108 protein-coding genes and 4 pseudogenes (2 of these 112 only partly in view) are annotated in these 114,510 nt (G+C 56.4%); 43 read left to right on the forward strand and 69 right to left on the reverse strand.

Annotated elements, in window-relative coordinates; translation table 11 throughout:
• A protein-coding gene (locus AS136_RS13135; RefSeq protein WP_016161239.1) for a DUF535 family protein crosses the window boundary here: on the reverse strand, window positions 1-748 show its 5' portion. Its footprint begins 161 nt before the window's first position; the window shows 748 of its 909 coding nt (coding positions 1-748); the start codon lies at window positions 746-748; the stop codon falls past the left edge of the window.
• Window positions 749-1,038: 290 nt separating this feature from the next.
• Between AS136_RS13135 and AS136_RS26810 the strand changes: the two genes are divergently transcribed.
• On the forward strand, window positions 1,039-1,179 hold the full coding sequence (locus tag AS136_RS26810) for a hypothetical protein (protein ID WP_002908189.1): 141 nt from the start codon (window positions 1,039-1,041) through the stop codon (window positions 1,177-1,179).
• A 48-nt stretch (window positions 1,180-1,227) separates the two neighbouring features.
• On the opposite strand, the gene AS136_RS13140 is transcribed toward AS136_RS26810, so the two are convergent.
• Window positions 1,228-2,118 carry a LysR family transcriptional regulator gene (locus AS136_RS13140; RefSeq protein ID WP_012967981.1) on the reverse strand — a complete coding sequence of 297 codons (891 nt, stop codon included), beginning with the start codon at window positions 2,116-2,118 and terminating at the stop codon, window positions 1,228-1,230.
• A 140-nt stretch (window positions 2,119-2,258) separates the two neighbouring features.
• Here AS136_RS13140 and AS136_RS13145 point away from each other — a divergent pair, with 140 nt between their 5' ends.
• Genes AS136_RS13145 through AS136_RS13170 form a run of 6 tightly spaced genes read left to right on the forward strand, consistent with a single transcriptional unit; the run spans window position 2,259 to window position 7,983 of the window.
• The gene (locus AS136_RS13145) at window positions 2,259-2,966 is read left to right on the forward strand and encodes a CoA transferase subunit A (RefSeq protein WP_023297776.1); all 708 of its coding nucleotides are present in this window, start codon (window positions 2,259-2,261) and stop codon (window positions 2,964-2,966) included.
• 1 nt (window position 2,967) lies between these two features.
• Complete coding sequence (locus tag AS136_RS13150) at window positions 2,968-3,624, forward strand: CoA transferase subunit B (RefSeq protein WP_008804553.1); 657 nt, start codon at window positions 2,968-2,970, stop codon at window positions 3,622-3,624.
• Window positions 3,625-3,633: 9 nt separating this feature from the next.
• Window positions 3,634-4,815, forward strand: coding sequence for an acetyl-CoA C-acetyltransferase (locus AS136_RS13155; RefSeq protein WP_023322772.1), 1,182 nt, complete (start codon window positions 3,634-3,636; stop codon window positions 4,813-4,815).
• A gap of 11 nt (window positions 4,816-4,826) precedes the next feature.
• On the forward strand, window positions 4,827-5,750 hold the full coding sequence (locus AS136_RS13160; protein ID WP_023322773.1) for a 3-hydroxyacyl-CoA dehydrogenase family protein: 924 nt from the start codon (window positions 4,827-4,829) through the stop codon (window positions 5,748-5,750).
• Between the two features lie 44 nt (window positions 5,751-5,794).
• The gene (locus AS136_RS13165; RefSeq protein WP_008804551.1) at window positions 5,795-7,189 is read left to right on the forward strand and encodes a GntP family permease; all 1,395 of its coding nucleotides are present in this window, start codon (window positions 5,795-5,797) and stop codon (window positions 7,187-7,189) included.
• A gap of 23 nt (window positions 7,190-7,212) precedes the next feature.
• Window positions 7,213-7,983, forward strand: a complete 771-nt coding sequence (locus tag AS136_RS13170; protein WP_012967976.1) for a 3-hydroxybutyrate dehydrogenase — start codon at window positions 7,213-7,215, stop codon at window positions 7,981-7,983.
• 53 nt (window positions 7,984-8,036) lie between these two features.
• On the opposite strand, the gene AS136_RS13175 is transcribed toward AS136_RS13170, so the two are convergent.
• The 3 genes from AS136_RS13175 to AS136_RS13185 all read right to left on the reverse strand — a co-directional run bounded on the left by AS136_RS13175 (window position 8,037) and on the right by AS136_RS13185 (window position 9,945).
• Window positions 8,037-8,378, reverse strand: coding sequence for a hypothetical protein (locus AS136_RS13175; RefSeq protein ID WP_023322774.1), 342 nt, complete (start codon window positions 8,376-8,378; stop codon window positions 8,037-8,039).
• Window positions 8,379-8,588: 210 nt separating this feature from the next.
• On the reverse strand, window positions 8,589-8,981 hold the full coding sequence (locus tag AS136_RS13180; protein ID WP_023322775.1) for a cell envelope integrity TolA C-terminal domain-containing protein: 393 nt from the start codon (window positions 8,979-8,981) through the stop codon (window positions 8,589-8,591).
• Window positions 8,982-9,072: 91 nt separating this feature from the next.
• Window positions 9,073-9,945 carry a LysR family transcriptional regulator gene (locus tag AS136_RS13185; protein WP_008804549.1) on the reverse strand — a complete coding sequence of 291 codons (873 nt, stop codon included), beginning with the start codon at window positions 9,943-9,945 and terminating at the stop codon, window positions 9,073-9,075.
• Between the two features lie 106 nt (window positions 9,946-10,051).
• On the opposite strand from AS136_RS13185, the gene budA reads away from it, so the two are divergent.
• From budA to AS136_RS28995, 4 genes are all read left to right on the forward strand, one after another.
• Complete coding sequence (budA, locus tag AS136_RS13190) at window positions 10,052-10,831, forward strand: acetolactate decarboxylase (RefSeq protein WP_008804548.1); 780 nt, start codon at window positions 10,052-10,054, stop codon at window positions 10,829-10,831.
• A 9-nt stretch (window positions 10,832-10,840) separates the two neighbouring features.
• Window positions 10,841-12,520, forward strand: a complete 1,680-nt coding sequence (gene alsS, locus AS136_RS13195) for an acetolactate synthase AlsS (RefSeq protein ID WP_008804547.1) — start codon at window positions 10,841-10,843, stop codon at window positions 12,518-12,520.
• A gap of 23 nt (window positions 12,521-12,543) precedes the next feature.
• Entirely contained in the window at window positions 12,544-13,314 is a 771-nt protein-coding gene (locus AS136_RS13200) for a (S)-acetoin forming diacetyl reductase (protein ID WP_008804546.1), read from the forward strand.
• Window positions 13,315-13,713: 399 nt separating this feature from the next.
• Complete coding sequence (locus AS136_RS28995; RefSeq protein ID WP_023322776.1) at window positions 13,714-14,355, forward strand: hypothetical protein; 642 nt, start codon at window positions 13,714-13,716, stop codon at window positions 14,353-14,355.
• Window positions 14,356-14,483: 128 nt separating this feature from the next.
• On the opposite strand, the gene AS136_RS13210 is transcribed toward AS136_RS28995, so the two are convergent.
• The 4 genes from AS136_RS13210 to crrC form a co-directional block, all read right to left on the reverse strand.
• A complete protein-coding gene (locus AS136_RS13210; protein ID WP_023322777.1) occupies window positions 14,484-15,020 on the reverse strand; it encodes a GNAT family N-acetyltransferase in 537 nt (178 codons plus the stop codon).
• A 75-nt stretch (window positions 15,021-15,095) separates the two neighbouring features.
• Window positions 15,096-18,212, reverse strand: coding sequence for a multidrug efflux RND transporter permease subunit KexD (kexD, locus tag AS136_RS13215; RefSeq protein ID WP_023322778.1), 3,117 nt, complete (start codon window positions 18,210-18,212; stop codon window positions 15,096-15,098).
• Window positions 18,213-18,249: 37 nt separating this feature from the next.
• A complete protein-coding gene (locus tag AS136_RS13220) occupies window positions 18,250-19,134 on the reverse strand; it encodes an ABC transporter six-transmembrane domain-containing protein (protein ID WP_004151176.1) in 885 nt (294 codons plus the stop codon).
• A gap of 183 nt (window positions 19,135-19,317) precedes the next feature.
• Window positions 19,318-19,707 carry a colistin resistant protein CrrC gene (gene crrC / locus AS136_RS28665; protein WP_004184323.1) on the reverse strand — a complete coding sequence of 130 codons (390 nt, stop codon included), beginning with the start codon at window positions 19,705-19,707 and terminating at the stop codon, window positions 19,318-19,320.
• Between the two features lie 282 nt (window positions 19,708-19,989).
• On the opposite strand from crrC, the gene AS136_RS13225 reads away from it, so the two are divergent.
• Window positions 19,990-20,694 (forward strand): response regulator, encoded by a 705-nt coding sequence (locus tag AS136_RS13225; RefSeq protein WP_032738865.1) that lies wholly within the window; start codon window positions 19,990-19,992, stop codon window positions 20,692-20,694.
• Window positions 20,691-21,752: a HAMP domain-containing histidine kinase CrrB gene (gene ccrB / locus AS136_RS13230; RefSeq protein WP_023322780.1), complete on the forward strand. Its 1,062-nt coding sequence runs from the start codon at window positions 20,691-20,693 to the stop codon at window positions 21,750-21,752. Before AS136_RS13225 ends, ccrB begins: the two co-directional genes overlap by 4 nt.
• Here ccrB and AS136_RS13235 read toward each other — a convergent pair.
• The 5 genes and pseudogenes from AS136_RS13235 to AS136_RS13250 all read right to left on the reverse strand — a co-directional run bounded on the left by AS136_RS13235 (window position 21,749) and on the right by AS136_RS13250 (window position 25,792).
• The gene (locus AS136_RS13235) at window positions 21,749-22,684 is read right to left on the reverse strand and encodes an ATP-grasp fold amidoligase family protein (protein ID WP_004148636.1); all 936 of its coding nucleotides are present in this window, start codon (window positions 22,682-22,684) and stop codon (window positions 21,749-21,751) included. The genes ccrB and AS136_RS13235 overlap by 4 nt on opposite strands.
• Window positions 22,685-22,920: 236 nt before the next feature.
• Window positions 22,921-23,958 carry a S66 family peptidase gene (locus AS136_RS13240; protein ID WP_023322781.1) on the reverse strand — a complete coding sequence of 346 codons (1,038 nt, stop codon included), beginning with the start codon at window positions 23,956-23,958 and terminating at the stop codon, window positions 22,921-22,923.
• Between the two features lie 178 nt (window positions 23,959-24,136).
• A pseudogene (locus AS136_RS26820) lies at window positions 24,137-24,373 on the reverse strand (TonB family protein); the annotation flags it as partial.
• Window positions 24,374-24,593: 220 nt separating this feature from the next.
• Window positions 24,594-25,064: pseudogene (locus tag AS136_RS13245) on the reverse strand (dihydrodipicolinate synthase family protein); the annotation flags it as partial.
• A 32-nt stretch (window positions 25,065-25,096) separates the two neighbouring features.
• Window positions 25,097-25,792, reverse strand: coding sequence for a B3/B4 domain-containing protein (locus AS136_RS13250; RefSeq protein ID WP_023322783.1), 696 nt, complete (start codon window positions 25,790-25,792; stop codon window positions 25,097-25,099).
• Window positions 25,793-25,835: 43 nt separating this feature from the next.
• Here AS136_RS13250 and AS136_RS13255 point away from each other — a divergent pair, with 43 nt between their 5' ends.
• The 3 genes from AS136_RS13255 to AS136_RS13265 all read left to right on the forward strand — a co-directional run bounded on the left by AS136_RS13255 (window position 25,836) and on the right by AS136_RS13265 (window position 27,506).
• Entirely contained in the window at window positions 25,836-26,438 is a 603-nt protein-coding gene (locus tag AS136_RS13255) for a helix-turn-helix domain-containing protein (protein ID WP_022066437.1), read from the forward strand.
• 62 nt (window positions 26,439-26,500) lie between these two features.
• A complete protein-coding gene (locus tag AS136_RS13260) occupies window positions 26,501-26,962 on the forward strand; it encodes a GNAT family N-acetyltransferase (RefSeq protein WP_023322784.1) in 462 nt (153 codons plus the stop codon).
• Between the two features lie 25 nt (window positions 26,963-26,987).
• On the forward strand, window positions 26,988-27,506 hold the full coding sequence (locus AS136_RS13265) for a GNAT family N-acetyltransferase (RefSeq protein WP_023322785.1): 519 nt from the start codon (window positions 26,988-26,990) through the stop codon (window positions 27,504-27,506).
• A gap of 265 nt (window positions 27,507-27,771) precedes the next feature.
• Here AS136_RS13265 and ccmI read toward each other — a convergent pair whose 3' ends face one another.
• The 12 genes from ccmI to AS136_RS13325 all read right to left on the reverse strand — a co-directional run bounded on the left by ccmI (window position 27,772) and on the right by AS136_RS13325 (window position 38,281).
• Entirely contained in the window at window positions 27,772-28,614 is an 843-nt protein-coding gene (gene ccmI / locus AS136_RS13270) for a c-type cytochrome biogenesis protein CcmI (protein WP_063266798.1), read from the reverse strand.
• A complete protein-coding gene (locus tag AS136_RS13275) occupies window positions 28,611-29,057 on the reverse strand; it encodes a cytochrome c-type biogenesis protein (RefSeq protein WP_014599186.1) in 447 nt (148 codons plus the stop codon). The genes ccmI and AS136_RS13275 overlap by 4 nt, the downstream gene beginning before the upstream one ends.
• A gap of 11 nt (window positions 29,058-29,068) precedes the next feature.
• Window positions 29,069-29,623, reverse strand: a complete 555-nt coding sequence (locus tag AS136_RS13280; RefSeq protein WP_008804532.1) for a DsbE family thiol:disulfide interchange protein — start codon at window positions 29,621-29,623, stop codon at window positions 29,069-29,071.
• Window positions 29,620-31,572, reverse strand: a complete 1,953-nt coding sequence (locus tag AS136_RS13285; RefSeq protein ID WP_023322788.1) for a heme lyase CcmF/NrfE family subunit — start codon at window positions 31,570-31,572, stop codon at window positions 29,620-29,622. The genes AS136_RS13280 and AS136_RS13285 overlap by 4 nt, the downstream gene beginning before the upstream one ends.
• A complete protein-coding gene (gene ccmE, locus AS136_RS13290) occupies window positions 31,569-32,027 on the reverse strand; it encodes a cytochrome c maturation protein CcmE (RefSeq protein ID WP_004143391.1) in 459 nt (152 codons plus the stop codon). The genes AS136_RS13285 and ccmE overlap by 4 nt, the downstream gene beginning before the upstream one ends.
• Window positions 32,011-32,241, reverse strand: a complete 231-nt coding sequence (ccmD, locus tag AS136_RS13295; RefSeq protein ID WP_023322789.1) for a heme exporter protein CcmD — start codon at window positions 32,239-32,241, stop codon at window positions 32,011-32,013. Before ccmD ends, ccmE begins: the two co-directional genes overlap by 17 nt.
• Window positions 32,238-32,975: a heme ABC transporter permease gene (locus AS136_RS13300; RefSeq protein WP_012541450.1), complete on the reverse strand. Its 738-nt coding sequence runs from the start codon at window positions 32,973-32,975 to the stop codon at window positions 32,238-32,240. Before AS136_RS13300 ends, ccmD begins: the two co-directional genes overlap by 4 nt.
• 49 nt (window positions 32,976-33,024) lie before the next feature.
• Window positions 33,025-33,684 (reverse strand): heme exporter protein CcmB, encoded by a 660-nt coding sequence (gene ccmB, locus AS136_RS13305; protein ID WP_012967964.1) that lies wholly within the window; start codon window positions 33,682-33,684, stop codon window positions 33,025-33,027.
• A complete protein-coding gene (gene ccmA / locus AS136_RS13310) occupies window positions 33,681-34,304 on the reverse strand; it encodes a cytochrome c biogenesis heme-transporting ATPase CcmA (protein WP_023322790.1) in 624 nt (207 codons plus the stop codon). Before ccmA ends, ccmB begins: the two co-directional genes overlap by 4 nt.
• Window positions 34,305-34,387: 83 nt before the next feature.
• Window positions 34,388-35,728 carry a c-type cytochrome gene (locus AS136_RS13315; protein WP_162823386.1) on the reverse strand — a complete coding sequence of 447 codons (1,341 nt, stop codon included), beginning with the start codon at window positions 35,726-35,728 and terminating at the stop codon, window positions 34,388-34,390.
• A gap of 10 nt (window positions 35,729-35,738) precedes the next feature.
• Window positions 35,739-37,523: a GMC family oxidoreductase gene (locus AS136_RS13320; protein WP_002908285.1), complete on the reverse strand. Its 1,785-nt coding sequence runs from the start codon at window positions 37,521-37,523 to the stop codon at window positions 35,739-35,741.
• A gap of 2 nt (window positions 37,524-37,525) precedes the next feature.
• On the reverse strand, window positions 37,526-38,281 hold the full coding sequence (locus AS136_RS13325) for a gluconate 2-dehydrogenase subunit 3 family protein (protein ID WP_004175724.1): 756 nt from the start codon (window positions 38,279-38,281) through the stop codon (window positions 37,526-37,528).
• A gap of 500 nt (window positions 38,282-38,781) precedes the next feature.
• Between AS136_RS13325 and AS136_RS13330 the strand changes: the two genes are divergently transcribed.
• On the forward strand, window positions 38,782-39,153 hold the full coding sequence (locus AS136_RS13330; protein WP_032730615.1) for a VOC family protein: 372 nt from the start codon (window positions 38,782-38,784) through the stop codon (window positions 39,151-39,153).
• Between the two features lie 7 nt (window positions 39,154-39,160).
• Here the strand turns inward: AS136_RS13330 and AS136_RS13335 are convergent, their stop codons facing one another.
• The 3 genes from AS136_RS13335 to AS136_RS13345 form a co-directional block, all read right to left on the reverse strand.
• Window positions 39,161-40,231 (reverse strand): ABC transporter ATP-binding protein, encoded by a 1,071-nt coding sequence (locus AS136_RS13335; RefSeq protein WP_008804521.1) that lies wholly within the window; start codon window positions 40,229-40,231, stop codon window positions 39,161-39,163.
• The gene (locus AS136_RS13340) at window positions 40,224-41,993 is read right to left on the reverse strand and encodes an ABC transporter permease (RefSeq protein ID WP_004189548.1); all 1,770 of its coding nucleotides are present in this window, start codon (window positions 41,991-41,993) and stop codon (window positions 40,224-40,226) included. Before AS136_RS13340 ends, AS136_RS13335 begins: the two co-directional genes overlap by 8 nt.
• 74 nt (window positions 41,994-42,067) lie before the next feature.
• Window positions 42,068-43,156 carry an ABC transporter substrate-binding protein gene (locus tag AS136_RS13345; RefSeq protein ID WP_004203017.1) on the reverse strand — a complete coding sequence of 363 codons (1,089 nt, stop codon included), beginning with the start codon at window positions 43,154-43,156 and terminating at the stop codon, window positions 42,068-42,070.
• Window positions 43,157-43,459: 303 nt separating this feature from the next.
• Between AS136_RS13345 and AS136_RS13350 the strand changes: the two genes are divergently transcribed.
• Window positions 43,460-44,539 carry a malate/lactate/ureidoglycolate dehydrogenase gene (locus AS136_RS13350; protein WP_012541440.1) on the forward strand — a complete coding sequence of 360 codons (1,080 nt, stop codon included), beginning with the start codon at window positions 43,460-43,462 and terminating at the stop codon, window positions 44,537-44,539.
• 246 nt (window positions 44,540-44,785) lie between these two features.
• On the forward strand, window positions 44,786-46,936 hold the full coding sequence (gene fdhF, locus AS136_RS13355) for a formate dehydrogenase subunit alpha (protein WP_023322793.1): 2,151 nt from the start codon (window positions 44,786-44,788) through the stop codon (window positions 46,934-46,936).
• 42 nt (window positions 46,937-46,978) lie between these two features.
• On the opposite strand, the gene AS136_RS13360 is transcribed toward fdhF, so the two are convergent.
• Complete coding sequence (locus tag AS136_RS13360) at window positions 46,979-48,136, reverse strand: M20 aminoacylase family protein (protein ID WP_063266799.1); 1,158 nt, start codon at window positions 48,134-48,136, stop codon at window positions 46,979-46,981.
• 296 nt (window positions 48,137-48,432) lie between these two features.
• Between AS136_RS13360 and AS136_RS13365 the strand changes: the two genes are divergently transcribed.
• Both AS136_RS13365 and AS136_RS13370 read left to right on the forward strand, forming a co-directional pair.
• Complete coding sequence (locus AS136_RS13365) at window positions 48,433-49,632, forward strand: MFS transporter (protein WP_023322794.1); 1,200 nt, start codon at window positions 48,433-48,435, stop codon at window positions 49,630-49,632.
• Window positions 49,633-49,657: 25 nt separating this feature from the next.
• Complete coding sequence (locus tag AS136_RS13370) at window positions 49,658-49,882, forward strand: hypothetical protein (RefSeq protein WP_023322795.1); 225 nt, start codon at window positions 49,658-49,660, stop codon at window positions 49,880-49,882.
• Between the two features lie 167 nt (window positions 49,883-50,049).
• Here the strand turns inward: AS136_RS13370 and AS136_RS13375 are convergent, their stop codons facing one another.
• The 4 genes from AS136_RS13375 to amiA all read right to left on the reverse strand — a co-directional run bounded on the left by AS136_RS13375 (window position 50,050) and on the right by amiA (window position 55,822).
• Window positions 50,050-53,178, reverse strand: a complete 3,129-nt coding sequence (locus tag AS136_RS13375; protein WP_228140423.1) for a molybdopterin-dependent oxidoreductase — start codon at window positions 53,176-53,178, stop codon at window positions 50,050-50,052.
• A gap of 9 nt (window positions 53,179-53,187) precedes the next feature.
• Window positions 53,188-53,484, reverse strand: coding sequence for a hypothetical protein (locus tag AS136_RS29000; protein WP_346435444.1), 297 nt, complete (start codon window positions 53,482-53,484; stop codon window positions 53,188-53,190).
• Window positions 53,485-53,840: 356 nt separating this feature from the next.
• Window positions 53,841-54,881 (reverse strand): porin, encoded by a 1,041-nt coding sequence (locus tag AS136_RS13385; protein ID WP_032735841.1) that lies wholly within the window; start codon window positions 54,879-54,881, stop codon window positions 53,841-53,843.
• A 104-nt stretch (window positions 54,882-54,985) separates the two neighbouring features.
• A complete protein-coding gene (gene amiA / locus AS136_RS13390; RefSeq protein ID WP_023322799.1) occupies window positions 54,986-55,822 on the reverse strand; it encodes an N-acetylmuramoyl-L-alanine amidase AmiA in 837 nt (278 codons plus the stop codon).
• A gap of 316 nt (window positions 55,823-56,138) precedes the next feature.
• Between amiA and AS136_RS13395 the strand changes: the two genes are divergently transcribed.
• The 7 genes from AS136_RS13395 to AS136_RS13425 all read left to right on the forward strand — a co-directional run bounded on the left by AS136_RS13395 (window position 56,139) and on the right by AS136_RS13425 (window position 62,778).
• The gene (locus AS136_RS13395) at window positions 56,139-57,521 is read left to right on the forward strand and encodes an MFS transporter (RefSeq protein ID WP_023322800.1); all 1,383 of its coding nucleotides are present in this window, start codon (window positions 56,139-56,141) and stop codon (window positions 57,519-57,521) included.
• 8 nt (window positions 57,522-57,529) lie between these two features.
• Entirely contained in the window at window positions 57,530-57,934 is a 405-nt protein-coding gene (locus AS136_RS13400; RefSeq protein WP_032736176.1) for a hypothetical protein, read from the forward strand.
• Between the two features lie 31 nt (window positions 57,935-57,965).
• On the forward strand, window positions 57,966-59,042 hold the full coding sequence (locus AS136_RS13405; RefSeq protein ID WP_023322801.1) for an ABC transporter substrate-binding protein: 1,077 nt from the start codon (window positions 57,966-57,968) through the stop codon (window positions 59,040-59,042).
• 41 nt (window positions 59,043-59,083) lie between these two features.
• A complete protein-coding gene (locus AS136_RS13410) occupies window positions 59,084-60,094 on the forward strand; it encodes a FecCD family ABC transporter permease (RefSeq protein WP_023322802.1) in 1,011 nt (336 codons plus the stop codon).
• Complete coding sequence (locus tag AS136_RS13415; protein WP_032735846.1) at window positions 60,078-60,833, forward strand: ABC transporter ATP-binding protein; 756 nt, start codon at window positions 60,078-60,080, stop codon at window positions 60,831-60,833. Before AS136_RS13410 ends, AS136_RS13415 begins: the two co-directional genes overlap by 17 nt.
• A gap of 362 nt (window positions 60,834-61,195) precedes the next feature.
• A complete protein-coding gene (ompC, locus tag AS136_RS13420) occupies window positions 61,196-62,320 on the forward strand; it encodes a porin OmpC (protein ID WP_023322804.1) in 1,125 nt (374 codons plus the stop codon).
• A gap of 62 nt (window positions 62,321-62,382) precedes the next feature.
• Entirely contained in the window at window positions 62,383-62,778 is a 396-nt protein-coding gene (locus AS136_RS13425; RefSeq protein ID WP_023322805.1) for a VOC family protein, read from the forward strand.
• 48 nt (window positions 62,779-62,826) lie between these two features.
• Here AS136_RS13425 and AS136_RS13430 read toward each other — a convergent pair whose 3' ends face one another.
• The 5 genes from AS136_RS13430 to AS136_RS13445 form a co-directional block, all read right to left on the reverse strand.
• The gene (locus AS136_RS13430; RefSeq protein WP_023322806.1) at window positions 62,827-63,180 is read right to left on the reverse strand and encodes a hypothetical protein; all 354 of its coding nucleotides are present in this window, start codon (window positions 63,178-63,180) and stop codon (window positions 62,827-62,829) included.
• Between the two features lie 596 nt (window positions 63,181-63,776).
• Window positions 63,777-64,004 carry a LuxR C-terminal-related transcriptional regulator gene (locus AS136_RS29005; RefSeq protein WP_306058802.1) on the reverse strand — a complete coding sequence of 76 codons (228 nt, stop codon included), beginning with the start codon at window positions 64,002-64,004 and terminating at the stop codon, window positions 63,777-63,779.
• A 468-nt stretch (window positions 64,005-64,472) separates the two neighbouring features.
• Window positions 64,473-65,354, reverse strand: coding sequence for a glyoxalase III HchA (gene hchA, locus AS136_RS13435; RefSeq protein WP_023322807.1), 882 nt, complete (start codon window positions 65,352-65,354; stop codon window positions 64,473-64,475).
• A 217-nt stretch (window positions 65,355-65,571) separates the two neighbouring features.
• Window positions 65,572-66,477 carry an ABC transporter ATP-binding protein gene (locus tag AS136_RS13440; protein WP_228140421.1) on the reverse strand — a complete coding sequence of 302 codons (906 nt, stop codon included), beginning with the start codon at window positions 66,475-66,477 and terminating at the stop codon, window positions 65,572-65,574.
• Window positions 66,384-68,102, reverse strand: coding sequence for an ABC transporter permease (locus tag AS136_RS13445; RefSeq protein WP_023322809.1), 1,719 nt, complete (start codon window positions 68,100-68,102; stop codon window positions 66,384-66,386). The genes AS136_RS13440 and AS136_RS13445 overlap by 94 nt, the downstream gene beginning before the upstream one ends.
• A 1,067-nt stretch (window positions 68,103-69,169) precedes the next feature.
• Between AS136_RS13445 and AS136_RS13450 the strand changes: the two genes are divergently transcribed.
• Together AS136_RS13450 and AS136_RS26835 are read left to right on the forward strand one after the other, a co-directional pair.
• The gene (locus tag AS136_RS13450) at window positions 69,170-71,083 is read left to right on the forward strand and encodes a sulfatase-like hydrolase/transferase (protein WP_086070306.1); all 1,914 of its coding nucleotides are present in this window, start codon (window positions 69,170-69,172) and stop codon (window positions 71,081-71,083) included.
• A gap of 22 nt (window positions 71,084-71,105) precedes the next feature.
• Window positions 71,106-72,338 carry an anaerobic sulfatase maturase gene (locus AS136_RS26835; RefSeq protein ID WP_023322811.1) on the forward strand — a complete coding sequence of 411 codons (1,233 nt, stop codon included), beginning with the start codon at window positions 71,106-71,108 and terminating at the stop codon, window positions 72,336-72,338.
• On the opposite strand, the gene AS136_RS13460 is transcribed toward AS136_RS26835, so the two are convergent.
• A complete protein-coding gene (locus AS136_RS13460; RefSeq protein ID WP_023322812.1) occupies window positions 72,235-73,191 on the reverse strand; it encodes a LysR family transcriptional regulator in 957 nt (318 codons plus the stop codon). The two genes, AS136_RS26835 and AS136_RS13460, sit on opposite strands and share 104 nt — an antisense overlap.
• A 148-nt stretch (window positions 73,192-73,339) precedes the next feature.
• On the opposite strand from AS136_RS13460, the gene AS136_RS13465 reads away from it, so the two are divergent.
• The 3 genes from AS136_RS13465 to AS136_RS28190 all read left to right on the forward strand — a co-directional run bounded on the left by AS136_RS13465 (window position 73,340) and on the right by AS136_RS28190 (window position 75,054).
• Window positions 73,340-74,314 (forward strand): amidohydrolase family protein, encoded by a 975-nt coding sequence (locus AS136_RS13465; RefSeq protein WP_023322813.1) that lies wholly within the window; start codon window positions 73,340-73,342, stop codon window positions 74,312-74,314.
• Window positions 74,315-74,428: 114 nt separating this feature from the next.
• Window positions 74,429-74,791 carry a hypothetical protein gene (locus tag AS136_RS13470; protein WP_023322814.1) on the forward strand — a complete coding sequence of 121 codons (363 nt, stop codon included), beginning with the start codon at window positions 74,429-74,431 and terminating at the stop codon, window positions 74,789-74,791.
• 17 nt (window positions 74,792-74,808) lie between these two features.
• Complete coding sequence (locus AS136_RS28190) at window positions 74,809-75,054, forward strand: hypothetical protein (protein ID WP_123836844.1); 246 nt, start codon at window positions 74,809-74,811, stop codon at window positions 75,052-75,054.
• Between the two features lie 249 nt (window positions 75,055-75,303).
• Here AS136_RS28190 and AS136_RS13475 read toward each other — a convergent pair whose 3' ends face one another.
• The 8 genes and pseudogenes from AS136_RS13475 to AS136_RS13510 form a co-directional block, all read right to left on the reverse strand.
• Window positions 75,304-76,026: an amino acid ABC transporter ATP-binding protein gene (locus AS136_RS13475; RefSeq protein ID WP_012967953.1), complete on the reverse strand. Its 723-nt coding sequence runs from the start codon at window positions 76,024-76,026 to the stop codon at window positions 75,304-75,306.
• Window positions 76,013-76,777 (reverse strand): amino acid ABC transporter permease, encoded by a 765-nt coding sequence (locus AS136_RS13480; RefSeq protein WP_004151161.1) that lies wholly within the window; start codon window positions 76,775-76,777, stop codon window positions 76,013-76,015. The genes AS136_RS13475 and AS136_RS13480 overlap by 14 nt, the downstream gene beginning before the upstream one ends.
• 63 nt (window positions 76,778-76,840) lie before the next feature.
• Window positions 76,841-77,608 (reverse strand): basic amino acid ABC transporter substrate-binding protein, encoded by a 768-nt coding sequence (locus tag AS136_RS13485; RefSeq protein WP_008804504.1) that lies wholly within the window; start codon window positions 77,606-77,608, stop codon window positions 76,841-76,843.
• A gap of 92 nt (window positions 77,609-77,700) precedes the next feature.
• Window positions 77,701-78,634, reverse strand: a pseudogene (locus tag AS136_RS13490) (MurR/RpiR family transcriptional regulator).
• Window positions 78,600-79,577 (reverse strand): iron-siderophore ABC transporter substrate-binding protein, encoded by a 978-nt coding sequence (locus tag AS136_RS13495; protein WP_074456603.1) that lies wholly within the window; start codon window positions 79,575-79,577, stop codon window positions 78,600-78,602. Before AS136_RS13495 ends, AS136_RS13490 begins: the two are co-directional and overlap by 35 nt.
• Window positions 79,567-80,619, reverse strand: a complete 1,053-nt coding sequence (locus tag AS136_RS13500; protein ID WP_023297798.1) for a FecCD family ABC transporter permease — start codon at window positions 80,617-80,619, stop codon at window positions 79,567-79,569. Before AS136_RS13500 ends, AS136_RS13495 begins: the two co-directional genes overlap by 11 nt.
• Window positions 80,616-81,641, reverse strand: a complete 1,026-nt coding sequence (locus AS136_RS13505; RefSeq protein WP_023322816.1) for a FecCD family ABC transporter permease — start codon at window positions 81,639-81,641, stop codon at window positions 80,616-80,618. Before AS136_RS13505 ends, AS136_RS13500 begins: the two co-directional genes overlap by 4 nt.
• Window positions 81,638-82,459 (reverse strand): ABC transporter ATP-binding protein, encoded by an 822-nt coding sequence (locus tag AS136_RS13510; protein ID WP_023297800.1) that lies wholly within the window; start codon window positions 82,457-82,459, stop codon window positions 81,638-81,640. Before AS136_RS13510 ends, AS136_RS13505 begins: the two co-directional genes overlap by 4 nt.
• Window positions 82,460-82,964: 505 nt before the next feature.
• Here AS136_RS13510 and AS136_RS13515 point away from each other — a divergent pair.
• A complete protein-coding gene (locus tag AS136_RS13515) occupies window positions 82,965-85,037 on the forward strand; it encodes a TonB-dependent siderophore receptor (protein ID WP_072122350.1) in 2,073 nt (690 codons plus the stop codon).
• 417 nt (window positions 85,038-85,454) lie between these two features.
• Here the strand turns inward: AS136_RS13515 and AS136_RS13520 are convergent, their stop codons facing one another.
• From AS136_RS13520 to AS136_RS13550, 7 genes and pseudogenes are all read right to left on the reverse strand, one after another.
• Complete coding sequence (locus tag AS136_RS13520; protein ID WP_023322817.1) at window positions 85,455-86,243, reverse strand: ABC transporter ATP-binding protein; 789 nt, start codon at window positions 86,241-86,243, stop codon at window positions 85,455-85,457.
• Window positions 86,237-87,232: an ABC transporter permease gene (locus AS136_RS13525; protein WP_023322818.1), complete on the reverse strand. Its 996-nt coding sequence runs from the start codon at window positions 87,230-87,232 to the stop codon at window positions 86,237-86,239. Before AS136_RS13525 ends, AS136_RS13520 begins: the two co-directional genes overlap by 7 nt.
• Window positions 87,213-88,250: an ABC transporter substrate-binding protein gene (locus tag AS136_RS13530; RefSeq protein ID WP_023322819.1), complete on the reverse strand. Its 1,038-nt coding sequence runs from the start codon at window positions 88,248-88,250 to the stop codon at window positions 87,213-87,215. Before AS136_RS13530 ends, AS136_RS13525 begins: the two co-directional genes overlap by 20 nt.
• Window positions 88,247-89,209 (reverse strand): ABC transporter substrate-binding protein, encoded by a 963-nt coding sequence (locus AS136_RS13535; RefSeq protein WP_023322820.1) that lies wholly within the window; start codon window positions 89,207-89,209, stop codon window positions 88,247-88,249. Before AS136_RS13535 ends, AS136_RS13530 begins: the two co-directional genes overlap by 4 nt.
• Before the next feature lie 5 nt (window positions 89,210-89,214).
• Window positions 89,215-90,366 carry an acyl-CoA dehydrogenase family protein gene (locus AS136_RS13540; protein WP_023322821.1) on the reverse strand — a complete coding sequence of 384 codons (1,152 nt, stop codon included), beginning with the start codon at window positions 90,364-90,366 and terminating at the stop codon, window positions 89,215-89,217.
• Window positions 90,353-91,448, reverse strand: a pseudogene (locus AS136_RS13545) (LLM class flavin-dependent oxidoreductase). The gene AS136_RS13540 and the pseudogene AS136_RS13545 overlap by 14 nt, the downstream one beginning before the upstream one ends.
• 144 nt (window positions 91,449-91,592) lie before the next feature.
• Window positions 91,593-92,486 carry a LysR family transcriptional regulator gene (locus AS136_RS13550; protein ID WP_023322822.1) on the reverse strand — a complete coding sequence of 298 codons (894 nt, stop codon included), beginning with the start codon at window positions 92,484-92,486 and terminating at the stop codon, window positions 91,593-91,595.
• Between the two features lie 106 nt (window positions 92,487-92,592).
• Here AS136_RS13550 and AS136_RS13555 point away from each other — a divergent pair, with 106 nt between their 5' ends.
• Window positions 92,593-93,195, forward strand: a complete 603-nt coding sequence (locus AS136_RS13555; RefSeq protein WP_023322823.1) for a cysteine dioxygenase family protein — start codon at window positions 92,593-92,595, stop codon at window positions 93,193-93,195.
• 5 nt (window positions 93,196-93,200) lie between these two features.
• Window positions 93,201-94,781: a rhodanese homology domain-containing protein gene (locus tag AS136_RS13560; protein ID WP_023322824.1), complete on the forward strand. Its 1,581-nt coding sequence runs from the start codon at window positions 93,201-93,203 to the stop codon at window positions 94,779-94,781.
• 12 nt (window positions 94,782-94,793) lie between these two features.
• Here AS136_RS13560 and AS136_RS13565 read toward each other — a convergent pair whose 3' ends face one another.
• From AS136_RS13565 to AS136_RS13600, 8 genes are all read right to left on the reverse strand, one after another.
• A complete protein-coding gene (locus tag AS136_RS13565; RefSeq protein WP_023322825.1) occupies window positions 94,794-95,519 on the reverse strand; it encodes a purine nucleoside phosphorylase YfiH/LACC1 family protein in 726 nt (241 codons plus the stop codon).
• Between the two features lie 102 nt (window positions 95,520-95,621).
• A complete protein-coding gene (gene mhpT, locus AS136_RS13570) occupies window positions 95,622-96,818 on the reverse strand; it encodes a 3-(3-hydroxy-phenyl)propionate transporter MhpT (RefSeq protein WP_023322826.1) in 1,197 nt (398 codons plus the stop codon).
• A 75-nt stretch (window positions 96,819-96,893) separates the two neighbouring features.
• Window positions 96,894-97,910: a 4-hydroxy-2-oxovalerate aldolase gene (mhpE, locus tag AS136_RS13575; protein WP_008804486.1), complete on the reverse strand. Its 1,017-nt coding sequence runs from the start codon at window positions 97,908-97,910 to the stop codon at window positions 96,894-96,896.
• Window positions 97,907-98,857 (reverse strand): acetaldehyde dehydrogenase, encoded by a 951-nt coding sequence (mhpF, locus tag AS136_RS13580; protein WP_023297812.1) that lies wholly within the window; start codon window positions 98,855-98,857, stop codon window positions 97,907-97,909. Before mhpF ends, mhpE begins: the two co-directional genes overlap by 4 nt.
• Entirely contained in the window at window positions 98,850-99,656 is an 807-nt protein-coding gene (gene mhpD / locus AS136_RS13585) for a 2-keto-4-pentenoate hydratase (RefSeq protein WP_012967940.1), read from the reverse strand. Before mhpD ends, mhpF begins: the two co-directional genes overlap by 8 nt.
• Window positions 99,657-99,666: 10 nt before the next feature.
• Window positions 99,667-100,533, reverse strand: coding sequence for a 2-hydroxy-6-oxonona-2,4-dienedioate hydrolase (mhpC, locus tag AS136_RS13590; protein ID WP_023322827.1), 867 nt, complete (start codon window positions 100,531-100,533; stop codon window positions 99,667-99,669).
• 17 nt (window positions 100,534-100,550) lie between these two features.
• Window positions 100,551-101,495, reverse strand: a complete 945-nt coding sequence (gene mhpB / locus AS136_RS13595) for a 2,3-dihydroxyphenylpropionate/2,3-dihydroxicinnamic acid 1,2-dioxygenase (RefSeq protein WP_023322828.1) — start codon at window positions 101,493-101,495, stop codon at window positions 100,551-100,553.
• Between the two features lies 1 nt (window position 101,496).
• Complete coding sequence (locus AS136_RS13600; RefSeq protein ID WP_023322829.1) at window positions 101,497-103,161, reverse strand: bifunctional 3-(3-hydroxy-phenyl)propionate/3-hydroxycinnamic acid hydroxylase; 1,665 nt, start codon at window positions 103,159-103,161, stop codon at window positions 101,497-101,499.
• A 177-nt stretch (window positions 103,162-103,338) separates the two neighbouring features.
• Between AS136_RS13600 and AS136_RS13605 the strand changes: the two genes are divergently transcribed.
• The 4 genes from AS136_RS13605 (at window position 103,339) to AS136_RS13620 (ending at window position 107,045) form a co-directional block, all read left to right on the forward strand.
• Window positions 103,339-104,151, forward strand: a complete 813-nt coding sequence (locus AS136_RS13605) for a DNA-binding transcriptional regulator (protein WP_012541407.1) — start codon at window positions 103,339-103,341, stop codon at window positions 104,149-104,151.
• A gap of 92 nt (window positions 104,152-104,243) precedes the next feature.
• Window positions 104,244-105,302: an ABC transporter substrate-binding protein gene (locus tag AS136_RS13610; RefSeq protein ID WP_023322830.1), complete on the forward strand. Its 1,059-nt coding sequence runs from the start codon at window positions 104,244-104,246 to the stop codon at window positions 105,300-105,302.
• Window positions 105,292-106,299: a FecCD family ABC transporter permease gene (locus AS136_RS13615; protein ID WP_023322831.1), complete on the forward strand. Its 1,008-nt coding sequence runs from the start codon at window positions 105,292-105,294 to the stop codon at window positions 106,297-106,299. Before AS136_RS13610 ends, AS136_RS13615 begins: the two co-directional genes overlap by 11 nt.
• Window positions 106,296-107,045 carry an ABC transporter ATP-binding protein gene (locus AS136_RS13620; protein ID WP_012967936.1) on the forward strand — a complete coding sequence of 250 codons (750 nt, stop codon included), beginning with the start codon at window positions 106,296-106,298 and terminating at the stop codon, window positions 107,043-107,045. The genes AS136_RS13615 and AS136_RS13620 overlap by 4 nt, the downstream gene beginning before the upstream one ends.
• On the opposite strand, the gene AS136_RS13625 is transcribed toward AS136_RS13620, so the two are convergent.
• From AS136_RS13625 to AS136_RS13640, 4 genes are all read right to left on the reverse strand, one after another.
• A complete protein-coding gene (locus tag AS136_RS13625; protein ID WP_023322832.1) occupies window positions 107,029-107,772 on the reverse strand; it encodes a substrate-binding domain-containing protein in 744 nt (247 codons plus the stop codon). The two genes, AS136_RS13620 and AS136_RS13625, sit on opposite strands and share 17 nt — an antisense overlap.
• Before the next feature lie 56 nt (window positions 107,773-107,828).
• Window positions 107,829-108,665 carry a shikimate dehydrogenase family protein gene (locus tag AS136_RS13630; protein ID WP_008804475.1) on the reverse strand — a complete coding sequence of 279 codons (837 nt, stop codon included), beginning with the start codon at window positions 108,663-108,665 and terminating at the stop codon, window positions 107,829-107,831.
• A gap of 15 nt (window positions 108,666-108,680) precedes the next feature.
• Complete coding sequence (locus AS136_RS13635; RefSeq protein WP_063266801.1) at window positions 108,681-110,003, reverse strand: MFS transporter; 1,323 nt, start codon at window positions 110,001-110,003, stop codon at window positions 108,681-108,683.
• Between the two features lie 71 nt (window positions 110,004-110,074).
• Complete coding sequence (locus AS136_RS13640) at window positions 110,075-111,928, reverse strand: bifunctional sugar phosphate isomerase/epimerase/4-hydroxyphenylpyruvate dioxygenase family protein (RefSeq protein ID WP_023322834.1); 1,854 nt, start codon at window positions 111,926-111,928, stop codon at window positions 110,075-110,077.
• A 126-nt stretch (window positions 111,929-112,054) separates the two neighbouring features.
• On the opposite strand from AS136_RS13640, the gene AS136_RS13645 reads away from it, so the two are divergent.
• Entirely contained in the window at window positions 112,055-112,693 is a 639-nt protein-coding gene (locus AS136_RS13645) for a TetR/AcrR family transcriptional regulator (protein ID WP_008804472.1), read from the forward strand.
• A 17-nt stretch (window positions 112,694-112,710) separates the two neighbouring features.
• Here AS136_RS13645 and fumD read toward each other — a convergent pair whose 3' ends face one another.
• Window positions 112,711-112,923, reverse strand: a complete 213-nt coding sequence (gene fumD / locus AS136_RS13650) for a fumarate hydratase FumD (RefSeq protein WP_012541399.1) — start codon at window positions 112,921-112,923, stop codon at window positions 112,711-112,713.
• 236 nt (window positions 112,924-113,159) lie between these two features.
• Window positions 113,160-113,291 (reverse strand): hypothetical protein, encoded by a 132-nt coding sequence (locus AS136_RS28675; protein WP_004217210.1) that lies wholly within the window; start codon window positions 113,289-113,291, stop codon window positions 113,160-113,162.
• Here AS136_RS28675 and ynhH point away from each other — a divergent pair.
• Together ynhH and pykF are read left to right on the forward strand one after the other, a co-directional pair.
• Window positions 113,236-113,421: a protein YnhH gene (gene ynhH, locus AS136_RS29355; protein ID WP_418268519.1), complete on the forward strand. Its 186-nt coding sequence runs from the start codon at window positions 113,236-113,238 to the stop codon at window positions 113,419-113,421. The two genes, AS136_RS28675 and ynhH, sit on opposite strands and share 56 nt — an antisense overlap.
• A 7-nt stretch (window positions 113,422-113,428) precedes the next feature.
• Window positions 113,429-114,510, forward strand: the 5' portion of a protein-coding gene (gene pykF, locus AS136_RS13655) for a pyruvate kinase PykF (RefSeq protein WP_012541397.1). It continues 331 nt past the right edge of the window; only the first 1,082 of its 1,413 coding nucleotides appear in the window; it begins with the start codon at window positions 113,429-113,431; the stop codon falls past the right edge of the window.

The raw sequence follows: 114,510 nt of genomic DNA on the forward strand, positions 1-114,510 counted from the left end.
CGCGAGCCTGTTTCTCACCACCCATTTCCAGCCACAGCGATGAATAACTGGCTTTCACCAGATCGCTTTTCACGTGGTAATCGGAATCGATCGCGTAGACCGTGGTGATGCTGAAATAACGCAGGAAACCATACAGCACGCTCATGATGATATTTTTCGGCCGCGCGCCATGCAGCTCTTTAGTCAGCACCTTCACTTCGTCATTGGTGATATCTTTTCCGCCCTGGATGCCGCCAATATAGGCGCGGCCATCGTCGGTACAGGAAAAACAGACGCTATAGACGCGCCGGTCACCGAGAAACAGCTGCAGCATCAGCTCGCCCTCCTCCTGAAACGGCGACGCCAACAGTTTAACGTCAAGATTATCGCCATTTTTCAAAGGAATAGAGAACATCGCGCGACCAAAATCTGCCACATTGTACAGCTGCGGCAGGACATCAGGGTGAAACGTTTTCTCAATAAAATTCAGTGAACCGTGGGCAATATCCAGCTTGCGTCGTTTTGACAGCCGTTTATTGAGATACGCTTTAAACGGTTTATCCTCAAAAGGCACCAGCCCTTTGGTCACGGCGGTCAACCGCGCACACTGATATTTTGCACAAAGTTCTTGATATTCTCTGTATTTACCTCCTGCGAGCGAGAGCTCTCTGCATTTTCGTAAAACTTTTTTATAGTTTATTTTGACCTGACCGATCACTTTATTATGTTTACGCCATTCTTTGATGGCGCCTGCAACAGTATGTTCCATTGATTAAGATCCATAGATTCATCCATAATCGCGGCCATATTAACATAAAAGCTTTTCGTCAACGCTTAATTACTCCTTCGTTGTCCTTTCATTTAATATATACACAGGAAATCATTCTGTATGGTGATTAATAAAGCCAACTCCCGCCTGTCAACGGTTATTTATAGTAGGGAAAGCCTGCCGCCCCGCGACTTAACGCTCTGTGCGTTCGGCGCGGAGAGCGGCTACATCCGCTGGCGGTTTTGCCCTATACTTGACGCTGATTAAAAACCAGCAACGATAGGTAACTTATGGAAATTGATCTCGACAACCTGGTCTTCAGCGGCCTGGATGAAGCAGAAGAACGCAACGCGGAGCGTCTGGAAGAAGCGGACAAAAAAGCGCAGGCGATCGTTGCCGATGACGATTGCGGCGACGCCTGCAAAATCTGATTGTCAAACCGGCCAGCAGGCCGGTTTTTTTTTGCCCCTCCCGCCTGCTCAGGCCGGCAAGAAACCTTTCAGCGTATCCAGCAGCGCCTGCGCCGCCTTCGACAGCGGCATATGCCCGGCATGGATCGCGCCGACGCACTTCTCAATCGGCGGATCGCTGAGCGGGATGCAGACGGCCCCCAGGGACGTCATCTGCGTTTTACACAGCGCCGGTACCGCGCTGCCCCCCAGGCCGCTGGCCACCATTCTCCCCACCGTCACCAGCTGGTGACTCTCCAGCGCTACGTCCAACTGGCGACCGCTGCGCGCCAGCGCCTCCTCCAGCATCAGGCGTACCGCCGAGGGACGCTGCAGGGTAATAAAATCGAGGGTCAACAGCTCCTGCCAGGTGAGCTGCTTTTTCTTCGCCAGCGGGGATTGCCGGGGAACGATCGCCACGAAGCGGTCCACCGCCAGCGGGGTAAACAGCAGGTTGTGGGTGGGCGATGGCTCGAAGGCAATACCCATCTCCACTCGCCCCTCGCGCACCATCTCGATCACCTGCTCATTAATCACATCATGCACCGTGACGTTCACGCCGGCATAGCGGTCGCGAAAGGCCTTCAGCGCCTCCGGCAGGACGTTGGCCGCAAACGACGGCATCGCGGCCACCGAAATTTTACCCCGTTGCAGGGTAAAGCTCTGACGCATGGCCTCCTCGACGTTATCCCAGTCGGCCAACAGCTGACGGGCCATCGGCAGAAAGAGTTCCCCCTCCTGGGTAAGGGTCACTTTGCGGGTGCTGCGCTGCAGCAGCGCGCCGCCCAGCGCCTCCTCTAACCCTTTGATGGTCAAACTGAGGGCTGGCTGCGACAAATTGAGCCTTTCGCTGGCGTGGGCGAAATTCAGAGTGTGAGCTACCGCTAAAAACGCGCGTAACTGTTTGACACTCATTCTCATTTTTCTTCCTGTTAACTAATTGAAAAAAATTAGTTAACAGGAAATTAATTAAAATTCCAAATGAGTGGGTCACAAATTCAAAATTATCAAATCAGTCTCCAGCGCCAATGATAAGGCTATCGCAAGGCAGGAGAGACAAGATGGCAGGACTGGATAAACGCGTCGCCAGCTATGAAGCGGCGCTGGAAGGGTTAACGGACGGCATGACGCTGCTCGCCGGCGGTTTCGGCCTGTGCGGCATTCCCGAGAACTTGATCGCCGAGGTGCAGCGTCGCCAGGTGCAGGGGCTGACGGTGGTCTCCAATAACTGCGGCGTCGACGGCTTCGGTCTCGGTATGCTGCTGGAGTCACGCCAGATCAGCAAGGTGGTGGCCTCTTACGTCGGGGAGAACGCGCTGTTTGAACAGCTGGTGCTGAGCGGCGAGCTGGCGGTTGAGCTCACTCCTCAGGGAACGCTGGCCGAAAAAATTCGCGCCGGCGGCGCCGGGATCCCCGGTTTTTACACCGCCACCGGGTATGGCACCCCGGTCGCCGAAGGCAAAGAGGTTCGCCAGTTCGCCGGCAGGCACTACATCCTTGAAGAGGCGATCCGCGGCGATTTCGCGCTGGTCAAAGGCTGGAAAGCCGACTGGTACGGCAATGTGGTATATCGCCATACCGCGCAGAATTTCAACCCGCTGATGGCCACCGCCGGGCGTATTACGGTGGTGGAGGTGGAAGAGATTGTACCGCCGGGCGAACTGCCGCCCTCCGCCATCCACACCCCGGGGATCTATGTCGACCGGCTGATCGTCGGGCAATTCGAAAAACGTATTGAACAGCGCACCCTGCGCGCCGGAGGGAAGTGAGATGCTGACCCGTGAACAAATGGCGATGCGCGTCGCCCAAGAGCTGCGCGACGGCGACTACGTCAACCTCGGGATCGGTATCCCGACGCTGGTGGCCAATTACATTCCCGCCGGTATTGAGGTGATGCTCCAGTCGGAGAACGGCCTGCTGGGGATGGGCGAATTTCCAGACGAAGCCACGATCGACGCCGACATGATTAACGCCGGCAAGCAGACCGTCACCGCGCAAACCGGGGCGGCCATCTTCGACTCCGCTCAGTCGTTCGCCATGATCCGCGGCGGCCACGTTGACCTGACCGTTCTTGGCGCCTTTGAGGTCGACGTCGCGGGCAACATCGCCTCATGGATGATCCCTGGAAAAATGGTCAAGGGGATGGGCGGCGCCATGGACCTGGTAGCCGGCGCGCAGAACATCATCGTGGTGATGACCCACGCCTCAAAAAACGGCGAATCCAAACTGCTGCCGCAGTGCACCCTGCCGCTCACCGGCGTGGGCTGTATTCGCCGGGTGCTCACCGATCTGGCCCTGCTGGACATTGTCGACGGCACGTTTGTCCTGCGCGAAGTGGCCCCGGGAGTGAGCCCCGACGAGGTGATGCGTAAAACGGCGGGACGACTGATCGTGGCCGACGATGTGCGCGAAATGCGCTTCAGCTAAGGAGAGACCATGACCGATATTGCCATTGTTGCTGCAGTACGCACTCCGGTCGGCAGCTTTCGCGGCGCCTTCGCCCCTCTTTCCGCCGTCGACCTCGGCGCGGCGGTGGTGCGCAGCCTGCTTGAACGCGGCCAGCTGCCCGCCGCGGCGGTCGACGAACTGATTTTCGGCCAGGTGCTCACCGCAGGCTGCGGGCAGAACCCGGCGCGCCAGACCGCGCTGCGGGCTGGCTTGCCGATCGACACCCCGGCGGTCACCGTCAATCTGGTGTGCGGCTCCGGGCTGAAAGCGGTTCAGCAGGCGGTGCAGGCGATCCGCTGCGGCGACGCCGAGATCGTCATCGCCGGCGGCCAGGAGAGCATGAGCAATGCCCCCTATCTGATGCACGGCGCCCGCGACGGCCTGCGTTTCGGCCACGCCAGCCTGCAGGACAGCATGATTCTGGACGGCCTGTGGGACGCCTTTAACGACTACCACATGGGCATTACCGCCGAGAATCTGGCTGATGCCTTCGACATCAGCCGTGAGCGCCAGGATGCCTTTGCCGCCGGGTCCCAGCGCAAAGCGGCGGCCGCCATCGCCGCCGGACGCTTTCGCGAGGAGATCGTCCCGGTCAGCGTCCCGCAGGGCAAAAAGCCGCCGCGTGTCGTGACTGACGACGAGCAACCGCGCCCGGAGACCAGCGAGCAGCAGCTGGCCCAGCTGCGCCCGGCGTTTCGTCCCGCTGACGGCAGCGTCACTGCCGGAAACGCCTCGTCGCTGAACGATGGCGCCGCGGCGGTCCTGCTGATGCGCGTCGATAAAGCGCACGAGCTCGGGCTACCGGTGCTGGCGCGCATTGTCAGCTCAGCGGTCGCCGGGGTCGACCCATCGGTGATGGGCATCGGCCCGGTGAGCGCCTGCCGTAAAGCGCTGCAGCGCGCCGGCTGGACGCTGGACGAGGTGGATCTTATCGAAGCTAACGAGGCTTTTGCCGTCCAGGCGCTGGCCGTCGGTCAGCTGCTTGAGTGGGATAGCGAGAAGGTCAACGTCAACGGCGGCGCCATCGCCCTTGGCCATCCCATCGGCGCCTCCGGCTGCCGGATCCTCGTCAGCCTGGTGCATGAGATGCAGCGCCGGGGCGCCAGCAAAGGGTTGGCAACCCTGTGCGTCGGCGGCGGCCAGGGCATCGCCATGACTCTACAACGTTAACAGGAGCCACTATGTTTACACCACGCCTGGCGGTACTCGGCGCGGGACTGATGGGCGTCGGCATCGCCTGCCATTTCGCCCGTCACGGTCACGTCGTCCGCCTGTATGACACCGACCCGCAGCGTCTCGCCGAGGTTCCGGCGGTGGCCAGCGCCATCCTGCGCGAGCTGGAGGCGAGCGGCCAGCAGGATCCCGCCGACCGCGACGCCGTGCTGGCCCGTCTGACCCCCACCCCGGCGCTGAATACCCTGGCCGACACCACGCTGCTGATAGAAGCGATCCCCGAGCGGCTACCACTGAAGCACGCCCTGTATGCCGAACTGGAAACGCTGATCGCCGACGAGGCGATTATCGCCAGCAACACCAGCGGCCTGCCGCCGGACTCGCTGGCGCAGGGCATGCGCCACCCTGAACGGCTGCTGATCGCCCATTTCTGGCATCCGCCGCACCTGATCCCGCTGGTGGAAGTGGTGCCCGGGAGCGCCACACTGCCCCATCTGGCGCGCCAGGTGAGCGACTTTTGCGCCGCCTGCGCGCTGGAAGCGGTGGTGCTCAATCGCGCCGCGCCGGGCTTTGTCGGCAACCGGCTGCAGTTCGCCCTGCTGCGCGAAGCGCTGCATATCGTCCACAGCGGCATTGCCTCTGCCGAGGTAGTGGACCAGGTGATGCGCGCCTCGCTGGGCCGCCGCTATGCGATGGTCGGCCCGCTGGAGGCAGCGGACATGACCGGGCTGGCGACGGTCCAGGATATCTGCCAGCACCTGCTGCCGGAGCTGGCCAGCGGGAGCGAGATGATGTCGCTGGTGGCGGAGAAGGTGGCGCGAGGCGACACCGGCGCCCGCAGTGGACAAGGCTTTTACCGCTGGGATGAGGCGCGGCAACAGCGCATCCAGTCGCGCCGGGAACATCAGCTTCGCTACGCCCTGAAGCCCTAGTATCGCGTTCTGTACCCCTACAATAACAATGAGAGTGAGACGTCGTGATGAGTGTGATAATTGCCCTGGCCGCACTGGCGTTACTGATGCTGGCGGCCTACCGTGGATACAGCGTGATCCTCTTTGCGCCGATCGCCGCCCTCGGCGCGGTGCTGGTCACCGACCCGGGCGCGGTCGGCCCGGCCTTTACCGGCCTGTTTATGGAAAAAATGGTCGGCTTTGTGAAGCTCTATTTCCCGGTGTTTCTGCTGGGCGCCGTGTTCGGCAAGCTGATTGAGCTGTCGGGATTCTCGCGGTCGATTGTCGCCGCCGCCATCCGCATCCTCGGACGCCGCCACGCGATCCCGGTGATCGTGCTGGTGTGCGCCCTGCTGACCTACGGCGGGGTGTCGCTGTTTGTGGTGGCTTTTGCCGTCTACCCCTTCGCCGCCGAACTGTTTCGCCAGAGCGGGATCCCCAAACGGCTGATTCCGGCCACCGTCGCCCTCGGGGCATTCTCGTTTACCATGGACGCCCTGCCCGGCACGCCGCAGATCCAGAATATTATCCCCACCAGTTTCTTCGGCACCAACGCCTGGGCGGCCCCCTGGCTGGGGCTTATCGGCTCGCTGTTCATTATCATTTTTGGCTTGCTGTGGCTGGAGCGTCAGCGCCGCAAAGCGCAGGCTCGCGGCGAAGGCTATGGGACCGACCTGCAAAATGAGCCGGAGACCCCGGATGACATCGATCTGCCGCATCCGCTGATCGCTATCGCCCCGTTGCTGTTAGTGGGGGTGCTGAATCTGCTGTTCACCCACTGGATCCCGCAGTGGTACGGCGCCAGCCATGAGCTCACCCTGCCGGGTCTGGCAAAGCCTGTCGTCACCGAAGTAGGGAAAATCACCGCTATCTGGGCGGTGCAGGCGGCGCTGCTCTCCGGCATTGTGCTGGTGCTGGTCTGCGGCTATCGCAATATCCGCGGCCGGCTGGCGGAGGGGAGCCGAACGGCGGTGGGCGGGGCTATTCTCGCGGCGATGAACACCGCCTCTGAGTACGGATTCGGCGCAGTTATCGCCGCCCTGCCGGGTTTCCTGGTGCTGTCGAAAGCCCTCGCGGCCATTCCCAATCCGCTGTTAAACGAGGCGATCAGCGTCACGGTGCTGGCCGGGATCACCGGCTCGGCCTCCGGGGGGATGAGCATCGCGCTGGCGGCGATGTCCGAGACCTTTGTCGCCGCCGCCCACGCCGCCAATATTCCGCTCGAGGTCCTGCACCGTGTCGCCGCCATGGCCAGCGGCGGCATGGACACCCTACCGCATAACGGGGCGGTGATCACTCTGCTGGCGATCACCGGCCTGAGCCATCGCCAGGCCTACGGCGGTATTTTCGCCATCACGGTGATCAAAAGCCTCGCGGTACTGTTTGTCATTGCCACGTTCTATGTGACCGGCATTGTCTGATACCCGATTGAAGGAGTAATAAAATGAATTTGCACGGTAAAACGGCGCTGGTCACCGGCTCCACCAGCGGCATCGGTTTAGGGATCGCCAAAGTGCTGGCTCAGGCGGGCGCGCAGGTGATCCTCAATGGCTTCGGCGACAGCAGCCACGCCCGGGCTGAAGTCGCCGCGCTGGGTAAGATCCCCGGCTATCACGACGCCGACCTGCGCGACGTCGGGCAGATCGAGGCGATGATGCACTATGCCGAAAGCACCTTCGGCGGCGTCGATATCGTGATCAATAACGCCGGCATCCAGCACGTCGCCCCGGTGGAGCAGTTCCCGGTGGACAAATGGAACGACATCATCGCGATCAATCTCTCCAGCGTCTTCCACACCACCCGCCTGGCGCTGCCGGGCATGCGCCAGCGCAACTGGGGGCGCATCATCAACATAGCCTCAGTGCATGGCCTGGTGGCGTCGAAAGAGAAATCGGCCTACGTCGCCGCCAAGCACGCGGTGGTCGGGCTGACCAAAACCGTGGCCCTGGAAACCGCGCGCAGCGGCATCACCTGCAATGCCATCTGCCCGGGCTGGGTGCTGACCCCGCTGGTGCAGCAGCAGATCGATAAGCGCATCGCCGAGGGGGTCGACCCGGAGCAGGCCAGCGCCCAGCTGCTGGCGGAAAAACAGCCCTCCGGGGAGTTTGTCACCCCGCAGCAACTGGGCGAAATGGCGCTGTTTCTGTGCAGCGATGCCGCTGTCCAGGTGCGCGGCGCCGCGTGGAATATGGATGGCGGCTGGGTGGCGCAGTAGACGAACTCGGGGAGTCAGGTAATGGCTCCCCTGTTACTGCAGCGCCAGGCTGACTAACCGCTAATTGACTTCAAGGTGGCAGCTGCAGTGATCAACACGCCAATCACCACAGGATAAAAAACAGCATAAATGATATAACACTCAATTTTCCGGTCTCTGGTATAGAAATAGATGGTGTTACCAATACTAATGAGAGACCCCAGGAAACCAACGGTGGCTAAAACAGCTATAAACGTTAATAGCCAGTAATATGCCCCACCCACACCACGGTTGCTGAGACAACCCAACATTGCCAGCGCTTGCAACAAACACAGTGCCATTGCGCCGGAGCAATTTTCGCAAATTTTGCCGTAAAGTCTGAATGTTGACCACACCTGTAAATTAATTTTATTCACTGACCACTCCTTGTTTAAGGCAGCAAATGATTTAACCCTGTGAAATTCAATTTCTATTTCCTGAAATGCTTAAAAGCATTAATTTAATCAACGAATACAATAACCTACTATTGAAAACAATAAAAAGCACAATACAGTTATATATTAATATTATCCCTCCTTTCTCTCGAAAAATTATGAGTTAGTTAACCAAAAAAGACTTTTCTCAATCTAGTCTCCCTGCATATTAAAACGTGACCGGGCAAAGGCATCATAGACTTGCTGACTGGTAAATGCCGGGAAGGTCGCCCGCGCTGCCGCTTCGCGTAGCGCGGCGCAGTATGCTTTATTTCCCTCGACGGCGTCGATTTTTTTCAGTTTACCATCGCGGGCAAACTCAAGATGCAGACGGCACTTTTTCCCGTGCCACGCATATCGATCGGCAAGCTGGGCCTCCAGCGCGTTTTTAATCGCCCTTGCCTGCTGCCCATATTCATCCTCGTCGCTAAAACGTCCGGAGCTACAGCTGCCGAGGGCCGAGGTTTTATGGCAATCGGACGGGTGCAGCGGTGCGCAGCCGCTAAGCACCGCAAGCAACATCACCGGCATCACTCTTTTTTTCATAACTCTTCCCTGTTTGTACAAGCACTGAAAGACCGCCTAACTGTAACGTGAAAGCGAAAGCATGCGGCCTGCCAATTATCAGGGGTGACAATTAAAACATCGCCAGAAAGCGTTTCACCGTGCGTGAGCGCTCGAAGCGCCGCCAGGCGATGGCGATATCGGTCTTCAGCGGCGCCCCGCTAAGCGGGTGATAGCTGACGTTCGGCTGCTGAATGCAGGTCATCGACTGCGGAACCAGCGCGAAGCCGAACCCGGCATTGACCATGCTTAGCGACGACGAAATCTGCGACGACTGCCAGGCACGCTCCATGTCGATCCCGGCGCGCAGGCAGCTGTTGTACACCAGCTCATACAGCCCGGGGGCCACCTCCCGCGGGAAGAGGATCGGCGCCACGTCGCACAGCTGCTCCAGGGCCAGGGTCGGCTGCGTCGCCAGCGGGTTATCGCGCGGCAGCGCGATGACCATCGGCTCCTCATCAATAATCCGCAGATTAAAGGCTTTACTGCTCTCGCACGGCAGACGGACGAAGGCGATATCCAGCTCGGCCTCGCTCAGGGCGGTCATCAGATTGGCCATATTGTCTTCCATCTGGTGCAGGGTCACCCCGGGGTGGTCGAGCTGAAAGCGGTGCAGCAACGTGAAGATTTGCGGATGGAAAGCATCAGAACTGGTAATGCCTAGCGACAGGCTGCCGTTCATCCCGCGCGCAATGCCCTTGGCCTTCTCCAGCGCCGCATCGCTCATGGCGAGGATCTGGCGGGCATCCTCATAGAACGACTCTCCCGCTTCCGTCAGCTCCACCCCGCGGGTTAAACGCCGAAACAGCGGGGTCCCCACCTCGCGCTCAAGTCGCTGAATTTGCTGACTTAACGGAGGTTGTGAAATACCCAGTTCCTTGGCGGCCTGGGTGAAGTGCCGCGTCCTGGCGACGGCGACAAAATAACGAAGATAACGAAGTTCCATATCGAAAACGTCTCAAACCAGCATGGTTTCTATATTGGAACTGTGAGCTGAATCGGGTCAACATTTATTTAACCTTTCTTATATTTGTTGAACGAGGAAGTGGTATATGAATCACTCTGCTGAATGCACCTGCGAAGAGAGTCTGTGCGAAACCCTACGGGCGTTTTCCGCGCAGCATCCCGAGAGCGTGCTCTATCAGACATCGCTAATGAGCGCCCTGCTGAGCGGGGTTTACGAAGGCAGCACCACCATCGCGGACCTGCTGAAACACGGCGATTTCGGCCTCGGCACCTTTAATGAGCTGGACGGGGAGCTGATCGCCTTCAGCAGTCAGGTCTATCAGCTGCGCGCCGACGGCAGCGCGCGCAAAGCCCAGCCGGAGCAGAAAACGCCGTTCGCGGTGATGACCTGGTTCCAGCCGCAGTACCGGAAAACTTTCGACCATCCGGTGAGCCGCCAGCAACTGCACGACGTTATTGACCAGCAAATTCCCTCTGACAACCTGTTCTGCGCCCTGCGCATCGACGGCCATTTCCGCCATGCCCATACCCGCACCGTGCCGCGCCAGACGCCGCCGTACCGGGCGATGACCGACGTCCTCGACGATCAGCCGGTGTTCCGCTTTAACCAGCGCGAAGGGGTGCTGGTCGGCTTCCGTACCCCGCAGCATATGCAGGGGATCAATGTCGCCGGGTATCACGAGCACTTTATTACCGATGACCGCAAAGGCGGCGGTCACCTGCTGGATTACCAGCTCGATCACGGGGTGCTGACCTTCGGCGAAATTCACAAGCTGATGATCGACCTGCCCGCCGACAGCGCGTTCCTGCAGGCCAATCTGCATCCCGATAATCTCGATGCCGCCATCCGTTCCGTAGAAAGTTAAGGGGTTCACATGGACAAACAGTATCCGGTACGCCAGTGGGCGCACGGCGCCGATCTCGTCGTCAGCCAGCTGGAAGCGCAAGGCGTACGTCAGATCTTCGGTATCCCCGGCGCCAAAATCGACAAGGTGTTCGACTCACTGCTGGATTCCTCGATTCGCATTATTCCGGTACGCCACGAAGCCAACGCCGCGTTTATGGCCGCCGCGGTCGGACGCATTACCGGCAAAGCGGGCGTGGCGCTGGTCACCTCCGGTCCGGGTTGTTCCAACCTGATCACCGGCATGGCCACCGCGAACAGCGAAGGCGACCCGGTGGTGGCCCTGGGCGGCGCGGTGAAACGCGCCGATAAGGCGAAGCAGGTCCATCAGAGTATGGATACGGTGGCGATGTTCAGCCCGGTCACCAAATACGCCGTCGAGGTGACGGCGCCGGATGCGCTGGCGGAAGTGGTCTCCAACGCCTTCCGTGCCGCCGAGCAGGGCCGCCCGGGCAGCGCGTTCGTCAGCCTGCCGCAGGATGTGGTCGATGGCCCGGTCAGCGGTAAAGTACTGCCGGCCAGCCGGGCTCCGCAGATGGGCGCCGCGCCGGATGACGCCATCGACCAGGTGGCGAAGCTTATCGCTCAGGCGAAGAACCCGATCTTCCTGCTCGGCCTGATGGCCAGCCAGCCGGAAAACAGCGCGGCGCTGCGCCATTTACTGGAGGCCAGCCATATTCCGGTCACCAGCACCTATCAGGCCGCCGGGGCGGTGAATCAGGATAACTTCTCTCGCTTCGCCGGTCGGGTCGGGCTGTTTAACAACCAGGCCGGGGACCGTCTGCTACAGCTCGCCGACCTGGTGATCTGCATCGGCTACAGCCCGGTGGAATATGAACCGGCGATGTGGAACAGCGGCAACGCGACGCTGGTGCATATCGACGTGCTGCCCGCTTATGAAGAGCGCAACTACACCCCGGATGTCGAGCTGGTGGGCGATATCGCCGGCACCCTCAACAAGCTGGCGCAAAATATCGATCACCGGCTGGTGCTCTCCCCGCAGGCGGCGGAGATCCTCCGCGACCGCCAGCACCAGCGCGAGCTGCTGGACCGCCGCGGCGCGCAGCTGAATCAGTTTGCCCTGCATCCGCTGCGCATCGTTCGCGCCATGCAGGATATCGTCAACAGCGACGTCACGCTGACCGTGGACATGGGCAGCTTCCATATCTGGATCGCCCGCTACCTGTACAGCTTCCGCGCCCGCCAGGTGATGATCTCCAACGGCCAGCAGACCATGGGCGTCGCCCTGCCCTGGGCCATCGGCGCCTGGCTGGTCAATCCTGAGCGCAAAGTGGTCTCCGTCTCCGGCGACGGCGGCTTCCTGCAGTCGAGCATGGAGCTGGAGACCGCCGTCCGCCTGAAAGCCAACGTGCTGCACCTGATCTGGGTCGATAACGGCTACAACATGGTGGCCATCCAGGAAGAGAAAAAATACCAGCGCCTGTCCGGCGTCGAGTTCGGGCCGATGGATTTTAAAGCCTATGCCGAGTCCTTCGGCGCCAAAGGGTTTGCCGTGGAAAGCGCCGAGGCGCTGGAGCCGACCCTGCGCGCCGCGATGGACGTCGACGGCCCGGCGGTGGTGGCCATCCCGGTGGATTATCGCGATAACCCGCTGCTGATGGGTCAGCTGCATCTGAGTCAGATTCTGTAAGTCATCACAATAAGGAAAGGAAAATGAAAAAAGTCGCACTTGTTACCGGCGCCGGCCAGGGGATTGGTAAAGCTATCGCCCTTCGTCTGGTGAAGGATGGATTTGCCGTGGCCATTGCCGATTATAACGATGCCACCGCCAAAGCGGTCGCCTCCGAAATCAACCAGGCCGGCGGACACGCCGTGGCGGTGAAAGTGGATGTTTCTGACCGCGACCAGGTATTTGCCGCCGTTGAACAGGCACGCAAAACGCTGGGCGGCTTCGACGTCATCGTCAATAACGCCGGTGTGGCACCGTCTACGCCGATCGAGTCCATTACCCCGGAGATTGTCGACAAAGTCTACAACATCAACGTCAAAGGGGTGATCTGGGGTATTCAGGCGGCGGTCGAGGCCTTTAAGAAAGAGGGGCACGGCGGGAAAATCATCAACGCCTGTTCCCAGGCCGGCCACGTCGGCAACCCGGAGCTGGCGGTGTATAGCTCCAGTAAATTCGCGGTACGCGGCTTAACCCAGACCGCCGCTCGCGATCTCGCGCCGCTGGGCATCACGGTCAACGGCTACTGCCCGGGGATTGTCAAAACGCCAATGTGGGCCGAAATTGACCGCCAGGTGTCCGAAGCCGCCGGTAAACCGCTGGGCTACGGTACCGCCGAGTTCGCCAAACGCATCACTCTCGGTCGTCTGTCCGAGCCGGAAGATGTCGCCGCCTGCGTCTCCTATCTTGCCAGCCCGGATTCTGATTACATGACCGGTCAGTCATTGCTGATCGACGGCGGGATGGTATTTAACTAATAAAAAAATAAGCTCTGACATGGCTTGCCCCTGCTTTCGCGCAGGGGCTTTTTTTTGGTTTGAGTGTAAGTGTAAGCATCCCGGGGAAACGAAGCATCAATACTTGAGGGCTTCTGGCGTTCTTACTTACGCTTCTGGCACGACGTGGGCAATCTGACTGGGATGAAGGGCTGATTTGAGCGAGGAGCGGAAGTTCGGGAACGGGATAGCTCCATTGATGACTTTATGCTACGTGTTAAACCACAGGTAATGGAGTTGCTGCCGGAGAAAGTAGTATTCTTTAGACTGAGATCTTTTGAAAGGAACTGTAGTTGCTATAAAATTGAGGAACCAAATTTTTTAGCTTTTAAAAAATAAAATATTATCTCTTTTAGAAATTAGATAAGCAGGAGAAAAGCTATGATATCGGTAATAAAGGACCTATTTAGTAACCAAGTGGTTTCCGCAGTCATTCTTACTATCATTGGAGCGATTACAAAAAAGTATATTCAGTTTCATCGCAGAGACTTTTTTTCACGCTCACCCTCCGAGCAGATAAAAGCAGTCGAATGGCTTAGAACCTCTTCTGTACCCATCTCCGATCCGTTAGCAAAGGCGGAACAGCAGTTCCGCCTACAGTCGTTCGGACTGCATAGAGATTGGCATTTATCTTATAAAATCATATGCTTGAGTTCCGATTATGCACAGTCATTAATTCCGTCCTTGAAGGCAGTCTTGCGTTATCAGGGCATGTACACAATTACTAACGGGAATATATACCCTCATAAATTCCATAAGTGGATAATACCTTTTGTGTTAATATCGTTGCTATTATATATCGGTGCTGAGATATACAGAGGTTCTTCACAGAGTGATGGTATAGAGATTTTGAAATCTCTATACGTCGTTATTGTGGCTTTTATAGTATGGTGTTGGGTCGCTGCTTGTGCTCTGAGAGTATCAAGCATCAGTAAAAAGCTCAATGCCTATATCCCACCCGCAAACGATTTTAAATCCAAGACATACGATTTCAGTTCAATACTCAATAATAGATATCCCTAGCCTGGCTGATCTGCTTCCCGTAAATACTGATACCTGGCAGTAAGCGAGATCCGCTTCTGGCACGGCGCGAACTGTTAACTGAGCCTAAGGTCCGCCATGAGCGAGGAGCGGACATTTTTCTTCATCCTCTACTTCGTCCATTCTTTATGCAGTAACGCATAGATGTATGTGTCGTCATACCTTTCTTTACCCTCCTCGTTTTCAAAGGAGACAAATTCTTTAAAACATCCTTCACGTCGCATAAGTAGTCGTTCGCATAGTTTTTGAGAGGAGTAATTATAATCTTCCACCCAGGCATACAAACGTCTGGCGCCTTTTACTTTAAATAAATAATCAAACAGTGCAGCAACTGACTCGCTTGCATATCCCTGATGTTCGTAACGTTGATTAAAATGCCAGCCTACTGACCAGGTATTGCTGTCTGGCTCGTTGCTATTGTCCGCAAAAAGATGTCCGATTAACGTATCGGTTTCATTTAGACAAACGGCAAACTGTGTTGGGTCAGAGGCTCGTTTAGCCACGTCGACCTCTGCCTCAGCGAGTGAATGTAACTTTTCATCCTTAAAGCAAGGAGTACGTGGTGAAGAGAGGTAATCGAAAAGAGCTGCCGCATCCTCTTCCTTAAAATGGCGAATGATTAATCTTTGAGTGGTAATGATGGTCATAATGTCCTTGATAATGTAATGCCAGCCAGTTCAGCAAGAAGTCTGCTTTAAACTGGCCGGAACACAGGGCAGAGATTAGCCGTTTCGGCTATTCCCCAGTCTGTATTTTCGCATGCCTGTAAATCGTGTGATCGTCACGAAAAATACCGGAACAAATAAAATGGCCAGTAGCGTTCCGCTAATCATCCCGCCGAATACACCGGTACCAATCGCATGCTGCGTGCTGGCGCTGGCTCCACTGGCAAGCATCAGCGGAACAACACCTAATGTGAAAGCCAGAGAAGTCATCAGAATTGGCCGTAAGCGTAGCTTTGCAGCCGTCAATGTCGCGTCAATAAGGCTCTTTCCTTCTTTCATCAATTGTCTCGCGAACTCGATAATCAGAATCGCATTCTTGGCGGAAAGTCCAATCAGGGTTATCAGACCCACTTTGAAAAAGACGTCATTCGTCATATTTGTAACGGATACGGCCAGCACAGCGCCGAGCAGCCCCAGAGGAACAACGAGCATGACCGCGAAGGGAATGGACCAGCTTTCGTAAAGAGCAGCCAGCACCATGAATACCACCAGTACCGAGAGCACAATAAGACCCGGAAGCTGTGATGCAGACTCTTTTTCCTGTAACGAACTTCCCGCCCACTCACCGGCGAACCCCGGTGGTAAGTGCTTAGCCAGATTGTCCATTGCCGCCATTGCGGTACCTGACGATTTTCCCTGTGCGGAACTCCCGGTTATGCGTATGGCAGGATATCCCTGATAGCGTATCAGTTGCTGCGGTGCTACATTCCACGAAAGCGTCACAAAAGTGGATAATGGAAGCATCTGCCCCAGACGGTTTTTGACAGACAAAGCCAAAAGTTGTTCAGGCTGCATCCGGTATGGCGCATCCGCCTGGACGATAACCTGCTGAACTCGACCATTATTGGTATAGTCATTAACATAATTGGAACCTGCTGCAACCGAGATGGTTTGATTTATTTCATCAAACGAAACCCCCATGGCTTCCGCTTTTTCCCTGTCGACATGCAGGGAAAGGCTTGTTCCCTCACCAAGTCCATCAATATAGACATCGGTAAGGTGAGGATTATGATTTGCCTGTACAATAAGCTCATCGGCCGCCTTTTTGAGTGCCTGATAGCCTTTCCCCCCTCTGTCCTGTAAATAATAAGTGAACCCGGATGAGGTTCCCATATCAGAAATAGCCGGAGGCAGCAGACTCATTGTTACGGCGTCCGGCACGTTTGCCATTTGGGACTGAATATGGTCAGCTTCTTCCTGTGCCGTGGTTCCTTTGCGTTGTTTCCAGTCCTTGAGGGTGGTGAATGCCATGGCCGAATTTTGGCCTGACCCTGAAAAACCAAATCCCAGAATCATAATGTTACTTTCTACCGCCTGCCGATGGGCGATCTCCTCTTCAAATGTATCGACGACCTTAAGCGTCCGCTGCATCGTGGCATCAGAAGGAAGCTGGATTGAGGACATAAAATAACCCTGATCTTCATCGGGTATAAATGATGATGGTAAGGTGGACAGCCCGGCAAACAATGCCAAACATAATGCAGCGTAGATCATCATCATACGGCCAGTACGCTTCAGTACAAATCCCAGACCAGTGGCGTAAAACGAAGTCAGGCGATGAAAGTGAGCGTTAAACCACGCTGAAAATACGCTGCTTTTACCCTGATGAATACCATGTGGTTTGAGCAGGGTTGCACAAAGCGCAGGCGTTAACGTCAGCGCCAGGAATGCCGACAGTAAAATGGATATCGCCATCGAAATGCTGAACTGTCGATAAATAATACCCACAGAACCGCTGGCAAAGGCCATTGGTATAAACACCGCAGTGAGCACCAGCGTAATACCAATGATTGCCGGCGTAATTTCACGCATCGCTTCTCGCGTTGCATCCTGTGGAGACATTTTTTTGTCTTCCATCAGTCGTTCGACGTTCTCCACCACAACAATAGCATCGTCAACAATAATCCCGATGGCCAGTATCATTCCAAACATGGTTAAAATATTGATGGAATAACCACTTAATAGCATTACGGTAAATGTGCCGAGCAGCGCCACGGGTGCCACAATCGCAGGAATAAGCGTACAGCGTATCTTGTGAAGGAAAAGCAGCATCACGAAAAAGACCAGAACCATGGCTTCAACAAATGTCTCAACTACCTTCAATATCGATAGCTTTACAAATGGAGCCGTATCGAAAGGCACGGTGAATGTCATTCCCTCGGGAAGCACACCGGACAGTTCTGCTAACCGCGCGCGGATACCCGACGCAGTACTAATCGCATTTGCACCAGGAGACAACTGAATGGCGGCTGCCGTTGCAGGCACGCCATTTTCACGGATGCCAAATGCGTAACTTTGCAACCCGGATTCCACGCGGGCAACATCTGCCAGTGTCACCCGGGCGGCTGAGACCTGTGATTTAATCGTGATATTGCGAAATTCTTCAACCGAAGAGAGCTGCCCTTTTACCGTTATTGGATAGGTCACCTCTTGACTGCTCGTCGCGGGTTCATCTCCTGTTCTGCCCGGTGAAACAATCACGTTTTGTTGACTGATGGCGCTTAATACATCCGTAACAGAGAGCCCATAGCTGTGTAATTTCATCGGGTCCAGCCATATGCGGAGTGCCTTTTCTCCGCCAAAAAGCTGGACTTTACCTACACCAGGTACGCGACGGAGTTCATCAGTAACATTCCTTGCAAAATAATCGCTTAAGTCAGCTTCCTGATAGGCTCCGCTTGGCGATTTTAACCCCACCATCATTAAAAAACCGGAATTAGCTGCCTCAACATTTATCCCATTCTGTCTTACCGACTGCGGCAGGCGGGATTCTACAATTTTAATTTGGTTTTGCAGATCCATCTGGGCGAGTTTGATGTCGGTGCCGGGTTTGAAAGTTACCGTAATTGACGCCATCCCTGTCGTGTCACTGGAAGATTCAAAATAGAGTAAATTGTCAACACTCGCAATTTCACGCTCGATCAGAGACACGACGGATGTGTTCATCACTTCCGGGCTGGCTCCAGGGTAACTCACTGAAATGATAATACCGGGTGGCGCAACTTCAGGGTATTGCGCAACCGGTAAACGAGGTATGGACAACAGTCCCGTCAGAACAATAAACAGGGCAATAACCCATGCGAAGATGGGGCGCTCAATGAAAAAGTGCGGCATCAGGTGTACTTCCAGTCAACATACAAAGGGTAAAAGTTCAGCATGGTTTTCCTGATAAAGAGGTCTCATCGTCAGTCGAAACCCGTTTACCGATATCCCTGAGCTGGGAAAATTTCTCAAGAAGTTGTGGTGCGTCATCCAGGCTTGTTGCAAACATCCACATATAGGTCATGACGGAATAAATATGTCCGGCATTAATTCCGGATTCCATGCTCATCCTGATAATGGTCATGGAAAAGAGAGCAGAAACCAGAAGGCCTATTGATAAATATCCCCATGCCTCTCTGTCGGATAACACCACGCGCAGACGGGCAAGTGTGTCATAATGTCGCTTAAGAGCACCAAAAGACGCCTTATTAACATAATCGACCTCTTTCTCAAGGCGATTATTCAGCCGTCTGTAGAATGTCTCATTTTTGCTGGCATAGCTTGAGACAAAACACATCAGTATTGCCACGATGATCAAACAGGCTATACCTGTCCAGAATTCAATCCATAACAGCATAATTGCTGCGCCGAAAAGGGAAATGATCGAGGTGATCAATACGGGCAGGTGCAACTCGAAGAAATCTACAAATTCACGTGATAGAGTGACTCTCGCAGCAATAGTCGAGTGATTAAGTGAATATTTTCGCTGGGATAATACTACAGTCACAGCAAGACTTGCGTAGATACGTGCAAACGTTCGCGTATCGACACTACGTCTGGCGGCTCCCATGCACCACATGAACAGAACCATCAGGCCATAAAGGGCCGCATGTGACGTCTGTCCGCCCAGGATGGCATTTATCGCCATGCCTGCCAGAACGGGGTAGAGCAGGAATGCAACGTTTTCAGCAATAACCAGCATGAAAGTAATACACAATTTCTTTCTGTGCCGCCAGGCAAGTCTCTTAAGTGAGATAGCAACCCCGGGGGCCATAGGTTTGTCGTTGCCTTTATAAATCATGATAAATTATATTAAACATCTGTGTGTAAAGGGTTCTGCAGTTGTTTTATTATTTCAACTAAGTATAACGTGATGATGTCAACCGTGAATGGATGTTTTATGGAGGATATGTGTACTCACTCCTGAGGTTATGTATCATATTGACATTGCATAATATCAAACCATTCTTATACATAAACATAAAGGTAGTCCGCAAAAGAAAACCATTAAAAAAAATTCATAATAAAAAACAAAATCATAGATATCTGGAAAAGTATTCAAAAGCAGATGTAATACAATGATGGTGTGTATAAACAGTAAAACCAGACCGAATGTTATTGCAATGAAGTTTTTAAAAACTCCAGGTTTTTTCTGAATAATAAATGATAATGCTGTAATGATTATCAAAACACGAATCAGTAAAGATGAGGGTAATGTGGATTCTACTTTTTCATTAATTGAATGCACAAGGTAAAGCCAGGTAGATAGCAACCCATATGAAACGATGCAAAATAAAAGTGAGGCCATCAAATTCTCGCGCCGGAAAAAACATTTAGTCAGCACCATAAAACTCCTTAGACAAAGTACATATTGCATGCACCACTTAACCTGGTTGTAGATTATCACTTAGCGATGTTGATTAATTATTTATAAAATGTGTAGTGAATATGGAGAGTGAGTCTGGTAAAATTTTAAGAAAATTTCTTGATGAACTTTTCCAAAAAGTACCTGTCAAAAGACATCAAATTGAAAATTAATGTTTTTAATTGAGTTAAAGAGCTTTAAGCATGACGATAAAAGTGCTTTCAGGGTAAAATGCATGTTGTCATCAGCACTGTGGAAGAAAATATGAACAACAACAATCTGATTATCGTCGCAGAAGACGATGATGACATCGCTGCCATACTGACAGGCTATTTATGTAAGGCAGGTATGAAAACCTTAAGAGCCGAAGACGGTGAGCAGGCAATCAATCTTACCCGTCTGAACAAGCCTGATCTCCTGCTATTGGACATCCACCTGCCCGTGTACGATGGCTGGAATGTTCTCACCACGTTAAGAAAGGAAACGAATGTACCGGTCATCATGGTGACAGCACTGGATCAAGACGTTGATAAACTGATGGGGCTACGGCTCGGGGCTGACGACTATGTGATAAAACCCTTCAATCCATCTGAGGTTATTGCCAGGGTTGAAGCAGTGCTTCGCAGAACCAGACCGGTTGCAGAGTCTACACATTCACGGCCTTTAAGAACGCCTTTTTTAACGATTTATCCTGATGAATTTTACGTTGAAATCACTGCACAAGGTGAGGTTTCCACGCCAGTATTAACCACCACTGAGTTTAAACTTTTAACCTATCTGGCGAGAAACCCGAGAAAAGTCTGTTCACGTGAAGAGTTACTCGATGCGTGTTTACCTGAGGGAGACTCGCTGGATCGTACTGTAGACAGTCATATGAGTAAACTTCGGAAAAAGCTTGAACATGCCGGATTGAGGGGCATTCCGGAAAGCATCCGAGGATTAGGCTACCGGTTGGGTGACAAAAAATGAACAAAGAAACGATTCTGAGCCGTCAGATTTTGACATATATGTTGTTGTTAACGTTTGTTATTATTGCCATTGCAATACTCGGTTCCTACTTATTTTATAGTTTCCTGATTTATTACCTGCCGGGTGGAATGAACGAAGGCAGTGAAGATGCTATGACATTCCTTGACTGGATGTGGATTCTGATGGCGTCCGTTACCAGTCTGGTCGTTGCACTTTTCTTTACCGTAAAGCTGTCTGCAAGAATATTCAACCCACTCAATGACGTCGCATACAGCCTGAAACAAATCTCTCAGGGAAACCTTAGTGCCAGAGCATTTAACAGCAGTTCTAAGTTGGGAGAGATGAATAGGCTCGTCAATGACTTTAATGAGATGGCTGAAAAGTTACAGACGCTGGATGCGCAGCGAAATTTATGGAATGCTGCAATTGCTCATGAACTCCGGACGCCGGTGACTATCTTACGTGGGAGGCTTCAGGGACTGGTTGACGGCGTGTTCGAACCAGAACCGTCGTTATTCAGGAACCTTCTTAAACAAACTGAAGGTCTGACCAACTTAATTGAGGATCTCCGCGTCGTGAGTTCGTCAGGAGGCGCTGGGTACTCCTTGATGCTGAGTGAAGTCGATCTCAAGTCCACGATTTCAAATGCGCTTGATACCTTTTGGCCGGACTTTGATAAAAAGCATTTCAAAATTGTCACTGAGATTAACCATCAGTATTGCGTTTGCGATCCCTTACGCATTATTCAGTGCCTCACCGTTCTTTTTGACAATGCCTTAAAATATTCCACACCACAAACGCTGTTAATAAAGAATGGTATTGCAGGAAACGATAATTTTATTATCGTTCAGGACAAAGGACCTGGAATTCCTGAAGAACTCCAGAAGTCCTTATTCCAGCCTTTTCAGCGAGGAGAATACGCCAAAAATATTAATCCAGAGGGTTGTGGTTTAGGGTTGTCGGTAGTTAAAGCCATTATGTGCGCCCACGGCGGAGACGTTAGCTATAGTTTAACACCAGAAAATGGCTCACTTTTCAAACTCTCATGGCCTGTTTAAGGGCATGAATACACAGGCTCGATCGAACCTGTTTTAGCAAGAGACAGATCCCACATACTGCCGAGTTTTGCGTCCCAAATTGATGGGGTGATTTTAAGTTTTCCTCTTTTGGGGCTTAATGTTATTTCGCTGAAATAGATGTCATCTCCTTTTAGCATAAGATCGACGCGGCAGTAGTCTATTTCTTTTGCTAAGTCCTGGGCGGCAATAACGGATTTATGAAATGATTCGGGCTCATCAACCGGCAATGGCGTGTTTGGGTACTCCATCTGAAAGGGTTGTAAATTCCACGCTCTGTCATAAACGTTAATGAATTCGTTTCCATCGCTGTCAGTAAAGTCGGCCTCGATAAAACATGCCACACCGTGAAAGCAATGTATTCTTATCATTTCCGGAGTTATATTTCGGTGTTTACTGGAAAATAGATCCAGATACATTTCGCATAGGATCACGGGTGGTATGTTTTTATACTGCCATTCTCGGGTCGTATAATACATATTCTTTTTAAGAGATAGTTTTAATTTGCTTTTAACCTTAGCGGGATCAATATTCGTTTTATCCGTGCATATGACCGCGCTACCACTATCATGATTGCATTTCAAAACAAATTTTGAGGGAAGTTTGTCGAAATCAATATCATCAACTCTGTTATAAACACCTACTAAAGGAATAAGCTTAATTAAATTAGTCCGTTTCTCAACATACTGCCTGACCAGAAGTTTATCAGCAAGCAATGTATAAAATGGGTTGTGGATAAATAAAATGCGATGGCAAATTTTCTCATTAAGCGTTACAGGGTTGAGTAAATCCGGATATGTGCCAGATATTTCTCTTAACCTGTCTGCATGAAATGAAATGTCATTAGTCAAAATTGTTCTGCATTTTCTCAACAAATATTCAATGTATTTGATTTGATAGTTTATTTTGTTCATAACGCCTCCGATTCAGAAAGGAAATTCTGACAGAGGTTTGTTGATTTATTTTTTGCAAATTATGGAGAGTATATGGACCGACTTGCTTCTTTATTAACAGAAATTAATCCGGACCATTGTCCGCGCCTTGCACGAATCGGAAAAGTTAACTGCACTGAAGATCCGCTCTGAACGAAGAGCGGATCTTCAGTGCAAAAGAACAGCAAGGCCCGCCTTTATTATTAATAATGCCTTATCTACAACTGCTGAGTTACCCAGCTACCATTTTCAGCGAAAAATACCGTCGCATCGGCTCCATTGACCAGGGATATTTGAGGAGGTATGTGGCCAATATCAACATCATACAGTACAGGCACGGCAATATTCTCAAAAGCGGCTTTCAGGGCATCCAGATAATTATGTTTAGTCGGGTCGCTTACGTCGGGTGCAGCACTTCTGCCGATAAGAACACCATTTAAGTTATCAAACCAACCCTGTAATCGTAAGCTAAATAATGCGCGTGTTAATTCACAGGGAGCCATTTCCACATTTTCAAAATAGAGGATTATTCCTTGAGGGCTATTGCTCGCCTTGAACAAGGGCACATTCCCGAATGGTGTACCTGCTAACCTGGATATTATTTCGAGGCAGCCGCCGATCAGTTTCCCGCTAAATGTCAGAGAAGATGTAACACCATCAAGGCGTTTCCACTGTGTTTTTTGGGTCAGATTGAAACCTCCGTCTGACGCTGTTCCCCATTGATTTTCATCCGCTTGAAATGTTGTTGAAGAGTACTGTTTGATTACAGTTCCCCGATTCGATTCCAGAATTTCCCATACGGCCTGAGTGGTGGCATCTAACTTTTGAGCGCCAAGATCCATGAGGTTCGGCCCATGCAAAGTAGCCCAGCCCGATATCGTCGTCAGTGGGAAATGAAGTGTACTAAGATCTGAAAAGCCCACAAACCATTTTGGTTTAGACCGGGACAACAGATCAAAATCAATCAAATCAAGTAATTCCATCGCCAGATCACCGCCCCAAGGTGGCATAACAGCTTTTATATCTGGGTCAGTAAGATAAGACATTAATTCTTCAACGCGAGAAAATTTAGTGGCGCTTTTATTTTTGTGCTGCGAGCGTAAGCAGCGTCCTTCGCGGACCTGGTAACCTCTTTTCTTTAGGTTTTTTATGGCGAGTTCCAGTCTGGGATGCAGATGTTCAGGTACGCCAGAAGAGGGAGCGGTTACACCAATAACATCTCCTGGAGCCAGCCTGGGTGGAAAGAGGACACTCATGGATAAATCCTTTTCAGAACATATAGAATTCCATAATCCATAATTAAAGCCAGGATGTAAAATCAACAGGCGAACACTCCGCTTGTTTTTTCTATGAGCCTTTAAAAGGTCTGCTTATGGCACCCAAGGGACTTTACCGGCGTAGATGATGCGTCAGGCGACTAATCCTCAAAAGTGCTTACTGCTTATTCGCGGGACCGCCGTCTGATTTGGGTTGGAGCATGACGACTACTCTTTTAGCTATTCCCGGTTTCCCCTTTTCAAAGCGCCATTTACTCATCATTTTCTCGATGATTTTATGTTCAAACTCCGGAGTCGTTGTCGATTCCAGTATCTTAACATTCTGAACTCTGCCATCTGAATCAACATCATACTGAATCCGCAGAGCATTCGGCAGGAGGTTTCCGTAATCGTCCGAATTCCAAAATTAACCATGAATCTTCACGTTACCAACGGCGCGAGTGACAGGCTACCAGATGAAATGATCAGTGAATACCGCGTCTTCAGCGGCAATCCCTTTGACCTCCTTACCAGGCGCTTCGTACCACATCCATTCCCGGGGTCGTTTCGCTATCAGGACTAGTGGGAGCTGAGCGAGTGTATCAATGATTCCTTTTGCCAGCTGTCAGCTCGTCAGGGAACATGACCGAGCTAACACCCTTAAGTGATGAGAGACGACCATGGAGTTCGTCCGTAAAGGTAAAATGCGTCGTGCCCGGATTATCAGAGATACACACTGGTACAGACAGGTGCCGGGTAACGGCCTCGAAGCGTGAGAAGACTTCGTCGTCACGGAGTGACTGGTAGCTGACCGCCGGGAGTAACAGGACATTCGCGCCAGCTGCCTGGGCATCATCAGCCAGATGTAGAATGGCGTCGATACGGACCGATCCCACACAGACCATAACCGGGATGTCCCCGGCATGCTGTTTTGCCAGAGTGGCTACGCGCTTGCGCTGCTCCCGGGTCAGATAGGCGTAGCGTGCGGTTGACCCCAGGATGCCCATAGAATCAACCCGAGCATCTGTACGGCGGGAAAGCATATGGCTGAACCCCTTTTCATCCACGCCGCTGGCGGCTATTGGGGTTAATAGAAACGCCGATAACCGCTAAACATACCTGTTTCTCCTGAAGGATATTACTGCTGTTGTTCTTCGATGAGAGCAACGTCAAACCACAGGCCGGGCATCATTTTTTCCAGGCCGTCGGTCAGCATCTTCCCGGCTTCGTGCAGTTTCTCCAGCGGCATCTGCGGCAGGCTTTCCAGAATGAACCACATTTGCTGAGCGTCCACGCCCAGACGGGTTCTGATCCCCTGTCGCCAGTTCCAGCGGCGGCAGGTCGCGCCGGTATCATCACACCAGATAACCTCTCCTTGTGAAGGATATTCAACGGCCGTTTCACCCTCTTTGACGGTATCAAAAGGCTCTGTTCCGTTTGCCACAGCCAGACGTGGTGAACCCTGATAGGCAGAGATATTCTCCCCACCAACCGGTACGGCGTAGCGGAGACTCACGGCGTTATAAATATCAACGATGGGATCGAGCGCGGGCATCGTTCCGTCACGTAATACGCGCTTACGTAACGCATCAGCTGAGCAAGGGGTGCGTTTAGGTTTAGCACCAAACTTTTGAAAAACGTCGGCCCAGGCTGCCAGATGAGATCCCGCCCATTCCGGTTCGCCGGCCAGAACGGCTTCACAGGCTTCCCGCAGCGCGATTTCTCCAGCGTCGGGATGAAGCACTGGCGCAGCTTTTACGCAGATACTGAGTGCCCGAAAACCTGGGGCAATACGATAAATTTCAGGGGCAATTGACGGAGAGACGGTTAACACGTGATAATCCTTTAATGACTAATTTATTCCATGATAATGACCGATGACCAAAAAAGTCAATTTAATGACCGATGCAAATGCTATCGTCAACACGGTGAATGAAGCCGTATCTCAGCGAATTAAACAGTATCGTAAGCAAAAGAAAATCTCCCTCGATGAACTCTCCCGTCGAGCCGGCGTCAGCAAGGGAGCGCTGGTTGAGATAGAAGGATGCCGGGCCAATCCCAGCATTGCTCTGTTATGCCGCCTGGCTACCGCGATGGGGGTTTCGGTGGCTGATTTTGTGGATGTCAGTTCCAAACCGACTGTGCATCTCATTGCTGAAGATGAGATCCCAGAATTGTGGGAAGGTGAAAAAGGCGGGAGAGCAAGACTGCTCGCAGGGTCGGGTGGGCCTGATATGACCGAGCTCTGGATGTGGGAAATGCAGCCGGGGGAAAAGTTTGCTTCACCGGGCCACACGGAAGGAACGCTTGAACTGTTTTATGTTCAGTCGGGCATGCTCACATTGGGGGTAAAGGACCATTTGTATCGGGTAAAAACCGGCTGTTCGGCAACGGCCAGAACGGACGTTCCTCATTTCTACGAAAACCAGGGGGAGAGCCCGCTGGTATTTATCATGACAGTACATGAGAAAACATCCTGAGTGGTTGCCCGGTATGCCTGTAGGGCTTGTCTCATCAAAGCAAGTTTGCAAGGAGTCGTTTAGTGGATAATCAGCATCTGCGTTTTACCCAAGGCCAGTTTACTGTCACAACCGATCCCGCCTTTTTTCAGCAGGAAGCCATTCACGATTACCTCTCGCAATCGTCCTGGGCGCCTGGCATTGATGCTGAAACGGTCAGAATATCAATCCAGAACAGCCTTTGTTTTGCGCTTCTGGATGGAACAAGACAAATCGGCTTCGCCCGTCTGGTCACCGACTATGCCACTTTTGGTTATTTGTGCGACGTCTACGTGCTGAACGAGTATCAGAAAAGTGGTCTTGGTCGTTGGCTGATTGAATGTTGTCACGCCCATCCCGTGATGTCACGCCTGCGACGGATAATGCTGGTAACCTCTAGCGCGCCCTGGCTCTACCAGAAGCTGGGGTATAACCCATTGAACCAACCAGATTTTGTCTGGCAAATCAATCGACCCGATATTTATCGTAAACCCGGGCAAAAGTAAGACTATTTTTTGAGAGTAATGATAAATGTTAATCCGTAGGGCCCGTCCCTCTGATGCAGAAGAGCTTGCCATTTTAGCCGAACGCACCTTTAGAAAAACGTTTGAGGCGGGTAATACTCAGAAGGATATGGAGCTTCACTGCCAGGCAAGTTATTCAACAGATACTCAGTTGCAAGAAATCCTCAGAGAAGACTGGATTACATTAGTCTGCGAATACGAAAGCAAACTGATAGGGTATGCCCAACTGAGGTGGGAAGCATTTCCTCCCTGTGTAAATAGCATTCACGCCGGGGAAATCCTGTGTCTGTATATCGATGAACCTTATCATGGCAAAGGTTTTGCACAAGCGCTGATACACAAGTGCTTTGCTGAATTTGCGGCACAGGGATCGGATATTGTCTGGTTAGGTGTCTGGGAACATAACCCAATGGCAATCTCTTTTTACCGTAAGCTTGGGTTTACCGAGGTGGGTGAACATATCTTCCAGGTTGGGACAGATCCCCAGAGAGATATCATTATGAAACGCTCAACGGGTGTTAGCTGAACAAACATTACGACGTCCGCTCTGGCACACAGCAGGCGTGATCGACACCAGGAGACGTCACGCGCTAGCGGCTAAGCGTAGCGCCGGCTCGGAAAATCCCGGATGGCGGCGCGTGGCGCCTTATCCGGGCTACGCGGTTGTGCCACTCTTGTGCCGTTATTTTGCCGGGTGGCGGCTGCGCCTGACCCGGCCTACAAAAACAGGGACGCCCGTACTCTTCTGGTGGCATGCCCCTGGCCCGCGCCTGCGCAGCGCCGCCGGGCTGTTACTGCGCCTGCTGCTGCGCTTGCGCCAGCTGGCGGACGATCGCCTCGCGCCGCGCATCCCCTTCCGGCAGCCGGGCCAGTAACGCCTGCAAGGCTGCCACGGCTTCGGGGTAATCTTCATTACGCACCGCGCTCAGGGCCAGCATCTTCAGCACCGGCAGGCTGGTCGGCTGCCGCTGATGCAGGTCACGCAGCAGCAGCTCGCCCATCCGAACCTGACCGCTATCCCCCGCCCGCACCAGCGCGCTGGCGTAATCGAAAGCCGCCGCCGGGTCATCCGCCGCCAGATAATGCGCCCGGCCAAAGGCGCCGATCGCCGTCTCGCCATCGTTCAACAACAGGCCCAGCCGCCCAAGCAGCTGCCAGCCGGCGAGGTCGTTCGGCGTAGTCTGCAGATGGCTGCGCAGGCCAAGCCGCAGCTCCGCCAGCTCATCCATACGCAGCGGCGGCGCCGTCGGGTCCTTAACCTGCTGCAACAGCGCAGGATAATGCCGCTCAGCCTGCTGCCAGAGCAGCACCTGGCCAATATCGCTGGTTTTCAGATACAGGCCCAGACTCAGAACCACCAGCAGCAGCGCGCCCGGAAGCAGCGCCCAGCGGCTTAGCGGGCGTTCGCCAGGCTGTGCCTGGGGCGGAATATCCGTCAGCAGCGTGCGCTGCAGCTCGACGACCAGCGCCGGGTTGTCCTCGCCGCGCTCCTGCGCCAGCTCCTGCAGACGCGACTGGTACAGGGCGCGGTTGAGGGTATCGCGGTCTACCGCCCCTTTGCCCGGCCACGGGAAGTACAGCAGCCCCAGCGCGCCAGCCAGCAGCAGCGCGACGATAACCACCAACAGGCTCATCGTTCTTTTCCTTCTTTCAATAATGCCGCCAGCCGCTGGCGCTCTTCGGCGCTGAGCGCCGCGTCAGGAATGTCGCGACGACGCGCGCGGGCGATAATCACCCCCGCGCCCGCCAGCACGAACAGCCCCGGCCCCAGCCACAGCAGCACCGTGCCCGCGGTCAGGGGCGGCTCGTAGCTGACAAAATGACCGTAGCGGGCCACCATATAGTCAACGATCTGCCCTTTCGTTTTCCCCTGCTGCATCAGCTCGTACACCTTCTGCCGCATATCAGCGGCAATCATCGCGTTTGAGTCGGCGATGCTGTTGTTCTGGCATTTCGGGCAGCGCAGCTGGGAGGTGATCTCGCGGAAGGCCTGCTCCTGGGCCTCATCCTTAAACTGCCAGGTGTCGATGGCGGCCCACGCCTGGCCGGTCAGCATCAGCGCCAGCAGGATGACCATTGCACATCTCATCAGCCCGCCCTCCGGTTGTATTGATCCCACAGCGGCTGGAGCTCCTCGCGCCACACCCGTTCGTTCAGGTCGCCGGCGTGCCGCCAGCGGATGATGCCCTGACCGTCGATGAGAAACGTCTCCGGCGCGCCATAGACCCCGAGATCCAGGCCAAGCATGCCGTTGCCATCGTACAGGCTCAGCATGTACGGGTTCCCCAGGCGCTGCAGCCAGCTCATCGCCTTCTGCCGATCGTCTTTGTAGTTCATCCCCACCACCCGCACGCCCTGCTGCGCCAGGCCGTTGAGAAACTGATGCTCGGCGCGACAGGTTGGACACCAGGTGGCCCAGACGTTAAGCAGCAGCGGCTTGCCGTCAATCAGCGTGCGCCGGTCCAGCGTCTGGCCGGGGGTATTCAGCGCTTCAAGGCGAAATTCCGGCAGCGGTTTGCCAATCAGCGCCGACTCGAGGGTCGTCGGGTCATCGCCATCGGCGTTGCGCATCAGTTGCCAGAACAGCGCAGCGGCCAGTGCCAGAAACAGCACCAGCGGGATAAACAGTAGCTTCCGGTTCATGAGGCCTCCTGAAGCTTCTTACGCATCCGGTAGCGCGGGTCGAGCATGCAGCACAGACCGCCGAGGGCCATCAGTACCCCGCCGTACCAGATCCAGCGAACGAACGGTTTATAGTACAGACGCACCGCCCAGCTGCCGTCGCTCAACTCTTCCCCCAGCGCGGCGTACAGATCGCGGGTCAGCCCGCCGCTGATCGCCGCCTCGGTCATCATCATCCGGCTGGCGGTGTAAAAGCGCTTCTCGGCATACAGCGTCGCTTCCGGGCGGCCGTTGCGGGTCACGGCAATAATGCCTTCGCCGCCGGTCCAGTTGGGGCCGACGATATTGCGCACGCCATTAAACACAAAGTGATAGCGGTGGATATCGATACTGTCGCCGGGGCGCATCCGTACATCGCGTTCCACGCTGTAGTTCTGGCTGAAGGTGATGCCGATAACGGTCACCGCCACGCCGACGTGACCGAGCACCATCCCCCACTGGCTGCGGGTCAGGGTGCGCAGGCCGCGCCAGAAGCCGTGGCGATGGGTGGCCCGTTCGTGAACCTCCATCAGGGCGAAGATCAGCACCCACAGCGCCATCATCAGGCCGATGACCGCCATGGCGGTGATACGGTCCTGCAGCAGCCACGGCAGCGCCAGAGAAAGTGACAACGTCACCACCAGAGCAATAATCAGGCGTTTAATCTGCCTGGCGACGTCATCGCGCCGCCAGCGGATCAGCGGTCCCAGCCCCAGCAGCAGCGCAAAAGGCGCCATCAGGGCGGTGAACATGGTATTGAAGAACGGCTCGCCAATGGAGATGCTGCCGAGGCCCAGCTCTTTATGCACCAGCGGCAGCAGCGTTCCGAGGAGCACCACCAGCATCGCGGCCATCAGCAAGATATTGTTGCCAAGCAGGAACGACTCGCGCGACCACAGCGTATGTTCCACCCGCGCGCGCACCCGGCCGCCCTTCAGGGCGTACAGCAGCAGCGACCCGCCGATAGCGACGATCAGCAGTACCAGAATAAACAGCCCGCGCGACGGATCCGAGGCGAAGGCATGCACCGAAACCAGCACCCCGGAGCGCACCAGGAAGGTGCCCAGCAGGCACAGAGAGAAGGCGGCGATGGCCAGCAGTACCGTCCAGGCGCGGAAGCTGCCGCGCTTCTCGGTCACCGCCAGGGAGTGCAGCAGCGCGGTCCCCACCAGCCACGGCATAAACGAGGCGTTTTCCACCGGATCCCAGAACCACCAGCCGCCCCAGCCCAGTTCGTAGTAGGCCCACGCCGAGCCCAGCACGATGCCGAGGGTGAGGAACATCCATGCCGCCTGGGTCCAGGGACGCGACCAGCGCGCCCAGGCAGTATCCAGCCGCCCCGCCAGCAGCGAGGCTATGGCGAAGGCGAAAGCCACCGAGAAGCCGACGTAACCCATATAGAGGATCGGCGGATGGAAAATCATGCCGATATCCTGCAGCAGCGGATTGAGGTCGCGGCCATCAATAGGATACTGCGGCAGGCCGCGGCTGAACGGATTGGAGGTGAAGAGGATAAACAGCAGGAACCCAAAGGCGATCATCCCCATCACCGCCAGCACCCGGGCGACGGCGCCGAGCGGCATCCGGCGGCTGAAGAGGGCGACGGCGAAGGTCCAGACGCTGAGCAGCAGAACCCACAGCAGCAGCGAGCCCTCGTGCGCCCCCCAGGTCGCCGCCACCCGATACCACACCGGCAGCGCGCTGTTAGAGTTTTCCGCCACGTAGCGGACGGTAAAGTCATTGACCACGAAGGCGTGCACCAGCAGCAGGAAGGCGCCGCCGATACAGGCGAACAGCCCGCAGGCCAGCGGCCGCGCCAGGGCCATCAGCCGCCGGTCCTGCCGCGCCGCGCCCCACAGGGGATAGACGCTCAGGAGCAGCGCCAGCCCCGCCGCCAGACACAATAAAAAGTTGCCCAGCTCCGGCATCATGGCTGCGCCCCCGTTTTCTCCGGCGTCATGGCGTTTTTCACCTCCGGCGGCGTATAATTTTCATCATGCTTAGCCAGCACCTGCTGGGCGGTGATATGCCGCTCGCCGTCCAGCACGCCCTGGGCCACCACGCCCTGACCTTCACGAAACAGGTCGGGCAGAATGCCCTTATAGCTGACGTCCACGACCCCGCGGGCGTCATACAGCTTAAAGCGCACGTCGAGGGTTTGCGGGTCGCGCTGCAGGGAGCCCGGCTGAACGTAGCCCCCCACCCGCAGCCGCTGCCCGGTATGGGGCAGCGCCCGGGTTTCCGTTTTGCCGTAGATAATTTCCCCCGGGGTGTAGAACAGATCGATATTGCTGCTAAGGGCGTACAGCGTCAGGCTGACGGTCAGCCCGAGGCCGGCGAGCACCGCCAGCACGATATACAGCCGGGTTTTACGACGCGCTTGCATCCGCGGCCTCCTTGTCGTGTTCGCGGGCGGCAGCGATCCGCCGCTCGCGCGCCTGCTGGCGTCGTACCTCATGGAACAGCGCCCGCCGCGCCCACAGGGTATGCACCGTCAGCAAGCCAAAGGCGGCGACCCCCACGGCCACCGCCAGCCAGACGTACACGGCATAGCCGCCCATATCCAGGAAGGCGGCGAAAGACGAAAAAGCGGGGCTCATCGGGCAACTCCTTTATTCACCAGCGCCACCACCCACGGTCGACGACGCTCCAGCTGCAGGATCAGGTTACGCAGGCGCATCAGGGTCAGCGTGACCGACAGCATGAGGAAGGCAAAGATGCAGATCCGCAGCGGCAGACGCATGCTTGGGTCGATGGTTTGCTGCAGGTTGGTCGAGCCCTGGTGCAGGGTGTTCCACCAGTAGACTGAGTAATGAATGATGGGCAGATTGACCACCCCGACCAGGACGAGGATCCCCGCCGCGCGCCCGGCCAGCCGCCGGTCGTCAAAGGCGTGCCACAGGGCGATGACTCCGGCGTAAAGAAACAGCAGCACCAGCTCTGAGGTCAGGCGGGCGTCCCAGATCCACCAGGTTCCCCACATCGGCTTACCCCATGCCGCGCCGCTGACCAGTGCCACCAGGGTGCAGACCGCCCCCACCGGCGCCAGGGCGGCGATCGCCAGGTCGGCCATTTTGATCTGCCAGACCACCCCGACGAAGGCCGCGACGGCCATCGCCAGGTACAGCCCCATCGACCACATCGCCGCCGGGACGTGAAGGTACATGATCCGATAGCTTTCCCCCTGCTGATAGTCCGCGGGGGCGAAGCCAAAGCCCCACCCCAGGCCGATGACCAGCAACAGCGCGCTCAACGCCGCCAGCCAGGGGATCCAGCATCCGCACAGACGGTACAGCCGCTCGGGGATCGCCAGTTGATGTAACGCTTTCCACATAGACGCTTACTCACACGGTTATGATGGCCGCACCCGCAGGCGCAGCGAATTATTGCACGGTCAGCCGCAGCGCGGCGGCGGTGGCGAACGGGCACAGGGTGGCGCTGGCGGTTAAGAACGCCGCCAGCATCGCCAGATAGCCGCTGACCGGGAGCCCAGCGGCCGCCGCCTGGCAGGCCGCGGTGGCGAAAATCAGCAGCGGCACCGCCAGCGGCAGCACCAGCAGGCTCAGCAGGACGCCGCCGCGCTTCAGACCGACCGTCAGGCCAACCCCCACCGCGCCGAGAAAACTGAGCGTCGGGGTGCCGAGCAGCAAGGTCAGCGCCAGCACGCCGGCATCGTGCAGACTCATCCCCAGCAGCAGCGCCGCCAGCGGCGAGACGATCAGCAGCGGCAGGCCGCTCATCATCCAGTGGGCAACCACCTTCACCAGCACAACCGCCACCAGCGGCGTCGGCAGGAGCATCAGTTGCTCCAGGGAACCGTCCTGCCAGTCGTCGCGAAACAACCGATCCATCACCAGCAGCGCCGCCAGCAGCGCGGCGACCCACACCACGCCCGGCGCAATCTGAGCCAGCAGCTGTGGCGCGGCGCCGACGCCGAACGGAAACAGGGTGATGACGATCAGAAAGAACCAGAGCGGATTGAGGATCTCCGCCCCGCTGCGCCACGCCAGGCGCAGTTCCCGGGCCAACAGCGCTCGCATCATTGCCCGCCTCCCGCGTCGCCGCCGAGGCGCAGGGTGCGCAACGGGCAGCGCAGCGGCCGCAGAGGCTGATGAGTCGTGAGGATCGCGCTTCCCCCCTGCCGGGCGTGCTGCTCCAGGCGGCAGGTCAGGGTTTCCATCGCTGTGGCGTCGAGGGCGGTGAACGGCTCATCGAGGATCCACAGCGGCGCGTCGGTTAACCACAGGCGGGTCAGCGCCACCCGCCGCTGCTGCCCGGCGGAGAGCTGGCTCAAGGGGAGGTCTTCATAGCCCGCCAGGCCGACGGCGGCGAGGGCGCTTTCCCGCTGCTGAAGGCGGCTGGAGGGAAAGAAGAAACGCAGGTTTTCATCGGCGGTCAGCGCCGCGTTGACGCCGGGTTTATGGCCCAGCCACAGCAACTGACGATGAAATGACTCCCGGACCTTCGCCAGCGGCTGCCCCTGCCAGCTCACCACCCCGCTTTCCGGGCGCGCCAGGCCGCAAAGGATCCGCAGCAGCGAGGTTTTCCCCGCGCCGTTATCACCGGCGACCTGCAGCAGCTCGCCGGCAGCGAGGGACAGCGTCAGCGCCGCAAATAGCGGTCGATCGTCAACGATGCAGGTCAGTCGCTCTGCATGCAGCATGAAGGCAAACTCCTTGATTCAGACAGTATTTTACGTCGTGGCTAAGTATGGGTTGCGCCGCGCGGGCGACGCAACCCTGACGATTACTGTCCGGCCCCCGGCAGCTTCGAGATATCGGCGTTGCCTAACGCCTTCTCATCGTGCGCCGCGGTCTCCTTACGCACCTTCGCCACATCGCTGGCGCTGACCGCCGGCGCATTGTTGCCCCAGCTGGTGCGGATGAAGTTGACCACATCCGCCACCTGCTGGTCGTCCAGACGCCAGCCGAACGACGGCATGGTCAGGTTGGAGACCGCATCTTTCACCGCCGGCGTGGTGCTCCCGGTCAGAACGATATGGATAAGCGAAGTGGCATCTTCGGTCTGTACCACCGGGTTGCCCTTCAGCGACGGGAAGGCGCGTTTATAGCCCGCGCCGTCGGTGCGGTGGCAGGCGGCGCAGTTATCAACGTACAGCGCGGCGCCGGTTTTACTGTCGTTACCCTTCCACAGATCTTTCGCCACGCTGTCTTCCACCGGGGCTGGGGTCTGTTTGCCGCCGCGCGGCGGGAGCGACTTCAGATAGCGGGCGATGGCGGTGATGTCGTCATCAGAAAGATACTGCAGACTGTGCTCCACCACATCGCTCATGCCGCCGAAGACCACCGATTTATCGTTGCGTCCGGTTTTCAGGAACTCGGCCAGCTCAGCCTCGCTCCAGGTCCCCAGACCGTCGCGGTTTTCGCCGCGCAGGCTGGAGGCGACCCAGCCGTCAATCGGCGCATTGCTGCCCGCCAGGTAATCATCGCCTTCGCTTTCGCTGAGCGCTTTTTCCTGCATCGTCAGACTGCGCGGGGTATGGCAGGCGCCGCAGTGGCCCAGGCCTTCCACCAGATAGCGGCCGCGCTCCAGCACCGGGTCAACCTGCGGGTTGGCGACAAAGTCGCTCGGCGTCGGGGCGAAGATGCCGCGCCAGAACGCCAGCGGCCAGCGCATCGACAGCGGCCACGGGATGTCGGTGTCCTTGTTGACGGCATTCACCGGTTCCACGCCATGCATAAAGTAGGCGTACATGGCGCGCATGTCCGCTTCACTGATCCGCGCGAACGAGGGATACGGCATCGCCGGATAGAGCGTGGAACCGTCTTTCCGCACGCCCTTACGCACCGCGTCGTCAAACTCTTCGAAGGTGTACCCGCCGATGCCGTGTTCTTTATCCGGCGTGATATTGGTGGAGTAGATGGTGCCGATCGGCGTCTCCATCGGCAGACCGCCGGCGAAAGGTTTCCCCGTTTTGCCGTTGGTGTGGCAGGCGACACAGTCCCCCGCCCGCGCCAGATACTCCCCCTGCTTAATCAGATTGCTGTCCGCAGGCGCCTCTTCGGCAAAAGCCGCGCAGCTCAATGCCCCAAGCACCAGGGCCGATAACCATTGCATTTTCATCATCTGCCTTCCTTTATGCCTGCACCAGGGGTCCCGGATTTTTCAGATACTGCTCGCGGATCGCCTTCGCTGACCAGTAGGCCAGCGCGGCCACCGTGCCGGTTGGGTTGTAGCCCAGCCCCTGCGGGAACGCGGAGGCGCCGATGACGAAGACGTTATGCACGTCCCAGCTTTGCAGATAACGGTTCACGGCGCTGGTTTTCGGATCTTCCCCCATTACCGCCCCGCCGTTCATATGGGTGGTCTGGTAGGTGGTGGTATCAAAGTGGCTGTTGGCGTTTTTCGGGCTGCCGAGGATATATTTCGGCTTCATCGCTTTGGCGATCGGCGCCATCTTATCGAACATAAACTGCGCCATCTTGATGTCGTTTTCCTGCCAGTCGAAGGTCATGCGCAGCAGCGGCTGGCCGAAGACGTTTTTGTAGTTCGGATCAAGATCGAGGTAGTTCTGCCGATAGGACTGGTGCGCGCCGTGGGCATCCATCGACAGGTGATGGGTGTAGGTATCGGCAACCGCCGCTTTCCACTTGCTGCCCCACGCCGGGGTGCCCGGCGGTACCGGGAAACCGGAGATGGGCTTGGTCCCGGCCTGGTTGACCCAGAATGGCGAACCACCCACAAAGCCCGCCGCGCCGTGGTCGAAGTTGTCGGCGTTGAAGTCGTCGACCCCGACGCCGTTGCCGCCCGCGCCGATAAACGGGTTGGTATAGGTGTCTTTGTCGAAAATGGCCTTGATGGTGGTCATGTTCTGGTAGGCGAAGTTACGCCCCACCACCCCTTCGCCGGTCTCCGGATTGTACGGTTTGCCGATCCCGGAGAGCAGCATCAGGTGCACGTTGTGGAACTGGAAGGCGCCGATAATCACCAGGTCCGCCGGCTGTTCCATTTCGCGCCCCTGGCCGTCGACGTAGGTCACGCCGGTGGCGCGGGATTTGTCGTCGGTCAGGTTGACCTTCAGCACGTTGGCGTTGGTCCGCAGCTCAAAGCGTTTTTCCTGGCGCAGCGCCGGCAGGATGTTCACGTTCGGCGAGGCTTTGGAGTACATGTAGCAGGCGTAGCCGCTGCAGAAACCGCAGAAGTTGCACGGGCCCATCTGCGCGCCGTAGGGGTTGGTATAGGAGTCGGAAGTGTTGGCCGACGGCAGGTTATAGGGGTGATACCCCACTTCCAGCGCCGCTTTTTCAAACAGCTGCGCCGACCAGGTGTTTTTCTGCGCCGGCAGCGGGAAGTCGTCTGAGCGGTCCGGGGCGAAGGCGTTGCCGCCGCGGCCTTTGCCGACGACCTTGCCTTTGATCGACCAGGCGGTCCCGGAGGTGCCGAACACTTTTTCCGCTTTATCGAAGAAGGGTTCCAGCTCGTCGTAGGTGACGCCAAAATCCTGGATGATCATATCCTGGGGAATGAAGTTTTTGCCGTAGCGTTCTTCATAGTGGCTGCGCATCCGCAGTTCGATGGGATCGACGCGGAAATGGACGCCGGACCAGTGCAGCCCGGCACCGCCCACGCCGGTACCCGGCAGGAAGGCCGCCAGCTGGCGATACGGCACCGCCTGCTGGCTGGTGTTATGCCGGATGGTGACAGTGCTTTTCGACAGATCCTGGAACAGCTTGCGGCGGATGTTGTAGGTCAGCTCATCAATCACCTGCGGATAGGCGCCATCCGGCCAGGTGTCGCGCATCGGGCCGCGCTCCAGCGCGACGACGTTGAGCCCGGCTTCGGTCAGCTCTTTGGCCATGATTGCCCCAACCCAGCCGAAGCCGACGATCGCGACATCGGTTTTTTTCAATACGGTGGCCATAATTACGCCCTCTCCCCATTAATTGATACCGGCGGGAAGGGGTAGCGTTCGCCCCGTTCAACCCAGTCCATAAAGTCGGCGCGCGCGCCGGGAAAATTAATCAGCGTCCAGCCGACCATGCCTTTATTGCCGCCATGGATCGGGTCGCTGAAGAACCCTTCGCGGGTGTTCTGCAGCAGATAGGTGAAGAACAGCGAGGCCGGCAGCTGTTTGAACTCGGCTTTGCCGGATTCCCACAGGCCGAGCGCCTCGTCCTGCTGCTCGCTGCTCAGTTCAGCGAAGGTTTTATGATATTTGTCCTGACACCACGCCTCGGCGTCGGCGATCCCGAGGTTATAGATCTGTTTGGGCACCAGCGGCAGCTGATAGCCCATCTCTTTCGGCACGTCGGGGTTGAAGGGCCCCTGCATATACCAGATGGAGCCGGTGGCATAGGGGGTATTGAGCTGGCGGTCGATAAACTCCGGGACGCCGGCCTCTTTGGCGCCGGGACCGAGTTCATCCGCCGGGATTAAGCGAGCGACGGCGGCGTTGATAAACGCCCACTCACGATCGTTGAAGAACTGCGGCTTCCAGTCGCTGGCCGCCGCCGTGTTCCCGGAAGCAGGCTCAGACGCGGGGGCCGCCTGCGCGGTCGCGCTGGTGGCCACGCCAATGGCCCCTGCTCCCGCGCCGCCAATCACCACCGTCGGGATCAGCGCCATCGATTTCACCAGGAAATCACGCCTGGAATTGTTGGTTTTCTCGCTCGACATCATCACATTCCTGTCATTGAAAATTACTGTTTTTGTCGCAGACAAACCCAGTGAATGTCGTGCTGGAACCGATACCATTGCGCTTTCAAACCGCTTAGCGTCTGGCCCGGCCCGGCAAGTCGGATAAAACATCGCCAGAGGCGATATCATTTATAGGGTTATCGTTTGGATAGTAGACGATTCTCAACGAAACGCGGGAAATCGGAGAGAAATTCACCGGAATGTCATCGTGAGAAGGGTGCTGCCATAACCTTGAGGCGGTAAACCGACGGTGTTCACACCGCGCTGAGCTTACCCATGCGCCATAAAAGAGTGACTTGTATCACAAATGTTATTTTTTGTTTATGGTACATGGCAGATTAAACGTCTGTAAATACTCGTATTAGGAATAATTAAACATTTTGAGCTGTTAAAAAAGTTAATAACCGTTGTTAACTATTTTGCATCTATTTCCTGGCTAACGCGTTCGGCTGGCGATCCCCATCCACAGGAGAAGAGAAGATATGTTCGATCATGTGAAATTCGGCGCTAGCGACTATGCCGCCAGCAAGGCGTTCTTTTTACAGGCCCTGGCCCCGCTTGGCGTAACGCTGGTCGGCGAAGGCGAGCCGAGCTACGGCGCAGAGCTGGCCGGCAGCGGCGATGTCTCTCTATGCCTCTATCAAAGTACGGAAAAACCGGCGCCGCTGCACATTGCCTTTCGCGCCGACAGCCGCGAGCAGGTCGATGCCTTCTGGCAGGCGGCGCTGGCCGCCGGAGGAAAGGACAACGGCGCGCCGGGGTTACGGCCAAACTATCACGCCAGTTATTACGCCGCCTTTGTGATTGCGCCAGACGGACACAATATTGAAGCCGTGTGCCATCTGGCGTCTTAACGGGCGGTTACCGCTGCGGAAAAATCCACACATCCTCCGCCGGGAGCGTCAGATGGCAGTGTTCGGCATCGCGCAGCGCCGTTCCGTAGGCGCGCAGCGGAAAGTCGTCGCCTTCGGTACGGAACAGGTACTCCCAGCGGTCGCCGAGGTACATGCTGGTCAGCAGCGGGAGCTGGAGGCTGTTATCCTGCGCTGCGCCGTCGAGACGCAGGCGCTCGACGCGGATCACCGCCGTCGCCGGCTGGCCAACGCTGACCCCCTCGCCCGCTCGACCCCACAGCGTCCAGCTGGCGCCTTCAACCCTCGCACGACCGTTTTCCAGCGCCGTCACCTTACCGTGCAGACGGTTATTGCTGCCCATAAACTCGGCGGCGAACAGCGTCGCCGGGCTGCCGTACATCTCCTGCGGCGTCCCCTGCTGCTCAATGACGCCATTGTTCAGCAGCAGAATACGATCGGAGATGGCCATTGCTTCATTCTGATCGTGGGTGACCATCAGCGCCGACAGGCCCAGCTTGATGATCAGCTCGCGCAGAAACACCCGCGCCTCTTCGCGCAGTTTGGCATCAAGGTTGGAGAGCGGTTCATCCAGCAGGATCACCGGCGGGTTGTAGACCAGCGCCCGGCCGATGGCCACCCGCTGCTGCTGGCCACCGGAGAGCTGGTGCGGATGGCGGTTGCCGAGGTGCCCCAGCCCCAGCTGATCCAGTACGCGCTGCACCCGCTCTTTTATCTCCCCGGCGGCGACTTTACGCAGCTTCAGCGGATAGGCCACGTTGTCGAACACCGTTTTGTGCGGCCACAGGGCATAGGACTGGAAGACCAGGCCCAGGTTACGCTCTTCGGCCGGGATCTCGCTGCGCGGCGTGCCGTCGTACACCGTACGGTTGCCGATGGCGATCCGTCCGCTCGTCGGTTTTTCCAGCCCGGCCACCGCCCGCAGCAGCGTGGTTTTGCCGCTTCCCGACGGCCCCAGCAGCGACACCACCTCTCCCCGGCCAAGCGTCATGGACACCCCCTTCAGCACCGGGTTGTCGCCATAGGTGAGATGCAGATTTTCTACCGATAACTCAATCATGTAATTTCACTCCAAAGCGCAGGGCGATACCAAGGCCAATCACCACCAGCAGAATATTGATAAAGGAGAGCGCCGCGACGATATCGATGGCCCCCGCCGCCCACAGCGACACCAGCATCGAGCCGATGGTTTCGGTACCCGGCGACAGCAGATAGACGCCGGTGGAATACTCACGCTCAAAGATAAGGAACATCAGCAGCCAGGAGCCAATCAGCCCATAGCGCGACAGCGGGACAGTCACGTGGCGGGTGATCTGCCCCCGGGAAGCGCCGGTGCTGCGCGCCGCCTCCTCCAGCTCCGGGCCCACCTGCAGCAGCGTCGAAGAGATGAGCCGCAGGCCGTAAGCCATCCATACCACGGTGTAGGCCAGCCAGACGCTGAAGATGGTGTTGCGCAGGGCACGCAGTTGCACGATAAGGTGCTCCCGCAGCCAGTCGGCCACCGGCAGCGCCGAGAGCCAGCCGTGCTTCAGCGACTGATCGAGCCACATCGGCACAAACAGGAACACCCACAGAAAGGCCAGACCGGCCAGCAGCCCCGGGACCGCGCGCGGGACCAGCACGCTGTAGTCAAGAAAGCGGGTGACGTTGTCCGCTTTGCGGTGCATAGCGATACCGACAAACAGATAGCAGATCACCGCCAGCGCGCCGCCGACGATGCCGATAGCCATCGAGTTGACGATCGCCCGCAGCAGGTTGGGCTGCTGCCAGATATTGTGGAACGTCGTCAGCGACAGCTCATCCCACAGCGACACCCCGACGCCCCAGTTGGAGATAAAGGCGCGCAGCGCCACGCCGAGCAGCGGCACGCCGATGGTCACCGTCAGCCAGGCCACCACCACCGCCCCGGCCACCCAGCGCCATTTGCCCAGCGGCAGCGCCCGCGCCTGCGACGCCTTGCCCTTCATGGTGACAAAGCGGTTGGCGGTGCGCATCAGCCGCCGCTGGAGCATCACCAGCGGGATGGTGATGCAGATCAGCACCACCGCCACCGCCGCCATCAGATGGTAGGAGGGGGTGCCGAGCTTATTGGTCAGCTTGTAGAGATAGGTCGCCAGCACCATGTTGCCCTCGGGGTCGCCCAGCACCAGCATCAGACCGAAAACCTCCAGACCGAGGAAGAAGAGCAGCACGCAGGCGTAAAGAATGGATGGCCGCACCATCGGCAGACTCACCGAGGTCATCACCTGCAGCGGCGTGGCGCCGACGGTGCGCGCCGCCTCTTCCACGTCCGAGCCGACGCTGCGCAGCGCCGAGGAGATATAGAGATAGGCGTGCGGCACGTGGGTTAAGCCAGCGATGACCACAATGCTGAACATCGAGTAGATATTCCACGGCACAAAGCCGATCAGCTGCTGCGCCCACTGGGAAAAGAAGCCTACCGGCCCGGCGGCCACCACGTAGCCAAAGCCCAGCACCATCGGCGAGACGAAGATCGGCACCAGGATCAGCGGCTCAATAAACCGCCGGCCGGGTAAATCGGTGCGCACCATCAGAAACGCCAAAATACCGCCCAGCGGAATGGCAATAATCACCAGGCCAAAGGCCAGAATAAAGCCTGACCTTAACGCCAGATAAAAATCCGGGTCGGTAAAAATAAAGGCGAAGGCTTCCAGGCTCCAGGATTTGGAGCGGGAAAAGAACGGCGCGGAGAGAAAACTCTGCACCACAATAAATAACAGCGGGACGTAAATCACCAGCGCCGTGATGCACACCACCACGCCGCGCGGCAGCCCCTGCCACTTTCTGCGTAATACATTCATGGTTCATCCCTTTGGTCAGGTGAATAAACCCGCCGGGTGTGAATAAGGGGCATCGGCGATGCCCCGGGGGAGGATTATTTCGCGGCGGCGCTGCGCCATTGTTTAATAAACTGCAGACGTTTTTGCGGCTGTAAATAATCCAGCAGCGTTTCGTTGACCGGGATCGGTTTTAACGCTTTGCCCAGCAGCGCGGTCATACCATCGATATCATTTTTGCCTTCAATATCGCGACGAATAGAGGGAATATCCGCCTGACTGGCGAGGATCTGCTGGCCTTTTTCCGACAGGACATAGTCCAGCCACAATTTTGCCGCATTGGGATGTTCGCTCTCCTGGCTAATAAACGAGACGCGGGAGAGCACCAGCACGTAATCTTTCGGATAGGCAATGCCTAAAGAGGGATCGTTTTTCGCCCGCGCTTCGGCATAGGAGCCAAGGATGTTATAGCCGATCAGGTTTTCGCCAGAGGAGACGCGCTCCATCATCGTGCCGGTGGAAGACTGCACCGTCAGGCCGCCTTTGGCGATATTCGCCAGGTCGGTAAAATAGTTCGCGTCGGCCTGGCTGTCCTGCACCGCCAGCATAAAGCCGAGGCCTGATTTTTCGATGTCGTAGGTGGTGACTTTGCCTTTAAATTTATCGGCCTGGCTGGCGATCAGTTTTGCCAGCGCGGTATGCGAATCCGGAACCTCATTCTGCGGGATCAGCCTTTTGTTATAGATAAACACCACCGGCTCGTAGGTGGTGCCATAGGCTTTCTGCTGCCAGACCGCCCAGTCGGGTAATTGCTTCACCTCCGGCGAGGCATATTGTTCGGCGTATTCGGTAGCTAATTTCAGCGCGGTATCCATCGACGAGCTCCACACCACGTCCCCGCTGCCGCCCCCGGCGGCCTGCTCGCTGATATAACGGTTATACAGCTCGGTGCTGTTCATGTCGTTATATTCGACTTTTACGCCCGGATATTGCGCTTCAAATCCTTTAATTAACGGCCCGGCCGCTTTGGTATCGGTGGTGGAATAAATAACCACCTTGCCCTCTTTGACGGCGGCATCCACCGTTTTTTGATAATCCGCGGGATAGCCCGCAGGCACCTCCGCCCAGGCGGCACAGGCGAAAACGGCCGTCAGTGAAACCACTAAACCACTTATTTTCTTATACATGATACCAACCTTTAATCATCAATTAATAAACACAAATTTAACATATAGTGGTATCAGCTCCCCTTGCAACGCCGGGGATGGCTTTTTTCTGGCTTTTGTGACACTGGCAGAATTTAAAAATGTGGTGTTTATGGCGTTAATTAAAACGCGATCCCGGCCCCGTTTTTTATCGCCTGTCGCCTGACGCAGACACAGACGCAGTGACATTCCGCCGGGAGATGCCGCCCTTGACCTTCTGCGCCTGGCGGCGCAGCATAAAACGGCAAACATAACAAAATAACAACAGACTACAGGAGAGAATCAGTGCCTACAGGACACCGCTTTCTGGCGACGGATCTGCATCAGTTTGTCGTCTCACTGTTTACCCATCTCGGCAGTACCTCAGGGGAAGCCACCCTCGTCGCAGACCATCTGATCGCCGCCAATCTTGCCGGGCATGACTCCCACGGCGTCGGGATGATCCCAAGCTATGTGAAATCCCACGCCGGTGGTTTTCTGCAGCTCAACCGCCACGCCACGGTGACCAAAGACGCCGGCGCCGTGGTCACCCTCGACGGCAACGCCGGCTTCGGCCAGGTGGTCGCCCACGAAGCGATGCAGTTAGGCATTGAAAAGGCGAAGCAGCATGGTATGGCGGCAATCGCCCTGCGCAATGCGCATCACGTCGGGCGCATTGGCTACTGGGCCGAGCAGTGCGCCGCCGCCGGGCTGATCTCCATTCACTTCGTCAGCGTGATTGGCGACCCGATGGTCGCCCCGTTCCGCGGGAAGGACAGCCGCTTCGGCACTAACCCGCTGTGCGTGGTGTTCCCCCGCGAGGGCCATCCGCCGCTGCTGCTGGACTACGCCACCAGCGCCATCGCCTTTGGTAAAACCCGCGTCGCCTGGCATAAAGGCGAAGCCGTGGCCCCCGGCTGCCTGATCGACGCCAAAGGGCTCCCCACCACCGACCCGGCGGTGATGCAGACTTCGCCGCTGGGCGCCCTGCTCACCTTCGCCCAGCACAAAGGCTATGCCCTGGCGACGCTGTGCGAAGTGCTCGGCGGCGCGCTCTCCGGGGGGCAAACCACCCATCAGGAGAGCCTGCAGACCAGCGTCGACGCCATCTTTAACTGCATGACCACGGTGATCCTGCGCCCGGACGCGTTCGATGCCCCGGACAGCCAGGCGCAGACGGAGGCCTTTATCGCATGGTGCAAGCAGTCGCCGCACGATGCCGATGCCCCGGTGCTGGCGCCCGGCGAATGGGAGGCCGCCAACCGCGAAGCACGGCTGGCGCAGGGGATCCCGCTGGATGCCGGCAGCTGGCAGGCTATCTGCGCCGCCGCGCGCGACGTCGGCCTGAGCGAATCGCACTTCGACCGCTGCCGCCCTCTCGCCTAGCCACGTTTACCCCCGCAGAGCGTCTGACGTCGGCGCTCTGCGTCATCGTCATTAGTGACGAGGTCACGTTCCCGTCATCACACCATTTTAATTTTCACATGTAAATCAATAAATTAAATTCTGGCACAAGACCTGCATAGCGCAGCAGGCCTGCGTCTGCATCACGACCAGGCGTTACCGCGATCGTTGCCCGTCGGGCCCGGCGCGACAGCGATCCTCTGTTCACTGTTAACAGGTCTGTTACTGATGAAAAAAATCACGAGCGTGTGCCCCTACTGCGGGGCGGGTTGCAAACTTAAACTGGTTGTCGACAACAATAAAATCATTCGCGCGGAAGCCGCCGACGGCGTCACCAACCAGAACCAGCTGTGTCTGAAAGGCTACTACGGCTGGGATTTTCTTAACGATACGCAGCTCCTGACGCCCCGTCTCAAACAACCGATGATCCGCTACCAGAAAGGCGGCGCCTTCACGCCGGTCAGCTGGCAGGAGGCGATTCGCTATACCGCCAGCAAGCTCAGGGAGATCAAAGAGAAGCATGGCCCGCGCGCCATCATGACCACCGGCTCCTCGCGCGGCACCGGCAACGAAACCAACTATGTGATGCAAAAGTTCGCCCGCGCGGTGCTCAACACCAATAACGTCGACTGCTGCGCCCGCGTCTGCCACGGCCCCTCTGTCGCCGGGCTGCAGCAGGCGCTGGGCAACGGGGCGATGAGCAACTCGATCAGCGACATCGAAAACTCGAAATGCCTGCTGGTCTTTGGCTACAACTGCGCCGACTCCCATCCAATCGTCGCCCGCCGGGTGATCAAAGCCCGGGAAAACGGCGCCAAAATCATCGTCTGCGATCCGCGGCGCATTGAAACCGCGCGCATTGCCGACCGTCATCTGCAGCTCAACAACGGCAGCAACATGGCGCTGGTGAATGCCTTCGGCTATGTACTGCTGGAGGAGGAGCTGTACAACAAAGCCTATGTCGAACGCTATACCGAAGGGCTGGATGCTTACCGCGAAGCGGTGAAGGATTATGCCCCGGAAGCGGTGGAAGCGATTGTCGGGGTCAGCGCGCAGGCGATCCGTGAGGCGATGCGCATCTTCGCCGCCGCCCCTTCCGCCACTATTATGTGGGGCATGGGCGTCACCCAGTTTGGCCAGGCGGTGGACGTGGTGCGCGGTCTGGCAAGCCTGGCGCTGCTCACCGGCAACCTGGGGCGGGCGAACGTCGGCGTGGGGCCGGTCCGCGGGCAAAACAACGTGCAGGGCGCCTGCGATATGGGCGTGCTGCCGAACCTGTTCCCGGGTTATCAGGAGGTCACCGACCCCGCCGTGCGGGAGAAATTCGCCGCCGCCTGGGGTGTCGACCCGGCGCTGATGGATGACCAGGTCGGCACCCGCATCACCGAGGTGCCGCATAAAGCGCTGACTGGCGAGATCAAAGCCTACTACATCATGGGTGAAGATCCGCTGCAGACTGAAGCCGACCTCGGCCTGGTGCGCAAAGGCATCGAGGCGCTGGACTTTGTGGTGGTGCAGGACATCTTCATGACCAAAACGGCGGAAATTGCCGATGTCCTGCTGCCGGCCACCTCCTGGGGCGAGCACGGCGGCGTATTCACCTGCGCCGACCGTGGGTTCCAGCGGTTTGAACAGGCGATCCCTCCGGCGGGGAATGTGAAGCGCGACTGGGAGATCATTAGCCTGCTGGCCAGCGAAATGGGTTATCCGATGCACTATGAGAACAACCAGCAGATCTGGGACGAGATGCGCGAACTCTGCCCGCTGTTCTACGGCGTGACCTGGGAGAAAATGGGCGATATGGGCCATGTCCAGTGGCCATGCCCGACCCTCGACCACCCCGGCACGCCGTGGCTGTATAAAGACAACCGCTTCGATACCCCATCGGGCAAAGGACAGCTGTTCGCCACCGCCTGGCGCGCGCCGGCGGAGCGCCCGGATGACGAGTGGCCGCTGGTGCTCTGCACCGTGCGGGAGGTGGGGCATTACTCCTGCCGCTCAATGACCGGCAACTGTGCCGCGCTGCAGTCGCTGGCCGACGAGCCGGGACGGGTGCAGATGAATCCGGTGGATGCGCAACGACTGGGGATCGCTGACAAACAGCTGGTGTGGGTCAGCTCCCGGCGCGGGAAGGTGATCACCCGCGCCGACCTCAGCGATCGCATCAATCCGGGGGCGGTCTATATGACCTATCAGTGGTGGGTGGGCGCCTGCAATGAGCTGACCCAGGATAACCTCGATCCGATCTCCAAAACACCGGAAACCAAATACTGTGCGGTGAAAGTGGAAGCGATAGCCGACCAGCAATGGGCGGAGCGCTACGCCTGGACGGCCTACAGCGATATGAAGGCGCGACTGAAAGCCGCCGCCGACGTCTGACCTCAGGGAGCGCGCCGCGCTCCCTCTGCCGCTGCCGGTGGGTTACGCCGCCGGCAGCTGTTTCTCCACCAGCGCCACCCACATGGCCACCCCGGGACTAATCAGCGCATCGTTAAAGTCATAGCTGGCGTTATGTAGCGGCTTCGACGGGGTTTCGCCGTCGGTGCCTATCCAGAAATAGGCTCCCGGACAGACCTCCAGCATGCAGGCAAAATCTTCGGAGGCCATCGACGGCGCCTGGTTCCAGCGCACGGCTTCCGCGCCGAGGGTGGCGACGGCCACCTCGCGCACCTGCTGCGCCTGCTGCGCATGGTTTTTGGTCACCGGATAGCCCGGGAACCAGCTAATCTCACCCTGCACATCGGACACCTGCGGCTGGGTCGCCACATAGCTTTCGATAAGCTCACGCACGCGGGCGCGAACGCGATTGCTCAGGCAGCGGAAGGTACCGCGCAGCACCACGGTGTCCGGCAGGACGTTGATCGCCTCGCCGCCGTTTATCTGGGTGATACTGACCACCGCGGAATCCTGCGGCGACAGGCGGCGGGAAGGAATGGTCTGCAGCGCCATAATCAGCTGCGCCGCCGCGACGATCGGATCGGCCCCGCTCTCCGGCATCGCCGCATGACAGCTCTTTCCGCGCAGGGTGATCTCGAAGGCGTCCAGCGAGGCCATCATCGCGCCATCGCTGAGCGCCACTTCGCCAAGGGGGATCCCCGGCCAGTTATGCAGCGCGTAGATGGCGTCCATCGGGAAGCGCTCGAACAACCCCTCTTCCACCATTTTGCGCGCGCCGCCGAGGTTCTCTTCCGCCGGCTGGAAGACAAAGTGGACGGTGCCGCTGAACTGGCGGGTCTGCGCCAGATGGGCGGCCGCCGCCAGCAGCATCGCGGTGTGACCATCGTGGCCGCAGGCGTGCATCACCCCGGGACGGCGCGAGCGATAGCTGACGCTCCCCAGCTCGGTGATCGGCAGGGCGTCCATATCGGCGCGCAGGCCGATGACCGGCCCGGGACCGTTTTCCAGCGTCGCCACGACGCCGGTGCCGGCCAGCTCGCGGTGTACCTGCAGCCCAAACGAGGCCAGCAGCTCCGCAACGCGGCGCGAGGTCTCCTGCTCCTGATATCCGAGCTCAGGCGCGGCGTGAAATTCACGTCGCCAGCCAACGGCTTCGGCGATCAGTGACGGCGATACGGCCATGTATTACTCCTTTCCTGCATAGCGTAATGCTGAATAATCGGTCATGCGTCGCGTTTTTTCCCCGTCGCTCACTGGCGTCGGGTCGCTGCCGCTCCCTCCGTTATATCCTGTCGTTAACACGCTGACAACGTCACGAAATGCGGCGGCGGCGCGGCGTACAGCCCTGTCGCCGCCCGGCGGTCCTTTTTTGGTAGTGATTTCAACGGTGACAACGGCCAGGCGATTAATTATTATGCAACTCAGGACGGCAATTTGCCGAAGGATCCACTACTGACCTCTCCTTCATCGGAAATAAAATGTTTAACCCAGACCAGAATCGTCTTGCCCCCACGCTGGCGATGATCATGGCCGCGTCGCTCGTGGGATTTATCACCGGCTATACGGTGCCGTTAATCAGTCTTGAGCTGGCGCAGCAGCAGATCGCGCCGCTGTACGTCGGCCTGCTGGCCGCCCTGCCGCCCGCCGGCATGATGATCTCCTCTTTCCTCTCTCCTGCGCTGTGCCGGCGCGTTGAAATGGGCGTGCTGCTGAGCGGCAGTCTGATCCTGCTGGCGCTGGCGACCATCGCCTCATGCATGACCACCGATATGACGCTGCTTTTGCTGCCGCGCCTGCTGACCGGCCTGGCCTCCGGGGTCATTATCGTGCTGGGCGAAAGCTGGATCACCGGCGGCGCGGCGGGCAGCCAGCGCGCCACCCTCACCGGCATCTACGCCTCGGCCTTTACCGGCTGCCAGCTGGCCGGGCCGTTACTGATCTCCGTCGGCCCCGCCTGGCAGACCTCGGCGCTGATGGCGATCGTCGCGGTCACCGCCGTCTGCCTGCTGATGCTGCGCCATCTGCCCACTGGCACCCGCGAAAGCCTTGGGGAGCGCGCCAGCTGGCGCAGCCTCGGCGCTTTCCTGCCGGTACTTGCCTCCGGGGTCTTCTGCTTCGCCTTCTTTGACGCCAGCATCCTTGCCCTGCTGCCGCTGTACGGCATGGACAAAGGGCTGAATGAAGGGGTGGCGGTGCTGCTGGTCACCGTGGTGCTCACCGGGGATGCGATGTTCCAGACCCCGCTCGGCTGGCTGGCTGACCGGGTCGGCATTCGCCGCGTGCATCTATCCTGCGCGGTAGTCTTCAGCCTGTCGCTGCTGGCCCTGCCGCTGATGCTCGGCTCGCGCATTCAGCTGATGGCCATTTGCCTGCTGCTGGGCGCCGCCGCGGGCGCGCTTTATACCCTGTCGCTGGTGCGGGCGGGGAAAACCTTCAATGGGCAGAAGCTGATTATGATTAACGCCCTGTTCGGCTTTTTCTGGTCCGCCGGCAGCGTCGCCGGGCCGGTAGTCAGCGGCATGCTGATCGGCATCACCGGCTACGATGGCCTGATCGTCACTCTGGTGGCCAGCGGCGTGCTGTTCCTGTTGATTCAATGTCTATGCAAAAACGAGAAAACCCTGCTTGCCAGTGAGCAGGAAGAGGAGATGGACGAGGCGACGGAGTCCGCACGGTAGTTTTGAGGGTGGGTGCGATGGAACGATGGTGTCAATCGAACATGTTGTAGAGCTGCATGCCCTCACCCTGCGCCAGGGAGAAGGTGCTCTGGTCACCGACCGCAGTATGCCGACGGGGTTGCCAGAGTCTGCGAAAGAGAGCGGAATTCGCCGTGAATACGGTAACAAGCTTGTCGGTAAAAAGATCCCCAACGAGCCTTTGAGTACAGCCGTTTTTGATACCCTCACTTACCTCTTAGACAAGAGGTAAGATTTTTCTGGCCTTCTCAACGTCGTCCACGTATGGAGTAGTCAACGGTACCTTGCAAATTATGTCAGGTCGGTCATTTCCTGCCTTACCGTCGCAACTCTAGCATGGTATATCAATCGTTTACTGCTGTTGGGGCGGTGTGCAGAGCCACTGCACACTAAAATACCTCATGCATCGATAACAATATCACTCGCCGGTACAGACTGGCAGGCAAGGCACAGGCCGTCGTCGGAAACTGTTTGTTCGGTGAATGAACCAATAGCGCCTTCTATCACTCTCACAGCGCAGCATTCGCACTGTCCGGCCCGGCACCCACCGGCCATAGGGATCTGGTGTTTTTCCCCCAGCTCCAGCAATGTCCCTGCTGCCGGCGTCCACAGCACCGTCACTCCTGAACGTGCAAAAACTACCTTGTAGCTGTCTTTAAGCGAGGTAATACGTGGCACAGGAGGGGCAAACATTTCTTTAAAGATATCAAAGGCAAATACGCCCCGCTCCCGTAGCCCCCCCTCAAGCGCAGAGACCATCGGACCCGGGCCGCAGAGATAAAAACGCGCACGATTGCTAACCAATTTTTCATCAATAAGCGCAGCGGTGATCATTCCAGTATGCTGATAACTCTTCCCCTGTTCGTCACCAGGTCTCGGATTATCGTAGACATTAACGATGTTAAGCCTCGGAAGTCGTTGTGACAATATCTCAAGTTGTTTCCGGAAAGCGTGGCTCTGGCTGTTGCGGTTACCATAGTATAACCACAGCTCTGGTCCTTCGTGAGTCATGTCCAGCGAGCTTAGATAACTGATGAACGGTGTGATACCTATCCCTCCGGCGATCATTACTACCGGAGCAACGCTGTTGGTTGGGATCACAAAACTGCCATCAGGGGCTGTCAAAGCGACTTCATCACCAACCTGCAGATTTTGATGAATAAAAGACGACATCTCTCCCTGTTGCTGGTGCTTCACTGAGACGGTAAAACATGCTTTGCGCCCAGGCGCGTTACTTAGGGTGTATGCACGGCACATGCTCTCGGGTTTGCCCTTCGGAAAGACCCGCAGGATAACTGCCTGACCAGCCTGCCAGTCCGGCAATTGCGCCCCGTCCACCGGGATAAAACTGACGCTGCGTACATCCGGCGTTTCCTGAACGATATCGCTGACTATAAACCGGCGCTCCCCTTTCCAGGCCAGTGCATCAGCCACCTTACGTACCGAGCAACGCATTGCTCTGAGGGGAACGGAGCCACTTATCCTGTCCACAGCCATATAGTTAATCAGCAGATTATAATTGCTGCTTTCTTCACCTTTTATCGGAAGCTCAGGTTTATTCAAATCAGGACACCCTTGCCACCAACCATATTCAGCGATCACCACGTCGTCATGAATGGCGTTGTCAATTTTGGCTCTGAAACGACCCCGACCAGCAGGGGTAATGATTTCAATCCAGTCTCTATTATCGATATCTGCATTGTCAGCTACTGCCCTGCTGACAATGGCCGTTGGATCCGGTGATTTTCGACGCAGGCTGACCAGGCTACGATGCTGGCTGTGACAAAATAGAGCGTTCTTCATGGTAGTCAGGCGCAGCGGGAAGGCATCCTGATTTGGTGATTCCTCAATATACTGCGGTACCGGCGAATACCCGTGCCGCAGCAAGCGCTCGCTGTAAATTTCTACCTTACCGGTCTCGGTGGCAAAGCCGCGTGGTTTATTGTCCGGACCATCACGCAGGGCATATTTTTTCTCATGATTGACGATATGCGTGGTGATCCCGCCGGGATGTGCACGGAGCATTTCCAATGTGAGGCCGGAGGGCTTAAGGATATGATTAAATCCCGCATCCGTATCGCCGCAAAAGAAATCGTCCCCCATTCCCATTTTACACGCCAGACGAAACACTATCTCGTAATCGGCCAGGGAACCCCCTCGAGGCGTTACCAGTTGCGGACGTAGCTGAATATGAGCATCGGCACGTTCTGAGATTTCAAAACCGATTTTCAGCGCTTCGTGCTCCCAGAGAGTGCTGGCGGGCAACAGGATATCGGCGAAGCTTGATGTAGGGGTAATAAAATGGTCACAGTGAACATGAAACTCAAGCTGCTTCAGTGCGGCGATAGCGGTATCCACATTACCATGGGCAGACAGCATGTTTGAACCAAAGCAGACCAGCCCCCTTACTTTGTAAGGTTTATGTTCCAGGATGGCAAGATGTAAATCGGCTGTCGTGACATAACCACTTGCCGGCGGACCCAGTGGACGTTCGCTGAGTCCAAGCGCTTTTTGTCGCTGTGATTCAGGCAATAACGATAACGGATTAACGGCATTGAACGGAGGTTTCGCATAAATTCGGTTGCTGCCGCGGGTATCGAACGCCCCGGTCAGTGCGTACAGGATGGCAATAGCTCGCTCTGTTTGCGTGGCGTTCTGGCTCTGAGCAATCCCTACCCAGGCGTGGTACGCAATGCGTGATGAACGCCGAATTAACGCCATGGCAGCCTGTTGTTTTTTTATAGAGACACCGGTCACTGTCGCCACATGTTCAAGGGTGTATCCGGCAACCGCCTGACGCAAAACCTCCAGTGCCGGGGTACATACCGCCGTTTCACCGTTAGCAAGAGGCAGCGAATAGCGCCCTACCAACGAGGCTCGCTGATAAAAAACCTCATCACCCGCCACTGCATCTGTACAACAACGCGCTATGTTATCCACGCTGTCCCAAAGTAAATAATGGTTGGTTACAGCATCTGAAGTAATGTCCCGCTCACGTAGCAGCCGTCCCGAGTCTTCATTAACCAGCAGAGGTGCATCGGTCCAGGTCCTGACAAACGCCTCGTTATACCCCTCTTCCAGCAACTGACGTATAAACCCCATGGCAAGCACTGCGTCAGTACCTGGGTTGATGTTAAGCCAGACATCAGCGTCGCGAGCAAATTCTGTGTGCCGAGGGTCAATAACCAGCATTCTGGCACCTTTCTTACGCCCTTCACCAATGGCGCTGGCCTGTGCCAGCCATGTGGCGGCCGGATTGTTACCCCACAACATAATCAGTTCCGCATTACTGTAATCGGCAGCCGGCGTTATGCAGCCAAAAGTGAAAGTGTGAGCGGTATCTTTATGCCAGTTACATACTTCAGTGCTGTAGCAGGTATTAGGGCTGCCGTAGTGGCGCACAAAACGTTCAATCCACTCCACACTGTCGATAATTGGGGTCCCACTAGGCGTGGTTACCCCAAACGCTACCGATTCTGCACCACTTTCCGTTTTAAACTGCGTTAGCTTTTCAGCAATCTCTGTCAGAGCCTTATCCTAGGAAATACGTTTCCAGCCGGGATCCGCAGCCCCTTTCTCCCGCGTCCGGCGCAATGGCCATAGAACCCGGGCTTCGCTATAAATCAGTTCCGGGGCCGCTTTACCTTTCAGACAAACCGCGCCTCCAGTAGGGTGATCTTCATCAGGGCAAACAGATACCAGCCGTCCGTCAATGATTTCATTTAAGGTTCCACAACGCGAACGACAGAGCGCACAATACCCTGGGACAAAATGTTCAGACATGCCAATTACCTTTGTATTTGAGTCAACAGCCGGGTAGCCAGGTACAGACATTTGAAATCGTTCTCTGGCAAGGTAGAGCTGTTTCTCCGGAAGTTAAAGTTAATTAATAAATGAATAAATAACGTGCCCATAATGAGCAAAAAAAAGTCGTTATCAGAAGTTACACTGAACAGATGAATTAATGCCCCCACGACCGGAGAGAAAGCGCCGTCCAGCTTCATGTATTTTCTGTAGTTCTTTCTCTTGTTATCAATCCATTTTTATTGCTTACTACGCAGTTATTCTCTTCTCCTTACCATCGCTATCTTTCCCGGGCACATAGTCCTTGTATTCTCCAACTCTGTCGGAGGAGATTTACCGATAAATAAGACATTCACTCTTAATAAGGTCCAGAATAGAAGTCATCTCTACCAATGATAGCTAATCCCGGTATCCAGCTTGTCCGCGCAATCCACCCCCGCCGCCCTGTCTCGCGCATTGTTAAATTTATAGTCGACGAAAACCTGCATATTCTTATTAAAATAGTAGCTGAACCCTAGCTCTTCATAATCGAGAATTTGAGTTCGTCTGCCAGCAACTGTTTGAGTCAGTCGGGTATAACTGATATCCGGCTGGAATTTGTTGGTCAACATATATTTTGCCAGTGCTTCATAACTTATGGATGATGTATTGTTATCCCGAACCTGAGGATTGATGGCGTTGTTACTTTGAGTCATCACTGTTGCCAGATACAGTTTTCTGCTGTTGTAGTTTAGCCCTTCCGCGAAGGTGCGGATGTTCTTCTGATAACCTGCATTCTGTTGCTGGTAAAAGGTCGTTGCGGAAGAGGAAGCTGAAAATAGCGCACTTAATTCTGGTGTGAAGTACCAGATCAGAGAAGCGCCATAACCATTGCCATTTTGCTGCTTTATAGTTCGATAGTCATTATTACCCTTAAACTGATACTGCAACGCCATCTTTAATGGATGCTGGAAAAGTGTTATTTCTTTACGCCATGTCATCAGATTAAGAGCACGGCCACGCATAAAGTTGTCGATGTAGTTATAGGACATCTCCCGAAAGAAAGGTGAGCGATCAGTCAACGAAGTCACATCGTACAATACGCCCCAATTGCGGCCAATATCCAGACTTCCCCAGTCGGGATTATCAATACCTATAAATGCCAGTCGAGTGGCGTTTCTGCTGGCATCTGATGCACTCACCGTATATTCCCATTGGGCGTAAGCTTGCCAGCGTCTGGCGAGATCTTTTTTTCCGGTTAACCCAAAGTAGAGATAGCTCCGATCACCATCGTCTTTTACAGTATTGCTGGTAAAACGTCTGGCGATAATTGTGCCGTAAAAATCGAGTTTTTTTCCATCCTGGTTCATAAGGTTAACCGCCAGTACACCTGGTGAGAAAAGTAGTGACAACGCGACAAGACAGTAGCGTGAAAATTGCAATGTCATGATAAATGCCCCAAAAGATGCCTCGGCATCTGAATAGTTGTAGGGAGAAAAATTTACCGGGACATATGCTCAGTGCTTCCTTCCAGTAAAATTTGAGGATATTGTTATGCTGAAACTGTTTCTTTATGACTAAAGTAGCTAACAACGCCGTTAGTAATGGCGGAAGCAATTTTGTGGCGAAATGCAGTAGTGCCCAATAATCTCTCCTCTTCCGGGTTAGTAATAAATGATGTCTCTACCAGGACAGAAGGAATGTAAGGAGATTTAAGAACAACAAAAGCAGCTTGTTCTGTCTGGTTTGAATGCATATGGTGAACTGGTGAGATGTGACGAACAATATGTGAGCCCAGCAGCAGGCTCTCTTTAATTGTCTCTGTCTGTTCAAGATCGAAAATTATCTTGTCCAGATATCTATCTTTATGGATGACGCTCTTACCGGCAACATCATCTGCAGCGTTCTCACTTTTAGACAAGTATTTGGCCATTGCACTACTAGCGCCCCGAGTTGAAAGAGCAAATACAGAGGCGCCGTGAGCCGCTGGGCTATTGAACCCATCGGCATGGATGGACATAAACAGCGAGGCGTTATGCGCATGAGCAATCTGTACACGCTCATAAAGCGGAATGAACGTATCGTCTGATCGGGTCAGCACCCCCTCAATACCGTATCCTTTTAACAGATTTTTGACATTATTGGCTATTTCCAGCACAACATGTTTTTCCAGTGCCCCCTGATGACCCACGGCACCAGAATCAATACCGCCGTGCCCAGGATCGATCATTACCGTATATTTGCCACGGCCATGTGTTAGGGCTCCCGAATGAGGACTAATAATTGATGAGCGAGATTGTGCATAAGTAAACGGGCTAATGAGCGTATTTGCTGCGAGGGTGGCTAAGCTCGCAAGAAGTAGTTTCCGCCGGGTAATTTCGTAATCCAATGTAATAACCTCATACTGTAAATTTAAGTTATGTTATAACGTAACACTAAGCTCTAAATCGAGGTTTTGTATGTTATATACTGTTGCAGTAGGTTACTTTGTGTTTCCTGTACTCCAGTGAGCGACAGGCAGACAAAAGCTGCAATAAAACCTCAGAAAACAATATGCTGCTTGCGGAAACATCCTGATACACACCCTTTCAAAAGATAATCATTCTCATTTAATAAAGTTATGTTATAACATAATAAATCATTATAAACCCGCTCAGCAGGTCATGATGACCCCATTATTCAATGACGCTTCCTGGGGAGGAATTATGTCTACCGAACTCATTAAAGAAGAAAAACTAAATATTGGTGCCGTGTTAGCAGTTTCACTCAGTACTGTTATAGCAATGTTGGATAGTACGATAGCTAATGTTGCATTACCGGTTATTGCTAAAGATTTTGCCGTTTCCGAATCGTCGTCCATCTTGATCATTAATGCTTATCAGTTTGCTGTGATCGCCTCTCTGCTGGTATTTGCAGCTCTGGGGAGAAAAGTGGGTAACAAGCGCATTTTCATTATGGGGACCATCCTTTTTGCTTTCTCATCGCTGGGCTGTGCTCTCTCTGAGACGCTGAATATGTTGACTGTTTTTCGTGTCGTTCAGGGTTTTGGCGCAGCTGCAATTTTGAGCGTAAACGCGGCACTGATAAAAGATATCTATCCGGCCAGGCTATTAGGCCGCGGATTGGGGATAAATGTCATGGTCGTATCCGTTTCCGCAGCTGCCGGGCCTTCAATAGCCTCTGCAATCCTGTCCATCGCGAACTGGAATTGGTTATTTACAATTAACGTACCCATTGCCTGTATTGCCCTTGTACTTTGCATAGTATCACTGAAATCCAGGCAACGAATGGAAGCTCGGTTTGATAAAGCAGGAGGTGTTCTGGTCTTCCTGACGTTTATTTCGTTCTCGACGATGATGTTAGGCTTAACCAAAAATAATCTGATTGAAGTTGTCTTGAGTGCGATAATACTTATCATTCTGGCATTCATTCTGTATAGGGATCAGCGAAAAAAACAGGATTCGGCTTTGATTCCGGTGGCTATGTTCCGCAGTAAAACCTTTTCCTTGTCATTGTTGATGTCAATGCTGTCATACAGCACGCAACTGCTGGCATTTGTCTCTTTGCCTTTCTATTTCCACAATGTGTTACACCGCAGCGTGATTGAAATAGGTATGCTCTTAACAGCATGGCCACTGGCAACGATGTTGACGTCACTGATATCGGGTGATCTTATAAAAAAACATGATCCCAACCTGGTGGCGCTCTCAGGGTTATCATTATTGCTGGCAGGAACACTACTAATGACATGGCTGCCTGCGGCACCTACAAATTTACAGATCCTTTGGCGAGTAGCAATTTGCGGTTTTGGTTTTGGTCTGTTTCAGGCTCCTAATAATTATCTCATTATGACTTCAGTTTCCCATGAGAATAGCAGTATTGCCAGTGGGCTGTTAGGCAGTTCGCGTCTGGTAGGGCAAATCATTGGTTCGGCATTGGTAGCCATATTCATCAATATTTATGCGAGCCACGGTACTTCGATTAGTTTGTTCGCTGGGGCATTATTCTCGTTACTGTCTCTGACTGTCAGTTACTTTCGTTATAAATCTGAAAATCAAACTCAAAATTTCAATAAAAAAATTGTATGAGGTTCCCTTTGAAAATCAAATCAATTATGACAGTGTTGCTACTCATGATTTTTTCGGTACTCTCTGGCTGTTCAACCTATAATCCAGTCAGTCTACAAAAGAAAAGCATTGCGCCGGAAACAAATTACTATGAAGTTCACCCTGCGATATATGTCGGCGATCAGCTTAAATATGGTTTACTGAACGGAGAGCATGGCGAACTGACCGTAGCGAAAATTGAACCAACCCGCATAACGGGCGTAAACGGAAAAGTTCTCCCTTTTTCAGAATTAGCATTTCTGGAACGGAAGGAAATTTCAACAGGTAAAACTGCTGCATTAGTCGGGGGTGGAGTGGCAGCGACAACGGTAGTTTTATTTTTAGCCGGTGTCACCATCATTGGTATAGGTACTGCGGCCGCTCTAACCTCATAAACGGAAATTTTAATCTACCGAGGCATTAAATATGGGAAACAATAGAGTTCTATTTGTATCATTTTTATCCATCATGCTTATTTTCCCTGTAGCGGGTTATGCTAAGAGTACATTGCAGGATCAAACAGGAACACGTGCAGAGAACGTCGCGAAGGCACCTGCGTTGAAATTTAACCGTATTGTCATTACCGGTAACTGTCCTTTTGGCGTCATCATGGCAAATAACCTGGCTTATAAGCATGTTGTGGGCGTAGGTCCATGGGCATTTTTGCACTCTAATATGAAAATCCTTAAAGATATGAAGCCGGATATCGCTCGTATCACAACAAACTTTATTAATAAAGACTATGTGGTTAATATGGAATCTTTACTGAATCTGAAGCCAGATATCATTTATTATTATGGTAAAAGTCAGGATGATAATCTTGAGCGAGCTGGTGTCCCTACAGTTAATCTTGATGAAGGTGGTGATACAAAATTCGAACCTGTTGAAACACAGGTCTACTGGGAGAATATGTATAATCAGACTTTGGGGCTTCCGCCAAGCCACAAATTTGCCGATGCCTGGAAGGCAACGCTCGCTATAGCGCAGCCTTATGTAAATAAGATTAAAGGACAGCATATTCGTGCACTTTATCTTGAACAAAGTGATGGCAAGCAACTTAAGGTAAGTGGGCCAAAAACCTATGGTGATACTTATCTCAAAATGGCAGGAATGGACAATGTTGCCAGTAACCTGGTTGTGAAAGGTGATGCCGGGAGATATATCGCTGTTTCGATGGAGCAAATCATTGAATGGAATCCTGATATTATCTTCGTTGTATTTGGTAGCGCTAAAGACATTCTTGACAATAAAAATCCCGGTCAGGACTGGCGTAATGTGAAGGCGTTCAAGAATAAAATGATCTTTTCCACACCGGTGGGGATACACAACTGGGGCGGGTTGACAGCCGAAACTGCTTTATTACCTTTATATATGATTAATAAATTCAACCCCAATTACATTAGTGACGAGAAAATGAAGGAATTTACACGTTTGCATTATAAAAAGATGTTTAACTATGCGATCCCTGATGCATTACTTGATGATGAGCTCAGCCAACATTAAATGTTGTGTTCAATAAAACAAATATTTCGGGATGACGATGCATGCAGAACAAAAAATACTTATTGGTAATGACAGTGTTGTTGGTATTACTCATTATTATATCAATTTCTTCACTTTTCATCGGACGCTATACGTTATCTTTTAGTGATATGCTAAGAGAATTAGTACACTATGATGGCAAGTACGGTCTGAGTACCGGACTTGCTGTTATTTCCAATCTCCGGTTGCCAAGAATAATTGCTGTCATGATGGTTGGAGCCGGGCTATCGGTAGCGGGATGTACCTATCAGGCTGTACTACGCAATGCGCTGGCGAGTCCGGATGTACTTGGCACATCTTCGGCGGCGGCGTTCGGTGCTGCTTTAGGAATTTTGCTCGGCCTCCCCTTGCAGTTAAGCGCGTTTTCTTCGTTCATGTTTGGCGTTGTTAGCCTGTTTTGCGTTATGGGCCTTTGCCATCTCAAAAAAAATCACAGCGAACTAACCACTATTCTATCAGGTATTATTGTTGCTTCTGTATTCATGTCTTTTGTTTCAATTATTAAATACGTGGCCGATCCACAGGATCAATTACCAGCCATCGTATTCTGGTTAATGGGGAGTTTTGCTTCGTTGGTTAAAGGGCAGGTATATGAATTAATACCTCTGTTTGTGATTTGCTACCTGATAATCTACAGGCTCAGATGGAAAATGAATGTTTTATCACTCGGCGATGACGATGCCAGAATTGCCGGAATGAAACCGCAATCGCTAAAGGCCGCATTGTTAATCACCGCCTCAATTCTGGTCGCCGCATCCGTCACGATTGCCGGTGTGGTTGGCTGGGTCGGTCTGGTGATCCCGCATCTGGTCCGGACGCTTGTCGGCTATAACCATGGAAAGCTTATCCCTGCATCTGCATTATGTGGAGCTCTGTTTTTACTGGTCATCGACAACCTGGCCAGAACAGTGACCTACGCAGAAATCCCAATTGGCATTCTGACTGCGCTAATTGGTGCTCCTCTATTTGCCGTACTCTTCATTATGAGTAATCGCTATGATCGAAGTAAATAATCTCACGTTTGCATTCAAAGGACGTAGCCCTACATTTGAAAACATCAGTTTCTCTTTGCCGGAGGGGGAAATACTGTGCATTCTGGGCCCGAACGGTGTGGGAAAAACCACGTTGCTTAAAACGATAACGGGACTGTACCAACCCTTAAGCGGCACATGCCATATCGGAGGAATAGACGGTAGAAAGGCCCGTCTGGCCCATGTACCGCAGGCAAGGCACATTCAATTTTCCTATAGTGTACTTGATTTTGTTTCATTTGGACGTCCGTTATGCGGTGGTATATTACCCTCTCCCGGAAGCAAGGACCTTGAACAATCTGCACAGATGTTGGCCGATCTTGGTGTTTCATATCTTGAGTCTAAAAACATTAACCAGATTAGCGGCGGTGAACTGCAAATGTGCTATATCGCCAGAGCACTGGTTTCTGAACCAGACATCGTGGTACTTGATGAGCCTGAATCCAATCTGGATTTCAATAACCAGGCACGTATTATTAAGTTATTGCAACAACTATCGCGAGAGAAGAATGTCACTATCATTCTTAACACGCATTTTATAAATCATGCAAACAGTATTGCGGACAAATGTTTGTTGATGAAGAGAAAGGAGTATTTTTTTGGTAATAAAGAGGTGGTTCTCCAGGAGGAGCGTCTTGGTGAATATTTCAATGTCCCCGTAAAACGGTGCTATTTTGAGCATAGAGGTGTGCAAGAGGAGTCATTTGTGATTGCATTATAAATGACAGATAGTGAACATTAAGAATAACCGTTCTATTACCTCGTTATCATTTTCAGGAATGTTGTTTAACTATGTTTTATATTTTTACATCCACACAAATTCAAACGCAACTGAAACCATTTCAATCAAGGGTAGTTTTAAATTGGCTTCAAAAAGATCGCCTTTGTAATAAACAATAGTAACCAATAATATTATTAACTTGCGTAATTATTTCAAGGAGCCATGGAATTTAAATTTATTACACTACCTGGCGTTCTAACGACCGGCCCGATTCATTAGCCGAGGTTATCTAATAAATTATTTAACCACCACTTTATTATCTCTTGATAATATGCCACAAACAATAACATTGAGGTTAAATTATGAAACATAAAATTCTTTTTTATCTGATGCCGGTTATGTTAATACCGGGTGCTGTAAATGCAGCGGAAATCTATAACAAAGACGGAAATAAATTAGATATTTACGGTAAAATTGCCGGCTTACACTACGTCTCTAAAGATAAAAATGCTGATGGCGATCAATCATACGTTCGTAGTGGCTTTAAGGGCGAAACGCAGATCAATAATCAAATCACGGGTTACGGCCAGTGGGAATACAACATTCAGGCAAACAACACCGAGAGTGCCAGCAATCAATCATGGACTCGTCTGGCTTTCGCCGGCCTGAACTTTGGTGACGCCGGATCGTTTGACTATGGACGGAATATTGGCGTGGTCTACGATATAACCTCCTGGACTGACGTCCTTCCCGAGTTCGGCAGTGACGGTAGTAACGGAACCTATGATTCCGATAATTTCATGCAATCCCGTGCGAATGGACTAGCTACATACCGGAATAGTGATTTCTTTGGGCTGATCGATGGTCTTAATTTTGCTCTGCAATATCAGGGAAAAAATGGTAGCACTAGCGGCGAAGATGCTACCAATAATGGTCGGGGCGCACTCAGTCAGAACGGTAACGGATTCGGTACTTCCGTCACCTATGATATCGGAGATGGTTTTAGCGCAGGTGTCGCCTACTCTCATTCCAGACGTACTGATGCTCAGAACAAGCTAGCTGTTGGACGCGGCGATGACGCTGAAACTTATACGGGCGGGCTGAAGTACAATGCGAACAGAGTCTATCTTGCTACACAGTTCACGCAAACCTATAATGCCACTCAGCTGAGGGGGAATGGCGGACAGGATTCCATTAGCGGTTTTGCTAACAAAGCGCAGAACCTGGAAATGGTTGCTCAGTATCAGTTTGACTCGGGCCTGCAACCCTCCATCGCGTACTTACAATCTAAAGGGAAAGATATTGAAGGTTTCGGGGATCAGGATTTATTGAAGTATATAGATGTTGGTACGACATATAACATCAATAAAAATATCTCGACTTATGTTGACTATAAAATAAACCTTCTTAAGGACAACGACTTTACACAACGCGCCGGAATATCAACAGATAACATTGTTGCCGTCGGATTAGCATACCAGTTTTGACACTCTTATCACCCAGTTCAACCTCTTATAGGTTATTATAGGGGTTCGAAAAAGGATAAAAAATGAGAACGCAGAAAAAATGTCTTGCATATGTCTCTATTGTGGTTGATGACTACGATGAGGCTATCGAGTATTACACAGAAAAACTTGGGTTCATGCTTATAGAGGATACACCTCAACCGGGCAAGCGCTGGGTTGTCATTTCACCAAACCCAGAAAGCGATTGTCATTTGTTATTATCAAAAGCATCTAATGAAACGCAGCAGGCCTTTATTGGCAATCAGTGTGGTGGGCGTGTTTTTCTGTTTCTACAAACCGATGATTTTTGGCGGGATTACAACTCAATGAAGGCTGCTGGCGTACATTTCAGTGAAGAGCCGAGAGAAGAAGAATATGGTACCGTAGTGGTCTTTGAAGATCTATACGGTACTCGTTGGGACTTACTGCAAAAAACCTGACAGTAGTCATTCCCAGGCATGGATATTCTCCATGCCTGATCCAAACTTCTACCAGTCGTAGCCAAGGCTGACCGACTCTTCTTCTTTCTCACCGGTGTAGGGGTTGAACTTCGTGGTACCGCTAATACTTATTTTCCCACTTTTCGTCGTATAGGTTTCTTCCTGATAACCCCCGCCGAACATCGATTTCTTTTGCGTGAACTCAGGATAGTTGGCCTTTTCATCATGCCACTTAAGCTGCTTCTCTTTGTATTCAGCAGCAGATGAAGATACTGTACTCGCTGGCTCCGGGCCGCTATAACCATAGCGACCGGCAGGAAGTTCGGCCATTGCGTTAACTGCAATAGCAACCAAAATAAAGGGGATGAAAATAGTGAGTGTATATTTTGTAGTATTATGCATATCCGCTTGCCTACCAGAAGACGATAGAATAATCACACAGGATTAATATTGTTATTTACCAACCGAAGCGAGCGACGCTATCAGTACTATTGCCTGTGCGTCCTCTTTCCTGAAGTCGTTGTATACATTGCTGTCTTAAGTATTCTTTTTTCTGCTCTTTACTCATATGACAGATTTTGTTGAGACCATAGGAGGATGCCAAACTATTATATGGATAAACACCATTGCGCTTTCTCATGGTTTCGGAGCAACAGGTCCGGACATCACCAGAATTGCAAGCTGTCAACACAAACAGCGGAATAACCAAAAATCCATTTCTTAAAACTATCAACACCGAAAATCCTTGTCTATTAAGCAATTTATTACGTAAAATCCGTTCTTTCCATTCTCGTTTTTACGATAGTAACACCGCAAAGAGATGATAACAATAATCATTACCATTTTATCACCTCTGCAGATGAGAGGTCTGAACAGTTTACCCTGTTAAAAGGTCATTATTATGTTGAGTCTGACAGCCACTGCTATTCACTATCGCTTTTGATTAAAACCTGGCTTCGTCGCGGCTATTTTCACTACCTCTTCTTCACCCAAGCCCTTTACCCTTCGATGTCTCCGTTTGTGATCGCCATTCTGATAGCTTCTGCAGTCGCCGCAAGACCTAATCGCTGCCGGGCTGATCGAAGATGGTTTTCGACCGTACGGCGGGAAATTCTCAGCATCGCTGCGATGTCAGCCTGTCTCCGACCGGTTGCAGTCCATGCAAGTACCTCATGTTCATGTCTCGAAAGCGTTCCGCCATTGTGCCCACGAACAAGTCCCATCATTCTGCGCAACGATAGAAAACCGTAACAGCAGCCAGTGGGATCCCTGGTTGCGCCTCTGAGGAGCTGTCGACCTTCTCACCGCCAAAGCTTACCGCCCCCTCCAGCCCCGTGCAGGCCAATCACCGGGGTTTGTAAACCGTGGACGCCACTTTCCTGTGGTTTACGCACAACTCGATACAACTCGCCTGTTTGTTCTGAAAACTTGCTCCAGTAAAATGCTCATCAGTTTCTAATACATGTTGGGTCATCGGGCAACGGCGCATATATGTCTGTTCATCGACGGTTCCACCGTTGTTAAACCAGTCCCCTTCGACCCAGAAAATTCTGTCAATCATGGCCACGTGATATGCAGAAGCAGAATAAAAAACATCGCGGCTCTAGCCTAATCATGTCGCAAATTGGCATACGGCAACCTGTATCTCCAGCAGGCTGTTGCTATTTTCGATAGTGATTGCCGTACGAACTGCATTATTTTCCAGCATGTCGTAGTTCTTTACTGACTTCGCTTAATAAAGCTTTCGCGGCAAGTTGACCTAACGCGTTACCGGCCAGCGGGCTATCGCCGGTCAGCATTTTCCTATCCTGACATGTAGCACCGCTGATATCCGTGTTAACTATCTCAAAACCTATGCTTTTAAGCTGCTCGCCAAATTTCCAGGTCAGGTGGCCTGGCATATACCCAATCTCAGGTGTCTGCGCATCCAGTGTATCCGGGAAAGCGCAAATCTTATACCCAGCAAACAGATCGCTACGTTCAACTGAGAGAAATGCAGCTGGGCCATGACAAAGCGAAATGATGAATTTATCGTGGGCGATGGCCCACTCGAGAAGATTTTTCACTTCGATACTAGCAGGAAGTCCGATAAGTGCGCCATGGCCACCGGGAATAAATATGCCAAGATAATCCGAATTGTCCCCCAGTTCAGTGCTGAGGACATCTGCGAGTTTCAGCGGTGATTTAAAGTGCTGATGGTATTTAGAAAACAGCCCCGTAACTTCAATATCCTCAGTTGGCATGGCCCAATACTCGAACTTTACCGGGTTACCGGATAGAGTGGCAATATCGAAACTAAAGCCTGCTTTATCGAGATGATACATGGGCAACAGCGTTTCTACCGGATGGTTTCCCGTGGAGAAGAAACTCCCGTTATCCATTTGCAAATAGCGCTCGTCGGTACATAACATCAGGATCTTCCAACGTCCCCCTGTGTAAGGTGAAGGATAATTGGCGTCGCTAAGATTTGATCGAGCTGATGTAAACTGGCTTAGTGAGTACGGTGAAGGGAAAAAAGCATCATATTCAGCCGGGTCCGCTGTCGGATGTTTGTCATTGGAGGTAGTTGCAGTCATGATATTCTCCTGAGATTAATGATATAGCCTTGTCACTATAGAATGATCAGATTACATGTAAATAAGGGATTTCCCTCAGGTATACGGCGAAATGCTATTTAAGGCAACCATTAACTCATTGTTTAACATTACACTTAGTATTGTTACCTATGGAAATAGATATCAATACTGCTTGTCGTGCTTAGCTCATCCATGAGCCGTATCCGCTCTCCCTAAATTATGCGCATGCGGCGATCCGCTCATTGAGCGTGGTGCTTATCTTCTCAACCAGCGATGAAATACTTTCCTTGGTTCTCTGATTGCGTTTGATATCAATGTCAAAAGTATCTGTGATTGTACTGGGAAGTCCCCCCAGTAGACATACCCGGTCCGAAAGCATCACGGCTTCTTCAACGCTGTGTGTCACCAGCAGCATCGAGCGTGTATTAATGACCCGCTCTTCCCATAATTCAATCAGATCCTGGCGAAGCTTATTGCCAGTGAAAATATCCAACGCAGAGAATGGTTCATCCATGAGTAAAAGATCCGGCTCAACTGCCAGTGCACGAGCAAACCCGACGCGCTGGCGCATCCCTCCTGAAAGCTCACGCGGGTAGGCTTTTTCATAGCCAGTCAGGCCAATCAAATCCAGCATATCCATTGTTCTTTTATCCACTTCATCAGACGAAAGCCCCTGCGCCTGAAGGCCAAATGCCACACTGTCAAAAACATTTAACCAAGGGAATAACGCAAATGACTGAAAGACCATGCTGGTATTTTTGCCGGGACCGTTGACAGGCAAATCGCAGCACACAATCGTGCCCAAATCAGGTTCGACCAGACCGGCAGCCATTCTCAACAACGTCGATTTACCTGAGCCGGAACGCCCGAGTAATGCAACAATCTTATTCTCTTTGACCTCAAGATTGATATGCTCCAACACCGTGATTTTTTGCTTCCGGTCTTTTTTATAAAATTTGGAGACATTCTTAACTTCCAATACCAAGTTTGAATTTTTCATATTATGTCCTGATAGCGAACTTTTAATTGTTAATCGAATTTGAAACGATTTTCTGCATAGCGATACAGGGGTTGCCAGACGAAAATAATGCACAGCAGCACCATCAAGCACATCGCCAGACATCCTAATGCTTCCTGCGGATTTTGCCCGGCATCGCTGGCGATAGAGATAAAGGCGCCCAGACCATACGTTTGTAGGGTAATTTTTCCCCAGTTTAATACCTCAGCAGCAATCGCAGTATTCCATGCCCCCCCGGCTGCCGAAATAACGCCTGTGACGATATAAGGGAAGACGGCCGGAAGCGTGAATTTAGTCCACCACAGCCATCCGCGAAGATGAAAAATTTTACTCGCCTCAACCATCTGGCTGGGGATCATTGATGTGCCAGCGATGACGTTAAACAGAACATACCATTGTGTACCGAGCATGATCATTGGGATGGTCCAGCTCCCCAAATTCTGGTGCCACGCCACAATCATAAAAGCAATCAACGGATAAAAGACGTTGGCAGGAACCGCAGCGAAAACCTGAATAATTGGCTGGAAAAAACGAACCAGACCGGGCCGTAGACCAATCCAGACACCAAGCGGCGTAAAGATAATGACGCTAAGTACCATGGCGGCAATGACCCGCCCCGCAGTTAACCCCATCCAGCCCGGAAGTGAAGTCAGATACTCCTTAGGAATAAACAACCACAGCTGATGACCGTAGTAAATGCAGCCAACTACGATTGCCAGATACCACAAGCTTGACCACAGCCAGTTCATTTGGCCCAGAATAGCAAACACGCGATGAAGCCGTAATCCATACCAGATTTTTGGTAATACAAACAACCAGAACCGGGAGAACTGTTTACAAACGTGCTCCAGCCCATGTCCAATCATTGAATGACTCAGACAGTGATAGAACCATGAACTGGGTACTTTTCTGTCACTCACATCCTCATATTTAAACTGATGAGCGTAGCGGACTAACGGGCGAAAGAGTAATTGGTCAAAGATGACGATATTAACGATAAGCGCCAATACCCCGCGAATAACACCAGGAACACTACCATCCTGAAGCGCAATACCGATATAAGAACCAACGCCAGGTAAATTTGTACTCCCATTACCTACTGTCAGCATCTCGGAAGCAATCAATGCAAACCAAGCCGCAGACTGCGATACCATCGTATTCCACAGTAACCCGGGAAATGAGTAGATAAACCCCAGCCGCCAGAATTTCTGCCATGGGTTATAGCGGAATGCATCCGCCGCTTCTACCAGTTCGTTAGGCACCACTCTTAGCGTCTGGTACAGCGTCAACATCATATTCCAGGCTTGCGCGGTAAACACGGCAAATATCGCTAAACCCTCAAGCCCCATAACACTATGTGGGTAAAGTCCCAGGAAAAAGGCGGTAGTGAAAGTCAGGAATCCTACTAACGGTACAGACTCCATAAAGTTGACAAAGGGCAAAATAACTCTTCTCATCGGTGCATATTTTGCTGCCAGAACCGCGAAGACAATTGAAAATAGCATTGAGTAAAAAAGCCCGATAACCAGGCGCATAGTGGTGCGCAGCGTATAATAAGGAAGAACATGATAATCCAGGCTAATCACAGGTAAATCACGCCCATTGAATACGCTATGCATCCCCTGCCAACCGTAGATAAATGAAGCAATACTTGCCATAAAAATGAAACAGACGACTACATCATTAAGCCATGAAGTTGTCTTACTTCTGTGTTCTGTCAATGAATACATAATAAGAGTCTCCGCTCATCAATTCACGCGCAGAAAATACCATTCACTGGACGCAAATGAATAATTTAAGATGGAATTTAAAACTCCAAACAGCCACAGAGGTACCCCGTTTTATCCGATCCTCTGTGGCGTATTATGAATTAAGGCAGCAGCGTATTTATATAATCTATAACAGCACGCTGTCTTTTTTGTGCTAATTTATGCAAGAAACGACTAACGAGACTTTTCCTGCCCGGGAAGGTTTTATGAATGAAGAAAGGTGATGAATTCCGCGGTGGTTGGCAGACATTCGCCAACGCTGAAAAAGGAATAGTGCTATCAACATCAATTAAAAACATATAACGTTTGGTTGTGAGCAACATGCTACACCTCATCTAAGTGCATAAAATGAAAGGTCATTCTCGACAGTTTTAAGGCAACTGTAATGACTACCTCCATTGCATCCACCTAATTTCAATGCAGATAGTCAGCCTGTAGCTAGCCCTCTCGATGGAGGCTCATCAGAAATGTTGTGTGTCATATCATGTCTCCTCATGAAGATACTGGATTAATTAAGCGGTATCTGGATATTATTGATAAGCACACCGCACTACATCAATGCTAATGTTATAGCGCAATCTCATGTTCCAGGTAAGATTGCTTCCCATCGGGACCGGCAAGCAGCGCCAGCAATTTTTCGCTAGTTTGCCTTGTTATTGATTGTAGAGTAACTGCTCAATGTCCGACTCCTGTTTTAAAGATGTCCTATTATAACTATGCATCCTCATTCGTAAATAAAAGAATCACTTCTGGTTATGAACTGTTTAGCTATGACAAAATAATAATCCATGTATCCAAATAATACGACATGTTCATTTTGATATATATATTTCCATTGTCACTGAATAATGGTTGTCGGCTAAATTTAATTACAGGGATAAACGTAATGACACATGATTTCATCGAATATCGAGGAGATAGAAAAGTTAGGTAAAGTTGAAAATAATCGCACAATATCTTACATAATCAGGCTTTATTGCCCGCGGAAACTAACATACTTTTATCCATCAAGGTATTTTAAAGAGGAAATTAACATGACGGATAAAATAAAGATTTCACGCCGGAACTTCTTGTTAGGATCTGGCGCCATTACGGCCGCAACCTTAGTCACCGCACCAGAAACATTAGCAAAGAATTTAGCGCCCTCCCCCGTAGCTGATAATCTCACCCACCAACAAGAGGAGGTATTATCCAAAAATTATCGTTATCATTTTAGTGGAAAGCTGCCTGATCAAATCCCCGAAGGCTACAATATTCTACTTATCACATCAGATCAGGAGCGTTATTTTGATCCATATCCGTTCCCCGTACCTGGACGTGAGCGCTTAATGGCATCAGGCACCACATTCACTAACCATCATATTTGCAGTAGTGTTTGTACGCCATCGCGCTCGGTGTTATATACCGGTTTACATATGCCAGAAACCAAAATGTTCGATAATCCTGGTTTCCCGTGGATGCCGGATAGCCTTGACCCTGAATTAGGCACCATTGGTAATATCATGAGTGACATGGGCTATTATCCTGCCTATAAAGGGAAATGGCACCTAAGTACTTTAATGGAAGATCCAGTAACCAAAAACACTGATGGAAGTACTGATCTCGGCATGATACCCAGGATCAAACTACATGAAATTATGGAAGGATATGGTTTTCACGACTATACCGGAATTGGTGACATTATTGGGCATAGCCATGGCGGTTATTTATACGATGAACTCACTGCTGCAGAAGCGATAAACTGGTTGAGAGATAAAGGTAGTGAAATGCAATCTAATAATAAGCCGTGGTTTCTGGCAGTCAACCTGGTTAACCCTCACGACACGATGTACATAGATACAGACAGTGACACCGATAAAAACCAATGGCACGGCGCTCTGATTCTCAACAGTAACTCTTCAACACCAAATAAAGCACCACAAAATACGATTTATCTGGACTCATGGCCCGAGGTTCCGCTCGCCCCCTCCAGACACCAAGCGTTCAGTGAGCATGGCAGACCACCAGCGCATCTTGAGTATCAACTATGTAATGGTTTAATGGTTGGAAATATTGCCGATCAGGATCGGCGCTGGCGAATTCTCCAGGATTACTATTTTAACTGCATTCGGGATAACGATACTCATTTGGTCAGGATCCTCGATGAACTAGATGCGTTAAATTTAACGAAAAATACTATCATTGTTTATACCGCCGATCATGGTGAGTTATGTGGCGCTCACCAGATGAACGGCAAAGGTACTTGTACCTATAAAGAGCAAGTTCATGTGCCAATGATAATCAGTCACCCTGCATTTCCTGGTGGCAGAAAATGTTCATCGCTCACTTCCCATGTAGATATCGCTCCCACCCTGGTTGGCTTGACGGGCAAAGCAAACAAAGCCAAAAGCCTTACACTGAAAAACCGTAAAGGATATGACTTTAGTACACTTTTATTTAATCCAGAATCATCTCCCATTGATGCTATAAGAAAAGGCATTTTATATTGCTACGACATGCTGTTATTTTCTGATGCGACCTATATTGGCAATATGTTTAAAATCATTAGAAATGAAACGTTAAGTAAAGAAGAAAAGCAACAACGTTTTTCTGTACTGTCCCCTGACCTCAGAAAAAGAGGTGGCGTCCGGATGATCTTCGATGGACGATATAAGTTTACACGCTATTTTTCATTACAGCAGCACCATACGCCTCAGACCCCGGATGCACTTTTTAGCCTTAATGATATTGAGTTATATGACTTGAAGACGGATCCCCATGAAATGAACAATCTGGCAAATAATCACCAAAACGTATCCCTAATTTTGAGCATGAACGAAAAATTGAATGCATTGTTCTCAAACGAAATCACAGGAAAAGACGACGGAAGCTGGATCCCTCCCCTTCATGGTATCCGCTGGGATCTCGATCCTGAAAGAGTTCGTCGTTTAATAAGAGATTAATTTTAATTGAGATGAAAACATCATGTATCGTCAATGTCATGTTATGGCTAAACCCGGTGGTGCGAAATGCAACATCGATTGTAAATATTGCTTCTATCATGAAAAGCAGTCGTTATATCCACAGCGTAAGCAGCACTGGAAAATGTCAGAAGAGACTCTGGAGGAGTATGTTAAGCAGCACATCGCGGCACAACACTCCCATCCGGTGACGTTCTCCTGGCAAGGCGGTGAGCCCTTGCTCTTAGGGCTTCCCTTTTTTAAGCGGGTTGTCGAACTCTGTCAGCGCTATGGTCAAGGGGTGAAGATAACGCACACGTTGCAGACCAACGGGATACTGCTTAACGAAGAGTGGGCAACCTTTCTCGCACAGCACCGTTTTATGGTTGGGCTCTCTGTTGATGGGCCCGAAACTCTCCACGATCGTTACCGCATCAGTCATTCGGGGAAAGGTAGCCATCGATTTGTGATGAAAGCATTATCGCTGCTGCATCGCTTCCAGGTCGATTTCAATACGCTGACGGTAGTGGGACACCATAATGTCGCCCACGCCGGTGAGGTCTATGAGTTTCTTAGGCATAGTGGTTCACGCTACATGCAATTCATTCCGCTGGTTGAACGAGTGAGTACAGAAGCAAACCCACGACTCAAATTGGTAACACCCGACGAACGGAAAGCGCGTCTGGCCCCATGGTCAGTACCTTCGAAGCAGTACGGCGAGTTTCTGAGTCAGGTATTTGACATCTGGATCCGCCGGGATATTGGCCAGATTGCGGTGCAAATGTTTGATGTCGCCATTGCGGCCTGGACTCGACAACCAGCCGTACTATGCGTTCATGCGGAGACCTGTGGACATGCTTTTGCATTAGAGGCGAATGGCGATCTGTACAATTGCGATCACTATGTCTATCCGCAACATCTTCTTGGTAATATCCATCATGATAGTATTGATGCAATCAATAACAGTGAAGCCGCCATGGCGTTTGGTCTGGCCAAAAAGTTAACCCTCACCGATGACTGCAAAGTCTGTCAGTTTCGCTTTGCCTGTCAGGGGGGCTGTCCAAAACATCGCTTTAGCCGGTCGTCGTCAGGCACGGCAGGGCATAATTATCTGTGCGCGGGTTATCAGCATTTTTTCAAGCATATTCAGCCCGTTATGAACCTGTGGGCTGCGTTGCTGGCTCGAGGCTGTCCCCCTGCGGCTCTGATACAGTATTTGCGCAAGCAGCATCGATTCTCACTTCGTCGAGCGCGGTAAAGAATTGCTGCAATAGTCGAGAGCGAGTTTCCTTGCGGTGGAACATCACCATTGGAATGGTGAGCGTTTCTATCAACGGTATATAGGCTATCCCGGGCATTGAAATCAAACGGGCTGAGGCCGGTGCCACGGTCATTCCGTAACCAGAGGCAATGAGCAGTAGCGCCGAGTCGTACTGCTCTACCTCAATGACTCGCTGAGGTTTCACATCGAGTGAAACCAGTCGTGCCAGTAACTCATCGGCAAGGCTCGGTCTTTTTTGGTTGGTATAAATGATGAATCGTCCCCCGTTAAACGTGGCCAGTGAAACAGCGCAACCGCGTTTGGCCCGGGGATGTGTTTGTGGTAATACGGCGATAAGCTGTTCCTGATACAGCGTGATTTGTTCTATATCATCAGCAACCACATTGATTCGGCCTATACCAATATCAATATGCCCAGCACGTAGCGCTTCCACCTGCTGTATACTGTTCATCTCTACTACCTGAACTTCTACTTCAGGACACAACTGTATGAAACGTCTGACAACGGACGCTAAATGGGCGTGAAAATTGGCTGAGACAAAACCAATTTTGATTACGTTGACTTCCGGATGAAACATGCGCTGCGCGTAGCCTTGCATCTGTTCTGTGCGCTGCAAAATCTCTTTTGCTTGCTGATAAATAAGCGCCCCCGCTACGGTTGTCTTTAATGGCCGGGAACGCCTGTCGATGAGTTCCCCACCCATTTCATTCTCCAGCTCCTGGATCCGCTGGCTTAATGGTGGTTGCGATATACAAAGATGAGCGGCGGCTCTGGAAAATGAGCCTAATTCCACCACGGTGACAAAATACTTTAAACGCCTTAGATCCATCGAGCCCTCCTGGTTGTAAGAAAATGATACAACTCTATATCAAGCTGATATTCTGAAGACCATAATGATATTTCAATAGCGGACTTTTTTAAAACATACTTTGAAGCTCGTTTAATATCAGTATAAATATACGGAAGAGTATTTCAATATGAAAAATAAAATTGCATTAGAGGAACATTTCGCTACTGAGGATACTTTAGAAGACTCCTATGACTCTATCTATCCAGAGAAATGGCATGAAATTAAATATCATATTCAGGCGGTCGGCGAGCAACGTCTACGTCAAATGGATAACGCGGGTATTGAGTTGGCAATAGTGTCATTAAATGCACCTGCTATTCAGCGCATCCACGATCCTGTTCGTGCTATAGAGGTCGCGCATAGAGCCAATGATGCGCTGGCGGAACAGATCGAAAAACATCGCGATCGCTTTCGTGGATTCGCCGCTTTGCCAATGCAAGACCCGGATGCTGCTACGGAAGAAATGACCCGATGTTTTGTGGATTTGGGGTTCGTAGGTGCACTGGTCAACGGTTTTTCTCAACATGAAAGTGAGGATACCGCTCTTTATCTCGACGATGGTCGTTATGATGCATTCTGGGAGGTGTTTGCCGCCTTCCAGCGCCCTTTTTATCTCCACCCACGTAATCCGCTCCCGTCCCGAGCGCAGGTCTACCAGGGGCATCCCTGGCTACTGGGGTCTGCCTGGGCGTTTGGCGTTGAAACAGCCACTCATGCGTTGCGCCTGATGGGTTCAGGATTGTTTGACCGTCATCCTGATCTCCAGCTCGTTCTGGGTCACCTTGGCGAAGGTTTACCTGCCCTTATCTGGCGAATTGATCATCGGGTTGAGAATGAGCCACGAGGGTATCCGTGCAGCCATTCTTTCCAGCACTACTTTAGCCATAATTTTCACGTAACCACCTCTGGAAATTTCCGCAGCTCCGCTCTGCAAGTTGCTCTTCAGGAACTTGGCATTGAACGCATAATGTTCTCTACGGATTTTCCCTTTGAAGAGATGCAATGGGCATCAGACTGGTTTGATACACTACCGCTCAGTGAAAATGATAAATTGAAAATATCTCGTCACAATGCGCTGAATTTATTTAATCTTCCTCACTAATTAAAAGCCTATGAGGTCTGCGTCAGACCTCATTTTAAGTGCGTCTGTTAACAATTTATTGAATTAATATGTCATACCATGAGATTCACGTGACTTAGGTTTAAAGGATGAACGATGTCAATGATTCGACTGACCGGAGTATTTTTACTTCCCGGGTTATTATTGGGCTGTGGCGATCTGGATCAAATTGACATTCATCCGGAACTGAGGACGACGTTGATTGACCGTCCGCGCCTGGAGGTCGAACAGTGTTTGGGTAAGGCTGCGAAAGTGCATCAGTTGCATTTAGTCCACAGCGGGATTCTTCCCGACAATACCGATAAATTGTTGCTCCAGGGAATTCAGCAAAAGAATATTGCTGAAGTTGAGATCAGTGCGAGGGGAAACGATGTAACAGCAGTTGATTTTTATTACCTGCCACACAGCGTAAACCGTTTTGATGACATTGAAGCAATACTTGCGGCATGCAAAAGGTAACGGCAATCGAATTAATTATGAAACTACTCATCCACTCTATCCTGCTCTCCGCACTTTGTCTCTACGCCACTCAGGTCATGGCCTTTCAGAGCACATCACCAGAGCTGCCTTTTTCTACTGAACAGCCAGTACGTTCGGAGCAACAGATCCAGCAATATGTCTACTCAGAACAACATGAGCCGTTACAGACAACACCGCTGGGAAACTGTCACGCCAGCCCAGTTCCGGGTTGTAACTATCCCTCTGAAGCAGAGAAGGAATAAAGCGATCATCGTCCGGACGGCTAACCGGCGGTGCTCTTACTGTAACGTCTTCATAGTAATTGGGTGAGTCGTCGGCGGCATATCGTATTTTCCATGTGTGATACCTGTGCCGTTACGCTCAGCCAGCAGAGGGCGGAAATTGATGGCCGTTTTGCTAGTTTCTGCCTCAACCAACGTCTTCCCTTGTATCTCACTATTGGTCGTGTTTTGCGTATCTCAGCGGGCTGGCCTGGCGCCAGCCCGCTCGGTTTACAGCACCTTGCTGAGGAACGCGGCGGTGCGTGGGTTGCTCGGCGCGCTAAAGATCTGCCCCGGCTTGCCCTCTTCCTGAATCACGCCCTGGTCGATGAAGATCACTCTGTCGGCTACTTCGCGGGCAAAGCCCATTTCGTGAGTCACGATCACCATGGTCATCCCCTCGCTGGCGAGGTTTTTCATCACCTCCAGCACGTCGCCCACCAGCTCCGGATCCAGCGCCGAAGTGGGCTCATCGAACAGCATAATCGACGGCTTCATCGCCAGCGCACGGGCGATGGCTACCCGCTGCTGCTGGCCGCCGGACAGGCTCGAGGGCCAGGCGTCGCGCTTATCGCTTAAGCCCACCTTCGCCAGCAAGGCGTCCGCCAGGTCGACCGCCTGCTGGCGCGGCATATTGCGCAGATTCATCGGCGCCATAATCAGGTTTTCCAGCACCGTCATATGCGGGAACAGGTTAAAGCGCTGGAACACCATGCCGACGCTTTCGCGCATCTTGTTGAGGTCGGTGGTCCGGTCGTGGGCGGCAAAGCCGTTAACCACCACCTCGCCTTCGCTGACCGTTTCCAGGGCGTTCATGCAGCGCAGGAAGGTACTTTTTCCCGAGCCGGACGGGCCGATGATGCACACCACTTCCTGCGGTTTAATATCGCAGCTAATGCCGCGCAGCACGTGGCTGTCGCCGAAGCGCTTATGTAAGTTATTAATGTGAATCACTTTTGCCAAACCTCTTTTCCAGACGGTTAACCAGCTGCGCCAGCAGGAAGGTGATCACCCAGTAGACCAGGGAGATGGTCAGGTAGGGTTCCCAGTAGGTGGCGTAGGCGCCGGAGACGGTGCGCGCGGCGTAGGCCAGATCGGCCAGGCCAATCGCCGAAGCCAGCGACGAGTCTTTAACAATGGCGATGGCGTTGTTGCCCAGCGGCGGCAGAATGCGGCGAAACGCCTGCGGCAGGATCACCTTGCGCATGGTTTTCCACCACGGCATGCCCAGCGCGCGGGAGGCCTCCATCTGCCCTTTGTCGATCGACTGGATGCCGGCGCGGAAAATCTCCGACACATAGGCTCCGGCGTTAAGGGTGATCGCCACGATGCAGGAGAGGAACGCCCCGTAGCTGGCGCGCAGCTCGCGGGCAAAGTCAGCGCTCATCAGGCCGCTGGTCACCAGCAGGCCGTCGCGCGGGTTGATAAACAGCGGCACCAGCGCAAAGTGCACCACCATAATCTGCACGAACAGCGGCGTACCGCGGAAGGCGCTAACGTAAAAACGCACCGGAAACTGCACCAGGTAGCGGAGAATATATTTCCACGGCCCGTGCTCGGCCTTCGCCATCCGCCCGAGACCGAGAGTTAACCCCCACAGCGTCCCGAGGATCACGCAGATAATGGTACATTTAATCGTCATCAGGGCGCCGTCCACAAACAGCGGGCCGTACTCCTCGATGATCTCCCAACGGAATCCCGTCATAGTCCTTCCCTAAAAAATACGGCTATCGCCTGGGCGATAGCCGTGGTCACTGAAAAAGGTGGATTATTGCGCTGGCAGCGTCGGCACGTTGTCGTCGAACCAGGTTTTATAGATTTTGGCGTAAGTCCCGTCAGCAACAATCTTTTGCAGCCCGGCGTTGATCTTGCCCAGCAGTTCGCTGTTGCCTTTCGCCACCGCAATACCGAAATACTGACGCTCAAATTTGGCATCCGGCACCAGCTTGAACTGCTTCTCCGGGTGCTGTTTGATGTAGTACTTCACCACCCCGACGTCGCCCACCGCGGCGCTGACGCCGTCCTCAAACAGCTCCTGAAGCATCAGCGGGGTATTATCGAAACGCTTGATCGCGGTGCTGTTTTTGCCCAGCACCTCAGAAACCACGATATCGCCGGTGCTGGAGTTCACCACCCCGACCTTCTCGTTTTTCAGGGCCGCCAGCGAATCCACCTGCGAGTCCTGGGCGACGACGATAGACTGCTCGGCCGGGAAGTACGGCGCGGAGAAATCGACCATCTGTTTGCGTTTATCGGTGATGGTGATCCCGGAGATGATGATATCGCGGTCGCCGGTGTTCAGCGTGGCGAAGATGCCTTCCCATGGGGTATTGACCAGCTTGACGTCAAAGCCTTCGGCTTTAGCGATGGCTTTGATGATGTCGATGTCGAAACCTTCCAGCTGTTTCTGGCTGTTTTCAAATTCAAACGGCCGGTAGGTGCCGCCGGAACCGACGGTATAGGTTTCCGCAGCCGCCTGTCCGGCTGCCGTCAGCGCGGCCATCATGAAACACGCCTTGAGCAAATTCTTGACCATGAGATTTCCTTTTTATGCATTTATTTTGCATAAAAATACACACACTGACTTTTATATGCAACCGGAAACCTTCCCGCTGGTGAATTATCTCTTCAACTGCCCCGTTTACCGCCGGATTTACCGATGGCCCGGTGCAGGTCGTTGATTCGTTTCAGGGATTTCACCGTTTTTTGTGGCGTGGTGGAGGCCACCGACAGGACAATCATCTCCAGACAGACCAGCACCGTGCCGTGCAGCGGCATCCGGCTGCTGTCGCCGCCGCGCGGGACGTCGATCACTACCTGCGCCTCCTGGCTGAAGCGCGAGTCCACCGCCTGAGTCAGCAGGATCGTCGGGATACCCAGCCGCTTCGCCTCGCGCAGGGTGGTCATCCCTTCGCGATGGGGGGATTTTTGCCCCATCATGATCAGCACATCGCCGCGCTGCAGGCCGATAAGCTGCTCGGCGAGGCTAAAGCCCGTGCGGTTCATCACATACGCCGGCAAGCCAATGCGGCTGAACAGCCGGGCGGTGTACTCGGCGAGGATCCCCGAGGCGCCGATGCCGAAGATCCCTACCTGGCGCGCGTCGCTGAGCAATGCCACCGCCTGGGCCACCGCCGCGCGGTTGTCGGCGCGCGACAGGACCTCGCAGACCCGCTGATGGCCTTCAAGCACAAAATCAATACTGGAGTTGACGTCGCTGGAGAGCGCCGTGACCGTCGAGCGCATTTTTTCCGCCGAGGTAACCGAGGTGCCGAACCAGCGCTCCATGGTCTGCTTAAGCTCGCGCAGCCCGGCGAAGCCCAGCGCCTGGATGGCGCGCACCACCGTGGCGTCGGAGGTCTGGGTCGCCGTGGCGATCTCCATCGCCGTATGCTCCAGCACCACCTCGCGGTTGTCGTTGATATAGCTGACCACGGCCCGCAGCCGGGGGGAAAGCTGGTGCGCCCGGGCGCGATAGCGTTCGCCGAACAGATCGACTTTGCCCTTCTCTTTTTTTACCGCGCTTTTCATTTGGCCTCCGCCGGGATGGGCCTGCCGGCAATATGCGACTGCACCTGGGCCACCATCAGAGACAGCGCGGCGTAGGAGTTAGAGATCACCTCTTCCCGCGGCAGCAAAATATAGTGCCCGGTGCGGCAGGCACGCAAAAAGTCACACCAGCCGGGCATCACACCTTCCATCGCCTGCAGCTCATCCTGCGGCTTACCGCCGGTATCCGACCGCCAGGTGGCGAAGACAAAATCGGCGTCCAGCTCCGGCAACTGTTCAGCGCTGACGTCAATGCGCTGACCGTCGGGGATCCGCTCAATCAGCGGCGGAAAGCGGAACCCGGCGTCGCGCAGCACCCGGCCCAGCGCATGATACGAATGGTGCACCGTGACCTTGCCGTTGTTCGCCTGGATCACGGAGACGCTGTACTGCGGTGGGTTGACCATCGCTTTCAGCTGTTTGATTTGTTCCTGATAGCGGCGCTCAAGGATCGCCAGCCGCGGCTGGGTGCCGGTCAGCTGCGCCAGCTTGCGGTAAATCTCCGGGGCGCTACCCTGCAGATGGTCGATGCTCACCGTCGGGGCAATCTTCTCCAGTTGCTCCACTGACACATGGCGGCTGGGCTCGGTGATAATCAGATCCGGCTTTGCGGCGGCTACCGCTTCCAGATCGATATCGGCGGTACCAATAAAGCGGATATCGCTGTTGTCGAAATCGACACCGGTGAGCTGGGCGCTGGCGCGCAGATAGTGGCTGCCGTCCGGGCGCGTCCGGCCGTGGCTGGCGATCGGCGGCACCCCGAGCTCAATCAACGGAATGGTAATATCGAGATCGTGCATCGAAACAATGCGCTGCGGATGCAGCGGGACGGTGACCGTGCGGCCTAAATCATCGGTGAAAGTTTGAGTTTGTGGGGCGGCGGCGCTGACGGCCCCCGTCAGCAACAGCAGCAATGAGACGAACCAACGCATACTACCTTCCTGGTTAAAGGGCATCACGGCGACGCCAGAGCAAGACAACAAAGAATGGGCAGCCCACCAGGGCAATGACAATCCCCGCCGGGATCTGCAGCGGCGCAAACGCCAGCCGGCCAAGGGTATCGGTTACCAGCACCAGCAAGGCGCCAATCAGCGCGCTGCCGCACAGCAGCGATACCTGACCGCCGCGCAGCACGAAACGCGCCATATGCGGCGCCATCAGGCCCACAAAGCCCAGGCTGCCGACGCAGGAGACGCTGGCCGAGGTCAGCAGCACCGGCGCGAAAAAGCGCAGCATCGTCAGCTGCTGCAGACGTACGCCGAGGCCGATGGCGGTCCGGTCGCCCAGCAGCGCCACGTCCGCCGCCCGGGCGGTACAGAACAGGATGATGGCCCCGGGCAGCGCCCAGCAAAAGGCCACCGCCAGCAGCGGCCATGTGGCGGCCTGCAGGCTGCCCGCCAGCCAGATCATCGCCGTCTGCACGTCGCGAACGTCGGCGGTGGTCATAAAGATGCCGACCGCTGCCGCCAGAGTCCAGGAGACGCCGATGCCAATTAAAATAAAGCGTGGCCGCGAACAGTCGCGCGCCAGCGTCAGGACCAGCAGGGCCACCGCCACGCCGCCGACCATCCCCGCCAGCGGCCGCCAGACCAGGCCTACCGCCGGGAAAAACAGCACCAGCGCCAGCACCACGATGTTGGCCCCCTCTTTGACGCCAATCAGCCCCGGGTCGGCCAGCCCGTTACGGGTGATGCTCTGCATCGCCGCGCCGGCCAGCCCCAACATGGCCCCGCACAGCAGCGCCATCAGGATCCGCGGCAGGCGGATATCAAACAGAATAAAGCGCGGCTGCTCGCCCATCTCCTGCGGCGCCAGCAGGGCCCGCGCCAGCGTCGACGCGGGCAACGGAAAGCTGCCGCGGCTGAGGCTGTACAGCCCGAGCGCCAGCAGCATCAGCATCATAATGGCGGCAATGTTGAGCGCCGCCGGGCGCAGCAGCAGCTGGCGGGAGGCGATAACCAGCGGCCGAAAACCGGCCCGGTGAACGGCGCGCGTCATTTAAAAAACCTCGCGGCGATAAAGATAAACAGCGGTGCGCCCACCAGGGCGGTCATCGCCCCGGTCGCCAGCTCCTGCGGCGCGACCAGCGTCCGGGCGGCGATGTCCGCCAGCACCAGCACCAGCGCCCCCACCGGCGCCGCCAGGGGCAGCGCCAGACGGATATCTTCCGTCACCAGACGGCGCACCACGTGCGGCACCACCAGCCCGACAAAACCGATCGGCCCGGCCACCGCCACCGCCGCACCGCACAGCAGCGCAATCGCCAGCAGACCCAGCAGCCTCGTCTGGACGAGATTAATGCCAAGGCCCAGCGCCACCTTATCCCCCAGCGCCAGCACATTAAGCCGTGGGGCAATGAGCAGCGCGACGCCAAGGCCGATCAGCGCCGGAACCAGCGCCGTCTGCAGCGTGCTCCAGTTCAGTCCGGCCAGGTCGCCGGCCAGCCAGGTACGCATCGCCAGCAGCGTCTGTTCATCGAGGATCAATATCGCCGCCGTCACCGCCGACGCAAACGCTGACAGCGCCACTCCGCACAACGTGATGCGCAGCGGCGTCGCCCCGCCGCGCCCGGCAGAGGCCAGCGCCATCACGCCACCGAACAGCAGCCCCGCGCCGCAGGCGGCGGTCAGCGGGCGCCCGGCTGGAAAAGCGCCGAGAGACAGGCCCAGCGCCGAGGTCGCCACCACCGCCAGCGAGGCGCCGGCGTTAAGGCCGAGAATATGCGGCTCGCCAAGTGGGTTACGGATCACCGTCTGCAGCAGCAGCCCGGCGACGCCGAGCGCCGCGCCGGTCAGCAGCGCTGCCGCCAGCCGCACCAGGCGCAGATCGACGATGATTCGCTGGTCGAAGTTGCGCGGATTGTACTCCAGCAGCGCCTGCAGCACCGTCTGTGGGGCGATCCAGCGGGCGCCTAAGCCAAGATGCACCAGCGAGGCGGCGATAAGCAGCAGCGTTAGCAGCAAGAGCGCCAGTCGGGGGCGGGCATGACGCCGCGCGGCGTACATAACGGCGGCGCTCATGCGTCAACGGCCTGGCGGGCGCGAAACGGCATAAAGAACGGTTTGCCGGTTTGCGGATTAATCGACATCTGCACGTCAACGTCAAACACGCGTTTAATCAGCTCAGGGCTACAGACGTCGTTGTCGCTAATCGTGCCGGCGATGCGCCCCTGTTTGAGGAATACCAGCAGATCGGCATAGTTCACGGCAAAGTTGAGGTCATGGAGCACCGTCACCACCGTGCGGCCATGTTCGCGGGTGAGAGTCTGGAGCAGCTCGAGGATATCGACCTGATAGCGCAGATCGAGCCAGGTGGTCGGCTCATCGAGCAGAATGGTGGCCGTTTGCTGGGCCAGCGCCATGGCGATCCAGCAGCGCTGACGCTGGCCGCCGGAGAGGCTGTCCACCGGCAGATGGGCGAATTCGGCGGTACCGGTTAAGCGCAGCGCCTCCTCCACCGCCAGCTCATCGGCCTCGGACCACTGGCGCATCAGCCCTTGCCATGGGTAGCGCCCGCGCGAGACCAGCTCGAAAACCGTTAACCCTTCCGGGGTCACCGGCGATTGCGGGAGGATGCCCAGCTGGCGCGAGACGGCTTTCGTCGGCATCTGGTGAATGGCTTGCCCGTCCAGACGCACGCAGCCGCCGAGCGGTTTCAGCATTCTGGCGATGGTCGAGAGCAGCGTGGATTTACCGGAGCCGTTCGCCCCGGCCAGCACCGTCATTTTGCCGGTGGGAATGGTCAGGTTGATATCGTCAACGATCAGGGTCTGGCCGTATCCGGCCGACAGGGCATCCAGTACGATCCCCTGCTCTGCAGGTTTCACCCGCTGTGGCATAACTCGCTCCTGCGCCGCAGCGTTCCAGGCCATCGCTGAACAGTCTGCAGTCAAACAAAAATAAATCTCATTCTCTTTTGATCATGACGGGGATAGATGTAGTAGTCAATACTCGCCATCGTCATCCGTCCGTCGCGAGCACTACAGCGAGGCTGCGCAACAGAAAAATCGATAAAATCATTTAATATCAATAAAATAACAACACACCACCTCATTGAAAAGACGTGATAACCCCGCCATATCCCACCGCCATTTTTTTATCTTACATAACATTTACTACTACATCCCTTCATGATTGAATGATTCTCAATTACACATCTGAAGGCGCGTTCAGACGCTAAACAGAGTGCTTTTATTATTCAGGGCAATGATTTTATTGGCTTAATCTGACCGCAAAGGCAGATTCGTTCACGAGAAACAGATAATGACTCAACCCCATGTCGCCTGCAGAGCGTTGCAAGGGCGCGCGCTTTTTTCGCTTCTTTTTTTAGCCTCACCGGGATTAATGGCCGCCGACAATAGCGCGGCGAAAAGTAATAACGACGCGGAAGAGACCATCACCGTGGTGGCCGACGGCGCGCAGCAGAGCGCCACCAGCGGCTATCAGCCACTCAGCTCCGCCACCGCGACGCTGACCTCGATGCCGCTGCTGGATATTCCGCAGGTGGTTAATACCGTCAGCGATCGGGTTCTCGAAGATCAGCACGCCACCTCACTCGATGAGGCGCTGTATAACGTCGCTAACGTGGTGCAGACCAACACCCTCGGCGGTACCCAGGACGCCTTTACCCGCCGCGGCTTCGGCGCCAACCGCGACGGCTCGATCATGACCAACGGTCTGCGCACCGTGCTGCCACGCAGTTTTAACGCCGCCACCGAACGGGTGGAAGTCCTGAAGGGGCCAGCTTCGACGCTGTACGGTATCCTCGACCCCGGCGGGCTGATCAACGTCATCACCAAACGGCCTGAGCGGCAGTTCTCCGGTTCGGTTTCCGCGACGTCCACCAGCTTTGGCGGCGGTACCGGCAGCTTCGACGTCACCGGCCCCATCGAAGGCACGAATCTGGCGTACCGGCTGATTGGGGAATACCAGAATGAGGATTACTGGCGCAATTTTGGTAAAAACAAAAGCAGCTTTATCGCCCCTTCCCTGACCTGGTTTGGTGAACGGGCGACGGTGACCGCGTCCTATTCGCACCGCGACTACAGCGCCCCCTTTGACCGCGGCACTATTTTCGATCTGAATACCGGCCATGCGGTGAACGTCGATCGCAAAACCCGCTTCGATGAAGCGTTTAATATTACCGATGGCTATTCCGATCTCGCTCAGCTCAACGCCGAGTATCGCCTTAACGACGCCTGGACCGCGCGCTTCGACTACAGCTACAGCCAGGATAATTACAACGATAACCAGGCGCGGGTGATGGCCTATGATTCGGCGACCGGCAACCTCACCCGCCGGGTCGACGGTACCCACGGTTCAACGCAGAAGATGCACTCCACCCGCGCTGACCTGCAGGGCAACGTGGTGGTGGGCGGCTTTTATAACGAACTGCTGACCGGCGTCGCCTATGAGAATTACGATTTGCTGCGCACCGATATGCTGCGCTGCAAGAACGTGAAAGGCTTTAACATCTATCATCCGGTCTACGGCACCCTCGACACCTGTAATACCGTCTCCGCCTCCGACAGCGATCAGCGTATCCAGCAGGAGAGCTATGCCGCATACGTGCAGGACGCGCTGTACCTGACTGACAACTGGATCGCGGTCGCTGGCGTGCGCTACCAGTACTACACCCAGTACGCCGGTAAAGGCCGACCGTTTAACGTCAATACCGACAGCCGCGATGAGAAATGGACGCCGAAAGCCGGCCTGGTCTACAAGGTGACGCCGAACGTCTCCCTGTTCGCCAACGTCGCCCAATCGTTTATGCCACAGTCATCGATCGCCAGCTATATCGGCGAACTGCCGCCGGAAGAGTCCACCTCTTACGAAGTGGGCGCCAAATTCGACCTGTTAAACGGCATTACCGCCAATATCGCGCTGTTTGATATTCATAAGCGTAACGTGCTGTACACCGAGAGCATTGGCGATGAGACGGTGGCCAAAACGGCGGGCAAGGTGCGTTCCCAGGGCGTGGAAGTGGACCTGGCCGGGTCCATCACCGATAACCTCAGCGTGATCGCCAGCTACGGCTACACCGACGCCAAAGTGCTGGAAGATCCGGATTACGCCGGGAAACCGCTGCCAAACGTACCGAAACATACCGGTTCGCTGTTCCTGACCTATGACATTCATAACGTCTATAACAGCAACACCCTGACCGTCGGCGGCGGCGGCCATGCGGTCAGCAAGCGCTCCGGCACCAACGGCGCGGATTATTATCTGCAGGGCTATGCGGTGGCGGATGTGTTCGCCGCCTATAAGATGAAGCTGCAGTATCCGGTGACGCTGCAGGTGAATGTGAAGAACCTGTTTGATAAGACCTATTACACTTCCTCGATCGGCACCAATAACCTCGGCAACCAGATTGGCGACCCGCGAGAAGTGCAGTTCACGGTGAAGATGGATTTTTAAGCCGGGCCATGGCGTCGCGCCGGATGTTCATTGCCGGGCGGCGCTGCGCTTGCGCCGGCCTACAACTGCATAGCCTGGGGTCCTTCCCCTTCCTGTCGAGTTCGTAGGCCCGGTAAGGCGCAGCCGCCACCGGGCAAAAATGTGGCGCCTGGCGTCGGATGCCCATAACCGGGCAGCGCTGCGCTTGCACCGGCCTGCAACTGCATGACCTGCAGTCCTTCCCCTTCCTGTCGAGTTCGCAGGCCCGGTAAGGCGCAGCCGCCACCGGGCAAAAATGTGGCGCCTGGCGCCGGATGCCCATAACCGGGCAGCGCTGCGCATGCACCGGCCTGCAACTGCATGACCTGCAGTCCTTCCCCTTCCTGTCGAGTTCGTAGGCCCGGTAAGGCGCAGCCGCCACCGGGCAATGCGTTCAGCTTACCAGTCCTCCTCCTGGCCGAGGATGCGCAATATATCCTGACGATGCTGCAGCAGTTGCGGGTTATCGCGATGACGAGGAAAATCCAGCGGCAGCGCGAACTCGGCGATAATCCGCCCTGGACGCGGCGACATCACCAGTACCCGCTCGCACAGCAGCAGCGCCTCTTCGATATCGTGGGTCACCAGCAGGCTGGTATACCCCTGCTGCTGCCAGAGGGCGATCAGCTCCCGCTGCATGCTGATGCGAGTCAGGGAATCCAGCTTACCCAACGGCTCGTCGAGCAGCAGCAGGCGCGGTTCGTTCAATAAGGCGCGCGCCAGCGCCGCACGCTGCGCCATCCCCCCGGACAGCTGCCGCGGCCACGCCTCGCTGAAGGCCTGCAGCCCGATGCGGTCAATCAGCGCGTCGGCCTTCGCCTCCAGCCCCTTTTTGCCCTGCGCCTGCGGGCCCAGCAGCACGTTCTGCCGTACCGTCAGCCATGGGTAGAGCGTCGGATCCTGAAACACAAGGATCCGCTCCGGCCCCGGGGCGCCGAGCGCCGCGCCGTCGATCTGCATCTGTCCGCTCTGCGGCGCTTCCAGCCCCGCCAGCAGCCGCAGCAGGGTTGATTTACCGCAGCCGGAAGGGCCCAGCAGCGCCACGCTTTCCCCCGGGCGCAGCTGCAGACTGATATTCTCCAGCACCGGTACCGTCTGTTTGCCAAGTGTAAACGCATGATGAAGATGGCTGATGGATACCGCCGCGCCGCGCGCTATCGCCGGCGAATCTGGCGTCGCTGTTACCATTGCATTCCTCCTCGCTGCCAGCTAAGCAGCCGGTCACGCAGCATAAATAATCCGCTTATCAGGCCGGAGCATAACAACGCCATCACCAGCAGCGCGGCGTACATATTCGGATAGGCCGCCCAGCCCTGGGCCCACTGGAGGTAAAAGCCGATCCCTGACTTCACCCCGACCATTTCGGCGACAATCAGCACCGAAAACGACGCGCCGAGCCCCATAAACAGGCCGACAAAGACGTTCGGCAGCGCGGCGGGGATCGCCACCCGCAGGATCAGGAAACGCTGGCTGGCGCCGAGGGTCCGCGCCACGTCGTACCACGCCTTATCAATGCCCATCACTCCGGACCAGGTCAGCACCGTGACCGGGAACCAGGTGCTCAGCGCGATCAAAAACACGCTGGCCCCGAAGCTCGAGGGAAAAATAAACAGGCACAGCGGCAGCAGCGCGGTGGACGGCACCGGCCCCAGCAGACGTAACACCGGATGCACCCAGTAGCCAATCCGTTGCGACCAGCCAATGGCCAGACCGGTGATGAACCCGCTGCTGGTGCCCAGCAGCACGCCGAGCCCCAGCAGCCCCAGCGAGTGCAGCAGGCTGTCGAGCAGGCGCGGCCAGTCGTCGTGCAGCACCTCGATCAGCGCCTGCGGCGGCGCGAAAAACGGCACCGGTAGCACGGCGCTCTTGGCGGTCAGCCCTTCCCAGACAGCAAACAGCACCGGCAACAGCGCCAGCCACTTGCCGGCATGCCGCACACGCGCGCCGCGCGCTCGCCAGTAGCGATAGCTCAGCGCCAGCAGCAGTAATCCGCCGCCGAGGGTGAATTGCGCCAGCGCCCACCCTTCGCTAAATGGCCAGCGCCGCCCGGCATCGGGCCAGGCCAGGGTAAACAGACCGCCCAGCAGCCACAGCGCGGCGGCCAGCAGCCCTTCTCCCCACAGCGGCGCGCGGTCGGTGGGGCGCGCCAGAGCCTGCTCAGGCGAATACGTTGGCATAGATACTCTCCGCGAACTGATGGGGATCGGTACCCGGTTTGATCACCTGCACCCGCTGCAGGTCGACCGCGTACTGCGTCAGCTCTTTCACGAACGCTTCACCCACCGCGTGATGGCCGTGGCCCTGCCCGTGCAGGATGCCGCTCACCTCCGCTTCACTGGTGTTCAGGGCATGGGCGAGGAAGGATTGCGCCACGCTTTCCGGATGCGCAGCGGCATAGCTGTGCGCCTCAAGGATCGCCTGGGTGAGCGCGGCGGCGGCCGGTTTATGGTCCCGCGCCAGGCTCCCGCTCACCCCCAGCACGCAGCAGCTGAGATTGGCATAATCCCCGGTCATATTGCTGGCGATCAGCTGATACTTGCCGGTCTCCAGCAGACGATAGCTGAATGGCTCGCTGCCGCTGCTGGCGGCGATTTCGCGCTTGTCCAGCGCCACGCTGAGCAGATCCGCCGGGTAGACTTTCCACTGCACGTCGCTGATCGGGTCGATACCGTGGCGCTTAAGCAGAATGGCGAAGAAGTTTTTATCCGGCCCGGCCATATCAGTGACGCCGATGGTTTGTCCCTTCAGGCTCTCGAGGCCGCCGAACGGCGAGTCTTTGGCCGTCAGCAGGTTCAGACAGCCGCCGTGGGTTCCGGCGGTGAGCTTGACGTCAAAGCCCTGCTCCAGCGCCTTCAGCCAGCGCAGCGCCATCCCCACCCCGGCGTCGGCCTTACCGGTGGCGATCGCCTCCAGCAGCACATCGGTGGAGTTGCCGAAGTTAACAAACTCAACGTCGAGGTTATATTTACTGAAAATCTTCTGCTGCTCGGCGACGGCGACCGGCGCAAGGCATACCGCGCTTTTATTGATCGCCAGCTTGATCTTGTAGGGCTCTGGCAGGCGCAGCGCCGGATGGGCATCGCCGCTGGCCATGTTCGCCATATCGTGAGCCCACAGCGGCAGAGAGACCCCGGCCAGCGCCAGGCCGCCGCTGAGCTGTAAAAAACGGCGGCGGGAAAAAGTGTTTCTGGTCATGGTGTCACCTCGGCGGCGGGCACGCTAAAGCTGGGGTCAAAGGTCGGCTTCACGTCCAGCCGGGTGCGGATCAGGCCGTTGGCGAGATAAAAGTCCGCCGTTGCCTGCTGCTGGGTCACCGTTTCCTCTGCCAGCGGCTGCCACTGCGACTGGCGGTTGGCAAATTGCGCGCGGGCGATCTCCGCCGGGAAGCGGATGATCTCCCCCAGCGTTTTGCCGTAGCTGTCGAGATTGGCGTAGGCCCAGCGCTCAGCGCCGGCCAGGCGCTGGAGATAATCCTGCAGCGCGGCGCGTTTTTGCGGATCGTTAAGCGCGGAATCCGTTGCCGCGAGGAAGGTATTCCCCGGCAGCAGCCCTTTGCCGCTCACCAGAATCTGCCCCTCGTTGGTCTTCACCATTTGGGTGGTGTAGGGCTCCCAGGTCGCCCAGGCGTCTACCGAACCGTTAAGCAGCGCCACTTTGGCGTCCACCGGGCCGAGGAACACCCACTGCACCTCCTTCGGTGAAATCCCCGCCTGCTCCAGCGCTTTCAGCGCCACGAAATGACCAATCGACCCTTTACCGGTGGCGATGCGCTTGCCTTTTAAATCGGCGTCGCTTTTTAACGTGCTGCCGGGGGAAACCAGCACCGCGGTCCCCGCCGGGTTGCTTTTATCCACGGCAATGGCCTTGACCGGCGCACCGTTGGCCAGGGCAAAGAGCAACGGCGCATCGCCGATGATCCCCGCGTCCACAGCGCCCGCGTTGAGGGCTTCCGCCAGCGGCGCGGCGGCCGGGAACTCGGCCCACTTAATGTCGTAAGGGAGATTTTGCAGGGCGTTGGCCGCCTCCAGCTGCGAACGCATGCCGCCTTTTTGATCGGCGATACGCAGGGTGATCCGCTCCTGCGCTGTCGCGTAGCCGCCCAGCACCAGCAGCATCAGCGCTGCCGCCACCCGGCATGAAAATGATAGACGCATCGTGATTATCCTTGTGATTGAAAGACGAAGTTGCCGGCTGCCAGCCAGGCGCTGTCGCTCTGTGGGGTATGTACCCGTCCGCAGAGCACGTTGCGGTAGTGGCGTTCCAGCGGGTTCTGTCGGCTCAGGCCATGATTGCCGGTCAGCTCGAGCGCAATATTCACCGCCTGAATGGCGTTGTCGGTGATGGTGACTTTCGCCAGATTGGCCTCGATGGCGGAAAAGCGCAGCGCGGCGGCCTGCTCCAGCAGGCTGCGGTTGACCAGCAGCAGCCCGGCGATCTGCCCGACTTTCTCCTGCACCCGTGGCAGACGAGAGAGCGGATGACCGAGACCGGCGGGTACCCGTCCCGCCAGCCACCTCACCAGCCAGTCGTGAGCGGCGTGGGCAATGCTGTCATAGATCGCCGCCAGCAGCGCCGTCTGCCGGTTGGCGAACAGGCGAAACGGTTCGGCCTCCGCGGCGGGTGGCGCATCGGCCGGCCAGACATCCACCGCGTGCTCTGCCGCCACCCGCACGTGGTTAAAAATAACTTCATGGCTGCCGGTGGCCCGCATCCCGGCGTGATCCCAGCTTTTCACCACGCTGATACCCGGGCTGTCGCCAGCCACCAGCCAGGTGCCCACCAGCGGCGGGTTATCATCGCTTCTGGCCCACACCGCCAGCCAGCGCAGCCCTTCAATGCCGGTGGTATAAATTTTATGGCCGCTGATGTCCCAGCCCTCCGCGCGACGGGTCGCCACGGTGTCCGGCAGGCCGCCCCGCGCCGGGGATCCCAGCTCCGGCTCGACGCGCAGGCTGTTGATGAGGCCACCGTGTTCGACAGCATCGTGAAAAACCTGCTGGCGCAGCGGCGCGTGCCAGGCGTCATTTTCCGCCAGCCGCAAATGGTGCAGATACTGCATGCAGACAATCAGCGCTGTCGCCGGCTCTCCCCAGGCGATGGCGGCGATGACCTGCTGCAGCTGGGCCAGAGTGGCGCCCGCGCCGCCGCAGGATGACGGCACGGCGAGACTTAACCAGCCCCCCGCGCGCAGATGGTCGATATTACGCTGGGGAAAGTCGCCGCTGGCATCAAGGCTGGCCGCCTGCTCCGCCATCTGCTGGCGGAGCGCCGTCAGCTGCCGGGCCCAGTCGTCGCGCTCAGGATGGATCACGATGCGCGCTCCGCCACCGCACGCCGGGCAGCTTTTTCCCGGGCGATCGGCAGCAGCGCCCGGCCATAGTCGGCCGCGTCGTTCAGCGGATCGAAGCCGCGGATCAGGAAGTTACGCACGCCGAGGTCGTAGTAATCGAGCAGCGCATCCGCCACCTGCTCCGGGGTGCCCACCAGGGCGGTGGAGTTATGTCCGCCGCCCACCAGTTGGGCGATGCCGGTCCACAGACGTTTGTCCACCACCCTGCCCTGCGCCGCGGTGGCCCGCAGCCGCTGGGCGCCGATGCTGTCCGGTTTGGCTTTGAAACCCCCTCCGCGCTGTGCCGCCTGCTCGGTGGCGACGTGCAGGATATGCTCGGCTTTCTCCCAGGCTTCGGCTTCGCTGTCGGCGATAATCGGCCGGAACGAGACGCTGAAGCCGATATCACGCTGGTGTTTCGCCGCTTCGGCGCGCACACGCTGGATGGTCTCTCCGGTTTGCGCCAGCGACTCGCCCCACAGAGCGAAGACGTCGGCATGTTTGCCGGCGACGGCGATGGCCGCTTCCGACGAGCCGCCGAAGTAGATGGGAAGATGCGGTTTTTGCAGCGGGCGAATGGCGGACCAGGCCTGCTCGGCCTGATAAAAATCGTTGTGAATATCCACCGGCTGCTCGCTGGTCCACACCTGGCGCACGGTGTCGAGGAAGGCGTCGGTGCGGGCGTAGCGCTGGTCGTGGTCGAGATAATCGCCATCCCGGCGCTGCTCGGCATCGTTGCCGCCGCTGATGATATGGACCGCCAGCCGGCCCCCCAACAGGTGCTCAAGGGTGGCGAATTTGCGCGCGGCGAGGGTTGGCGAAACAAAACCGGGGCGATGGGCCAGCAGGTAATGGATTTTCTGCGTCGACAGCCCGGCCAGGGCCGTCACCAGAAAGCCGTCGGGTTGATCGGACCAGTGGCCGACCAGCAGACGATCAAACCCGGCGGCTTCATGGGTTTGCGCAAAGCGAACGATATAGTCGCGGTCAAAGATCGGCCCCACCGGGGCAATCGTTTCGGAAGAGAGGCGGTGGCCAATCATGCCGAGAAACTGAATGCTCATGAACAACTCCTTGCGTCAGGGTAATGGAGTGGCCGCGACAGCGGCGCTGGTCATTACCCTATACAGAGTGTGTTAATGAGCAAAATGCATTTTTATCATATCTTAATATGCTGAATTAGCATTAAACAAAAATGCATAGTGCTTTCAGTCGGATACTGTCAGCTGCTGCACCACTTTGCTGGCGAAAAAGGTCAGCGGCGCCTGCAGGTTTGCCAGATACTGGGCGTGGATCAGCCACAGTGAGACCGCAGGCTGAAAATCGCTGAGATTGAGGACCGCGATCTCGTCCCGCCACGGGCTGTTGGCCAGCGCCGCCCGCGGCACCAGACCCAGCCCCTGTCCCTGCGCCACCAGCGCTATCTGCAGCTGCGCGCCCGCGCTTTCGACATTAAGCTTCAACCGCAATCCCTGACTCTGCAGCTCGCGAATGAGCCCGGCGCGCAGGCCACAACCGTCGGGGTTAAGGATCCAGCCCTGTTCGGCGCACTCCCGCAGGGATGACGCGCGCAAATTCAAACGCCGGCCGACGATCGGCACCACCTCCAGGGGACACAGCAGGCGCCCGCTATAGCCCTCGGCGAAGCTTTGCTGGGCGGGCCCCATCGCCAGCATGCCGTCCAGCTCGCCGTTTTCCAGCCGGCGCTGCAGCTGTCCGCTCCAGCCGCAGGTGATCTGCGGCGACAGTCCGGGAAACTGCTGGCTCAGCGCTGACAGCGCCGCCGGCAGGGCAATCTCGCTGAGACTCTGCGGCACGCCGAGACGCAGCGCGCCGCGCGGCTCGCCTTCCGGATCCAACAGGCTGTAGAGTTTTTTCGTCTCACGCTTAATGCTCAGACACTGCTCGTACACCCGGTGTCCGGCGGCGGTCAGGGTCAGCGGGCGGGTCTGGCGCTCCAACAGCGTCACGTTCAGCTCCTGTTCCAGACGCTGAAGACGCCGGGTGATGGCCGACTGGGTGATCCCCAGATATTCCGCGGCCTGATTGAGGGAGGAAAACTGCACCGTGGCCAGCAAAGCGTCAATATCGTCAATGCGCATAGGATCCTTATGTGAAATTTGCATATTAATATATGCATAAATTGCATTTAAATAATATTAACGCCTCTGTTAGCGTTTTGACCAGTCCCTCTCACAGGAACCGCACATGACTGCACCACGACTGGAAAAATTACGCCATTTCATTCATGAGGTAGACCGCCTGCACCGTGAGCACCACCAGACCGCCCCGCTGCTTGACGCCGTGGCGCAGCGACTGGCGGCGCTGGTGCGTCACGACGACTGGCTGCCGGAAGAGTACACCCTGCCGCATCCGCACCATTACCAGCAGTATCTGCTGCATGCCGACTCCGGGGAGCGCTTCTCGATTGTCAGCTTCGTCTGGGGACCGGGGCAAGCGACGCCGATCCATGACCATCGGGTGTGGGGGGCCATTGGTATGCTGCGCGGCGCGGAGGAAAACCAGCGCTACCAGCTGGATGCCGATGGCATCCCGCGCGCGCTGGGCGCCGCCACGCTTCTGGAAGCAGGCCAGGTGGAGAAAGTCTCCGCTGACGATGGCGATATTCATCGCGTCAGCAATGCGCTGGCGGATCGCGTCTCCATCAGCATTCACATCTACGGCGGCAATATCGGCGCGGTGAAGCGCGCCGTGTATACCCCGGAAGGGCAGCAGAAACCGTTTATCTCCGGCTACTCTAACCGCCATTTACCCAATATCTGGGATTTGTCCCGCGAACATCAAGGATAACCACTATGCCCACCTACGCTTATCGCCAGGCCGCCGGGATACGCCAGGCGCTGCTCGACCGTCGTGAACTGGCGCTGATCGACGTCCGTGAAGAGGCCGATTTCGCCACCGCTCATCCGCTGTTTGCCGTCAATCTGCCGCTCAGCAAACTGGAGCTGGAGGTCCGCCGGCGGATACCGCGCTTCACCACCCCGCTCACCGTCTACGACAACGGCGAAGGTCTGGCGGAGATCGCCGTCGAACGGCTACGGGCCTGGGGCTATCAGGATGTGGCCCTGCTGACAGAGGGGCTCGCCGGCTGGCGCCGCAGCGGCGGCGAGCTGTTTCAGGACGTCAACTCCGCCAGCAAAGCCTTTGGTGAACTGGTGGAAAGCGTGCGTCACACGCCGTCGCTCAGCGCCCTGGAGGTTCAGGCGCTCATCGACAGCCGGCAGGAGGTGGTGATCGTCGACGCCCGGCGCTTCGATGAGTACCAGACCATGAGCATCCCCGGCAGCATCAGCGTGCCCGGCGGCGAGCTGGCCCTGCGGGTGGAGAGCCTGACGCCCTCCCCGCAGACGCCGGTTATCGTCAACTGCGCCGGACGCACCCGCAGCATCATCGGCACCCAGTCGCTGATCAACGCCGGCGTGCCAAACCCGGTCCATGCCCTGCGCAATGGCACTATCGGCTGGACGCTGGCCGGCCAGACGCTGGCGCACCAGCAGCAGCGGCAATACGATCCCTCCGCCCGCGCCTCCGGCGTCCGGGCCGCTGAGGTGGCGCATCTTGCCGAACGGGCCGGGGTGGCGGTCATCGATGAGGCCACGCTGCAACGCTGGCTGCAGCAGAGCGACCGCACTACCTTCCTGTTTGATGTCCGCAGCCCCGAGGAGTACGCGGCGGGTCACTATCCCGGCAGCCTGAGCGCGCCAGGCGGCCAGCTGCTGCAGGAGACCGATCACTTCGCCAGCGTACGAGGGGCGCGAATTGTGCTGCTGGATGACGATGGCATCCGGGCGGCGATAACCGGCTCGTGGCTGGCGCAGATGGGCTGGGAGACGGCGCGGCTGAGTGCGCTGTCGGCCAGCCAGTTGAGCGAACGCGGGGTGCCGGCCGCCGAGGTGCCGCCCGGCCCGCAGGCGGAGGAGATAAGCCCGGCGCAGCTGGCGCAACAGCTGGACGAACCCGGTACGGTGGTGCTCGATTTCACCACCAGCGCCAACTTTGTCGCTCGCCATATCCCCGGCGCGTGGTGGCTAACGCGCTCGCAGCTGCGCCAGGCCCTGGATGTGATCCCTCCCGCCCAACGTTACGTGGTGACCTGCGGCAGTAGTCTGCTGGCCCGCTACGCGGTGCCGGAGGTGGCGGCCTTGACCGGTAAACCGGTGCAGCTGCTTACCGGCGGGACGCTGGCGTGGATCGCCGCCGGTCTGCCGCTGGCGCATGGCGACAGCGGCCTCGCCGTCGAGCGCCTTGACCGCTATCGTCGTCCGTACGAAGGAACCGATAATTCCGCCGAGGCCATGCAGGCTTATCTGGAGTGGGAGTATGGCCTGGTGGATCAGCTGGCCCGCGACGGCACCCACGGTTTTCGGGTGCTCTAGCGCGAGCGCGCCTCAGGCCTCGCGCAGGATCCACGAATACTGAAAGCTCTTCGGCGCCGGAAAATGGGTCCGGCGTCGGTAGGAGCCCAGCGACTGCGGGGTGCAGTAGGTGCAACTCCCCAGCCATTCAACGCTCGCCGGCGACACTCCCGCCTCTGCGAAGATCGCTTCGGCAAAGGCGCGCAGATCAAACCACAGATTATCGCTGCCGCGTGCGGCGGCTTTGAGCGGATCGCTGACCGGGCCCGAACGGGAATGAAACAGCCGCTGGCGATGGCGGGCCACCCGATCACCGCCGGGCTGGTCCAGCAGTTGCTGATAAAATCCGGCGGAGACTTCGTAACAGCAAGGGTGAATATGCGGCCCCACGGCGATGACCAGATCGGCCAATGCCACCCCCTGCTGGCGAAAACAGGCCAGACTATTATCGACAATGCCGCTGACCAGCCCCTGCCAGCCGGCATGCACGCTGCAGACGAAGCGACCGTCGTGCGAGGCGATCAGCATCGGCAGACAGTCGGCGGTCACCACCCCCACCTTTTGCCCGGCTACCGCGGTAAACACCGCGTCGGCGTGCGGGCGCGTCGGCAGCGGCTGCTGATAATGATGAACCTCATTACCATGCACCAGCTTCACCGGAGCCAGCTCGGCATAGGGAAAGGCGGCGGTTTCGTGGACATCGAGAAAAGCGTGGCGGATGCCAGGGATAGCATTGAGCAAACGGGAGGTGTAAGCCATAGGGACGATAAGCGTCAGGGAATGATGTCTTACCATAGGCCAGGTGACGCGGACAGGCAAGGCGGCGGCCCGGCATTTTTTTGCCAGACCGCCGGATGCGTCTCAGACAATCGCGGCGCGCTGCTGACGATGCATCAGCCAGAACACCGCCACGCCGGCCAGCACAATGCCGGGCGCCGAGGCCGCCATCACCCCGACGGTGCCGGTGCCGAGGGCCAGCATCTTGCCGGCCAGCAGCGGGCCGCTCATCGCCCCGAGACGGCCCACCGCCACGGCGGTGCCGACCCCGGTGGCGCGGATCGCTGCGGGGTAAAAAAGCGGCGCCAGGGCATAGAGTACGCTCTGGCCGCCGGTGGCGAACAGCCCGGCGACAAACCCCGCCAGCAGCATTCCGTTTAGCGACGACGCGCTGCCCAGCGCCAGCAGGGAAGCCAGAATCCCGCTGTAGATCAGGAGCGACATCCGCAGCGGGGTGAGCTTATCCATTAGCGCTCCCAGCAGCAGCGTGCCGCAGGCGGCGCCGATCTGTAGAGAGAACATCACCCCCGCCGCCTGGCTGGCGCGGAATCCCTGGCCCACCAGCAGCATCGGCAGCCAGTTGATCAGCATATAGACCACCAGCAGGGTGAAAAAATAACCCAGCCACAACAGCAGGGTGGCGGCGGCATGCCCTGGGGCAAACAGGGTGCGCAGCGGCACGCTGGCCTCCGCGCGCTGAAACGCCTGCGACTCCGGTAGCCAGCGCATCAGCAGCGGGATCAGCAGTAACGGGACCACGCCGCCAATCCAGAAAATAGTCTGCCAGGCCGCGGCGAGACCGGAAAAGCCCAGCGCTGCCGCCAGCGCGGCGCCAATGGGTACGCCGCAGTACATCAGGCTTACCGCCCGGCCGCGGAAGCGTGAGCCAGCGGCTTCCGAGGTTAAGGCAATCAGGTTAGGCAATGCCGCCCCGAGCCCGACGCCGGTGAGCAGGCGCGCCAGCAGCAGCGTCGGGAAGCTCCATGCCACCGCAGTGGACAGCGAGAACAGGCCAAACAGCAGCACCGACCCCAGCAGAATGCGCTTGCGCCCGTGGCGGTCCGCCAGCATGCCGCCCACCAGCGCGCCGGGCAGCAGGCCGAGGATCCCGGCGCTGAAGATCCAGCCCATCTGCATTTTATCCAGCGCAAAGGCCTGCGCCATGCCGACGGCGGCGATCCCCGCCGCCTGCAGATCCAGCCCTTCCATCAGGGCCACCATAAAACAGAGCCCGATGGTAACCACCAGGCGCGAGGGGTTTGCAGTCGTTATCTTGGTCATAGGGTACCTTGGCGATAGCCGAACAAACGGAGCAGGTGACTGGCGGCTGATGCTTTGTCAGCCGCACGTTTTTCGTTATTTATTGCGGTTCAGCAGATCCAGCGCGACGTCGACGATCATATCTTCCTGGCCGCCGACCATCCGTCGCTTGCCCAGCTCGACGAGAATATCCACCGCGCTGAGGCCATAGCGCTCGGCCGCCGCTTCGCTGTGGCGCAGGAAGCTGGAGTAGACCCCGGCGTAGCCCAGCGCCAGCGTTTCGCGGTCGACACGCACCGGGCGGTCCTGCAACGGCCGCACCAGCTCATCGGCCGCGTTCATCAGGGCGTAGAGATCGGTGCCATGCTGCCAGCCGAGCTTGTCGGCGGCGGCAATAAATACCTCCAGCGGCGCATTGCCCGCCCCCGCCCCCATCCCGGCCAGGCTGGCGTCAATGCGATCGCACCCCTCTTCCACCGCGACGATCGAGTTCGCCACCCCGAGGCTCAGGTTATGGTGGGCATGCATCCCGGTGGCGGTCTCCGGCTTCAGCACCGCCTTCAGGGCACGGAAACGGTCGCGAATGTCGTTCATGTTCATCGCCCCGCCGGAATCCACCACATAGATACAGGTCGCGCCATAAGATTCCATCTTCAGCGCCTGCTGCGCCAGTGCCTGCGGGGAGATCATATGGCTCATCATCAGAAAACCGACGGTGTCCATTCCCAGCTCGCGGGCAAAGGCAATATGTTGCGCCGCGACGTCTGCTTCGCTGCAGTGGGTGGCGACCCGCACCACCCGCGCTCCGGCCTGATACGCCGCTTTCAGATCGTGCAGCGTGCCGATGCCCGGCAGCAGCAAGGTGGCGATTTTCGCCTGGCTGACCGCCTCCGCCGCCGCTTCAATCCACGCGATGTCGCTGTGAGCGCCAAAGCCGTAGTTGAAGCTGGATCCCTGCAGGCCATCGCCATGGGCCACTTCGATGGAGTCGACCCCAGCCTTATCCAGCGCGCCGGCGATCTGCTGCACCTGCGCCAGGGAATACTGGTGACGAATGGCGTGCATGCCATCGCGCAGCGTCACGTCCGAGATATAAAGTTTTTTACCGTTCATGCTGTCGCTCCCGCCGCGCTGTGCATTGCCCCGGCCATTTGCTCCGCCGTCGCCAGCGCCGCCGAGGTCATAATATCGAGGTTGCCCGCGTACGCTGGCAGATAGTGCGCCGCTCCTTCCACTTCGAGGTAAACCGCGGTTTTCAGGCCGGAAAAACAGCCGACGCCGGGCAGGTTGACCGGCTTATCCTCGGGGATAACCTCAAACTGCACCTGCTGCTTCAGCCGGTAGCCTGGGACGTAAGCTTGCACTGCCGCCGCCATTTCGGCGATCGAGGCGGCAATCGCCTCCTGCGACGCCAGCTCGCTCAGGACGTAGACGGTATCGCGCATCATCAGCGGCGGCTCCGCCGGATTCAGCACGATAATCGCTTTGCCCTTGCCCGCGCCGCCGACTTTTTCAATCGCCTGCGAGGTGGTTTCGGTAAATTCGTCAATATTGGCCCGCGTGCCCGGTCCGGCGGATTGGCTGGCGATCGAGGCCACGATCTCCGCGTAATGCACCTTCGCCACTCGCGAGACCGCGGCGACCATTGGGATGGTCGCCTGCCCGCCGCAGGTCACCATATTGACGTTGCCCTGATGGAGATTGGCCGCGAGGTTGACCACCGGTACGCAGTACGGGCCAATCGCCGCCGGCGTCAGGTCGATGACGCGGATCCCCGGCTTCGCTTCGCGCAGCGCGGCATCGTTTTTGATGTGCGCCCCGGCGCTGGTGGCGTCAAAAACAAAATCGATGTCGGCAAATTCCGCCATCTGCATCAGGCCGCCCACCCCTTCGTGGGTGGTCGCGACGCCCATGCGCCGGGCGCGGGCCAGGCCATCCGACTGCGGGTCGATGCCGACCATCACCGCCATCTCCAGATGCTGGCCGTGGCGCAGGATTTTAATCATTAAATCGGTGCCGATATTCCCGGAGCCGATAATGGCGACTTTACGTTTACGCATCACGATGTCCTTCTCCGGCGGCGACGAAACGTGCCGCGACTGAGCCAATACCTTCGATATGGGCGACAAAGCTGTCCCCTTCGTTAATCGCCACCATCGGGCCTAACGCCCCGGTCAGCACGATATCCCCCGCCCGCAGCGGTTCGCCGAGACTGGCCAGCTTGCGCGCCAGCCAGACTGCGGCGTTCAGCGGATGTCCCAGACACTCGCTGCCGCGACCGCTGGAGACCAGCTCCTGGTTGCGGGTCATGTGCATGGCGCACTGCTTCAGATCCAGTCCTGCCGGGCGCTGCGCCGGGCCGCCAATGACGTACAGGCCACAGGAGGCGTTATCGGCGACGGTGTCGACAAAGCCGATTGACCAGTCGCGAATGCGGCTGCCCACCACCTCCAGCGCCGGCAGCACCCATTCGATGGCGTTATACAGTTCATCAAAAGTGGTATCGGCATGCGGCAGATCCTGCTTCAGCACCAGGGCGATCTCGGCCTCCACTTTGGGCTGCAGCACGCGACCAAACGGTACCTCGGCGTTGTCGCCGTAGCACATGTCGGCAAACAGAGTGCCGAAATCCGGCTGGTTGACCCCCAGCTGCTGCTGCACTTTGGGATGGGTCAGGCCCACCTTGCGGCCCACTACCCGCCGGCCATGGGCCACGTGGTGCTGGACGTTCAGACGCTGGATGGCATAGGCGGCGTCGGCATTGTCGACGCCGAGGATATCGCGCAGCGGGGCGATCGCCTGGCCGGTCTGTTCCGCGTCGCGCAGCTGCCGGGCCAGCGCGTCAAGAGAAAAAGTCATCATTTACTCCTTAAGCCCGTGCGAGGAAATTGAGCACCAGCTGATTAAAACTGTCGGCATGTTCCCACTGCGCCCAGTGGCCGCAGTCGCGGTAAATATGCAGTTCCGAACCGGCGATCCCGGCGAGCAGGCGCAACCCGGCATCCATCGGCACGAAGCGGTCATTGCGTCCCCAGACGATCAGGGTTGGCGCGGTGATTTCGCCCAGCCGCGGGCCAAAGTCAGGAAACTGCTTCGGGTTGGCTTCGAGGCTCTTGACGAAGTTGTCCAGATGGTCGCGGCGCGACAGCATATTGTTGAGCCGCGCCTCGAACAGCTCCTCGGTGAGGTCGCGGGTGTCGAAGACGAAGATGCTCATCATCTTCTTCAGGTTTTCTATGGTCGGCTCGCGGTACAGGGCGTTCAGCAGCTTGATGCCCTCCGTCGGCATCGGCGTGAACAGGCTCATGCCGCCGGTCCCCCCGCCCATCAGCACCAGCTTCGCCACCCGCTCCGGCCAGCTCAGGGTGAAGGCCACCGCGCTATGGCCGCCCATCGAGTTGCCCAGCAGATGGACTTTATCGATCCCCAACTGATCGACCACGCTTTTCAGAATGCGGGCGTTGAGGTCCGAACGTGAGCCGCTGTTAACGATCGAATCGCTTTTGCCCCACCCCGGACAGTCGAGGAGCAGCACGCGATAGCCCGCCTCGACCAGCGGGTCAATGTTACGGCTGAAGTTGGCCCAGCCGGTGGCCCCCGGCCCGGAGCCGTGCAGCATGACCACGGTCTCTTTCCCGTCGCCGCAGTCATTGATATGGATGCGCAGCGTGCGGCCCCCCTCGTCGACATTGAGGAATCGGCTGGTGGCGGCTTCGGTTTGCGGTTGATAGCTCATGTTAGTCTCCCGGTTAATCAAATCTCGGTGGTGGCGCTCAGCGAGCCGAACCCGGCGATCCACTCGGGGATCGGCCGGTAATAGCGGCCCTCACTGCGCCAGCGGCCAAAAGCGGATAGCGCGGCAAAAGCGGCCACCCAGGTCTTAATTTCGTGCGTCGATTTCCCGGCCATCGCCGACAGCTCGTCGTTGCCGATCGCATCCAGCTCCGCCAGCCGCCCCTGCTCCAGCAGGCTCATAAAGCGGTTGTCCCAGACCGGGTTGAGGGGATGGAGCGAGCGCTGGTCTTCGGTAAACCGTCTGGCGGCGTTGATCACCCGCTGCTGACGCAGCTCGCGCTCGTCCGGCGGCAGCTGTTTGCCACTGCCAAGCAGACGGTCACGCAGATGGGCGTCGGCCTTCGCCAGCTCCGGCACCGGCGGCTGGTGCGAGAGTCCGCCCGAGCCGAGGATCAGCACCCGCTTATTGAGGGTGTTGAGGAAGCGGCCCATCGCCTCGCCCAGCAGCCGGGTACGTTGAAAACCCGGCAGCGGCGCGGCGACGCCGTTAATAAACACCGGCAGCACCGGCAGGCGGTCCAGGCCGCCCAGCAGAAATTCCAGCGGCTGGGCGAAGCCATGGTCCACCTGCATGTTGTACGACACCGCCAGATCGATACCGCTGTTGATCACGGAGTGGGCGCAGGCTTCCGCCAGCTCGGTCGGCACCGGCAGGTCGCCGGCGGCGCTGGCGAAGTCGCCGATGGCGGTGGCGCCGACGCCGAGGCAGAACGGCGGCATCACGTCATAGAAAAAACCGTTGTAGTGATCGGGAGCGAAGAGCACCACCAGCTCGGGCTCGAAGGCGGCGATCCGCCGCCGGGCGTCGGCAATCACCCCGTTCACTTCATCAAGAACCGCCTGCTCCGGGTCCACCAATCCCACCAGCGGAGTGTGGGAGAGACAGTGCAAATAGGCATGCATATCAGGCCACCTTCTCTTCAGCGTGGGCGGTATCCCCGGTTGCGAGGGCCATTTTTTCCGCCAGGGCGGTCAGCTGTGCGCCGAGGGTCTGCGGGATGGCGAGAGCGGCGACAAAGCGGTCCGGTCTGACCACGGCAATGGCGGTGTTATGCTGAGCAAACCAGCTCTTCAGGCGGTTTTGCGTATCGCCCACCCGCAGCGTGCCGGGGGCGTTATCCTGCTCGCGATGGATCTGCACCGCCGGCACCACCTGGATAAAGCGCACGCCCATCGCGCGCCAGCGGGCGATCTGCCCGGCGTCGAGCCCCCACTGCGGGTTGCAGCCCCAGCCGATAATGGCGAAATTCGCGCCGATGACGTCGTCGAGCAGCACGCTCTCGCCGCTCTCCAGCGTCACCTGCGGTTGAATAAACATTTTGCCCACCGGCGAGGTTTTGCCGGCGCCGTCGGTCAGCAGCGCCCCCTCGCGGTACTGCGGCATCGGCTTAAAGCGCATTTCGAGGAAGTAGCGCTTCACCGGCGGCAGGTAGTTCAGCAGCCAGGAGAGACCGTCGCGCACGGCCCCCTGCCAGCGCTTCGGCGGCGCCAGCACGTTGCCGGCGGTGACCGACAGATCAATCATCGCTTTCGCGTGGTCGCGGCGCTCCTGCTGATAGCTGTCGAGCAGCGCCTCTCCCGCTTTACCGTTGACCACCAGCGCCAGCTTCCACGCCAGGTTGAAGGCGTCGCGCATGCCGCTGTTGTATCCCTGCCCCTGCCAGACCGGCATGATGTGCGCCGCGTCGCCGGCCAGCAGCACCCGGTCAATGCGAAAACGCTCGGCAAGGCGGGCGTTATGGGTGTAGACCCGCTGGCGGATCAGCTCGACGCGGTCCGGGTCCGGCAGCACTTTGCTCAGCAGACGACGCATATTGTGCGGCTCGCTGAGCTGGGCTTCGGTTTCTCCGGGCATCACCATAAATTCAAAGCGGCGCACGCCATGGGGCAGCGCGGCGGAAACGTAGGGTCGCACCGGGTCGCAGCACAGGTAAACGTGCGGGGTGGCCAGCGGGTCGTTAGCGATATCGATGACGATCCACTGATTCGGCGCGGTCTTACCTTCGAAGGGGATGTTCAGCGTACGACGAATAAAGCTGGCGCCGCCGTCGCAGGCCACCAGCCAGTCCGCGCGCACCGTCTCCCGCTCGCCGTCCGGTCCTTTAAGATTTAACGTGACACCGTCACCGTTCTGGCTAAAGGCTTCTACTTCGCGGGAGAAGAGGCAGCGGACCTGCGGGAAACGCTGCAGGCCGTGATACATCACCGCATCGACCTGCGGCTGAATGAAGGCGTTGCGCCGCGACCAGCCAAACTCATCGGTCATCGGCTGGATATCAGCAAAGCAGCGCCCCTTCGGGGTCAGAAAGCGCATGGCGTGCCATGGCGTGGTGTGCGGCAGCACGTCATTTACCAGCCCCACCGCCTGCATCGCCCGCAGGGATTCATCGTCAATGCCGATGGCACGTGGGTAATCGATCAGTGTGTCGAGCTTTTCCACCAGCAGCACGCTGATGCCCATCTGGCCAAGGTAGTTGGCCATCATCAGGCCAACCGGACCGGCGCCGGCGATGGCGACCTGAGCGGTATGCTGCACGGCGGGTTGAATATCGGGTGTAGATGTTGTCATTTTCAGCGACCTCACGACTCGGAAACTGCCCGGCTGACAGGCAATTTGTTAATCATGTGTAAACGTATTTTTATAATGGGCTGAGTATAGGGCGGGGGTTTTCGGCTACAATCAAAACATCGCCGAATGTGCACCAGGTGCACTACGCTGTTTATAAAGCATTTTAAGGAAGGATTTATGCGTGACGATGGGTCCACTGAGTACAAAACGGTGCGTGGGTTAAGCCGGGGTTTATTGTTATTAAAATTGTTAAATAAATTCGACGGCGGCGCGACGCCGGGCCTGCTGGCGGAGTTTAGCGGCCTGCATCGCACCACCGTGCGCCGGCTGCTGGAGACGCTGCAGGAGGAGGGTTTTGTCCGCCGCAGCCGCTCCGACGACAGCTTCCGGTTGACCATTAACGTCCGCCAGCTGAGCGATGGATTTCGTGACGAACATTGGATTTCTGCCCTCGCCACACCGCTGCTCGGCGAGCTGCTGCGCGAGGTGCAATGGCCGACAGACATCACCACCCTCGACGTCGACGCCATGGTGGTGCGCGAGACTACCCACCGCTTCAGCCGACTGTCGTTTCACCGCGCGATGGTCGGACGGCGGCTGCCGCTGTTGCTCACCGCCTCCGGGCTGACGTGGCTGGCCTTTGCCCCCGACGCGGAGCGCGACGCCATCGTCAGCATGCTGGCCGCCCGTCCGGAAGCTGAGTATCAGCTGGCCCGCGAACCGGAACGGCTGGCGGCGATCCTCGCCCGCACCCGCCAGAACGGCTATGGCGAAAACTTCCGCGGCTGGCGGCAGGAGGAGAAAATCGCCTCCATCGCCGTGCCGGTCTGCAGCCAGCAGCGGGTTATCGGCTGCCTGAACCTGGTCTATATCGCCAGCGCAATGACCATTGAGCAGGCGGCGCAGAAGCATCTCCCTGCGCTGCAGAGGGTGGCGAGGCAGATAGAGGCCCGCATGGAAGAGGAAGAAGTGTGGTACGAAATGCCCTGATCGTGATGAGGGTAAATGCGATCACCCATTGCGCCCGGCTTCGTTATATAATTTAATACATAACGAATTTTTCACGCCATTCGGGCCACACCATGTCAAAACACCCCTTACTGCTGGGCCTGACGCTGCTCAGCGTCAGCCTGTTCACCGGCCAGGCCTTCGCCGACCGCACCGTCACCGACCAGCTGGGTCGCCAGGTCACGCTCCCCGACCACATCACCCGCGTCGTGGTTCTGCAACATCAGACGCTCAACCTGCTGGTGCAACTGCATGCCGCCGAGGATATCGTCGGCGTCTTAAGCAGCTGGCAGAAACAGCTCGGGCCGCAGTTCGCCCGCTTTATGCCTGAGATCGGGCAGCTGGCGACCCCGGGCGATCTCACCCAGGTCAATATTGAAAGCCTGCTGGCGCTGCGTCCGCAGGTGGTTTTTGTCGCCAACTATGCGCCGCCGGCGATGATCGCGCAGATCCAACAGGCCGGGATCCCGGTAGTGGCCATCTCGCTGCGCCAGGACGCCGCGGGTGAAAAAAATAAAATGAACCCCACCATGGCAGACGAAGAGCAGGCCTATAACGCCGGGCTGGTGGAGGGGATCCGCCTTATCGGCGAGGTCGTCGAGCGCCAGCCCGAGGCCGAGGCGCTGATTCACTACACCTTTGCGGCGCGCAAACAAGCCAATGCGCCGGTGGCCGATATTCCACCGAACCAGCGGGTGCGGGTGTATATGGCCAACCCCGATCTGAATACCTACGGCGCCGGTAAATACACCGGGCTGATGATGGCGCACGCCGGGGCGCTGAACGTGGCGGCCGCCAGCGTAAAAGGCGCCCGTCAGGTGTCGCTGGAGCAGGTGCTGGAGTGGAACCCGCAGGTGATCTTCGTCCAGGACCGTTATCCGCAGGTGGTCAAACAGATAGAGAACGACCCGCAGTGGCAGGCGATCGATGCGGTGAAACACCACCGCGTGTGGCTGATGCCGGAGTACGCCAAAGCCTGGGGTTACCCGATGCCGGAGGCCCTGGCGCTGGGCGAGCTATGGATGGCGAAAAAACTCTATCCTTCGCGCTACCAGAGCATCGATGTGGACAGTAAAGCCAGGGATTACTATCAGCGTTTTTACCGCGTGGCGTGGACGCCAGATGCGCGCTAACCACCATCCCTGGCGGTTGCAGGGTAGCCTGGCGCTGGCGACGCTGGCGATCGCGGTCGCCTCGCTCTGTTTCGGCCAGTACCCGTTAAGCCTGCGCGCCGTTGGCCACACCCTGGTCCATTTGCCGCCAGGTGAAGGGGTGATCGGGCAGATCGTCTGGTCGGTTCGCCTGCCGCGCGTGGTCATGGCTCTGCTGGCCGGGGGCGCGCTGGGGCTGTGCGGCGCCACCTTGCAGGGCGTGTTCCAGAACCCGCTGGTGGACCCGCACATCATCGGGGTGACCGCCGGCTCCGCCTTCGGCGGCACGCTGGCGATCCTGTTGGGCGTCGGCGGTCTGCTGATGATGGCCTCGACCTTTTTCTTCGGCCTCATCGCGCTGGGGCTGATTTACGCCCTCGCCGCCCTGCAGGGGCGGGACAGCACGCTGGGGCTGATTCTGTCCGGGATCATTCTCAGCGGCTTCTTCGCCGCGCTGGTCAGCCTGATGCAGTACCTCGCCGATAGCGAAGAGACGTTACCGAACATTGTTTTCTGGCTGCTCGGCAGCTTCGCGACCGCCAGCTGGCATAAGGTTCTGCTTATGTCCCTGCCCATGGCGCTAGCCGTCGGGGTGCTGTGGAAGCTGCGCTGGCGTATCAACCTGCTGGCGCTGGAGGAACGCGATGCCCGCAGTCTTGGCGTTCCGGTGGCCGCGCTGCGTCGCGGCGTGCTGGTGTGCTGTGCAGTGCTGGTGGCAGCCCAGGTGGCGGTCAGCGGCAGCATCGCCTGGATGGGGCTGGTGGTCCCGCACCTCGCCCGCCTGCTGGTGGGCGCTGACCATCGTCGCCTGCTGCCCACCGCCTTCTGGCTTGGCGCCGCGCTGATGCTGGTGGTGGACGATCTGGCGCGCACGCTGACCCAGGCGGAAATCCCGATCGGGATCATCACTGCCCTGCTCGGGGCGCCGCTGTTTACCTTTTTACTGGTGCAATCCCGGCGCCGGAGTACCGCCCGATGAACAGCTCATTATCGCTGGAAGCGCTACGCTACGGCCACCGTCAGCCGCTCTTCGCCCCGCTCACGCTGACCTGCCGGCCCGGTGAGATCTGGGCGGTGCTGGGCGCCAATGGCCGGGGAAAAAGTACCCTGCTGGACACCCTAACCGGCGTGTTGCCGCCGCTGGGCGGCCAGGTGCAGTGCGAGGGGGGCATCGCCCTGGTCCCGCAGTCGTTTCGTCCCGCTTTTCGCTGGCGCGTGAGCGATGTGGTGCTGATGGGCCGCGCCCGTCATGTGGATCTCTTTGCCCAGCCGGGCGAGGAAGATGCCCGGCGGGTTGAGAACGCGCTGGCGCAGCTGGGGATTGCCGCCCTGGCCGGGGATGACTTCGGCGCCCTCTCCGGCGGCCAGCAGCAGCTGGTGCTGATTGCCCGCGCGCTGGTCAGCGCCAGCCAGAATATCCTGCTGGATGAGCCCTGCTCGGCGCTGGACCTCGGTAACCAGCAGGTGGTATTGCAGCTGATCGGCGACCTCGCTCACCGCCAGGCACGCACCGTCCTGTTCACCACCCATGATCCAAACCATGCGCTGCAGGTGGCCAGCCATACGCTGCTGCTTCTGCCGGAGGGCCAGTGGCTGGCAGGCGAGACCGCCGACGTGCTGAGCGAAACGCACCTCCGGCAAGCGTACGGCCTGCCGGTACGTCTGATCTACCATCCAGCGTCCGCGTCCCCTCTGCTGGCGCCGGGGTTTACTCTGCGTCGCTGAACGGCATAAAACCCGCCTGCCGGAGATACCCCTGGCCAACGTCGCCGAGGATAAAGCGATACAGGGCCAGCGCGGCGGGATCCGCCCTGAGGCGCGCCAGCTGGTAATCGCAACGAATATTCCACGGCGCCGGGATGGTCAGGGTACGCAGATCGTCGCAGGCGGCCAGCGCGGGGCCATAGTGCGCGTAGCCGATAAACAGATCCGCCAGATTCTGGCGAATAAGCCACGCGCCGGCTATCTCGCCCGGCGGCACGCTCAGTGAGTCTCTACCGCCGACCCGCGGCTGCGCCCGCCCGGCTATCGCGTTGCCCAACCCAGGATAGTGCGCCTCAATTCGGGCAAACAGTTGCCAGGTATAATCTCCCGACGGATCGCATCCCGGCGTGGAGGTCGCCAGCCGCAGGCGGGGCGTGCTGAGCAGCGCCAGCCAATCCAGGCCATCGTTGTCCGGCGACCACCGGGCGGTCAGCATCAGCTGGTTGCCGGCAAATCCCTGGCATTCCTGCGCCAGACCGGCCTGCAGCAGCGCCTGCGGGTGCGCCGCGTTGGCGGACGCAAAAACCGCGCACGGCGCCCCGGCCTCGATCCGCTCGCGCAGCAGGCCGGCAGGGCCAAACTGCGCATCGACCGCCAGGCCAGTGTGCTGCTGAAAGTGCGCCACCAGCGGTAGGAAAGCGCTTCTCAGGCTTCCCGCCGCCAGCAGCGTGAGAGGAGTGGACATCATAGATAGTCGCTATAAACCGGATAATATAACGCTATATTACCCGGTTTGCCGTCGCGTCAGTAGCGAATTTCCGCCAGCGCGCGCAGCTGCTCGGGGGTGGCTACCGGCAGGTCGAAAAAGCGCAGATAGGCGGGGATCATTTCAAACAACATGTCGGTCCCGCGCTGGATATGGCACTGTCGCGCCTGAGCGGCCCTCAGCAGCGGGGTGTACTCCTGGGTCATGACGACCTCCCCCACCCAGGTGCCTGGCGCCAGACGGTCAACGTCCAGCGGCAGCGGATCGCTGGCCTTCATCCCCAGCGGGGTGGCATTGACCACCAGCTCGTGTCCGACAGGGTCGTGCTGCATCAGGGTGATATCGAGCTGCGGATAGTGCTGATGCAGCCGTCCGGCGAGGGCGTGCGCCACCTCGGGCCGGGTATCGTACAGGGTCAGGGCGCTGACTCCCGCCGCCGCGAGAGAGGCGGCGATAGCCGATCCTACCCCGCCGCTGCCGACCACCAGCGCCCGCGTCCCCTGCGGATTAAACCCTTTACGACGCAGGCCCAGCACAAAGCCGTCGCCATCGAACATATCCCCGGAGAGGCTGCCGTCGGCCTCGCGACGGATGGCATTGCAGGCGCCAGCGATGGCCGCCGTCGGGCTCAGGCGCTGGACCAGATCGCAGGTGGCGATTTTATGCGGCATCGTCACCAGCGCGCCGATGATGTTGGTCATCGTAAACAGCGGCGGAATAAACGCGGCGTAGTCCTCCGGCCTGACCCCCATCGGCACCACCTTTACGTCCACCTGCTGGTCGACGAACCACGGGTTATAGATCATCGGCGCCTTAAAACTGGCGGTCGGATAGCCAAGGTGCGCTATCAGCCGCGTATTTCCACTAATCACCATGCCTTGCTCCTTTGCTTACTGCGATAACTCGATACGTTTGACGTCGCCGAGGATAAACAGATAGGCCACCACGCCCAGCAGCGCGGCGCCGCCGATGTAGATCAACGCGTAGAAGAAATTGCCGAACCCGGCAACGATAAAGCCGATCACCAGCGGGGTGAGGATCCCCGCGAGGTTGGCGCAGAAGTTAAACAGGCCGCCGGTCAGGCCGCCCAGCCCCTTCGGGGCAATATCGGAGATCAGCGTCCAGCCAAGCCCCACCATTCCCTGACCAAAAAAGGCAAACGACATCACCAGGATCACCGCCAGGTCGCTATGCAGCCAGTTGGCGGTGATAATGCAGCTGGCCATCAGCAGACCGGCGACGATCGGCAGCTTTCGGCCAAGGTTGGCCGACCCGGTGGCCTTGAGCAGTTTGTCGGAGATCCAGCCGCCAAACATCACCCCGCCCGCGGCGGCGACAAACGGCAGGATGGAGAAGAAGCCGACCTTCAGCCAGGGCATATGCCGCTCGGTGGCCAGCCAGGTCGGGAACCAGGTGAGAAAGAACACCAGCACGGTATTGCCGGCAAACTGGCCGATGCTGGCGCCGATGATCTGCCGCTTGCTCAGCAGCTGGCGGACCAGCGGCCAGCTGAACGCCACCTGCTGGTCCGTCGGGGCGCTCAGGCCGCCGCCGTTTTCGATATGCTCGCGCTCCTGCTGGCTGAGGCGCGGATCTTCATGCGGTTCGCGGTAGCAGCGCCACCACACCAGGGCAAACAGAATACCGACCGCGCCGACGCTGACGAACAGCACCCGCCAGCCAAAGCCGTCCATGATCCAGAACAGCAGCGGCGCAAAGCAGGCCAGCCCGAGGTATTCCCCTACCGTGTACACCGCTGTGGCTTTCGCCCGCTCATGCTGCGGGAACCAGGCGCTGACCACCCGGCTGTTGACCGGAAAGCACGGCGCTTCGCTAATGCCGAGTCCGAAGCGGCACAGCAACAGTGTTTTCAGCCCCACCGCCATGCCGTGGAACAGGGTAAACAGCGACCATAGGGTCAGCGACAGAAAATAGGTCACTTTGTTGCCAAAGCGGTCAAGGAACAGCCCGCCGGGGATCTGCGCCAGGGCATAGGTCCAGGCGAAGGCGGAAAAAAGGATACCCATGATCGCCGGGTCGATCCCCAGCTCACCGGTGAGCTTTGGGGCGGCGATCCCCAGCACGGTGCGATCGAGGTAGTTGATCATGGTACCAACGGCCAACAGCGCAAGGATGCCGATGCGCCGCCGGGAGCGGCGCACGGTGACGGCAGGCTGGGCGGCAGCCGTCGGGTTAGGGCTATATGAGCTCATAGTCAGTTCCTGTCTCGGGTACAGAGGATGTTGTTATTGTGTTTAAAGCATAATGAACCATTTGATTCGGGCTAACAATACTGCATCGCCGCCAGACGGACGGCGGCATTCGCCGCGCCATAGAGCGCGTAACCGGCCCGTCGTTCGGTTAACTCAAAGAAAAAGCGCCCGGCGGTAAAGGGGCGGGTATAAAGATGCAGGAAGGCCCCGCCCTGCGGATCGCGGTCGTAGAGGAGCTGCCGCCGCTGCAGTTGCCCAACGTCCAGCTCGCCGCCGAAGCGCGCCAGCAGATCGTCATAATAATTGGCCGGGATCTGCAGCGCATGGCGGGCAACGTCGGCAAGCTGGTCGCAGGTGGCCGGCAGATCGCGGCAGGCAAAGGCCGCATGCTGCAGCCCTGCCCCCTGGTAGCAGGCGACCGAGCGGGCAATCTGCGTCGCCCGGCTCTGCGAAATATTCAGCGCCAGACGGATATCGCCCTGCGGGCTGCGCACCGCCAGACTGCGCACCAGTCCATACGGGTCCGGCAGCGTCTGCTCATGCTCAAGGGTAAAACCAAACACCGTGCGGAAGAACATCACCCAGTTGTCGCGGCTGTCGGCCTCCATCCCCAGCGCCAGATGGTCGATACCGAGATAATCCTCGCGCACCGTCAGTCCGTCGCGCAGATGAAAATCGCGCTCATAGATCCCTTCCCCGGCCTCGATGAGATAGATAAGGCTACCGTCCGGGGCGCAGATCGCCGGGATCGGCGTTTCGTTCGGCCCGGCATCGCCCTGCCAGGTGGCATACCCCAGCGCCCGGGCGCGGGCCACAATCGGCGCACTGCGATCGACCCGCAGCGCCATGGCGCACAGCGATACGCCGTGGCGTTGATAGAAATGATCGGCCCAGCTGTGGGGCTGATGGTTGATGACGATCCGCGCCCCGCCGTTGCGCCACAGCGTCACCTGTTTGGAGCGGTGGCTTCCCTCGTGCTGAAAACCCAGCGCCTGCAGATGCTGCCCCAGGCGCTGCGCCTCGGCGGCGCTGGCGGCAAACTCGATAAACTCCAGCCCGTGATAGACCGGCAGCGGCGGCGGTGAAAACAGATCGGCATCGCACGTCGGGAGCCGACGGCGGGTTTGCTCCTCCAGCCACAGCAGCGAACGATAACCATCTTTGGCCGTCGCGCCGTTCGGCGAGGCGCGAAAACCGTCATTAAAGATCTCCAGCGACCAGGGGCCGCGATAGCCGCAGCGGGTGACCTGCTCGGCAAACGGCTCCAGCGGCAGCTCGCCCTGCCCGGGGAAGCAGCGGAAATGGCGACTCCATTCCAGGAGATCCATTTTCATGTACGGCGCATCGGCGAGCTGAACAAAGGTGATTTTCTCCACCGGCACCGACGGTAGCGCGTCCAGCGTGTCGCCGCGAGCCAGAATATGGAAGCTGTCGAGCACCAGGCCCAGCGCCGGGCTGTCCACCCGCCGTACCCGCTCCCAGGCCTGCTGCCAGCGGTTCACATGGGTTCCCCAGGCCAGGGCCTCATAGCCGATGGTGATCCCCTCTTCTTCCGCCAGCGTGGCCAGCGCCCGCAGATCCGCGACCTGCAATTCGCTATCCGCCGAGCAGTCCGGCTGCACATTGCTGCACAGCAGCAGCGTGTCGCAGCCCAGCTCGTGCATCAGGGCAAACTTGCGCCGAGCGCGGGCTATATTCGCCGCAAACTGCGCCCGGCTGGCGCCTTCAAAATCGCGAAAGGGTTGAAAAAGCGTGATTTTTAACCCTAAATCGGCGGCAAGCTGGCGGATTTCCGCCGGCGTCCCCGTATAATAGAGCAGATCGTTCTCGAAAATTTCCACACCCTGATAGCCCGCCGCCGCAATAGCGTGCAGCTTCTCAGGCAGGGTGCCGGAAATCGAAACGGTGGCGATAGAGCGCAGCATAAGGTCCTCGGGTCAACAACTGACGTGAGCCTTGAATATGTATCATTTGGTTCATTTGCGCCATACTAGGTTGCTAAATTGTGATCATTATGTGTATTTTTTGTCACCCAAGAAAAAGGAGTTGCCATGACCGTCGTTGCTCATGATGAAGCACAATCCCTGAAGGCGCGGATTTTCAGCGCTGCTATCGCTGTTTTTGCTGAACACGGGCTGTCAGGCGCCCGCATGGAGCAGATCGCCACCGAAGCGCAGACCACCAAGCGCATGGTGGTTTACTACTTCAAAAGCAAAGAGCAGCTCTATCAGGAGGTGCTGCAGTATGTGTATGCGCGGATCCGCGAAACCGAGCAGCAGCTGGGGCTGGAGAATGTGCCGCCGGTGGAGGCGCTGGTGCGGCTGGTGCGCTGGAGCGTGCGTTATCACGCCACCCACGCGGACTATATGCGGGTGATTTGCATGGAGAATATGCAGCGCGGCAAGTGGTTACAAACCTCGGGTGAACTGAAACCGCTGAATCGTACCGCCCTGTCGATTCTGGAAGACATTTTACAGCGCGGCCAGCAGCAAGGCGTCTTTCAGGCGGGGCTCGAAGCACGCGATGTGCACCGGTTAATCAGCAGCTTCAGCTTTTATCAGGTGTCGAACTTCTACACCTTCAGCAGCCTGTACCTTGACGATCCGTTGCCCGCCATCGACGACGAAGCGATGGTGGCCCACCACTGCGACATTGCCGTCCGGGCGGTGATCCGCTTCGTGATATCCTGACCCGCCGGCGACAGAAGTTAATGCCCGGAAAGGGCGTGAATGACTTTCTCCATGGCCTCCACGGTGAGCGCCGAACGCTGAATTTTGGCGTTCGCCAGCGAGGTGCGCAGTACGCCGGCAATGACAATGTGTTTCGGCTCCTGGCCCAGGTCTCGCATTTCCAGCACCACTTTACCCACCACGCGGCACATTTCCTGGTACAGCTCGTCGTCTTTGGCTTTATTTCCCATCTGGTTTTGCTCGCACTTTATTATTATCAATCAATTCATTATTGATAGATTTTTTCCGCAACGCAAATTATCCCCGGCGGAATGGGCCAATGGCGCATTTTACTGGTTCATCACGCGAGAAAAAGCGCCTTCCGCTGCCCCTTTGCCTGCCCGGTGATGAAAAAATGTGTTGCGTACTTTTATGCATAACGTGCCGGTTTTGTTACGCGTTTTGTCCATAATTTGAAACGAGGTTTTTATTTTCCTTTTTGATTTCGGCAGCGTATAATGCGCTTCGATTCTTTCTTGAATGGTTTCAGCGCATTGGACTGCATGATAAAACGCATAACACCTTGCCACATTTCATGGGCTGAACCGCCAGCACACATTCTTCTGCACGCTCCGGGGTTGTCACCTATCCTTAGGGCGTGGCTTAGCAACTTTCGTAATACAGGTTTGGCTCCCCGGCAGTGCGCCCGCGGAGCGAGAATTCCATATCCTTCACAACTTAAAGACTAAAACTGTCATGAAAAAGACCAAAATTGTTTGCACCATCGGTCCGAAAACCGAATCTGAAGAGATGCTGACCAAAATGCTGGAAGCCGGCATGAACGTGATGCGTCTGAACTTCTCCCACGGTGACTATGCGGAACACGGTCAGCGCATCCAGAACCTGCGCAATGTGATGAGCAAAACCGGTAAGAAAGCCGCTATTCTGCTGGACACCAAAGGCCCGGAAATTCGTACCATCAAGCTGGAAGGCGGCAACGACGTCTCATTGAAAGCAGGCCAGACCTTCACCTTCACCACCGATAAATCCGTCGTCGGCAACAACGAAATCGTTGCTGTGACCTACGAAGGCTTCACGTCTGACCTCACCGTCGGCAACACCGTTCTGGTGGACGATGGCCTGATCGGCATGGAAGTGACGGCTATCGAAGGTAACAAAGTTATCTGTAAAGTGCTGAACAACGGCGACCTTGGCGAGAACAAAGGCGTAAACCTGCCGGGCGTCTCCATCGCCCTGCCGGCGCTGGCTGAGAAAGACAAACAGGATCTGATCTTCGGTTGCGAACAGGGCGTGGACTTTGTCGCGGCCTCCTTCATCCGTAAACGTTCCGACGTCGTCGAGATCCGTGAGCACCTGAAAGCCCACGGCGGCGAAAACATCCAGATCATCTCCAAAATCGAAAACCAGGAAGGCCTGAACAACTTCGACGAAATCCTCGAAGCTTCTGACGGCATCATGGTTGCTCGTGGCGACATGGGCGTTGAGATCCCGGTTGAAGAAGTTATCTTCGCCCAGAAAATGATCATCGAAAAATGTATCCGCGCGCGCAAAGTGGTTATCACCGCGACTCAGATGCTGGACTCCATGATCAAGAACCCGCGTCCGACCCGCGCTGAAGCCGGCGACGTGGCCAACGCCATCCTCGACGGTACCGATGCAGTGATGCTGTCCGGCGAATCCGCGAAAGGTAAATACCCGCTGGAAGCCGTCACCATCATGGCCACCATCTGCGAACGTACTGACCGCGTGATGACCAGCCGTCTGGACTTCAATAACGACAATCGTAAACTGCGCATCACCGAAGCGGTGTGCCGCGG

Source organism: Klebsiella sp. D5A, assembly GCF_001620885.1.
Taxonomy (GTDB): Bacteria; Pseudomonadota; Gammaproteobacteria; order Enterobacterales; family Enterobacteriaceae; genus Klebsiella; species Klebsiella variicola.

Bases quoted from the DNA above. Each gene is read 5' to 3' on its own strand.
- AS136_RS13340 (WP_004189548.1), bottom strand. From the start codon at position 41,993: ATGAATGTATTACGCAGAAAGTGGCAGGGGCTGCCGCGCGGCGTGGTG.
- ompC (WP_023322804.1), top strand. From the start codon at position 61,196: ATGAAACATAAAATTCTTTTTTATCTGATGCCGGTTATGTTAATACCG.
- hchA (WP_023322807.1), bottom strand. From the start codon at position 65,354: ATGACTGCAACTACCTCCAATGACAAACATCCGACAGCGGACCCGGCT.
- AS136_RS13365 (WP_023322794.1), top strand. From the start codon at position 48,433: ATGTTTAACCCAGACCAGAATCGTCTTGCCCCCACGCTGGCGATGATC.
- AS136_RS13635 (WP_063266801.1), bottom strand. From the start codon at position 110,003: ATGAGCTCATATAGCCCTAACCCGACGGCTGCCGCCCAGCCTGCCGTC.
- mhpE (WP_008804486.1), bottom strand. From the start codon at position 97,910: ATGAACGGTAAAAAACTTTATATCTCGGACGTGACGCTGCGCGATGGC.
- AS136_RS28995 (WP_023322776.1), top strand. From the start codon at position 13,714: ATGATATCGGTAATAAAGGACCTATTTAGTAACCAAGTGGTTTCCGCA.
- AS136_RS13335 (WP_008804521.1), bottom strand. From the start codon at position 40,231: ATGATTGAGTTATCGGTAGAAAATCTGCATCTCACCTATGGCGACAAC.
- AS136_RS13225 (WP_032738865.1), top strand. From the start codon at position 19,990: ATGAACAACAACAATCTGATTATCGTCGCAGAAGACGATGATGACATC.
- AS136_RS13535 (WP_023322820.1), bottom strand. From the start codon at position 89,209: ATGCGTCTATCATTTTCATGCCGGGTGGCGGCAGCGCTGATGCTGCTG.
- AS136_RS13405 (WP_023322801.1), top strand. From the start codon at position 57,966: ATGGGAAACAATAGAGTTCTATTTGTATCATTTTTATCCATCATGCTT.
- AS136_RS13645 (WP_008804472.1), top strand. From the start codon at position 112,055: ATGACCGTCGTTGCTCATGATGAAGCACAATCCCTGAAGGCGCGGATT.
- AS136_RS13555 (WP_023322823.1), top strand. From the start codon at position 92,593: ATGACTGCACCACGACTGGAAAAATTACGCCATTTCATTCATGAGGTA.
- AS136_RS13615 (WP_023322831.1), top strand. From the start codon at position 105,292: ATGCGCGCTAACCACCATCCCTGGCGGTTGCAGGGTAGCCTGGCGCTG.
- mhpT (WP_023322826.1), bottom strand. From the start codon at position 96,818: ATGACCAAGATAACGACTGCAAACCCCTCGCGCCTGGTGGTTACCATC.
- AS136_RS13275 (WP_014599186.1), bottom strand. From the start codon at position 29,057: ATGGTCATCCTGCTGGCGCTGATGCTGACCGGCCAGGCGTGGGCCGCC.
- AS136_RS13210 (WP_023322777.1), bottom strand. From the start codon at position 15,020: ATGACCATCATTACCACTCAAAGATTAATCATTCGCCATTTTAAGGAA.
- kexD (WP_023322778.1), bottom strand. From the start codon at position 18,212: ATGCCGCACTTTTTCATTGAGCGCCCCATCTTCGCATGGGTTATTGCC.
- AS136_RS13620 (WP_012967936.1), top strand. From the start codon at position 106,296: ATGAACAGCTCATTATCGCTGGAAGCGCTACGCTACGGCCACCGTCAG.
- AS136_RS13320 (WP_002908285.1), bottom strand. From the start codon at position 37,523: ATGGCCACCGTATTGAAAAAAACCGATGTCGCGATCGTCGGCTTCGGC.
- ccmI (WP_063266798.1), bottom strand. From the start codon at position 28,614: ATGAGCCTGTTGGTGGTTATCGTCGCGCTGCTGCTGGCTGGCGCGCTG.
- AS136_RS13610 (WP_023322830.1), top strand. From the start codon at position 104,244: ATGTCAAAACACCCCTTACTGCTGGGCCTGACGCTGCTCAGCGTCAGC.
- AS136_RS13265 (WP_023322785.1), top strand. From the start codon at position 26,988: ATGTTAATCCGTAGGGCCCGTCCCTCTGATGCAGAAGAGCTTGCCATT.
- AS136_RS13185 (WP_008804549.1), bottom strand. From the start codon at position 9,945: ATGGAACTTCGTTATCTTCGTTATTTTGTCGCCGTCGCCAGGACGCGG.
- AS136_RS13285 (WP_023322788.1), bottom strand. From the start codon at position 31,572: ATGATGCCGGAGCTGGGCAACTTTTTATTGTGTCTGGCGGCGGGGCTG.
- AS136_RS29005 (WP_306058802.1), bottom strand. From the start codon at position 64,004: ATGATGGGACTTGTTCGTGGGCACAATGGCGGAACGCTTTCGAGACAT.
- AS136_RS13345 (WP_004203017.1), bottom strand. From the start codon at position 43,156: ATGTATAAGAAAATAAGTGGTTTAGTGGTTTCACTGACGGCCGTTTTC.
- AS136_RS13255 (WP_022066437.1), top strand. From the start codon at position 25,836: ATGACCAAAAAAGTCAATTTAATGACCGATGCAAATGCTATCGTCAAC.
- AS136_RS13370 (WP_023322795.1), top strand. From the start codon at position 49,658: ATGGTGTCAATCGAACATGTTGTAGAGCTGCATGCCCTCACCCTGCGC.
- AS136_RS13395 (WP_023322800.1), top strand. From the start codon at position 56,139: ATGTCTACCGAACTCATTAAAGAAGAAAAACTAAATATTGGTGCCGTG.
- AS136_RS13430 (WP_023322806.1), bottom strand. From the start codon at position 63,180: ATGCATAATACTACAAAATATACACTCACTATTTTCATCCCCTTTATT.
- fdhF (WP_023322793.1), top strand. From the start codon at position 44,786: ATGAAAAAAATCACGAGCGTGTGCCCCTACTGCGGGGCGGGTTGCAAA.
- AS136_RS13325 (WP_004175724.1), bottom strand. From the start codon at position 38,281: ATGATGTCGAGCGAGAAAACCAACAATTCCAGGCGTGATTTCCTGGTG.
- alsS (WP_008804547.1), top strand. From the start codon at position 10,841: ATGGACAAACAGTATCCGGTACGCCAGTGGGCGCACGGCGCCGATCTC.
- ccmD (WP_023322789.1), bottom strand. From the start codon at position 32,241: ATGAGCCCCGCTTTTTCGTCTTTCGCCGCCTTCCTGGATATGGGCGGC.
- AS136_RS13525 (WP_023322818.1), bottom strand. From the start codon at position 87,232: ATGCCAACGTATTCGCCTGAGCAGGCTCTGGCGCGCCCCACCGACCGC.
- AS136_RS13500 (WP_023297798.1), bottom strand. From the start codon at position 80,619: ATGACGCGCGCCGTTCACCGGGCCGGTTTTCGGCCGCTGGTTATCGCC.
- ynhH (WP_418268519.1), top strand. From the start codon at position 113,236: ATGATAAAACGCATAACACCTTGCCACATTTCATGGGCTGAACCGCCA.
- AS136_RS13300 (WP_012541450.1), bottom strand. From the start codon at position 32,975: ATGTGGAAAGCGTTACATCAACTGGCGATCCCCGAGCGGCTGTACCGT.
- ccmE (WP_004143391.1), bottom strand. From the start codon at position 32,027: ATGCAAGCGCGTCGTAAAACCCGGCTGTATATCGTGCTGGCGGTGCTC.
- crrC (WP_004184323.1), bottom strand. From the start codon at position 19,707: ATGGTGCTGACTAAATGTTTTTTCCGGCGCGAGAATTTGATGGCCTCA.
- AS136_RS13425 (WP_023322805.1), top strand. From the start codon at position 62,383: ATGAGAACGCAGAAAAAATGTCTTGCATATGTCTCTATTGTGGTTGAT.
- AS136_RS13560 (WP_023322824.1), top strand. From the start codon at position 93,201: ATGCCCACCTACGCTTATCGCCAGGCCGCCGGGATACGCCAGGCGCTG.
- AS136_RS13200 (WP_008804546.1), top strand. From the start codon at position 12,544: ATGAAAAAAGTCGCACTTGTTACCGGCGCCGGCCAGGGGATTGGTAAA.
- AS136_RS13485 (WP_008804504.1), bottom strand. From the start codon at position 77,608: ATGGTCAAGAATTTGCTCAAGGCGTGTTTCATGATGGCCGCGCTGACG.
- AS136_RS13180 (WP_023322775.1), bottom strand. From the start codon at position 8,981: ATGAAAAAAAGAGTGATGCCGGTGATGTTGCTTGCGGTGCTTAGCGGC.
- AS136_RS13330 (WP_032730615.1), top strand. From the start codon at position 38,782: ATGTTCGATCATGTGAAATTCGGCGCTAGCGACTATGCCGCCAGCAAG.
- AS136_RS13385 (WP_032735841.1), bottom strand. From the start codon at position 54,881: ATGACATTGCAATTTTCACGCTACTGTCTTGTCGCGTTGTCACTACTT.
- mhpD (WP_012967940.1), bottom strand. From the start codon at position 99,656: ATGACTTTTTCTCTTGACGCGCTGGCCCGGCAGCTGCGCGACGCGGAA.
- AS136_RS13145 (WP_023297776.1), top strand. From the start codon at position 2,259: ATGGCAGGACTGGATAAACGCGTCGCCAGCTATGAAGCGGCGCTGGAA.
- fumD (WP_012541399.1), bottom strand. From the start codon at position 112,923: ATGGGAAATAAAGCCAAAGACGACGAGCTGTACCAGGAAATGTGCCGC.
- AS136_RS13495 (WP_074456603.1), bottom strand. From the start codon at position 79,577: ATGCCCTTTAACCAGGAAGGTAGTATGCGTTGGTTCGTCTCATTGCTG.
- AS136_RS13600 (WP_023322829.1), bottom strand. From the start codon at position 103,161: ATGACAACATCTACACCCGATATTCAACCCGCCGTGCAGCATACCGCT.
- AS136_RS13410 (WP_023322802.1), top strand. From the start codon at position 59,084: ATGCAGAACAAAAAATACTTATTGGTAATGACAGTGTTGTTGGTATTA.
- AS136_RS13360 (WP_063266799.1), bottom strand. From the start codon at position 48,136: ATGGCCGTATCGCCGTCACTGATCGCCGAAGCCGTTGGCTGGCGACGT.
- AS136_RS13505 (WP_023322816.1), bottom strand. From the start codon at position 81,641: ATGAGCGCCGCCGTTATGTACGCCGCGCGGCGTCATGCCCGCCCCCGA.
- AS136_RS13150 (WP_008804553.1), top strand. From the start codon at position 2,968: ATGCTGACCCGTGAACAAATGGCGATGCGCGTCGCCCAAGAGCTGCGC.
- AS136_RS13510 (WP_023297800.1), bottom strand. From the start codon at position 82,459: ATGCCACAGCGGGTGAAACCTGCAGAGCAGGGGATCGTACTGGATGCC.
- ccmA (WP_023322790.1), bottom strand. From the start codon at position 34,304: ATGCTGCATGCAGAGCGACTGACCTGCATCGTTGACGATCGACCGCTA.
- mhpC (WP_023322827.1), bottom strand. From the start codon at position 100,533: ATGAGCTATCAACCGCAAACCGAAGCCGCCACCAGCCGATTCCTCAAT.
- AS136_RS13220 (WP_004151176.1), bottom strand. From the start codon at position 19,134: ATGGCCCCCGGGGTTGCTATCTCACTTAAGAGACTTGCCTGGCGGCAC.
- AS136_RS13515 (WP_072122350.1), top strand. From the start codon at position 82,965: ATGGCCGCCGACAATAGCGCGGCGAAAAGTAATAACGACGCGGAAGAG.
- AS136_RS13445 (WP_023322809.1), bottom strand. From the start codon at position 68,102: ATGTATTCATTGACAGAACACAGAAGTAAGACAACTTCATGGCTTAAT.
- AS136_RS13465 (WP_023322813.1), top strand. From the start codon at position 73,340: ATGAAAAATAAAATTGCATTAGAGGAACATTTCGCTACTGAGGATACT.
- AS136_RS13415 (WP_032735846.1), top strand. From the start codon at position 60,078: ATGATCGAAGTAAATAATCTCACGTTTGCATTCAAAGGACGTAGCCCT.
- AS136_RS13440 (WP_228140421.1), bottom strand. From the start codon at position 66,477: ATGTCTGGCGATGTGCTTGATGGTGCTGCTGTGCATTATTTTCGTCTG.
- mhpB (WP_023322828.1), bottom strand. From the start codon at position 101,495: ATGCATGCCTATTTGCACTGTCTCTCCCACACTCCGCTGGTGGGATTG.
- AS136_RS13480 (WP_004151161.1), bottom strand. From the start codon at position 76,777: ATGACGGGATTCCGTTGGGAGATCATCGAGGAGTACGGCCCGCTGTTT.
- AS136_RS29000 (WP_346435444.1), bottom strand. From the start codon at position 53,484: ATGTCTGTACCTGGCTACCCGGCTGTTGACTCAAATACAAAGGTAATT.
- AS136_RS26810 (WP_002908189.1), top strand. From the start codon at position 1,039: ATGGAAATTGATCTCGACAACCTGGTCTTCAGCGGCCTGGATGAAGCA.
- AS136_RS13170 (WP_012967976.1), top strand. From the start codon at position 7,213: ATGAATTTGCACGGTAAAACGGCGCTGGTCACCGGCTCCACCAGCGGC.
- AS136_RS13460 (WP_023322812.1), bottom strand. From the start codon at position 73,191: ATGGATCTAAGGCGTTTAAAGTATTTTGTCACCGTGGTGGAATTAGGC.
- AS136_RS26835 (WP_023322811.1), top strand. From the start codon at position 71,106: ATGTATCGTCAATGTCATGTTATGGCTAAACCCGGTGGTGCGAAATGC.
- mhpF (WP_023297812.1), bottom strand. From the start codon at position 98,857: ATGCGTAAACGTAAAGTCGCCATTATCGGCTCCGGGAATATCGGCACC.
- budA (WP_008804548.1), top strand. From the start codon at position 10,052: ATGAATCACTCTGCTGAATGCACCTGCGAAGAGAGTCTGTGCGAAACC.
- AS136_RS13520 (WP_023322817.1), bottom strand. From the start codon at position 86,243: ATGGTAACAGCGACGCCAGATTCGCCGGCGATAGCGCGCGGCGCGGCG.
- AS136_RS13140 (WP_012967981.1), bottom strand. From the start codon at position 2,118: ATGAGAATGAGTGTCAAACAGTTACGCGCGTTTTTAGCGGTAGCTCAC.
- AS136_RS28190 (WP_123836844.1), top strand. From the start codon at position 74,809: ATGAAACTACTCATCCACTCTATCCTGCTCTCCGCACTTTGTCTCTAC.
- AS136_RS13280 (WP_008804532.1), bottom strand. From the start codon at position 29,623: ATGAACCGGAAGCTACTGTTTATCCCGCTGGTGCTGTTTCTGGCACTG.
- AS136_RS28675 (WP_004217210.1), bottom strand. From the start codon at position 113,291: ATGTGTGCTGGCGGTTCAGCCCATGAAATGTGGCAAGGTGTTATGCGT.
- AS136_RS13565 (WP_023322825.1), bottom strand. From the start codon at position 95,519: ATGGCTTACACCTCCCGTTTGCTCAATGCTATCCCTGGCATCCGCCAC.
- AS136_RS13605 (WP_012541407.1), top strand. From the start codon at position 103,339: ATGCGTGACGATGGGTCCACTGAGTACAAAACGGTGCGTGGGTTAAGC.
- AS136_RS13640 (WP_023322834.1), bottom strand. From the start codon at position 111,928: ATGCTGCGCTCTATCGCCACCGTTTCGATTTCCGGCACCCTGCCTGAG.
- AS136_RS13155 (WP_023322772.1), top strand. From the start codon at position 3,634: ATGACCGATATTGCCATTGTTGCTGCAGTACGCACTCCGGTCGGCAGC.
- AS136_RS13470 (WP_023322814.1), top strand. From the start codon at position 74,429: ATGTCAATGATTCGACTGACCGGAGTATTTTTACTTCCCGGGTTATTA.
- AS136_RS13315 (WP_162823386.1), bottom strand. From the start codon at position 35,728: ATGATGAAAATGCAATGGTTATCGGCCCTGGTGCTTGGGGCATTGAGC.
- ccrB (WP_023322780.1), top strand. From the start codon at position 20,691: ATGAACAAAGAAACGATTCTGAGCCGTCAGATTTTGACATATATGTTG.
- AS136_RS13625 (WP_023322832.1), bottom strand. From the start codon at position 107,772: ATGATGTCCACTCCTCTCACGCTGCTGGCGGCGGGAAGCCTGAGAAGC.
- ccmB (WP_012967964.1), bottom strand. From the start codon at position 33,684: ATGATGCGAGCGCTGTTGGCCCGGGAACTGCGCCTGGCGTGGCGCAGC.
- AS136_RS13235 (WP_004148636.1), bottom strand. From the start codon at position 22,684: ATGAACAAAATAAACTATCAAATCAAATACATTGAATATTTGTTGAGA.
- AS136_RS13240 (WP_023322781.1), bottom strand. From the start codon at position 23,958: ATGAGTGTCCTCTTTCCACCCAGGCTGGCTCCAGGAGATGTTATTGGT.
- AS136_RS13160 (WP_023322773.1), top strand. From the start codon at position 4,827: ATGTTTACACCACGCCTGGCGGTACTCGGCGCGGGACTGATGGGCGTC.
- AS136_RS13530 (WP_023322819.1), bottom strand. From the start codon at position 88,250: ATGACCAGAAACACTTTTTCCCGCCGCCGTTTTTTACAGCTCAGCGGC.
- AS136_RS13550 (WP_023322822.1), bottom strand. From the start codon at position 92,486: ATGCGCATTGACGATATTGACGCTTTGCTGGCCACGGTGCAGTTTTCC.
- AS136_RS13630 (WP_008804475.1), bottom strand. From the start codon at position 108,665: ATGGTGATTAGTGGAAATACGCGGCTGATAGCGCACCTTGGCTATCCG.